This is a genomic window from Bergeyella cardium, assembly GCF_003614945.1.
GTDB lineage: Bacteria > Bacteroidota > Bacteroidia > Flavobacteriales > Weeksellaceae > Bergeyella_A > Bergeyella_A cardium.
This window is the reverse complement of record NZ_QYCZ01000001.1, coordinates 1,117,831-1,233,173: the sequence shown is the minus strand read 5'-3', so window position 1 is coordinate 1,233,173 and position 115,343 is coordinate 1,117,831. Positions and strand designations below refer to the sequence as shown.

Below are 115,343 nucleotides of genomic sequence, written 5' to 3'. Positions count from 1 at the left end.
CGAGCCTACATCATAGCCGCCAGTATCTATCACGGTAAATTCTACTCCACACCATTCGGATTTCCCATAGTGCCTGTCGCGAGTAACGCCCGCTGTGGAATCTACAATGGCTTCCCGTCTCTCGAGAAGCCTGTTAAAAAGAGTTGACTTACCTACATTCGGTCGGCCAACGATTGCAACGATATTAGACATAAAAATTTTGTTTAATGTGCCAGAGAAGAACCCTCCTCTCTATGGCGATTAATGAGTTACTCGGTCTCTCCGAGCCCAAAAATTTTCGCAAAGATAGTGTTTAATATTTAGCCGAGCTGGATGCCCTCCAATGACTGGAAACCATTGAGAAAATCCTTTATGCTCATCCTTTTCTTCCCCTCGAGCTGCACTTCCTCTGGGCTATAAATGCCGTCCTGAGTAAAAATCCTGAGCTCGCTTTTGCTCAGCTCTATTTTTCCTGCCTCGCGCTTGTGAGGGAGGAGCTCATACTTCCCAGAGAATATTTTAAGCCCCTTGCTCTCGCCATTTATAGAAAGCGTCGTAAAGGCGCAAGGGTAGGGAGACATCCCTCGTATAAAGTTGTGAACCGCTTGAGAGGGCTGCTGCCAGCAGATTCTCGTATCTTCCTTAAATATCTTGAAGGCATTTTTCGGATGCTCCACCTGCGGCTGAGGTCGCTCAGTGATGCACCCCTCAGAGAGCCTATCAAGGGTTTCTACTACCAGCTTGCTCCCGATTTCCATCAGCCTGTCGTGCAAGCTCCCCGCATTTTCATCGTCCCCAATCGCTGTTTTTGCTTGGAGCAATAGATTCCCCTCGTCTATCTTCTCGTTGATGAAAAAAGTCGTTACCCCCGTCTCACTTTCCCCATTGATAATGGCATAATTAATAGGTGCCGCACCCCTGTAATCCGGCAATAATGACGCGTGGAGGTTAAAAGTACCGAGCTTTGGCATCTCCCAGAGGATTTTAGGCATCATTCGGAAGGCTACCACCACAAAAATATCGGCATTCAGCGCTCTGATACTCTCCAAAAACTCATTGTCTCTAAGTTTTTCGGGCTGAAATAGGGGCAGATGATGCTCCACCGCAAATCTCTTTACTGGGGATTGGTTCACTTTCTGTCCGCGTCCGCTTGCCTTATCTGCTACCGTTACCACGCCCACTACTTCGTGTGCCGACTGGTGTATTGCCCTCAGCGATTCCGCTGCAAAGTCTGGCGTTCCAAAAAATACAACTCTCAATGCACTCATTCTAATAAAATTTTCAGGTGCAAAGATAATAAAAGCTGCAAGCAATAAAGTAGGCTTTAAGTGATGGGTGATTTATTATGCTACAGGCATATGGTGCGAGGTATCTAAAAAGTAAAAATGGATAGATAAAAGAAAAAATCCCTCTGCTGAGAGAGGGATTTTTAGGCTAAAAGCCATTAGCCAGAGGCCATCAGCTCATTATTGTTTGATGATTTTTGCTGTGAGGCTCTCGGATGGGGTGTTTATTTTGAGGAAATAAACCCCTTTTGGAAGGGAGGATACATCGCCTTGGTTGCCGAGAATGGTTTTGACTAATTGCCCCGTAGAGGAGTAGATTTCGATGGATTTTAGTCCGTCTACGCCTTGTATCCAGAGGGTGTCTTTTACCGGGTTGGAGATTTTGAGGCTGCCTTTGGTCTTCACTTCATCGGACGCCATATAGTCGGAGCAATCGGCGCGGTAGTTTGGTTTTAGGTCTACCCATCTTATCTTCCAGTTTTTGTATGGCAGCTCGTTTTTCATTGCCGCATCGGGGTTGTCTACGGCTACGCATTTTACGAGGTTCTTGCTGTCGTGATAGATGCTTATTGCATCTTCATAGGTCTCGGCATTGATATTATTCCCGTTTTTGAGATTCACTACCGAGAGGGAAGTGTAGGCCGCGATAAATGCTTTGAGCTTGCTGAAAGAGCTGAGGTCTAAATAGCCTGCGAGCTTGAAGTCCTGATTGACATAGAGGCGCTCCAGAGCGGGGAGGTTGCTTATGCTGAGGCTTTCGAGGTATGGGCATTTGTTGATGAACAGCCATTTGAGGTATTTGAGGTTCTCAAAGAAAGCTTCCTTGAAATGATTGCCCCTTAGGTGGAGCTCCTGTATTTTTGGGAACTCCATTGGATGAACGCTGATTTGGGTGAGCCTGTCCTCGTTGAGCGATAGCTCCAAGAGCTCTGGCAAGCCATTGAATGTAGCTTCTGTAAGCGTTGCATTATAGTCTATCTGCAGTATTTCCAATTTTGGAAAGTTATTGATGGCTACTTTGGTGAGCTTATTTTTTCTCAGGTGGAGGATTTTCAGATGGGGGAGGTCTCCGAAAGCGAGCTCTCCCGTGAGGTTATTGGCAGGCAAATGCACTTTGGTAATGTGCTTTTTGCCCTCTATCTCTTCTACTGTGATGCCGTGCCAGGTCTCTACGGGCTCGTTAGTAGCCCAGTTGGTATGGTCTGCCCAATCATTGCCATTGGTTTGGTTGTAGAAGCTGATGAGTATGTTTCTTTCATTTTCGGGGACATCTTGCGCGCTTAGCGATAGACAGAAAACGAGGCTGAGGATAAAAAATAACTTGTTCATAGCTTATTCTTTGATGATTTTAGAAGTTAATACACCTTTATCTGTAAATATTTTGATGAAGTAAAGCCCTTTGGTGAGGGAGGATACATCAGCTCTATTGCCAGAGAGGGTTTTTACCAGCTGGCCGTTGGCAGCGTAGATTTCTATGGTTTTTAGTCCATCTACACCTTGTACCCAGAGGGTTTCTTTTACTGGGCTCACAACCTTGAAGCTGTTCTTTTGTATGCCTACTTCATCTGCGCTGAGGGCATTTGTACAATCATCTTGGAAGCCGTTTTCTCGGGTGTATCCAGTAGCCCAGATTATATCCCAGTTTTTGGATTTGTAAGGATTATTTCTCGGCGTGGAAGGGTTTCTTGCAGCTTTGGGGTCATCTACGGCGATACATTTTACCTTATCACTGATGAGTACGCTGTTTTTGCTCGCCATCCATTTATTATTCCCATTTTTCAGGTTTACTGCTTCCACCTTCGTATGCAAAGCGTGGAAGATTTTCAGCTTTGCAGATTTGCCGAGGTCTATATAACCTTTGAGCTCATTAGACTTGCTTGCGTAGAAGTTAATGAGCTCAGGATGCTCGCCAGTTTCTAATGTTGTAAGCTTTAGATTCTCCTGTATGTCTAAAAATTTTAGTTGGGAAAGACCTCTAATATTAAGTGTAGTGAATGTATTTTTTGCTAAATATAAATGGGTAAGCGTAGTGAAAGGGCTGAGGTCAATAGCGCTGATCTGGTTGCCATGCAGGCTTAAGGTTTCCAAAGCCCCGAGGCTGCTCAGCGATACATTGTTTAATTTACAAGAGTACGCCTGTATGTTTTTTAGCTTAGGGAGGTTATTGAGAGAAAGCGTAGCCAGATTAGCGTTGCTGTATACATTAATCTGCTCCAATAGCTCGAAGTTTTCAAGGTGTAATTCTTCCAAATTATTGTCGTCTATCATCAGGTAAGACAGCTTTTCCAATGTTTTATCCAAGCTAATCCCAGATATTTGGTTAGATGAGAGGAAGATTTTCTTCAGTTCTGGGAGGTTGGCAAGGCTAAAGACTCCTGTAAGCTGATTTGAGGTCAGGTTAATGGTTTCTATATGTTTTTCTCCTTTCTCATTTGTTATCACACTGATGCCTTCCCATTCTTCCACTGGGGATACGGAGTTCCATTTTTCTTTTTTTGGCCATTTCTCTCCGTTGTTTTCGTTATAGATTCTCTCTAATTCTGCTCTTTCAGATGCAGGTACATCGCCTCCTTGAGAGAAATACAAAGACGATAATAATATACTGAATAATAAAAATACTTTGTTCATAATAAGTCGTTTTACCAATGGTAATATATGCGCTTTGCTTACCATTGAAGTTAATGATAAATTTAAATGATATAATAATATAATGAAGTCTGTGGCTGAGAAGAATTTCAGCCAGCATTAAATAGAAAAAGCCTAAACCTCAGGAGGAGGGTAGGGGATATCATAAAATAGAGAAGTGATAGAATTGTGTTCTTGAGTGTCTGCAATCTTTTTATCTCCCAGAGGGATTTCCCTTTGTATGGATAATGAAATATATTCTGGGGAGATGATATTAAATTCTGGAAATGAAATGGTGGAATTGGTACTTAGCTCCTTGTTTTTTGAATTTTTCCTCAGCTCACATTTCCCGTGGCAGTCAGACTTTGGTGTTTTCTTGTTGATACAATGAGTCTCGTAGAAGTTCTTGTTGCAATGGTAATCTACCATAAGAAAACCACTTGGAGTACTCACAAGCAGTATGATGATAGAGAAAGTAAATGTGACCAATGTTTTCACCCTGCAAGTATAATAAGAAATGAAGTGGGAGCTAATGATAAAAATCACCTTTATAGAATGACTGAATAAAATAGATGATGTCTAAATTACCTTAAAAAAAGAAAAGAGAGAGGCTGCTTTCTCTCTCATTCTTTTATGCTTCTGGCAGGTCTTCATCTACGCCATTATCTTTTATGTTGGATTTTTTTAATTGGTTAGCTATCAATTCCTGATATTCCATTCTGTTTTTATAAATCTTTATTGCGGTAAATATGGCTTCCATAAAGCTGTGTTCATCAGCTTTGTTTTGCCCTGCGATGTCGTATGCCGTGCCGTGGTCGGGCGAGGTGCGTACAAATGGAAGTCCAGCTGTATAGTTCACTCCTTCCTCATAGGCGAGGGTTTTGAAAGGTGCCAGTCCTTGATCGTGATACATTGCGAGTACGGCATCAAATTTTTGATATTTCTCTGGCTGGAAGAAACTGTCGGCAGGGAAAGCTCCAAAGGCGAGAATTCCCTCATTCCAAAGCTGTTTTATAGCAGGGTTAATGATGTCTATCTCCTCTTTGCCTATTGCTCCACCATCGCCAGCATGTGGGTTTAGCCCCAGTATGGCGATTTTAGGTTTCTGAATGCAGAAATCTTCTATCATTGTTTTGTTGAGAAGTCTTACCTGCTCTACAATTTTCTCTTTGGAGATGTTTTGTGCTACTTCCGTAATGGGGATATGGTGGGTAGATACGGCTACTTTTAGTGAGTCGGTTACCAAGAACATCAGTCCTTTTGCTCCGAGTTTTTCTTCGAGGAATCCCGTATGCCCCGCGTGCTTGAAGCCGTATTTTATCATTTCATCTTTATTAATTGGTGCGGTTACCAGTACATCTATTTCACCTTGTTTCAATGCTTCCGTAGCTGCTTCGAGGGAGTCTATTGCCATCTTTGTGGATTCCTCCGTAGGAGTACCCAGCTGTACGCTTACCTCATCTTTCCATAGGTTGACCATATTGAGCTTCCCGTCTTGTGCCTGATTGGCTTTTAAGATGTAATTGAAATTAATATTAATCTTAAAGATATTTTTTTGAGAGGTAAAGAGCTTCCCAGAACCGAAAATAACAGGAGTGAAAAATTCTGTAATACTTTTATCTTTTAGGCATTTCATTATCACTTCTGGACCTATGCCATTAAAGTCGCCAATAGAAATTCCTACTCTTATTTTTTGTGTTTTAGACATTTTTGATATCGTTAAATTTAAAAATAAAACCGCACAAAGATAGGGAATTTTGCAGTAGGCTCTAAGCTGTAGGTGCTTTGGAATACTAATCTCTAATCATTACGCCTGTTAAGGTGCTCTTCATACTAATAAGTATTCCTACGCGAGTGGATACTGCCAATAGCCAAGTAGGTTTTGTTATATTTGTAATCTCAAAATTGAGAAAGAGAGTATAGAGACCGCTCTCGGTAGATTAATTTAATGCTAAAAATATGTTTACAGGAATTATAGAAGCGATGGGAAGGGTAGAGCAGATAGAGAAAAAAGGTACGAATATCAACTTTGTGCTCAGTAGCCCTTTTACGAGTGAATTGAAAATAGACCAAAGCGTGGCACATAATGGCTGCTGCCTCACCATAGTAGATATCGCAGGCGATAGATATACCGTAAATGCCATAGATGAAACCCTTGAGAAAACCAATCTTGGAAGCTGGCAGGTAGGGAGCCTCATCAATCTAGAAAGGTGTATGCAGATGGGAGGCAGGCTAGACGGGCATATCGTGCAGGGGCATATAGACCGCACAGGAGTAGTGGCAGGGATAGAGAATAAAGACGGCAGCTATTTCGTTAGCATCAGCTATGATGAGAGTAGGGAATACACCACCGTAGCCCAAGGTTCTATTACTGTGAATGGCGTTAGCCTCACCGTAGCGCAGAGTGGGAGCCATTCTTTCTCGGTAGCGCTTATCCCTTACACTTGGGAGCATACCAATCTTCATCTTTTGAAAATCGGTGATAGCGTCAATTTGGAGTTTGACATCATCGGGAAGTATGTCGCTAAACTAATCAATAAATAACCTCTCTTTATGTATACCTACAAAGGCCTAAACCTGAGCTTGAGAAATAAAGTCTTCTGGGGCTTTATCTTTATCTGCTTTCTCAGTATGGCGGGGACTACTCTTATTTCTTATTATATATTAAGGAATAATTCTATTCAGCTTAGCCAGACCGACCAGCAGAATAAGGCAGATGCAATGATGGCAGCATTAGATTACTCCATCAGCCACTCCGAAGTGGATACCCGAGACTTGCCCAAAGTTCTGGAAAATGCCATCTATGAGATAGCAGATATCAATAAACACGACCTTATTATCTACGACTTGCAGGGCAATTACCTCCTCTCAAATAAGGAGAAAGATTTAGTACCACAGAAGAAGGTAGATCAGAAGATTATTCATCGGCTGCTCCAAAATCAATACAGAGTAGATGAGCAGTCTTATGATGAGGCGCTTGAAGCCAATCTTTTCTCCTCCTACATCCTCCTAAAAAATAATGTGCTGAAACCCGTTGCCATCGTTTATCTACCGTATTATCATTCAGATTCGGTTTATCTCAGTGTTTTGGAGCGGTATACCAAATATATCATCTTTCTCAACTTTATCGTTATCCTCATCAGTATAGCGGTGAGCTGGGTTATTTCTAATAATGTATCGCAGACCATAAGGAAGTTCTCGGATATGATTGCCAAGATTACCCTCTTTGGTGAGAATATGAACCCCATACGCTATTATCCTAATGATGAGCTAAGCTCCCTCGTTAATTCATACAACAAGATGCTTTTGCAGATACAGTATCAGAAAGACAGGCTCTCCCACACCGCGAAGGAAGGTGCGTGGCGAGAAATGGCAAAGCAGGTAGCCCACGAGGTGAAAAACCCCCTCACCCCAATGAAGCTCAGCATTCAGAATTTTGAGCGAAAGTTTAATCCCGAAGACCCGAAGATTTATGACAGAGTAAAGAACCTCTGCACTACGCTCGTCTCACAGATAGACCTGATCACCGCCGTAGCAGATGCCTTCTCTCAGTTTGAAACCTTGCCAGAGAAGAATAATGAAGTCTTCAACCTAAAAGATGAGGTGATGAATATCGTGCAGATTTTCCACGAAGATGATATTAAAATCTCCTCCAACCGTAGCGATATCCTTATCAATATGGATAAGATATACCTGAACAGGATTATCGTGAACCTTATTACCAATGCCAAACAAGCGAAGTCGGACGACAGAGCCCTCCGCATTCATATCAAGATAGAGCAGATTAACCGAAAGGTGAAAATCTCTGTGCAGGACAATGGTATCGGTATAGCAGAGGATATGTACGAGCGAATCTTTGAGCCGAACTTTACCTCCAAAAGCTCTGGGAAAGGTCTGGGGCTAAGTATGGTCAAAAAAATGGTCACCGACTACCAAGGCGAGATCTCCCTCCGATCCGAAATCGGGGTGGGGACGAGTTTCATCATCACCCTCCCAGCAAGCGTTTAATTTTCCTCCCTATGAAGCCTTTCAGATTTCAGCAGTTTGAGATTCAGCAGTCCAAACAAGTCTTCCGAGTGGGTACCGATGGCGTGCTCCTCGGTGCTATGGCAAATGTCTCTGGTCGGGTTTTAGAAGTAGGCACAGGCACGGGGCTCATCTCCCTGATGCTTGCCCAAAGGTTCCCCAAAAGCCTCATCACAGCCATAGATATAGACCCCAATGCTGCCCAGCTCGCTCAAACCAATTTCCAAAACTCGCCCTTTAACGACAGGCTTGGCGTATTGAATATCGATTTTAAAGCCCTAAACCCTCCCTATCCCTTTGATTATATCGTCTCCAATCCACCCTATTTCGAGACCAACGCCTCACAAAAAGATATACTCGCCAGACAAAAACTCGAGCTTGATTTCCCTACCCTCATCTCCAAATCCTCCTCACTCCTCTCTCCCGAAGGCGCCCTTATCGTCATCATCCCCTCCACAGAGGCAGAAGGTTTTATAGATACCGCCCTCCAGCAAGGTTTTTTCCTGAAACAAATCGTTAATATCTACGGGATTCAAGGTGGCACCCTCAAGCGAAACCTCCTCGAGCTCTCCAAACTCAACCTCCCCACTCAATCCACCAACTTTACAATAGAATCCTCTCCCCGACAATACTCCCCGCAATACCTCTCCCTCACCCAAAACTTCCACCCACTGCGTGGGGAGCACTTAGCCACAGCGTGGCAGGCAATTAGACCGTAGCCGGTGAGGCATCCACTCGCGTGGAGAGCACTCGTTAGCACGAGGGGCACTTAGCCACAGCGTGGCAGGCAATTGTTTTTAAGTGCTCCCCATGCTAGTGAGTAAGTCCCTCAGCTGGAAACTGTGCTCCCCACGCTAGTGGGTTTCCTGAAAAATCCTTCTCTTAACTATTATGCTGATGGACTTTCGCTATAAAATGAGGCACTCTCAGCATATAAAAAGCCTACTGCTTAGGGCTTAAAGCCTACCGCTGAAAACCTATTGCTGAGCGGAGAGATAGTTTCTCCATTTATCGATGGCGGACTGCATATCGTGGGGCATAGGGCTTTCAAAATACATTTCCTCTTTCGTAGTGGGGTGGATGAAGCCGAGAGTATGCGCGTGGAGGGCGTGCCTTGGGAGGATCTCAAAAACATTTTGTACAAACTGTTTGTACTTCGGGAGGTTGATGCCGCGCAGAATGACATTGCCTTCGTATCGCTCGTCATTGAAGAGGGTATGCCCGATGTGCCTGAAGTGTGCTCTGATTTGGTGGGTGCGCCCCGTTTCTAGTTTGCACTCCACCCAGGTCATATACCGAAAGCGTTCGAGGACTTTGTAGTGGGTTACGGCGTGCTTGCCGTGGCTGCCGTCTTCGTAGACTGCCATTTGCATACGGTTTTTCAGGTGCCTGCCGATGTTCCCGCGGATGGTGCCTTGGTCATTCTCTAGATTTCCCCAGACGAATGCCCAGTAGAGGCGCTTGGTCTTCCTGTCGAAGAACTGCTTGGCGAGGTGGGAGAGGGCATATTCATTCTTGGCGATGACGAGCAGTCCCGATGTATCTTTATCGATACGATGCACCAGCCCGATGCGGTCTAAGTCGGTCTTCAGCCCATTCTGCTCAAAGTGGTAGGCTACGGCATTTACGAGCGTGCCGTCCCAGTTCCCAAAGCCTGGGTGTACTACCATCCCCGCTTCTTTGTCTATTACTAAAACATCATCATCTTCATAGACGATATTGATGGGGATATTTTGAGGGATGATGACATTCTCCCGCGGAGGGTGAGCCAGCAGTACTGAGATTTCATCGCCTGGTTTTACTCTGTAATTCTGCTTTACGGGTTGCCCATTTACGAGGACATTCCCTGCTCGGCAGGTTTGTGAGATTTTATTTCGTGAGGAGTTTTGCCTGTAGATGAGGAGGAATTTATCTATACGAAGGGGCTCTTGCTTCTTGTCCACCGTAATATTGAGGTGCTCGAAAAGCCCTGAGTTCTCATCGTCTGATGAGGTATCGTCGGTGCTAAAACCCTCTTCAAATAGGTCTTCGTTTGGGTGTTCCATAGGTATTATTAAATAGATTCTCCCGCAGACTTCATCAATTTTGTAGAAATTTAGCTGTTCTTCTTTATTGAAATCTATGGGAGATTGAATTTTTGTTTGTTTTTAGGCTTTACCTTTTAGATAAAGCCTTTGTTTTATATCTTCTATTTCAATAAAGAAATGAGAGAATCCTTTTTGTTTTAGTCCTTCTTTTAAAATCTTATCTCCAGACCAGATTTTATATCCCAGATGCAGATGCAATGCAATAAAAAAGGTGTCGTCTTGGTCTATATCAAGAACCAATCTATATGCTTTTAGAATGGTTTCTTTGGGGATATTTATTACTTGATATTGTTTTATTTTCTCTTTATAAAAGCTTAATTCTTTTTTCAAATCTTTATTAGATAAAGGTGAGAGCTTTTTTATTTTATCCCAATGGGCTTCAATCTCCATAAACATATAATCAGGAGCAATAAACTGAATATTACTTTTATCTTTTAAGATTTTCGCTATTTTCCCTTTTGGTGATATTAGAGCGCTTACAATTATATTGCTATCTGCTATTAGTATCATACGCTTTTAAAAGCATATCAAATAAATATCTTTTAGACATTCCAGCATTAATGGATTGAGATATTTTTTGTATTTCTCGTTGCTTTTGCTTTATCGTTAGTCTTTTTTTTCTTAGTATTTTTTTATCTTTTATCGTCATATCTTTTCTATTTTTTTAGATGCTTAGATATTGATGCCAGAATCTTTGTTTTTTACTCTACAACTACCTTTTTTACCTTAGGTTTTTCGTCTTTTGGTTTAGGTTTTTCCTCTGTTTTTTTTGGTTGATTATCCTTTGGTTTGGAGGTTTCGGGTTTATTTTCTTTTTTCGGCTGAGGGTTGTCCTCTTTTTTAGGTTTAGGAGTTTCAGCTTTTGGTTTTTCAGGCTGAGGTTTTATCTTCGGACTGTCTATGGGCTTAGGTGAGCTGAGATGTTCCGTGCCGAAAGCATTGTCGTTAATATAATAACCATCATCTGATGGGATGTTTTCTACCCTCGTCCTGTATATACTGTTTAGTTGAGATATTTTATCTCCCATTTCACTTGGTACTTTCTTGCTTGCCCAGAGGTCTATTTGCATTCCCTGGTCACGGAGAGCGCCTCCTGCTGGGTCTTGGAAGTAGATGATATCTGTTTTATCACCTTTTCCATCCTCGTATTCTACCAGCCCTATTTCAAAGAGGTGTCTGCCGATAATCATTTCTGCTTCTTCTACGGTTAAGCCAATAAGGTTAGGGATAGGCACATTCCTTTTAGGACCTGTACCGATGACTAAATCTATTGGTGTAAATCTCGCTACTTGGTCGCCAGGTTTTAATACTTTACCATCGAGCTGCATACGGATAACGGCATCTCTTTGTATGCTGGGTTCATAAATGGTATCTCCTATTTTTAGTCCTACCTGTTCCAATTGGCGAAAGGCAAGCCCTTTGTATCTGTCTAAAATATCAGGTATGGTAACTTTTGCCCAAGTTTTTGGGTTGATTCTTATTTCAATCTCTCTATTGCTTTTCACACGAGAGCCTGGTGCAGGCCATATTTGGAGTACTTGTAGAGGTTTATACTGTGGCTGAAACTCACCGCTATCTACCTTATATTGTAGCCCAGCATCTTCCAATGTTTTAATTGCATCTGTAATCTGCATATTGATAATGTTGGGTACTGGGATTTCCTGTCCGTGGTTGGTATGATGCTCGAGCCAACGGAAAGTAAAGAATATAAGTCCGATGAAAACTACCATTGCAATAACGATGTTTAGCAATACCTTCCAATTGAAAAATGATTTCAGCATATTCTTCTCAATTATAATGAGGGCAAATATAGAAAATGTTTTTCGCTTTTGATGAAAATGAAGTTCATCGCTTAGTTATTTATTATTTCATTAACTTTGCCTTAAACCTTAATAGAAATGGCTAAAAAAAATGTTGCCGTAGTGATGGGCGGCTATTCCGATGAGTATAAAGTCTCGCTAAGAAGTGGCGAGCTTATCTTTGAATCTCTTGATAGAAATCTCTACAATGTCTTTAAAGTAGTTATCTTGAAAGATGAATGGTATTTCCTTGATGATGATGGTAGTAAATTACCTATTAATAAAGCAGATTTTAGCGTGAGCAGAGGAGAGAAAATCCTCAAATTTGATGTCTGCTTTAATACCATACACGGGAAACCTGGTGAGAATGGTGAGCTTCAAGCCTATTGGGATACCATTGGGCAGAGATATACGGGTTGCAATTTTTACCAGAGCGCTCTTACCTTTAATAAAAAAGATACCCTTGCTGTACTTTCTAAATACGGAATACCCTCAGCAAAGAGCATATACATCAGAAAAGGGGAGAAGGTAGATGCTGAAAAAATAATCTCCGAGCTCAGTCTTCCACTTTTTGTGAAGCCCAACCAGAGTGGTTCATCGCTTGGGATATCAAAAGTGAAAGATATTTCAGACTTTGATAAAGCCCTTGACTTCGCCTTTGCAGAAGATGATGAGGTGCTCATTGAGAGTTTCCTCGATGGAACGGAGGTTTCCGTAGGTGTGATAGACTATAAAGGTAAAACCACAGTATTGGGCATTACCGAAATTGTCCCTAAAAATGAGTTTTTTGATTACGAAGCCAAATACGAAGGTGCTTCTGAAGAGATTACCCCAGCTCGCTTGGATGATGAGACTCGCCAGAAGGTAGAGGATATCGCTAAAAGGGCTTATGAGTCCTTAGGAATGTCGGGCTTCTCTCGTAGTGAATACATCATTATGAACGGGACACCTTATCTTTTGGAGATGAATACCAATCCTGGCTTTTCTCCAGCGAGCATTCTCCCACAGCAGGCAAGGCATTATGGTATGTCCATCACCGACCTCTGTGGAAACGAAGTAGAAAAAGCACTCAACAAATAAAAAAACAAAATGAAAATCGCAGTCTTTCCAGGGTCTTTTGATCCGATTACCTTAGGACATTATGATATTATAGAACGCGCTGTACCCCTTTTCGACAAGCTCATCATCGCTATTGGGCAAAATTCCAAGAAGAACTATATGTTCCCTCTCGAAAAGAGGATAGAATTTATACAAAAATCCGTAGAGCACTTCCCCAATGTGGAGGTAGATTATTATGAAGGGCTTACCGTAGATTACTGTGCTAAAAAAAATGCTCAGTATATCCTTCGTGGGCTCCGAAACCCTGCCGATTTCGAGTTTGAAAAGGCGATTACCCATACCAACCGAACCATTTCCCATAAAAAGCTGGAGACGGTTTTCCTCCTTACTTCCTCTGGGAAGTCGTTTATCAGCAGTAGCATCGTCCGTGAGATTATCGCTCATAATGGAGACTACTCCCTCCTCGTCCCCGAAGCCGTCACACTGTAGCCAGTGAGGCACTTAGTAGGGGAGCTCGTTAGCACGAGGGGAGCTTACATTAAAAATAGAGAAAGGGTCAGAGACCCAAATGATAGGGTTAAAGACCCCGTCGTTGCGGTTAAAAAGGCCGTTGACCTGGTTAGGAACCAGGAAAACGCGGTTAAGAACCTAAAAGTTGATAAAAAATACAGGATTTTTTTATTAAAATGATAATTAGCCAAAAGCCAGTAGCCAAAAGCTACCCTATCTCTTATCATTCACAATGGTAATTTTATCCTCAAAGATTTGTATTTTTTGTTCTTTGTAGAGGCTACCGATAGCTTTTTTGAAATTCTTTTTGCTCATTTGGACTACAGATTTTATTTCCTCAGGGGAAGATTTATCAGAGAGGTGGAGCAGTCCATAGTTCTCTTCGAGCTTTTGGAGGATGTATTCTTTGTAGATTTCTATGTTTTCAAAGCCTTGGGGCTGCAGGCTCACATCTATTTTGCCGTCTTCGCGCAGGGTTTTTATGTAGCCCGTAATCTCGGAAAGGGGGTAGAGCGGGGTATAGACTTCTGAGGCATAGATGAGCCCGATGTATTTTTGATTGATGATCACATTCCACCCCAATTCAGATTCGTTCATCACGATGAGAGAGACCTTTTCTCCCTTTTTGAGCGGGAGATGAGAGTAGGAAGGGTTCCGTTTAAACTTGGCAGTGGCGGTGATAAGTCCAGTTGCTTCATCTTCATAGACAAAAACCAGGTAGCGTTTGCCTTCTACCATTTTTCCTTTTTGCTCTTTATAGGGCACAAAAATATCTTTGATAATGCCCCAGTCCAAGAATGCCCCTGAGGGCAGGGTTTGCACGCATTTCATTACGGCAAATTCGCCTACTTCGGCATAGGGTTTCTCGTTGGTGGCTTTTAGAATTCCATCTTCTTGGTAGATGAATACCTCTACTTCATCGCCTTTTTTCCAATGATTTTCTGAGAAGATGTTGGCGATAAATACAGTTTCGTTATTCACATCTGAAAGATAGAAGCCTTGATTTGTTTTTTCGGTAATGGTGAGGGTTTGGGTCTTGCCTGCCTGCATAGTTTGTAGATTAAATTAGGGTTGAAATGAATGAAAATAGAGCACTTATCTCCCGAGAACGAACACAGTGGGGATTTTGTGGAGCTCGGGTTTATGGTTTTTCCAGTCTCTGATGCTTAGGGTTTTAATAAACTCCTCCGCAGGGTGGTTGATGTTCGCCGCTATGCAGAGTTTTGAGCTTGGAGAGAGGTATTTCGTAAGGTCATCAAAAAGTTGATTGTTGCGGTATGGGGTCTCCATAAAGATTTGGGTATAGCCTGTACGCTGTACTTGCTGTTCCAGTTGTTGGATTTTAGCTTTCTTCTGAGATTTATCTATCGGTAGATAACCGTGGAAGGTAAATTCCTGCCCATTAAACCCACTCCCTATCAGTGCTAAGATGATGGATGAAGGTCCATTGACGGGGATAACTTTTATCCCATTTCGGTGTGCCCAGCTTACCATAATATTACCTGGGTCGGCTATGCAGGGGAGTCCAGCTTCGGAGAGTAGCCCAAAGTCTTGTCCTTGTTTCATCAGTTGTTGAGCCTCTTTTAAGTCTTCCGTTTCAGAATATTTATCGAGGAGGAAGAGTTTTAAATCTGCCTGTTTCTTCTCTGGAGCAAAGAATTTGATGACTTTGCGTGCTGTTTTCTCATTTTCCACAAAAAAATAATTGGTTTTCAGGATATATTCCTTAATTATCGGTGCGAAATATGCTTGTGGAGATTCATCAGATAGATAGGCTGGGATAAGGAAAAGCATAGTTGGGTTAGCTTTAGTAGGTTTCAATGGTAATTAATATTATTCTTCTTCAAAGGCTAAGGCTTTGGCATCATCAAACTCGCCTTCCCATTTAGCAATAACCACAGAGGCGAGGCAATTCCCGATAACATTTACAGAGGTACGCCCCATATCCATAAGCTCATCTATTCCTAATATCGCTGCGATAATAAAGGTGGGGAGCCCAAACTGGTCTGCGGTGCTTATCAGGATAATCAGCGATGCTCGTGGAATGGCGGCTACGCCTTTGCTGGTAACGATGAGGGTAAGGCAGATGAGCAACTGCTGCCCAAAAGAGAGGTCTATGCCTGCCGCTTGAGCTACAAAAATAGAGGCGAGGGAGAGGTAGAGCGTAGTGCCATCAAGGTTAAAGCTATACCCCGTAGGTACTACGAAGGAAACAATCTTTCTCGGTACTCCGAAGTTCTCCATATTCTGCATTACAGTAGGCAGAGCAGCATCTGAACTGGTGGTTGCAAAGGCAATAGACACGGGTTCCTTTATCGCCTGAACGAATTTCCTGATAGGAATCCTAAAATAGAGGGCAATAGGCAACAAAATAAGGAGGATAAAAGCAATCAGCGCTGCATAGAGCGTGAAGAGGAGCATAAAGAGGTATTTTAAGATATCCACACCCATATGCCCTACGGTATAAGCCATTGCTGCGCCTACGCCCATAGGTGCGAAATACATCACAATGTGGGTATATTTAAACATCGTCTCTGCGAGGCTATCCATAAAATCTACAATCGGTCTCTTCTTTTCCTCAGGGAGCTTTGCCAATCCTATCCCGAAGATTACGGAGAATACTACGATTTGAAGCACTTGGTTTTCGTACACCGATTTAATGATGTTTTCAGGGAATACATCTCTGAAAAAGGATGTAGTTTTATAAATCCACTGGTCATTTTTAGCGATATGCTCTAATGCTTTAAGGTCTTTTTCCTTTGCAGACGAAGCCGATGGTAGCTCGTACTGTGGGATTTTGGAGGCATCTACCCCCGCACCTGCTTGGGAAATATTAATCGCTGCCAAACCTATGAATAGAGCAATGGTAGTAAGGCTGTAGAAATAGACTAATGACTTCCACGCCATACGCCCTACCTGCTTCAGGTCGGAGTGCCCAGCTATTCCATAGACCAAAGTAGCGATTAAGATAGGCCCTACGATGGTTTTAATTACCTTAATAAAGCCTTGGCTTAGTGGCTGAAGGGCTATTGCTATACTGGGTGCATCGCTCCCCACCAGTACTCCAAGGATGATGGATACCATAATCCAAGTTGTGAGGTGCTTCCTGCTAATTCCATAAAGAATAGCTCCTATACCGAGAAATAAATGTGCTGCTTTTAGAATTTCATCAGATATAGGAGAAAGGAAATGAATACCGTGTGCAATAGATGCTGTAATTACCGAGAGAAGAGCAATAAGCCTGAATATTTTAAGGTGTTTCATTCTTTAATTCATTTATTTGAATGAGGGCAAATATATCGCTTTTCAAACCAAGTTACAAAGAAAGGATGTACCTGCATCCTTCTATTGTACGGTATAATTATAGTCTATATCAAGTGTTGGGAGCGAGCGCCTGATGATTTTATCCTGAGTAGAAGATGCTTTACCCGTTAGCGTGAGTTTCCCATCTACTACCTCTACTTGTATAGAGGGGAAGTCCTTTGCGAGGTCTATCACCTTTTGTAAATCTTCTGGGGAGATACTGGTATCCTTTATTAAATCCTCTAATGATGTAGCCTCGTCTTTCACAGTCTGTGTATCTTTAATTTTATTCAGCTTTTGTAGGGCTTCTGCTTTGTCTTTTGAAGTGTCAAAATTCCCTTTTAGGGTAAGTACGCCATCTTTTACTTCCACCGAAGCATTGGGATAGGCAGAGATGATTTGCTCTGCTTGCTGTTGCAGCACTTCATCTGAGTTAGCATCACACCCCACCAGCATTAAAGCGAGAATGGAGATGAGGTTTATTCTTATCAGTCTTTTCATAATTCTATCTTTTTAAACTTTCACTTTTATTTTATCGATGTTAATGATTTTATACACCAGCTCTTTTAGCAGTTCTCCGTCTGAAGTTTGGTTAGCTCCCAAGCCCTTAGACTTCATATCGATTTCCCGTAGGAGGGTGATGATTCTCGTAGCATATTTGAGTGGATAAAGCCCAGCCGAAGCCTGATAATCTTTTACAAAAAATGGATTAATCCCCAGTGCTGTTGCCACAGAGGCTTTGGATTTATCGGCAAGGGTATGATAGATAATCACCTTTGAAAAGAACGAAAAAAGTACGGAAACAATACTGATGATAGGGTTTTCTTTCTCATTCTTACCCATAAAGTAGGCGATTTTAAAGGCTTTCGTTACATCTTTCAGGGCAATGGCATTTTGCAGTTCAAAGACATTATACTCTTTGCTAATACCGATATACCGCTCCACTAATTTTTCATCGAGTACCTCCCCATCTTTCAGGATAATTTTTACTTTATTCAGCTCATTGAAGATACGCGAAAGGTCGTTCCCCATATATTCTGCCAGTAGATTGGAGATATTGGGAGCGGTCTTGATGCCCATCTTTTGTAATTCTTGTTGGATGAGTTTTGGGAGCTCATAATCTCTCACCTCTTCAGAGAGGAAGAGGTAGGGTTTCAGTGCGGCGTTGAGCTTTTTTTTCTTGCCATCGAGCTTTTTATTTTTGTGTGCAAATACCAGCACCGTACTGGGGATGGGGTTCTGAGCGTACTGTATCAGCGCTTCGGTTTCAGTTTCAGTGAGGCGTAGGTCTTGGGCTTCTTTTACGATAATAACTTGCCTTTCGCCCATCATTGGGAACTGCCGAGCCAGCGAAAGCACCTCTGGATACGAGGTATCTTTTCCATAAACTACCGTTTGGTTGAAGTCCCGCTCATCTTCCGAGAGCACTTCATCCTCTATCACCTTTACCAGCTGGTCTATAAAATAAGGCTCTGCACCGTGGAGGAAATAAATCGGCAGTATTTCTTTATTTTTGATATTTTTGACGAGTGATTCTAATTCTTTCATAATCGTATGGAGCTTCCTGTGCTTAATTTCAAAACGAAATTTGATTTCCAGATTAAACGAGACAAAGATAAGTTTTTTATTTATGATGTAGTCCGCAAGGCGTGGCTCCTGCTTACCCCAGAGGAATGGGTGCGCCAGCACTGGGTACATTTCTTCATCACTGAGAAAAAATACAGCCCCTCTGCTCTTATCACCGAAAAAAAGGTGGAAGTCAATGGTACTCCCAAGCGAATCGACCTGCTGATTACCGAGAAAACCCTCCCCAAAATCCTGATAGAATGCAAAGCTCCCCACATCAAGCTGAGCGAAAAAACCTTTGAGCAAGTCGCAAGGTATAATTCCACTATCGGTGCCGAGCAGATTATCCTCAGCAATGGTCTCCACCATATCTCTGCCCAGTACGATAGCCATACCCAGCAGTACACGATAGGCAAGCAGGCTTTTGGCTGATGGCTAATAGCTATTAGCCAGAAGCTATCAGCTATTAGCCAGAAGCTGATAAGTACCCCGACGGGGCAATTTAGGTAGTAAACTATGCCGTCGGGGCGTGCCGACAGGACTTTTTGGCACAAAACTATGCCGTCGTCATATGACGATAGGATTTTTTGGCAGAAGATTATACCGTCGGGGCGTGCCGACAGGACTTTTTGGCACAAAACTATACCGTCGTCATATGACGACAGAATAATTGCCTACCACACTGTGGCTAAGTCCGTCAGCTGGTAGCTGTGCCTCACCGGCTATGCTGTATTAGTAGGCTTTGGCGAAGAGGACTCTCTGTTTGGAAGGTTTTCCTGTGATGAGGGAGACGCCTTCTTCGGGTTGGCTATCAAGAGGAATGCAGCGGATGGTTGCTTTTGTTTCGTCTTTTATTCGCTGTTCTTCTTCTTCGGTGCCGTCCCAGTGAGCAGAGATGAAGCCACCTTTCTCTTCGAGTACTCGTTTAAATTCTTCGTAGGTATCTACTTTTGTTATATGCTCATCTCGGTAGTTGAGGGCTTTGTTGTAGATATCCTGCTGAATGGTTTTAAGGAGGTTTTCTATATAGTTTTCTATACCGTCTATGGGTTGAGTTTCTTTGGTGAGGGTATCTCTACGGGCGATTTCTACAGTTTTATTTTCAAGGTCTCGAGCTCCCATTGCGATGCGTATGGGTACTCCTTTGAGTTCGTATTCGGCGAACTTCCATCCTGGTTTGTTTTGGGTATCATCATCGAACTTTACAGAGATACCTTTTTGTTTGAGTTTGCTCACGATGTTTAATGCTTGTTCGCTGATTTGTGCGAGCTGCTCTTCACCTTTGAATATAGGTACGATGACTACCTGTATCGGTGCGAGGTTGGGAGGGAGTACCAGCCCGAGGTCATCAGAGTGGGTCATAATAAGTGCGCCCATTAGCCTTGTGGAAGTGCCCCAGGAGGTTGCCCAAGCATAATCTAACTTACCTTCTTTATTGGTAAATTTCACATCAAAGGCTTTAGAGAAATTCTGTGCGAGGAAGTGGGAAGTCCCTGCTTGTAGTGCCTTACCATCTTGCATCAGGGCTTCTATACAATAGGTTTTTTCTGCTCCCGCGAAAGTTTCGCTTGGGGTTTTAACGCCTCTTACTACGGGAATTGCCATAAAGTTTTCTGCGAAATCAGCATATACTTCCAGCATTTTTTCGGTTTCTTCTACGGCTTCTTCTCTTGTAGAGTGTGCAGTGTGCCCCTCCTGCCAGAGGAATTCAGCGGTGCGGAGGAAGAGTCGGGTACGCATTTCCCAGCGAACGACATTTGCCCATTGGTTGATGAGAATAGGGAGGTCTCGGTAGGATTGTATCCAGCTCTTGTAGGTATTCCATATAATGGCTTCAGAAGTGGGTCTTACGATAAGCTCTTCTTCTAACTTAGCTTCTGGATCTACGATGAGCTTTTGAGGATTCTCGGGGTCGGTTTTCAATCGATAGTGGGTAACTACGGCGCATTCTTTTGCGAAGCCTTCAGCATTTTTTTCTTCAGCTTCAAAGAGGCTTTTGGGTACAAAAATCGGGAAGTAAGCGTTCTGATGCCCTGTTTCCTTAAACTTTCTATCCATTTCGTCTCTCATTTTTTCCCAGATTGCATATCCGTAGGGTTTGATGACCATACAGCCCCTTACACCAGAGCTTTCTGCTAAATCGGCTTTGGTTACAAGCTCATTGTACCATTTGCTGTAATCCTCATTTCTTGATGTTAATTTTGCCATTTATAGTTTTAACTTTTTTTTAAACATTAATCTAAAATAAAAACCGTACTTTTACACTATGATTCTCAAAATCTATTGGTATAGTTTTGGTTTCAAAACGATTGCAAATATATTAAAATTTAAAAATTTTTTGTTATGAAAACTGGTATCTACAACAATTTTTTCGGGTTTAGAGCGCTTAAAATGGCTACAATGGCATTTTCTGCATCGCTTCTAATGACATCTTGTATAGTCTATACAGGAGGATATACCGAAACCGATGGAGTGTACTACGACCCAAATAAGGATACATTGCCAAAAGATTACTATCCTGATTCTGGGAATAAAGTAGGAGAGCCTTATGATTTCAATGCAGGGAAAGGAGTTATAGAAAAGAATAAAGAAAATGTAGAGGAAGCAAAATCCAGATACAGAACCAAATATTCTCATAAAAAACCGAGTTCCGACTGGGGAGATTATACAGGTACTCAAATCAACTATTATAATTACAACAGTTATAATCCATATTGGGGCTGGGGAAGCTATTCTCCTTATTATTGGGATTATGGATATTCTTATCCTTGGGGTTGGAATATGGGTTGGGACTCTTGGAGCGGTTGGAATTTTGGTTTCAGTTGGGGCTGGGGAAGCCCGTGGTATGGTTATAACAGATACTACAGCCCATACTACTATCCTTGGAGATATTATGGAGGCTATTATGGCTACTATGACCCATTTTATTATGGTGGTTATTATTATCCGTACTATTATGGTAGAGGGTATAATTATTACCCAAGGCGAGCAAGCGGAGTAAATACAAGTGGCTATTCTAACAGCAGAGTTTTTGAGCCTGCAAATAGACAGTATCCTGGTATACGAATGGATTCTGGTTCTAACAGAAATTATTCCGATGATTCATACAGAACGGGTAGTTACTATAACAATAACCGATCTTCTAATGGCTATTACAGACAGGAACCTCAGTATAATGGTGGTATGAGGAATAATTCAAATACCAATTCTATGAGGAGAAACTCTTCCTTTGATAATGGAGGCTTTAGAAATACGAATATGAACAGCAGTGGCTCCAGTGGAGGAGGGATTCATATGAACTCCGGCAGTGGAAGTAGCCTTAGAACTGGTGGTACAGGTGGAATGAGACGATAATTAAACATTAAACTTAAAAAATTAATAGAAATGATAAGAAAGTATTTAACAGTACTGGGCGTTGCAGCTTCCTATTTTGTGCAGGCTCAGGATATATCGGTACTAAAAAATGCAGCAGATGTATATTCTGATATACAGGTAGCAGGTACATCTAAATCTAATGCTATGGCGGGTGCATTAGGAGCTCTGGGAGGAGATATTTCCAGTGTGAATTCTAACCCCGCAGGTATCGGAGTCTATATTACCAATGATTTGAGTCTATCTCTGAATATTGATAATAGTAAAAACACCAGCAGAATGCACGGTGCAGCTCTTGGATACAGTCTTAGTAAGGTCAATCTCGGTCAGGTAGGTGCTGTTTCTGTATTTCAGACAAATGAGCAGTCGGGCTTTAAGTTTTTCAATTTAGCGGTTAATTACTCAGCGAAGTCTATTGAAAACTATGTAGAAACCCCTGCTAATCCCAATATAGCATTGTTAGATAATACGAACACTCCTATTTATCGTTTTAATGGGCACGCTTATAACAGGACGGGAAATCTCTCCAAGATCAGCATCGCTGGTGGAGCTAATTATGAAAACAAAATCTACTTAGGGGTATCGGCAAATCTATACTCTGCCGACATTAAACAAGATGATACTTCTGCGTGGAAAAAGGTCTCTGACGGTACAATAGAGTACTTTAACAAACAATATACTCCTTATGCTGAGGAGGCTTCTGGTGCATCTCTGAATCTGGGTATTATCGGAAAGATTTCTCAGGAGTTTCGTCTTGGTCTTGCAGTAGAGTCTCCTACTTGGTGGAAGATAGATAGAACATATCAATACTACTCAAAAGATGGAAAGAGTGATAGACAGTACTCCGAGAGCAGAAACTTTATCTCTCCACTAAAAACTACGATAAGCGCTGCCTATGTTCCAAGCAAAAACTTTGCTCTGAATGTAGACTACTCCTTAGGTCTCACCCGTCCAAAATATGATACCCAAAGCAAGGGGGTAGATACCGAGTTTGAGAATTATTACAAAGATTTTAATAAAAACCAATCGGAATTTCGTGTAGGTGCAGAGTACAGATATCATCAGTTTAGGCTTAGAGGAGGCTATGCTTATGCTACAAAACAGCATAAGGATGTGCTCGTAACTTCTTTTAATGCCAATGGAAGCACTTCTGATAACCGATATAATAATCCTATCAGTGGAGAGCGAACTACTCTTGCTGCGGGTTTAGGATACGACTTTAAGTCCTTCTACATAGATGCTGCTTTCCAGCACATCAATGCTAAGTACTCTAACCTCTTTCTCTATGGCGATGATGCAGCAGAGAGTGGCTACTACTCCACAAAAACTACAAATAATTTCTCAGGAGACTATGCTGTATCTGAGGTTAAAAACATTAGAAACATCCTAACCTTTACTTTAGGTTGGAAGTTTTAAGGCATTCCTCCCTTATACACTGAAAAGAGGCAATATTTTTATTGTCTCTTTTTTCTTAGGATTAAATATCCATTCATCATTCTAATTAAAAAAGAGATAATATCTCATTGTTAGTTTAAGCTAACTCTCTAATGTTTTTTGTATATTTGCACCTATGAAAAGAGCTTGGAGACGAGAGAAAAACGAACATTCGCTACCTGAGGTACACGCCTCTGTGAGAATTCCAAAGAATACGAAAACTTGGCGCAAATTTCTTGCCTATGCAGGTCCAGGATTGATGATTGCCGTAGGCTATATGGATCCTGGAAATTGGGCTACAGACATTGCCGCAGGCTCCCAGTTTGGTTATACACTGCTCTCGGTAGTGCTTATTTCTAATCTCTTTGCAATGTTGCTCCAGCATTTGTCTCTCAAGCTGGGAATAGTGGCAGAGAGAGACTTGGCACAAGCGTGTAGAGACCATCACAGCCCGAGTGTGAATTTTTTTCTGTGGGTGCTCTGTGAAATTGCGATTGCTGCCTGCGACCTCGCTGAAGTTCTGGGCTCGGCGATTGCCCTAAACCTGCTTTTTGGCATTCCGCTAAGCTGGGGCATTGTAATTACAGTAGCAGATGTACTTCTGATACTCCTTCTGCAAGCGAGAGGCTTCCGACTTCTGGAAAGCGTCGTAGGGGCTTTAATGCTCATTATCCTCAGCTGCTTTGTCTATGAAATTATCATTAGCAAACCTGATGTATTTCCTATTTTGAGCGGACTTTTACCAAGGGCAGAGGTGGTAACCAATCCATCAATGCTGTATATTGCCATTGGGATTTTAGGTGCTACAGTGATGCCCCACAATCTGTATCTACACAGCAGCATCGTGCAGACAAGAGACTACGAGAGAACGGAGGAAGGCAAGCGAGAGGCGATAAAATTTGCAACTTGGGACAGCTCTCTCTCATTATTTATCGCATTTTTTATTAATGCAGCGATATTGATTGTTTCTGCAGCAATTTTTCATACTTCTGGTCACCGCGAAGTAGCAGAAATCTACGATGCCCACGAGCTAATGGCACCTATACTCGGTACCAGCCTTGCGAGCGTAGTTTTTGCAGTGGCGCTACTGGCATCGGGGCAAAATTCTACGCTTACGGGTACCCTTGCGGGGCAAATCGTGATGGAAGGCTTTCTCAACATACGCCTGAAACCTTGGCTCAGGAGGCTTATCACACGCCTGATAGCCGTAATCCCCGCACTTATCATTACCATAGCTTATGGTGAAAAAGGAACAGCTGATTTGTTAGTATTTAGCCAAGTTATACTCTCTATGCAGCTGAGTTTTGCGGTTGTTCCACTCGTACTTTTTACTAATGATAAGTTGAAAATGGGTGTTTTCGTCAATAAAATTCCTATAAAAATCCTCGCTTGGGTGATTTCTATCATTATTATCCTCCTCAACCTTTATCTTCTCTATGAAACGATTGCAGAATGGGGGAGAGGGTGAAAATAGAGACAATTAAAAAGCAACTCTATAAAAAGTAGAATTGCTTTTGTTGATTATTACTTAAAACTTATTATATCTCTCCTTGAGGCATTTCTTTATCTTTAGATTTGTGATTATTTATTCTTTGTTAATTATACTATCATCTTTATCTCCAAAAAACTCTGAGCCTTAAATTGTGGTATAGGTTAATAAAAAATTAAAAGAGTAGAAAAAATAAGATTGATAATAAAGATGAAATAATCTTTAATAACCGAAATACTTTTTATATTTTTGCGCCATAATTTCTAAAAACTATGAAGGAATTTTCTAAAGAAGTATATCTGAAATGGTATGCTGATATGACAATGTGGAGACGATTTGAAGATAAATGTCGTTCTCTCTATCTAAAACAAAAAATCAGAGGTTTTTTACACTTGTATAATGGTCAGGAAGCTATCCCGGCGGGTTTTGTTCACGCTATGGATATGACCAAAGACAGTATGATTACCGCTTACAGATGCCACATACACCCTATGGCTATGGGCGTAGATCCGAGGAGGATTATGGCAGAGCTTTGCGGTAAGGCTACGGGTACTTCTGGCGGTATGGGTGGTTCTATGCACATTTTTAGTAAAGAGCACAGGTTCTATGGTGGGCACGGTATCGTAGGGGGGCAGATTCCTTTGGGAGCGGGTATTGCCTTTGCGGATAAATACTTTGATAGAAAGGCAGTAAATATCTGTTTCTTTGGAGATGGTGCCGCTCGCCAGGGCTCTTTGCACGAGACTTTCAATATGGCGATGAACTGGAAACTCCCAGTGGTTTTTGTAGTAGAGAACAACCAGTATGCAATGGGTACTTCCGTGAAAAGAACTGCTAACCACGAGGATATCTATAAGCTCGGTCTCGGCTATGAAATGCCTTGCTACGCTATAGATGCTATGGATCCAGAGAAAGTAGCCGAAGGCGCTTACGAGGCTATTGAAAGAGCAAGAAGAGGTGATGGTCCTACCTTTATAGAAGCACGAACTTATAGATACAGGGGGCACTCTATGTCTGATGCAGAGCCTTACAGAACCAAAGAAGAAGTTGGTTTGTATAAAGAGCAAGACCCTATCGAACTCGTGAAGTCAAGGATTTTAGCTAATGGCTGGGCAAGCGAAACAGAATTAGAAGCTATTGATGAAAAATCAAAAAATTTCGTAGAAGAATGTGTAGAGTTTATGGAGAACTCCCCATTCCCAGACAAAGAAAAAATCTACGAGTATGTCTATGCTCAGGAAGATTATCCTTTCCTTGATAAAGTAGAAAATAACTAATATTTACAAATAAAAACCAAGGTACAAGAAACTTTTACTCTTGGTTTTTCTATGTTTAAAAAAGAAATAAAAAAATTATGGCAGAAGTAATTACAATGCCACGCCTTTCGGATACGATGACCGAAGGTAAAGTGGCTAAATGGCACAAAAAAGTCGGAGATTCTGTAAGCGAAGGCGATATTTTAGCAGAGATTGAAACCGATAAAGCCGTTCAGGATTTTGAATCTGAACTCAACGGCGTACTCCTTTATACAGGAGTAGAAGAGGGGAGTGCAGCAGCAGTAGATTCCATCTTGGCGATTATCGGTAAGCAGGGTGAGGATATCTCATCTCTTATCGGTGGAGGAGTTTCTACACCTGCAGAGGCAAAAGCTGAAGCTCCTGTAGCTACTGAAGAGTTCGTAGAAGTATCTGTGGAAGTTCCAGCAGGAGTAGAGGTGATCAATATGCCACGCCTTTCAGATACAATGACCGAAGGTAAAGTGGCTAAATGGCACTTCAAAGTAGGTGATACCGTAAAAGAAGGCGATATTTTAGCAGAGATTGAAACCGATAAAGCCGTTCAGGATTTTGAAACCGAATTTAACGGTACCCTCCTCTACACAGGAGTAGAAGAAGGCGGTGCAGCAGCAGTAGATACGGTATTAGCCATCATAGGCCCTGCGGGTACAGATGTTTCTGCTATTATTTCTGGTGGAGGCAAGGCTTCAGCACCTAAGAAAGAGGTTGTTTCTGCTCCTTCTCAGCCGGCTGTGCAGGAGGTAGCAGCGCAAGCAAGCGTTTCAGGAGGGCGAATTGCCATCTCTCCATTAGCCAGAAAAATGGCTGCCGATAAAGGAATAGACATCAGCACTCTAAAAGGTACAGGCGAAAATGGTAGAATTGTAAGAAGGGATATCGAGAACTATACTCCTTCCGAAGCACCTGCTAAAGCAGCTCCAGCAGCACAGGTTGCGGTGAATTTCGTAGCGGGAGAAACTACCGAAACGCCAAACTCTCAGATGAGAAATGTCATCGCTAAGAGGCTTTCAGAGTCTAAATACTCCGCACCTCACTATTACCTAATGGTAGAAATCAATATGGATAATGCCATTAAAGCGAGAAAAGAAATCAATGCCCTTCCAGATACCAAAATTTCCTTCAATGATATGGTGATTAAGGCTACGGCAATGGCACTTCGCAAGCATCCGCAAGTAAATTCTACTTGGGCGGGCGATAAGATTATCCACCACGGAAGCATCAATATCGGTGTTGCGGTGGCAGTGCCAGACGGCTTGGTGGTTCCTGTGCTGAAAAATACAGATTTTATGAACTACAACCAGATTTCTGCTGGGGTAAAAGATATGGCTTCTCGGGCTAAAAACAAAGGTCTTAAGGCTAATGAAATGGAAGGCTCTACATTCTCCATCTCAAACTTGGGTATGTTTGGCATCGAGACCTTTACTTCCATCATCAATCAGCCGAATGCTGCAATCCTTTCCGTAGGTGCGATTATAGAGAAGCCTGTTGTGAAAGGGGGGCAAATTGTAGTAGGAAACACGATGAAACTCTCCCTCGCTTGCGACCACAGGGTAATCGATGGTGCTACGGGGGCGGCTTTCCTTCAAACGCTGAAAACCTACTTAGAGCAGCCTCTCACGCTCTTATTAGGATAGTTCCCAAAGTTATTTATAATTATAGATGAAAAATCCCTTACTCGTATTGTAAGGGGTTTTTCGTTTCTCTCCGCATCGGAAGTAAAAATGAAATAATTGCCTGCCGCACCTTGCAGGTGAAGCAATTATCATAAACTAACCACCCACCGCCAATAGCCAAAAGTTAGAAGCCAATTGCTATTTTGTATCTTTGCCCAGTTTTTAAAATTCATCAGATGAAAAAGATATTTATAACGGCGGTTTTGGGTATTTATAGTTGGGCTTTTTCTCAGGAGGTGCCCAAGGTTTTAAAGACAGAATTTTCTCCAAAGGCGCTTCAGCAGCAGCTTTTAAACCAGAAGGGCAATAAAGAAACGGTAAAGAAAATTCTTGAAAAACATAAGGGAAGAGTCCTGTTGATCGACTTTTGGGCAAGCTGGTGCAAGGATTGTATCGCTGCATTGCCGAAGACCAATACACTCCTCTCTGAGAATCCAAATATTGCTGTAGTCTATTTCTCGTTGGACAGGAATGAGGAGCAATGGAAAAAAGGCTTGGAGAAATACAAGCTTAATGACAAGGAGAATTATTGGTTCCAAGACGGCTGGAAGAATGATTTTAATCATTATATAGACCTCAACTGGATTCCGAGATTTATCATCGTTGATCAAAAAGGAAAAATCGCGAAGTACTATGCCATCACTCCTGATGATCCAGAAATTCAGCAGACGATCGACAAGCTGCTCAACTAGATTTGCTGATAAAATCATCTTTTAGTATCATTTTAAAGGGGCTTTTTAGCTCCTTATTATTTTCCTGTTGGGGCAGATTACTTTAAATTTGCCGACTAATTTGAATAAATAAAGATAAATGAATACTAAAAATACTCCTTATACCTCAGTACGGATGGCAAAGCTCCCTATAGCGCTTTGCTATTTATTTGCAACTTCGTTATGGGCACAGACCGCAGACGAAATCAAACTGCTACAAAAGAGTACCGATAGGCACTCCCTCAATAAGTTCAGTAGGCAATTAAAAAAGAATACACTTTCTGCAAAGCAACTCCAGCAGAAAGCTATGCAGAAGAACCTCGCTTTTTCTGGAAAGGTAAATGGTACTTATTTCCAGCTGATGGGCTTTGATACATCAGGCAAACCTATTTATTATACTACTTATAACCGAAATGCTGCTATTGGTACTGGGGCAGATCAGCTTCACCAATTAAAAATCTATAACCTTGAAGGCGAAAACATCACCCTACACGAGTGGGATGGTGGGGGAGTGCGTACTTCCCACAGAGAGTTTGGTGGCAGGGCTACCCAGAAAGATGACCCCACAGAAGGAAATAGACCATGCAACCCATGTAGGGGCTACTCTCATAGGTGCAGGTATCAATGTGCGGGCTAAGGGTATGGCTCCAAAGGCTAAGCTCAATGCCTATGATTGGAATAACGACCTCGAAGAGATGACAACGGCAGCCTTAGGCGGTGCGCTCCTTTCCAACCACTCCTATGGGGTAAATGGAGGCTTCGTACAAGGAAATTTCTTCAATGGTATTTTTGGATGGTACTGGTTTGGAGGTAAAGATGATACTGAATATATAGGGTATGGGCATTATGGTAGTATAGATTCCTCTTGGGATTATATGCTTACCAATGCCCCTTATTATTTACCTGTGCGAGCTGCAGGAAATCCAAGGGGAGATGGGCCACAGCCTGGTGGCTCTCATTTCGTGCTGATAGATCCTGATGATCTCCAAAGTGGATGGACGACTTCCCGAAAAGTCAGACAAAAAAATGGAGGAGATTTAGGCTACGACTGCATCAACCAAGGTGCTAATGGAAAAACATCATTACCGTAGGAGCGGTTCATAAGATTGTGGGCGGTTATAAAACCCCTTCAGATGTAAAGGCAGCCAGCTTCTCTGCATTTGGTCCTACCAATGAAGGTCGTATAAAACCCGATTTAGTCGGCATTGGCGTTAATGTATTCTCTGCAAATTCCGATAGAGATTCTTCCTACGAAGAGATGAGTGGAACTTCTATGGCATCACCCAATGTTACAGGCTCTCTGGCATTGGTTCAAGAGTATTACAATAAGAATTACAGCACTACCGCACAGCCTTTTATGAGGGCAAATACATTAAAAGCCCTGACAATACACACCGCCAATGAAGCAGGTGAGCATGCCGGTCCTAATTATAAATTCGGATGGGGCTTGCTCAATGTCCTTAAAGCAGTAGAGGTTCTTTCAGTGAAAGATAATTTTTCTTTTATAAACGAAAATACTCTGCAAAACAGGTCTAAGTATGAAATTAAGGTGAAGGCACATTCCAGCACTGAACCATTAAAGGTAACTATTGTTTGGGATGATCCCGCACCTGCCACCGAAAATATGCCTGCTTATACTCTTAATAACAGGCAATCGGTTTTGGTTAATGACTTAGATTTGCGCATTACCGATGGCGTCGAGACCTTCTACCCTTGGGTACTCAATCCTGATAAACCCACAGAACCAGCTACGAGAGAGGATAATGCAAGGGATAATGTAGAGCAAATTATTATAGACCATCCTGTGGAAGGTAAGGAATATACCATTATGGTGAGTTCCAAAAGGGATTTAAGGAAAAATTTAAAGCAGGGGAGCGTATCAGCCTTGTAGATGCTCAGAGCCAAAACTTCTCAATGGTTGTTACAGGGATTAATAATGCTGTTACTAAGGACTTAGCTCTCAAATCTATCAATCTACCTAAGCCGATAGAATTTTCAGCTGCTACACCTGTAACGGTAGAGGTAGAGAATATTGCTGAAGAGCCAATAGCAGGTGCTAAACTTAAATATCAGCTCATCAATTCCGATGAAAAGGATGATACTCAAAAGATAGTAGCATCAGGGGAAATCAGCCTTGAAACTATAAATAAAGGTGAGATGCTTAGCAAATCATTCAATCTCGATTTATCAAAGTCCTTTATTCATTATGAAATCGTAGCAGAGGTAGTGGCCGAAGGCGATAGAGTAAAGAATAACAATAAAAAACAAGTGAGTGCCTATGGCGTTATTGCCGACCTTACCCAAAAGGAATCCGCTTACCAATACGGCTTCGAGAGTGAGTTTGAAAAGAATGGTTGGTCTACTGCAGACAATGCCCCAGACGGTACCACTTGGCAAATCTTCAATGGCTCGGCAGAGGCAGCACATTCGGGACTTGGCTTTGCACTCAATTTTACCGCTTCTCAGTCCGATGATTGGCTTTTCTCCAATCCGCTAAAACTCAGCAAGGGAAAACCATATAAAATAGAATTCTATGCCCGTACAATGGACGATGGCAAGAATGAACCCCTCGAGATTTTTGTTGGAAAAAATCCTGTAATAGCTTCTATGGCACAAAAAGTAGGCAGTTTGGTAGTAAATAAAGAAGCCCATCAAAAGTTTTCATTTGAGTTTATTGCTCAAGATAATGGTATTGCCTACATCGGTATTCAAAACAAAGTTTCTCTAAATAATGTTTGGGTCGGGATAGATGATTTCAGTGTGAAATATGCTGAAGGCAAACCTGCGGTAAATAGGACAAATACTGCTGAAATTAACCTCACAGGCTATCCCAAAGGGGCATATCTTGTTAGAATTATCCAAAATGATGGCTCACGGCACTCAGCAAAGCTCATCATTCAATAATCTTTTTAATTGTTCTTTTTTGGCTCCTGTTGTTTTTACAGCAGGAGTTTTTTATAACTAATATCTTTCTTTTATTTTAATTCCAAGTATTACATGCAAGTTGGTAATAAAGACATAAAAATAATCATAAAAAAACAGCCTCTAAAATGATAAAAATGGACTGAATATGCCTTGATTTGCCGATTCTACGATAATTATTTACTTTTGTTTTTCGGAAATAATAATTTTTAATATCAATATCATTCAATGAAATGCGGAATCGTAGGATTACCGAATGTAGGTAAATCCACCCTTTTTAACTGTTTAAGCAACGCAAAAGCACAGTCGGCAAACTATCCATTTTGCACCATAGAACCGAATTTAGGCACCGTATCTGTACCCGACCCAAGGCTGGTGAAGCTGGAAGAGCTGGTAAAACCAGAGCGCGTACAGCCCGCTGTAGTAGAAATTGTAGACATCGCAGGGCTGGTAAAAGGAGCGAGCAAAGGCGAGGGGCTCGGCAATCAGTTTTTGGCAAATATCCGAGAATGCGAGGCGATAATCCATGTGCTGAGATGCTTTGAGAATGGAAATATCGTGCATGTGGAAGGCTCGGTAGACCCCATTCGAGATAAAGAGATTATCGATATAGAGCTTCAGCTGAAAGACCTTGAGACGCTGGGCAAGGCGGTAGAAAAGGCAAAGAAATTCATTAAATCAGGAAAAAAAGAGGATATTTTGACTTATGAAACCCTTCAAAGCCTTCAAAAATTTATAGAAGATGGGAAAAATGCAAGGGAATTTGCCACAGATGACCTCACAAAACCGATTGTAGATAGCGTACAGCTGCTGACGAAAAAACCGATTCTCTATGTTTGTAATGTAGATGAAAACTCGATAAAAAACGGTAATGAGTGGATACAAAAAGTAGAGGAAATGGCAAAAAATGAGGGTGCGGAAGTAGTTGTCCTCGCTGCACAGATAGAAGCCGATATCAATGAGCTTGAAACTTTTGAGGAAAGGCAGATGTTCCTTGAAGAGCTCGGTCTGGAAGAGCCAGGCGTAAATCGCCTCATCCGAAAAGCCTATGCACTGCTGAAACTTCAAACCTATTTCACGGCGGGCGTAAAGGAAGTAAGAGCTTGGACGATAGAACAGGGCTGGACGGCTCCGCAGGCAGCGGGCGTTATCCATACCGATTTTGAGAAAGGCTTCATCCGCGCAGAGGTTATTAAGTTTGATGATTTCGTATCCTACGGCTCAGAAGCGAAAGTAAAAGAAGCGGGGAAACTCTCGGTAGAAGGCAAAGAATATATAGTGCAGGACGGGGATATAATGCATTTTAGATTTAATGTATAAGCTCCAGAACTGAGACAAATAAAAATCCATAGCCGATATTCAGCTATGGATTTTATTATGATAAAGAATGGATTAATACTTTCGCTCCACAGGCCATCTCCAACCGAATGGGTCTTCTGCCAGATTGGTTTGGATGTTTAGCAAATCTCTCTTGAGGGTGAGTGCATAGCTTTCTTCCTCAGAGAGCAGAGGGAGCTCAAATCTTTGCCCTTTGTAGCCTATTGCTTTAAAGGTGTTTGTAACCACAGCTGTACCTACGCCCCAAACTTCTTTCAGGCTGCCATCTGCGTGAGCTTTCAGTACATCATCTACGAGAATATCACCTATTACGACCTCTATACCCCTTCTCTTTGCTAATTGAATGAAGCTGTCTCGGGTAACTCCATCTAAAATCTTATCCGAAGTTGCAGGAGTGTAGATGGTATCATTTATTCGTACGAAAACATTCATCGTACCGCTTTCTTCAAACTTGGTATGCGTAGCATCATCTGTCCAGATAATCTGGTCGTAGCCCTCTTCCTTTGCCAGTTGGGTAGGGTAGAAGGAAGCTCCGTAATTGCCCGCTGCTTTGGAGAAACCTACACCGCCACTCGCTGCTCTGGAATAGTAGTCGGATATTTTCACAGCTACAGGCTCGGAATAATAACTCTTAGCAGGGCTTGCTACGATGGCAAACATATATTTTTCAGAAATTCTTGCTTTCAGTGCTTCCTCAGTAGCAAAAATTAATGGTCGCAGGTAGAGAGACATTCCCTCTCCGTGAGGTACCCAGCCCCTATCTACATCTACAAATGCTTTTAGCCCTTCTACGAAGATTTCTTCGGTAAGCTGAGGCATTGCGAGCCTTTGTGCAGATTTATTGATTCTGCTGAAGTTTTTATCTACTCTGAAGAGGAAAACATTGTCGTCTTTATCTTTATAAGCCTTCATTCCTTCAAAGCACGCCTGCCCATAGTTGAGCGTCATCATAGCGGGAGTGAAGGATAATGGACCGTAGGGAACGACTTTTACTTCTCCCCATTTGCCATTTTCGTATTCGCAAATAACCATATGGTCTGTGAAGGTGTTACCAAACGAAAAGTTGTTAGGATCAAAGTCTGGTAACCTTGGTGAAGAGGTTTTTTGAATTATCATTTCTTTTATTTTTTTTGGTTGAAACAAATATATAATAATTTTCTTAGACCGAAAAATAAACTAATTTTGGGCAAATTTTTTCTATGAAAAGAGAGATAAAAATCACAGGAGATGGAAGTAAAACGCTATTCATCAGTGAAATGAATGAAAGTTACCATTCCACACACGGTGCATTACAGGAAGCGGTATATGTTTTTATTAAAAATGGAATAAATCTCGTAAAAAAAGAAGAAATTCATATTTTAGAAATGGGTTTTGGGACAGGACTTAATCTTTTAGTAACGATTGATAATTATATAAAAAATCAATCCCAAAATACGATTAGGTATTTCACCATTGAGAAATATCCCGTTTTAGCCTCCGAAATTGAAAAATTGGATTATCCTCATCTCTTTGGCTTTGAAAATGTGAAAGAAATTTATAATAAAGCTCATCAAGCTGATTGGGGAGAAGAAATAGAACTCTTCCCAAATTTTTACTTTACGAAATTCAATACAGATTTCTTTGATATACCCGAGCTCAGTATTCCGAAAATTGATTTGGTGTATTATGACTGTTTTGGAGCAAGAGTGCAACCAGACCTCTGGGAAAAGCCCCTGTTTGAGCTTGTAACCGAACGGATGGGAGAGGGGGCATTGCTCACAACTTATTCCTCCAAAGGCAGCGTAAGGCGAGCACTTAAAGAGCTCGGCTTGGAAGTTGAGAAAAAAGATGGCCCACCAGGGAAACGAGAAATGATAAATGCGTGGAAGCGGAAAGGTGATTAATCTATAAAATAGTATCTCTAAAATAGATAGGAAAATAAAAAGGCTCTGATTTATTAGAGCCTTTTTTTGTTTTTTAGTCTTTAAAAAAGCCACTCTTTATTGAGTAGCTTTGTTGTTTTATTTTGCAATGGCTTTTTGTTGCCAGTCGGAGAGGTTGCAGTCGGAATATCTTTTATTAATTGAGAGGAAGATATTCGGGAGCTGTTCTTTTACCCATTTTTCTACTACTTCTTGCCGCTTTTTATTTAGAGCAAGGTTTTTAATCCTCTCGTAATCGGTATTAATATCCAGCTGATGAGCAGGGATAATATCATTAATAAGAAGGATGTTTACCGTCTTTTTCTTCTCATCTCCACCTTCAAAAACATCGGTAATGTCTCCTTTATTAAGCCCTGCAATTTGATAGGCTTCGGTAGAAGAGAGGTCGGTTTTCTCTATTTTTTCGCTACCATCATTAGCGGTGATGATACCTCCATTAAATTTGGTGTTCTTATCGTTTGAGAATTTATAAGCAGCTTCTTTAAACGACATTTTTCCATCTTTAATAAGGCTTCTAATACTGTCGAGTTCCTTTTTAGCGGTAGAAATTTCCTCCTTATTTGGCACTGCACTGATGAGGATATGCCTTGCATCGTAGAGCTTACCTGATTTTTTTATGAGTTGGATAAGGTGATAGCCATACTCGGACTCCACAGGCTCGGAAATCTCACCTTCCTGAAGGTTCAGTGCAGCAGCTTCAAAGGACTTTACCATTTTTCCTTTGGCAATCTTAGTATATAAACCTCCGTTGGAAGCAGAGCCAGGGTCTTCGGAGTAGATTCTTGCCATATTCTCGAAGCTCTCGCCGTTTTGTATATCTTTTTTTATCCTTTTAAGTTTGTCAATAAGTTCCTGTTTGTGGCTCTCGGTGAGTTTTGGATGGAGGACGATTTGCGCCAAAGAAACTTCATCTTTTACTTCTGGGAGCTGATATTTATAGGTATTGTAGAAGTCTGTAACCTCATTAGGCGTAATGTCTGTACCCGCTGTTATTCTCTTGTATTTCTCACCTTGGTAGTAGTTATCAGAATCTATTTTCTGGATAGCATTTTTCATTTCATACCCCGTACGGAAGCCGTATACTCTTAGCATTTCCTTTTCATCTGGGAATTGTGCGAGGATTTGATTGTACTTCTGATCTGCCATTTCTTTTATGGCAGTGCTTCGGTTTTCTATCAAGGTATCTCTTTTCGCTTCGTAGATGAGGAGTTTATTGTTGATTAAACTACTGAGAAATTCGCATTTGTTGGATACATTAATCCCCTGCTGTTTTGCATAAGCCATTTGCTCATCAATATCGGATTCCAGTATGATTTCATTCCCGATAACGGCTGCGATACCATCGACTAGTTGACCTTGTTTTACCTGTGCAGAAACTGCCGAAGAAAATAATGCAAATACAATTAAAAACAGAGAGAATACTCCAGATTTCTTTATCATTTTTTTAGTTTAAAAGATGTGCAAAAATATAATTCTTAGAGAAAAGCTCTAAATCTTTTATTATAATTCTTTCTTAAAATTAAGCCCTGATTCTTTTGAGGCGTTAGATATTTACTTCAAAGGAGGTGAGCTTTTTAAAGTCTGATATTCGCCCTTTCAATTCCTCTTTGCTTATCTCTTGAAGTCTTTCGGTGCCGAACTTTTCTACGGTAAAAGAGGCTACGGCAGAGCCTATAATAATTGCCGATTTTATATTCTCATAGCTGAGGTCTTCGGTTTTTGCAAGGTAAGCGGCAAAGCCTCCTGCAAAGCTATCTCCTGCACCTGTTGGGTCAAAAACATCTTCCAAAGGGAGTGCTGGGAGCGCAAAAACATTATGGTTGTGGAAGAGCAGAGCACCGTGCTCTCCTTTTTTTATAATCACAAATTCAGGACCCATAGCGTGTATTTTCTCCGCTGCTCTTACGAGGGAGTATTCGTTGGAAAGCTGGCGTGCCTCTTCATCATTTATGGTAATTACATCGGTTTGGGCTATCATTTCCATTAGCTTATCCCAAGCGGTATTCATCCAGAAATTCATTGTGTCTAATATCACCATCTGTGGTCTTTTCTTCATCTGTTTCAATACCGAGAGCTGAACCGTAGGGTCAAGGTTCCCGAGCAGGAGGATTTCCGCTTCTTGAGAGTGCTCAGGGATTTGAGGAGTGAAGTTAGCCAAAACATTAACTTCAGTAGCGAGCGTATCTCTCGTATTGAGGTCATTATGATATTTCCCACTCCAAAAGAAGGATTTCCCCTCTTTTTTTATCTCTACACCATCTATATTCACACCTCTGCTGGTGAGCATATCAAAGTATTCTTGGTTGAAATCTCCTCCTACGACTGATACCAGCGCTGTTTCTGCTCCTAAAACGGAAGATGCCAAGCCGATATAAGTGGCAGCACCCCCTAAGGTTTTATCTGTTTTTCCGAAAGGCGTTTCTATTGCATCGAAAGCCATTGAGCCTACTACTAAAAGTTTCATTTATTCTTGAATAATATTTATTTACGGTTAATAATCATCTTATTTTTTCCATTCAAAAGTATCGAGCATCCTCAGCATATCCTTTTTTATATAATCTATTGCAGGAGCTAAGGAGTCGGGCTTTGGTCGGGTATTAAAGTAAAGATTTGCAGTTACGAAGTGTCTGGTACTATCGGTTACATAAAACTGAATATTAGATGCTGAATGCCCTTTGAGCTCATAAAAATTTCCAAAGACTCTCTTCTCTGGATATTCAAAAGATTTGGTTTCTATGGCAGAGGCTTTAATCGTGTGCTCATAGACCATTTTCTCGGCTTCTTTTATATGAAGGTCAAAATCATTCTTTATAGGGAAATAGGTGATGAAAACCTTTGCCTTCATTTTTGGGTAATTGATATGATACCAGCAGTCCTGCTTAGCCTGTTCTACCTTTGCAAAATTGGAGTACTCAAAGCGATATCCACACGGCGAATCAAATGTCTTGTATTCTGCCTTTGGATACTCCAGTCTTAGCTCTCCGTACGGCTTGGGCATTGTATCTTGGGTACAGCCGGCCACCGCCATAGATAAAGGTATTAATGCTAATTTTTTAAACATTGGGCAAAAATACAGTTTTTGGGCTAACTTTTAGTATGTAAAAAAATAATTTATATTTGCCTCTATGATTTTGAGAGGAGAGAATTTAATAAAAGAATACGGACCAAAGAAAGTAGTGAAAGGCGTATCCATAGAGGTAGAACAAGGGCAAATCGTAGGATTGCTCGGGCCTAATGGAGCAGGCAAAACCACTACTTTTTATATGATTGTAGGGCTGGTAAAACCCACATCGGGGAATATCTTTCTAGATGAGCAAAACATCACCACAGATGCAATGTACCGCAGAGCACAGAAAGGCATAGGCTACCTTGCTCAGGAAGCCTCCGTATTTAGAAAGCTCACCGTAGAGGAAAATTTAATGGGCGTTTTACAGCTTACCAAGCTCTCCAAAAAACAGCAACGAGAGAAGTGCGATGAGCTGATAGAAGAGTTTTCCCTGAACCATGTCCGAAGAAACAGGGGAGACCTCCTCTCTGGTGGCGAAAGGCGTAGAACCGAAATTGCCCGTTGCCTCGCTACCGACCCGAGCTTCATCCTCCTCGATGAGCCTTTTGCAGGGGTAGACCCCATTGCTGTGGAAGATATACAGAAAATCGTGCGTAGCCTTACCAAAAAGAATATCGGAATCCTCATCACCGACCATAATGTACAGCAAACCCTTGCCATTACCCACAAGACCTATATAATGTTTGAAGGGAGAATTCTAAAAGAAGGTCTGCCTCAGGATTTGGCAGATGACCCGCAAGTGCGCGAAGCCTACCTCGGTGAGAATTTCGTCTATCAAGATATAATTAGTAGCTAATAGCTTTTGGCTTCTGGCAATTAGCTAAAAGCAAAAAAAAATACAGCCCTTTAAAGTCTGTATTTTTTTATGAGGTTAAGTGCCTTGCCGGCTACGGCGCTCGTCCGAGAGAGCGAGACCATCTCGCTTTTCTATCCACCCACTGCTAAAAGCCAAAAGCTAGAAGCCAAATTGCTATCTTTGCGCCATTCAAAAAAATCAGAGAATGAGCCCGAGTATATCCATCATCATTGCTATATATAATAGGAAGAATGAGCTTTTTGAGCTGCTTCAGTCCTTGTCTTTCCAAACGGATAAGGATTTTGAGGTCATTATAGTAGATGATGGCTCGCAGATAAGCCTGCAACCCACGGTAGAGCTGTTTCGTGAGCAGCTGGATATCCACTTCTACCGAAAGGAGAATTCGGGACCAGGACTGTCCAGAAACTACGGCGCAAATAAGGCGAAGAATGAGTGGTTAGTCTTTGTGGATTCAGATGTAATCACCGAGAAGGACTATATTGCCAACATAAAAAAGAACATACAGAATACCGATTGCGATGCTTTTGGAGGGGCAGATAAGGCACATCGAGGGTTTAATCTGATGCAGAAAGCGATTTCATATTCTATGACTTCGGTTTTTACCACTGGGGGTATTCGTGGGAGTAGGAAGTCGGTGTCTAAATTCCAACCTCGAAGTTTTAATATGGGAGTGAAGAAGGAGGTGTTTTGCACAGTAGGAGGCTTCTCCGAGATGCGGATAGGTGAGGACCCTGACCTCTCTATGAGGCTTTGGGAGCAGGGGTTTAAGACGGCATTCTTTGATGATATTGCGGTTTATCACAAGAGGCGGACGGATTTTGGAAAATTCTCACGGCAAGTGTATCAGTTCGGATGTGCGAGACCCATCCTCAACCAAAGGCATCCGAAGTATGTGAAGCTATCGTTTGCTTTCCCGAGCTTCTTCCTTATCGGTTATGTGCTGGGGGTGTGGGAGTATTTTCTACTGGGCCGGGGACTGTTCCTCGCGGTCTATGGGCTTTATACTTTTGTGATTTTCTTCCACTCGCTGGTGGTGAGCAGGAATCTTAGCATTGCAGGGCTGTCGGTAGTTTCGTCTTATATACAGATGTTTTCCTACGGTTGGGGCTTTTTAGAATCTTGGCTAAAGCTGAATCTTCTGCGGATGAAACCAGAAGATGCCTTTCCGAAGCATTTCCATAGGCATTAGTTTAGATTGAATGATGAAACTCGACGATAACCGCTCCTGTCTGATGATGGAGGATGTCTTTATTATAGAAATCAATTCCCACCTGAGATTGCAGGGTATTATGTACCATTTTTTGTAGCGTGCCGTCGCCTATCCCGTGGATGATTTCTAAGCGTTTTATTCTGTTCTCTCGGCAGAAGTCCAGCGAATCCATAAGTTTTTCCTTTTGTAGAAAGAGCCTTTCAAAGCTGTTGTAGTCATTCGGATGGCTCACTAGTTTATTAAAATGAAGGTCTAAGATGAGGTGATTTGTCGAGTGCTTTTTAGATTTGGGTCTTGTGTATTCGTACTTGTCCTGCATCTTGATGTTCTCATAGATTTCCGACTGATGGAGCACGAGTTTGGACTTTGGATACTGATGGCTAAAGCCAAATTCATCCTCAAAAGCTACACTATCGCCGTTTATGGAGGTTATTATGCCTTTTAAATCTTCATCTACCACCGAAATTTTATCGCCTATATTCATTGTTGTTTATTTAGTTCCGAGTTCTATTACTTCCAAATCTTTTATCTCTGTACCGTCTATGGTAAATCTCATCATTGTGCGTACTTTGTGCCAGCCCGATTTTCCTGCAGCACCAGGGTTGAGGTGAAGTAAGCCAAATTTCTTATCATACATCGCTTTTAAGATGTGAGAATGCCCAGAGATGAAGAGGCGAGGGGGCTTTTTAGTGATTTCTTCCTTTGCCAATGGCGAGTATTTATCAGGATAGCCCCCGATGTGTATCATTAGAACTTCTACGCCCTCGCAGGTGAAGCGGCTGACTTCTGGGAAAACTGCCCGAATCTGTGTGCCATCGATATTCCCATAGATGCCTCTCAGGGGTTTTAGCTCCTCTATAGCCTCTACCACCTGCATAGAACCAAAGTCCCCACAATGCCAAACCTCATCGGCTTCTTTGGCATAGGACAAAATCCTGCTGTCCATATAAGAATGCGTATCTGAAAGTAATAAAATCTTTGTCAAAACCCTCTATTTTGAAGGCAAAAATAGAAAATAAATTGACTACTGGCGATTAGCTTTTGGCAGTAGGCAGTAAGCAGTAGGCAGTAAGTAGTGTATGGTTAGGCTTACTGCCTGTTACCCTATGGGGGAGGCATTGCCTCTTTTATTATCCCTAATTGGAAGGGGGAGGCATTGCTTCTTTTATTATCCCTAATTGGAAGGCCCCCCCCTCTGTGGGGGTCAATTTCAGACCCTGTGGGGTCAATTTTAGGAGGCATTGCCTCTTTTTTTAGTTTAATTAGCTCCTAGCTTTTAGCTAAAATACCCACTGGCTATGGTATAATCCCCACGCAGTGGGTAAGAGCATCACCTGCAAGGTGTGGGTAAGAGCATTACCTGCAAGGTGTGGGGGGGGGGATAAGGGAGCAGCCATCTGTTAGGATGGCTGCTGGGGAGTGTTATTTGAAGAACTTTTCTATTCGTATTTTGGTATGTTCGGGTAAGTCGGTGTTATAGATTTCATATTTTTTTACTTTCATTTCTTTAAACCACTTATTGAAGTATTCTTTAATGATATCTTCATCGGCTAAGTTGGCTTTAGACGGCGTTACCTCTAATACCAATATCTGCAAATCTTCTAAATCATTACGAGGAGTTATAAACCCTATATCTCCTTTTTGCATTTTGTCTTTCCAATCGGGTGCTCTTAAATTGTGCTGTTGTATGATGGATGGTAATAAATAGCTACTTCTATTGCCACTTATTTCTTTTGAGTCTTCGTGGTAGATATAGCCATCGGTAAGGATTACTAAGATATTTTTATAGTTTTTATCATCGGATACGCAATAGTCTTTCACATCATTTTTGAAAAATCGCCAGATATCTGAGCCTATATACTGCTTATTTTTGATTGTAGTGGTATAGATGCTCTCTAAGTTTTTTCTAAACTTATCACTGATTTCATCAAAGACTTTTTTCTTTTCTTTAATCTCCATTTGAGATAAATCAACATTGAGTTCGGAAGCTATTTTATTGATGTTGGGGTCTTGTGGATTAGGGCTGAAGATTACTTTAAATTTTCCTTTTGACCTATGTCCTCCTTTTGCATCCATATCTTTTTTGAAGATGGAAATAAGCTCATTAATAACCGCTATATCTCTTTGGTAATGCTCGGGTTTTTCTGGTACTACTTCTGGGTCTATTCTGTCGGATAGGTCTAAAAGCACGGTGATATTAAGCTGCTTGTCCTGCTCAGAAATAGCGGTAGATGCTCCTGATTCTTTTTTTTCGTCTTTACTACAAGAGGTAACGGCTAATAGAGCCGTTGCTAATAAGATGTGTATTATTCTTTTCATTTGTCTTTATTTTTTTTCTTGTTCTATAGCTAATATTGATTTTTTATGTTCTTCTACTAGATTTTCATTTTGTTTGTGGATATCATCTATAAGAGCAGTTTCTTTTTTATTGGCAGTCATCCAGTGCGTCCATCCCGTTGTAAATTCGCCAACGCACTGGTAGAATCTATTCCAATTGATTTTGAAGACTTCTCCATTTACAATCTTTTTGAGGTCTATAACTTCCAGTTCTACTTTATGTATATGTTCATTAATAGTATCTATTTCTTTATTGTGTTTATCTACATCATCTTCTATTATTCTTATTTCACTTTCTTTTGCTTTTATAGCTAATGCTACTATATTAAGTTTATCATAAGCTTCCATAGTAAGGTCAAACACAAATCCCCAGATAATATATACCACAAACCCTGCAAAAATGATAAGCCAAAAATTGCCATCACTAATAGCCATTGGTATACTATATTCTGGCATATCTTGGAATTTATTTTCCTTAAGTATATCATATATTTTTTTGGTAATATGGTATGCAAGGAGAGCATCAAAAGCAAAGGTAATAGCAATAAGGAAAGCAATCTTAAAATATTTTGCATTGCCTTCTGCTTCTTGGAATTTATGGATAAGATATCCTAAACCTAAAAATACAAATGGAAGAGTAAGGATATAAACTGGTGCTTCAGCTCCCTCTTTGAAAGCCATCTCTACAGCTTTAGGGTCAAAAATAGAACTTGCCACTCCTAACTCATCAATAGTAAATTCCTTAAACATTGCTGAGTAAGCAGCAGAACTATAGAACACAAACAGATATATTGTAAGGAAAGCCAAGATGGTACAGCCAATAATAAATCCTAATTTGCTGGCTTTGTCAGGGAGTATGGTCTCTGGGTTTTCCTTAATTCTTATAATATCTTTTTTAAGATTATCAATCTTCTCTTTCAGTACTTGTATTTTATCTTTAATTCCTGATATTATAGATTGCTTTTGCTCTATTTCTCTTTCTTTTTTGCTTAGCTCTACTTCCGCTTTTTGGGCATCTTTGTTATCTCCATACTGTTTTAAGATTTCAATTTTACGGTAGTATTCTTTTACTAAGCTCCAAAATCCTGTAAAAGCCAGTTTATTTCCGTTTTGCTTTTTTGCAGATTCAAAGCCCCAGTCTTCATAGCTTTGTGTCTCTGTTTTGCCAAAAGAGGTGTCTTCTTCCTCTCTTTTTATTTCAGGTGCCCGTTCAGAAACTACTTTGGGAGCTTCTGTTTGTGGTACATTTTTCTTCAATAAATCCTTTAATTTTTCTAGTGCCATAATTATTGTATTAATTTTTCTATTTCTTCATTTATTTTTGTAGATGGGAGGTTCTGTTTGGCTAATTCTACTAACCATTCAAAGAGCTCTTCCCCCGCATCTTGCTCTATTTGGAATCTCTCACAGAATTTAAGGAAAGATTGCTTTTCATCAGCCTCAATAATACCATCGGCTAAGACTACTCTTACAAAATCATAGAGGAGTTTTACCTTTTCTATAAAATTTTCAGGAAAAGTAATCTCCATCATTGGATTGGTAATAATACTCTCAAATTCTTCTTTAGAAATGCCTTTTTCATTGGCTATTTCTAAAATTACATTCATTTCCTCAGGAGCAAAGTTCCCATCGCTTAATGCAAGGAAATACAAATTCACTAAATGATTTTTTAATTTTAAATCCATATACTATTTATTTAGTTATTTAATTTATCTACATACGCTACATTTTCCCCCTCTTTCGTGGCAATGCTTACAAGCACTACAATTTTTGCAGGCTTTGCAAATGCCATTTGGGTTGCACCTTCTTCCTTCTGTTTCTATGCGTGAGGATACTACATACGCTCCTGCACTTACCGATAGGGCTAATAGCCCCAATAAAATTGCTTTTTTCATTTATATAATTTTAATGTTATTTTCAAATAGGGTATGAATATTAAACGAACAGAAACCACGCAAAAATGGACGAACTTCATCCATAGATGAAATTCGTCCATTATGTTGGTGATGGCCGGTTTTTGCGCTGTTTATTAATGAATTAATGGGGGGGACGCCTTATATCTCTTAATCATATGTTAATTCTATGTTTCGTTTTCAAGTGAGTTTAGCTTCTTTTTTCAGGCGTCAAATGTAAATATTTTTATTTTATAGATAAAACAAGATTTTTATCATATTGGGTTAATGGCTAATTGCTTTTTTCTTTTAATAATTGCCTCACCGGCACCGTAGCCGGTGAGGCAATTATTTCTAAGTGCTCTCCACGCAGTGGATGCTCCCCACGCCAGTGGAAAAAAATATTTCAGTACTTTTGGGCGCTTAAAATCAAGATAACTGTATAATGAAGATAGAAAGACTGTTTGACATCGCCAGAAACTACGCTGAAAACTTCCCGAAAGCGGATATGTTTGCCACAAAAAGAAACGGCAAATGGGAGAAAACCTCCACAGCAGAGTTTATAAGCCTTGGCAATAAGTTCTCAAGAGGTCTGCTGAAACTGGGCATTAGCCCTGGGGATAAAATCTCCCTCATTACCTCTGCAACCTGTACAGAATGGGCGGCGGTAGATTTCGGAGCATTGCAAATCGGTGTAATCACAGTGCCCGTGTATCCTACCATTTCACCAGCAGATTACGAATTTATTTTCAACGATGCAGAGATAAAATACTGCTTCGTATCCGATAAAAAACTCCTCCAAAAAGTAGAAGAAATTAAAGCAAAAGTACCCAGCTTGCAGGGAATTTTTACTTTTGAGGAGGTAGAAGGTGCGGCCAACTGGATAGAGATAATAGACCTCGGCGAAAGCGAGGCTACCCAGAATGAAGTGGAGGACCTCTCTAATGCCATCAGAGCTGAGGATTTGGCAACGCTCATCTATACCTCAGGAACTACGGGGCGCCCAAAAGGGGTAATGCTTACCCATAGAAATATTATCGCCAATATAGAGGGCTGCTATAACATCACCCCAATACGAAAAGGGCTCTCCTACAAAAACACAAGAGTGCTCAGCTTCCTGCCTATATGCCATATCTTCGAGCGAATGCTCTTCTACTTCTTCCAGTGCAGGGGCTTCTCCTTTTACTTTGCTGAGAGCTTTGATAAACTCGGAGAGAATATCAAGGAAGTAAAACCGCATTATATGACCGTTGTACCACGAGTTTTGGAGAAAGTGTATGACAAAATCTACCAAAAAGGAACGGCAAATGGTGGGCTGAAATCTAAAATATTCCACTGGGCAATCCGTGTTGCTGAAAATAAAAAAGGCATAGGAAAACCAAGAGGAATAAAAGAGAAATTGGCAGATAAATTAGTCTTCAAAAAATGGAGAGAAGGTTTGGGCGGAGAGATTATTACCCTCGTATCTGGCTCGGCATCTCTTTCCGAAAGGCTTAATAAAATCTATCAGAATGCAGGGATACCTATCTTGGAGGGCTATGGGCTCACGGAAACCTCTCCCGTAGTTGCCGTAAATTCATTTGACAGGATGAAAATAGGTACCGTTGGTCCCATAGTAAAAAACCTTGATGTAAAGATTCAACCCGATGGAGAAATCAGTGTAAAAGGAGAGTCCATATTCAAGAGCTATTATAATAATGAAGAGCTTACCCAAGAAGCCTTTACAGAAGACGGTTACTTCAAAACAGGGGATATCGGCTTTATAGATGAAGAGGGTTTCCTGAAAATTACCGACCGTAAAAAAGAAATGTTTAAAACCTCAGGAGGTAAGTACATCGCTCCTCAGATTATTGAAAACCTTGCGAAATCTTCCAAATTTATCGAGCGAATAATGGTAGTGGGCGATGGCGAGAAAATGCCTTGTGCCATTGTACAGCCCGACTTTAGCTTTGCAAAAAACTGGGCGATAATAAAGCATTATAACATTGGTGAAACACCAGAGCAGATGTCCCAAGACCCTAAGCTCAAAGCCCGAATAGAAAAAGAAATAGCCAAAATAAATACAAGCCTTGGCAACTGGGAACAGATAAAGAAAATAGAACTCTCCCCAGAAATCTGGTCAATAGAGGGGGGCGAGCTTACCCCAACCCTCAAACTCAAACGAAAGAACATAAAAGAAAAATATATTGCCCTCTATAATAAACTCTATGAGCAGTAAGCGGCAGCTAGCTTTTTGCTAATGGCAGTTAGCCAATAGTTTTAATAGGCAAGCCTACTGCCTAAAGCCTATAGCTATTTAAAACATCTTAATTTTTACGATAGATTGTTATTTTTCATTTAAAGCTATTAAATTTGCAGACTTTTTTTATTTAAACATGCCGAAAGAACTTGAAAAAATGTATGCAGTAATCACGGCGGTAGGCGGTTATCTGCCACCTAATAAAAGGACAAACCAAGATTTGGAGCAGGAAACTGAAACCTCCGATGAATGGATAACTAAAAGAACGGGGATAAAAGAACGCAGAATACTCAGCGAAAATTCTGCAACATCAGATATGGCGATAAAGGCGATAGAAGCCCTTGTAGAAAAGTATGAAAAGGATATTCACAGCATTGATGCCCTTATCGTAGCAACTTCTACCCCAGATATGCCAATGCCCTCCACAGCGAATATTATCTGTGAAAAACTCGGGATACAAACCCATCTTGCATTTGATATGAATGCCGCTTGTTCGGGCTTTCTCTATGCACTTAGTACGGGGAGTAGCCTTGTGGAGAGTGGGAGGTTCAAAAATGTAGTCGTTATAGGAGCGGACAATATCAGCACCTATGTAAATCTATACGACAGGAGTACCAATATCCTCTTTGGTGATGGTGCAGGCGTAGTATGGCTGGAGCCTTCGCCTGAACTCGGACTAATAGACTCACTTCTTTACAGCAATGGTACAGGACGAGAATACCTGAATATAGAGGGCGGAGGTACGCAATACCCTTATAGTGCGGATGGGTATGAGGCTGAGAAATCTTATATAAAACAGGACGGCAAGGTGGTCTTCAAACACGCAATAGAAGCGATGAGCAAAGCCTGCCTTGAAGTTTTAGAGAAGAATAATCTATCGGTAGAAAATATACATTGGTTAGTACCTCATCAGGCAAATAAAAGGATTATAGATGCCGTAGGTAGGGAAATCGGTATAGATGAAGAAAAAACGGTAGTCAATATTGAGAAATACGGGAATACCATAGCTGCTACCATTCCCCTTTGCCTGTGGGAAAATGCCTCTGATATGAAGAAAGGAGAGATTATACTTCTTACAGCGTTTGGTGCTGGCTTCTCGTGGGGAGCAAGCCTCTTGAGGTGGGGCATAGAGCCATAGATTGAATATAGTTTATATTAATAGGATAGTATTCTTATGCTAAGGCTGTTTTTTAGTCTCTCCTCCAATAAAAAAAGCACGCTTTCTCTATCTGAGGTAAGCGTGCTTTGTATTTCTATCAAAAAAACTTATTTAAGTTTCTTTTTCTTGTAGAGTTCTTCAGCTTTTTGTACCGCTTTGTACGCATCTACTACACCGCCATAGACGGAGAGGTCTTTTAGCTGGTCGTTTTTATTAACAGAAGAAACGAGAATGGTCTTAATCTCTGCTGCCGATAGCTTAGGATAGTGAGACCACACCAAAGCTGCTACACCAGCCACAGCAGGAGATGCCATAGAAGTACCATTGAAGAAAGCATACTTGCTCACGCCAGGTACGGAGGAGTAGATTTCCATACCAGGAGCAAAGACATCTACCGATTTTTTACCATAGTTGGAGAATCTTGCCTTTAATTTATCTGCGTGGCGAGTGCTGGCACCTACTGTAATGGTTGTAGGGCTGAACTGCTTATCATTAATCAGCGTCATTGGATAGTGTATTCGTACATCTATATCTTCGTTACTGTTCCCTGCTGCTTTTACGATGAGTACATTCTTTTTCTCGGCATATTTAAAGGCATCTACTATGAGTTTATGGTTATCGTCATAGCTTTTTCCGAAAGACATATTGAGGATTTTTGCTCCGTTATCTACAGCATATCTAATTCCATTAGCGATATCTTCATCTCGCTCATCACCATCGGGAACTACACGAACGCCCATAATCTTTACATAGTTGCCACCGCCAGTTCCGTGCATACCCTTGCCATTATCCCACTCAGCAGCGATAATCCCTGCTACATGGGTTCCGTGATCATCAGAGAGCCCTTTTACATCGTTATTTCCATAGTGATTGCCCATGACGCCTGCTTTGGGATTAAAATCTAAGCCATAGCTCTTTGTGAGTTGCTTCTCTGCATAGTCCAGCTGGCTTTGATATCTTTTGAGATAAGAGGAGATAACATTGGAGATAGTCTTGCCTTCCCAGTCCTTTTGTGGCACTTCTTTGAAGATAAACAGCCCCTCAAGAGCGAGGTTATTTTCTGAGGAGAAATTATCCACCACAGATTTGGAGAGCGGTTGCTCACCGAGAGCCTCTGCTAATGCTTTCAACCTCGGCTGGTAGAAATCAAGCCTTGACTGTGCCAAATGCTTCACCTGCTCAAACCTGTATATAGAGGTATAATAATCTTTTTTCAGCCTTAAATATTCATTATAGAGCTTCTGATTTTTAATGTGAAGCCCCTGCTCTCTGAATAGTTTCTCGAGTTTTGCATACTGGCGGGTGAGTTCGTAGGAGTCGTCATCATAGCTGTTTCCGTTTTTATCAGTTACGAAGTTCCAGCCGTGGATATCATCTACGAAACCATTTTTATCATCATCTTTTTGGTTGCCCTCCTTTTCTTTCGGATTCGTCCAGATATTATTCTTTAAATCCTCGTGGAAATACTCCACACCGCTGTCTAGCACACCAACCACGATATCTACGGGCTTTCTATTATTCTGTTTCAGGAATTCCTTCGCCTTTAATGTATTCACACCATAGACTCCTGTAGCCTCAAAATCCGAGTGCATCCAGTTTTTTAAGAAGGTAGAATCTACCGCTGGCTTTTCCTGAGCGTTAAATTGATGCCCCGCAAAGATTAGCCCTAATGCTAAAATTAGTTTTTTCATAGTTTTAACTTTCGTATAATTATATTTAATTTATTTCTTGTTCTATATTAATTTTCTCTCCTCCGAATTTAGGTTTTACACCGAAGATAAGGTCAATGAAGACTTTTACTCTGGCAAATCGTTCTCGGATTTGTATTTTGAGCCCTGAATAGCGAGCTACATCGGTGGCATTATATCCGTAGGCGTTTATTCCATAGTGGCGAGCGAGAAATACGGCTCTTTCATTATGAAATTTCTGAGAAATAATGATGAAGCCTTCTTGCCCGAATATCTCTTTTGCCCGAATAATCGAATCCAAAGTGCGGAAGCCTGCGAAATCTTCATAGATTTTCTCCTCTGGGATACCTCGTGCTATGAGTTCCAGTTTCATATCTTCGGGTTCATTGTAGCCTTTTACAGAATTATCTCCACTTACGATGATGTAGCTTGCCTTACCGCTTTTGTAAAGCTGTTCTGCTGCATCTATCCTGTGGTAGAAGTAGGCATTTTGATATCCATTCTGTAAGATTTTAGAAGTCCCGAGAACCAATGCAACTTTCTCCTTTGGAAGCGTATTGACATCATCAGAGATAAAATCCCGAGAATCTGCTTCTATTTTCCAATTACAGAAAATAATAAGAGCTGCTAATAGCCCCATAATAATGGCTGAAGCAATCAATAATCGCTTGAGGGTTTTCATTTCATTTGGGCGTGTTTTGCGTTGAGCTCTACTGCGGTGTGAAAGATTTCATCCATTACTTCTTTAAAGATTTCTAATTTGTGTGGGCTTACTCTCTCTAACAGGATTTTGTTAAATGAAATTACCATTTCCTTTGCCATATCTCTGTATATAAGCCCTTTTTCAGTGAGTTTAATAATAACTTCCCGCTTATCAAACGAGGTCTTTTCCTTATATATATAGCCGTTGTCTTCCAGATATTTTATAATTCTTGTAAGTGATGTAGGGCCTATCGCCATCTTTGGGCCCAAGTTTGTACTCCTTGTACCAGATTTGGGGTCTATTTTCAAGAGCGTGAGTGCCTGCACAGGGGTAGAATGATGCTCCTGTGCCAAATCTGAATACATTTTAGAAACCGCAAGCCAAGTCTGCTTTAAGATGAGATCTATATGCTCAATTTTATCGTTTGCATTCTTTTCCATAAAGGTTATTTTCAAATAGCCCCCAAATGTACAAATAATTTCTTACTGGAGTAATGAGTACTATTACTAGCTGATGAATTCTTTTTCCATTGCTCACCAATAGATTTTGGCTGGAGGCTAAAATTTATAATCTATCTCTTGCATAATAAATAAATACTCTCATCTTTGCGAAGCAATTAGATGAAAAAGATGGAAAGAGAAACACAAAATATGATAAGAATTAGCTGCATAGACTTGCGTATATGCGGTAAATTTTTATCTTTCTTTAAATAGGTATAGATAAAATACTTTATCTTTATTAAGCACTGAGAGGTGCGCGGGCAAAGCCCGCGCACCTCTCAGTGCTTTTTTGCGTTTGGGGCATTTTGCCCGAAAGGGCAAAATGCCCCAAACGCACCGCTAATTTTTAGAAGATATAATTAAATAAAGTAGAACATAAATTATGACACATCAGAATTTATTATTTAGATTGAAAGCACTTGGGCTGATAAGTATAAGTGCTCTCGCAAGTGCGCAGTATGATGATAGAGTAGGGATAAACACAGATACGCCGAAGGCTACTCTGGATCTCCGACCAAACCCAGACAATGCCTTAGCAACGGCTACGACGAATGAGGGGCTATTAATCCCTAAACTCTCCAAAGCTAGAGTAGCGAATATAACCACTCCAGAAGAAGCAACTATGGTCTATGTAGAGAATTTATTCTACACAGGCACAGACCCAAGGGTAAGTGGAATTATTTCTCCAGGTTTTTATTACTACGATGCAGTAAATGGCAAATGGAAAAAACTTAATATGAATCCTCCTACAGGCTTAGAAAAGATAACCGAAAATGGCAATACAGGCTGGAGATTAATAGGCAGAGATCCTAATAACTATGGAGACATAGGAGAAGGAGCAATAGATTTTAGCCATAGTACTTCTCCTAGTAATGAAAATGGTGCTACGGGAGAAAAGTCTTTTGCTTTTGGTACTGATGCAAAGGCTACTGGGATTTATTCTTTTGCCATAGGGGATAATACTGAGGCAAAAGGTGAATATTCAGAAGCTATAGGTAGAAATACTTATGCAGTTGGGCCCTTCTCCAAAGCTTTATTTGGAGGTACAGCAATAGGGCATAACTCTATTGCTATAGATGGTACAGCTGAGGGGTCGAATTCTTATGCTGTATTTAATGCTTATACCGCCTCTACAGCAACTGGCTCCATAGCTATAGGTGCTGTTGTAACAGAACCCCATATAATAGCTATAGGAGGAGCTCCTATATATGCCAGAACAGGACCTTCTTATAGTAAAGTAGCTATTGGTAATCTTCTTTATTTAGAGAAAGATCTAAAAATGAAAGCCAATGCCTTAGGTGACTGCAACGCTAATACTAGAGGTACTATAAAGTTTGACGGAACGAATTTCCACGGCTGTACCCCTTCTGGCTGGAAACAGCTCAATAACTAAACACTAAACAATCAATAAACAAAAAACCATATTACAATGAAAAATACTTTAAAAGCGTGGCTAAGAGATAACCCTCTTACCAGCGACCCATCAGATTTTGTAGGCGTTCCTGCGAGCGTAGGGAGCGTAAGCATAGCAGAGATTGTAGCAGAGCTCAAAAAAGAAGGTATGGAGATAAAAGAGGAGACCGTAATAGACATTGTTTCCCGCTTTAATCGCAAGAGCACAGAGCTCGTGCTCCAAGGCTATGTAGTGAATACAGGTCTCGTGATAATGCGCCCGGCCATCAAGGGAGCCTTCCGCGATAGGACTTGGGATAAGGACAAGCACAGCGTCTATGTAAATGTAAATCAAGGTGCAGAGCTAAGAAAAGCCATCTCCCAAACCAAAGTAGAATTCCTCGGCGCCCACTGGCGTGGGGAGCACTTATTCAATTGCCTCACTGGCTATGGTATGTAGTAAGTGCCTGCCAGGCTGTGGCTGTTCTGAATGAGCCATCTCGTCTTTTGGTGCTTATCCCCGCCTCGCTCCCCGCAGGCAACTACGAGCTGAGCATCACAACGCAGTTTAGCAATACATCCAAAGTATTTCTAAAGTCACCAAGAACAGAAGTGTTTAATGTTCCTGTGATAATTGCCTAACTCGCTATGATAGAGTTGTTAAAGTTATATATTGCTATCCTTCTTGGGCAATTAGAAAAGCGAGATGACCTCGCCCTCTCGGGCGAGGGTGTCTCGCTCTCTCGAGCGAAGGTGCCTCGCTCTCTCGAGCGATAGCCATTAGCTAAGCCAGCCTATTAAACCTAAATAACGAGTAAGCTCAAGAATAGACAAAAAAAATCAATGATGGATAAAGTTCTTCAAATGATAAAAAAGAAATAGAAACCTTGCACTTTATCACTTGTGTGCATAATGCGTTTTTATAGTTGTTAGTATTTTGTTATTTGTACGGCACCCCGAGTGGGGTGCCGTACTCTTTTTTGGCTGATGGCAACTGGCAACTAGCTTTTGGCTTCTAGCTTCTAGCAGTTGGCGGTGTGCGGTTAGTTTGTACTAAGTGCCTCCCCTGCTAAGGGGTGCTCCCCACGCTAGTGGGTGCCTCACCGGCTACGGTGTGGCTGCCGTGCTAAGGGGCGCTGTGGCAAAAAAAATCGTAAAGCCAATTGGCTTTACGATTTCCCATTTAAGAATGGTTGAGATAATTTAATTCTTTCTTCTTTGGATTTCCTTTCTCAGGAGGGAGAGTTCGCGTCCCGTTTGCCCTGCTACGGAAGTATTTTCCTGTGCTCTTCGTGTAAGGTAAGGAACTACATCTTTTACTGGACCGTAAGGGAGGTATTTGCTGGCGTTGTATTTCAGGTGTCCGAGCATATAGGTGATGTTATCACTCATACCGTATAACTGTCCGAAGTGGATTCTTGGGTCGTTGTTTTCAAGTCCTTTTTCTTTCATTTTGTCCATAAGGAGCTTCATAGAAACTTCGTTATGAGAGCCGAAGAAGGCAGAGATTTTATCAAGGTGTTCCATTACGAAGTGGATAGCATCATCATAGTTTTTATCAGATGCCTCTTTGTTGGGCTGGATAGGAGATGGGTAGCCCATTTTTGCAGCTCTTTCTCTCTCTTTCTCCATATATGCCCCACGAACGAATTTGTAACCGAGGAAGTAGTTGCCTTCATTGGCGCGTTTGAGGTCTTCTTCAAGGTATTCTATTCTCCCTGTTCTGTACATTTGGATGGTATTCCATACAATTGCTTTTTCTTTATTGTATTTTGCCATCATTTCATTTACAATATCATCTACCGCTGTTTGAGCCCAAGATTCCTCAGCATCTACCATTAGGATTACATCATTTTCGTAGGCGAATTTGCAGATTTCTTCGTATCTGTTTCTTACTTTTTGCCATTCTTCTTGCTCGGCATCGCTAAGGGTTTTTCCGCTTTGTACATCTGCGTAGAGGTTTAATCTACCGAAGCCTGTTGGCTTAAATACTACGAAAGGGATAGCTGGATTACCTTTTGCAAAAGTAATGTTCTCCTTTGTTTCTTTTAGAGTTTGGTCAAAAGCAGCTTCTTCTTCCTTCCCCTCAATGGCATAGTCAAAAATGCTTCCGATATGGTGGGTGTGCATTTTATTTACCACTTTCATACTTACCTCACGGGTTTCTCCACCGCAGAACTGCTCAAAGAGTGTATCTCTTACGATTCCTTCTACGAGAGGGAAGTTGTTTCGGATGGTGAAGTTGAGTAAATCAATCCCTATATTCGTAAGTGTAGGGTGCTGAATCATTGTGAACATCCATTTTGCTTTTTCCAGCTGTTTTGTGGTTTTATCAGCAAAAGCAATCTCTGTGTTATCAAAAGTGCTCATTATTGTTTTTTTATTTTAATGCCAGCAAAGTTAATAATTCCCAATGAATTGATGAAACATAATTTTTGATTTGTTAGCTGAGCCGTTATTTTAATTGTTTATATATATTTTTTAGAGAGATAATTTGCCGATAAAACAAGACAAAGAGGTATTCAATAGCTACTTTTATTAAAGAAAAAGCAACCTCTAATGGGGCTGCTTTGGGTTTTGTCTTAATTATTTCTGATTTCTACAAGAGAATTTTAATTTGCCACTTCGGCACGCATTTCTTTTCCTTTGAATTTCATAAAGGAGATATTGCTTAGAACTTCGTTTTTGAAATCTTTTTCTACTTCAAAGAAGGTAAATTTATCAAGGATTTCAATATCGCCAATGTCTGCCCGTTTTTTAGACTTAGCCGTTGCTTTATTGATGATGTCCAGCATATCTACTTTTCTCAGTCTGTCTCTTTTCCCGAGATTGAAGAAGAAGCGTACCATATCTGCGCTGTTTCTTTTCTTTTGGTCTCGTCCGCGTTTTCTGTCTCTTCTGCCAGATGGTTCGGCTTCATCAGAGAGTTGCTGAGAAGAAAGGTCGTTTCTATTCTGATAGTAGAGTGCCATATCTTTCAGTTGGAATTGAAGGAGCTGATGAACCAATTCCTCTTTTGTGAACTGAGAGAGGTCGGGAATGAGGCTGTTATCAAAGTCAAAATAATCCTCGTGTTTGGTGAGGAGTTTATCAAATACGCCTGCCACTTGTGCTTTGATGATGATATCTCCTTTCGGGATTTGCTTCTCTACGATTTCTATCTTGGTTTGAGATTTTATTTGTTTCAGTTTTCGAGTCTCGTCTGGTTTTATGAGTGCCATAGAGATACCGTCTTTACCTGCACGCCCCGTTCTACCACTTCGGTGTACGAATACTTCTGGGTCATCGGGTAGAGAGTAGTGGATTACATGAGTGAGGGAATCTACATCCAGCCCTCTGGCAGCAACATCAGTAGCTACAAGGATTTCAAGGTTTTTAAGCCTGAATTTCTTCATCACAATATCCCTTTGTGCTTGGGAGAGGTCTCCGTGCAATGCATCGGCAGCATAGCCGTTTTGCATAAGGAAGTCAGCCACATCCTGAGTTTCTGCTCTCGTTCGGCAGAAGATAATAGAGTACTGGTTGGGGTTAGCATCTATCAGCCTTTTGAGGGCTTCTTTCTTCTGTCGGTAGGTTACTACATAATACTCGTGGGAGATATTCTTCTTCACTGCATTAATAGAACCTACGGAAATCTTGTGCGGATTTGTAAGGTAGTTTTTAGAGATTTTTTCTACTTCCTTATTCATCGTAGCAGAGAAGAGCAGGGTTTGTTTCTCGTCTGGTGTTTCGCTGAGTATGGTTTCAAGGTCATCCTTAAAGCCCATAGAGAGCATCTCATCGGCTTCGTCGAGAACGAGCCAATGTATCGCAGAGAAATCAAGAGATTTTCTCTTAATAAGGTCTATAACTCGCCCAGGAGTACCTACGATAATCTGAGGTTTCTCCTTTAAGGAGCGCATCTGATCTACAATACTGCTCCCCCCATAAACTGCAACAGTTTTTAGATTTGGGAGGTATTTCGTATAGTTTTTAATGTCTTTGGTAATCTGGAGGCAAAGCTCACGAGTAGGGCAGAGCACCAAAAGCTGGATTTTACGACTTGTGTCGTCTATCATATCCAGAATCGGAAGCGAAAATGCTGCTGTTTTGCCTGTTCCCGTAGCCGCAAGAGCGATTAAATCGCGAATATCAGAGAGAATAAAAGGAATAGTCAGTTTCTGGATTTCTGTCGGCTGTTCGTAGCCGAGTTCGCCAACCGCCTTGATGATTTCAGGGCTGAGGTTGGATTCCGTAAATAAATTCATTAAAAGAACGCTGTTAATTATTAGGCGGCAAATATAAAACTTTTATTTATATAACAAATACACCTTAATATATTATATTGATTGAAAAAAATAATGATGCCCTACAGAATTAAAAATACAAAAGCAGGCGATTTTTATTTCGTAGTGATGAAAAAATATTTCATAGTGATGAAAATTCCATTTTGTAATGATGAAATAGAAATTTCGTAGTTATAAAATTATAATTTCATAGTGATGAAAAATATTTTCCACAGTAGAAAATTTTAATTAGCTAAATATTAATTAAATAAAAAAATGAATTTTAACTCTAAAAAGCACATTATCCCTAAAAAAAGGGACAATGCCCCTTTTGTCTTATGTTAAGGAGTTGAGAAAATTTTTTAAATTTGCAGCCTTATGGCGCAAATCTTAGCGATAGATTATGGAAGAGCCCGTTGCGGACTGGCGGTAACCGATGATATGCAGATTATCGCAAGTACCTTGGATACCGTGCCCACAGCCAAGCTGGTAGATTACCTCAGAGGTTATTTTAGCTCTAATGCTGTTGAGACTGTAGTTATAGGTCTTCCAGTGGATTTAAAGGGGAATATGTCTGAAGTAGAAATCGATATCCTCAGATTTATTGAGGTTTTTGAGAGGGAGTTTCCACGGATAAAAGTAGAGCGATTTGATGAGCGGTTTACTTCCAAAATGGCTTCTTATTTCATCAGCCAAAGCGGTAAAAATAAGAAGCAACGGGAGCAGAAAGAATTGATTGATAAGGTAAGTGCCACGATTATTTTACAAAATTATTTAGAAAAGAAATGATATTACCCATCAGAGCCTTTGGCGACCCTGTATTGAGAAAGACGGGGAGAGATATAGATAAAGACTATCCAGAGCTTCAGACACTTATTGCGAATATGTTTGAAACAATGAATGAAGCTAATGGTATTGGTTTGGCAGCACCGCAGATAGGTCTGGACATCCGCCTGTTTATAGTAGATGCTTCGCCTCTTGCAGAGGATGAGGATTATGCAGAGATTGCTGATGAGCTTAAAACCTTTAAGAAAGTCTTCATCAATGCTAAAATCCTTGAAGAAAGCGGTGAGGAGTGGAAGTTTAATGAAGGTTGTCTCTCTATACCCGATGTGCGGGAAGATGTAAAGCGAAAGGAAACCATATTGATAGAATATTATGATGAGAACTTCGTGAAGCATACGGAGAGCTATTCTGATATCAGGGCGAGAATCATTCAGCACGAGTATGACCATATTGAGGGCATACTCTTTACCGACCATCTCAGTGCATTAAAAAAGAAATTAGTGAAAGGGAAGCTCAATAAAATATCTCAGGGAGATATTAGTGTAGGCTATAAAATGAGATTTCCTAAATAATTGAATTAGTTAAGTATTAAATAAAATAAATTTAAGATGTTGTTAGAAAAAATAATTTCCATCTCTGGAAAACCGGGACTTTACAAATTAGTTTCTCAACTTAGAAACGGATTTATCATTGAAGATGTTATCACAAAAAAGAAAGTAAGTATTGGTAATTCTTCTCAGGTAAGTTTGTTAGATAATATTTCTATGTATACTTTTGATAAGGAAGTTCCACTTTTTCAAGTATTTGAAAATATTGCAAAGGGAAATGATTACAAAGAAACGATTTCTCATAAGGCTACGGATGCAGAGCTGAAAGACTTTATGCTCTCCGCTCTTCCTGATTATGATACAGAGAGAGTCTATGTATCCGATATTAAGAAACTTGCTCAGTGGTATAACATCCTTCAAAAAGCAGGGTATATTACGGCTGAAAGTTTTGCAAAGCCGGAGGAAACAGAGCAACCTGCCGAGGCAAAATAAAAATCTGAGTATAAACCTTAGACTATATTATAAAGGAGTTGTTTTTATGGGCAACTTCTTTTTTTTACATTTGTTGCGATGATTTTACGAAGACTTTTCTTAGCGAATTTTAAAAATCACCCCGAAAGAACCTTTCAGCTATCGCCACAAATCAACTGTTTTGTGGGGAATAATGGTGTGGGAAAAACCAATATTCTCGATGCCCTACACTACCTCTCCGTAGGTAAGAGCTTTCTTGGGAATTCGGACTTAAATAATATTAAGGACGGGGAAGATTTCTTTTCCATTACCGCAGAAGTACAGAATGAAGACCGAGATGAGACTATAAAAATAATGCTCCACAAAGAAGCTAAGAAAGTGATTAAAAAGAATGATAAAACCTATAACCGTATTGCTGACCATATTGGTTATCTGCCGAGTGTTATCATCTCTCCGTATGATTCCAATCTCATTTCAGACTCTGGGGAGAGTAGGAGGAAGTTCCTCGATGCGATGATTTCTCAAACCGATTCTCAGTACCTCTTTGACTTGATACAATACCAGAAAGCGGTTCAACAGAGGAATGCCCTGCTGAAGTTCTTTGCAAAAAACCGAACCTTTGATGCTGATTCTTTGGATATTTATAATGAGCCTATCACTCAGTATGGCAGTGAGATTTTTGAGAAGAGAAAGTCGTTTGTACAGAGTCTTAAGCCCGTTATTCAGTATTTCTATGAAGTAATTTCGGGAGCTAAGGAAGAGATTAATGTATCGTATGAGTCCCATCTTTCGGAAGGAAATTTTGAAGACCTGCTCAGGAAAAATCTGGAAAAGGATAGAGTACTTACCTACACTTCCAAAGGAGTGCATAAAGATGACCTTATCTTTGAAATGAACAGCAATTTGATAAAGAAGACAGGCTCTCAGGGGCAGCAGAAATCATTTCTTATCGCCTTGAAACTGGCACAGATTAATCGGATAAAGGAGCTTACGGGTAAGTCGCCCATCCTCCTCCTTGATGATATATTTGATAAACTTGATGATAGCCGCGTTTCTCAACTTATAGAGCTTGTGAATAGCGAATCTTTTGGGCAAATTTTTATTACCGATACCCACAGGGAACGCACAGAAAGTGTAGTGAAAAAAATAAATAACGAAAGCAAGATATTTAGTATATAATATGAATACGATTTATTTAAAAGAGATTAAAACGCCTCTTGGTGAGCTCTTCGCTTGTGCCGATAACAAGGGTGTTTGCCTTTTGGAATTCCCAGACAGTAAAGGTTTGGATAAGGAGCTTAAAGAGATTTCAAAGACACTTCAAGGGGAGATTGTAAAAGGGGAGAATGAGCATTTAAAACTTTTAGAAAGAGAATTAAATGAGTATTTTCAAGGGAAGAGGAAGAGCTTCAGCGTTCCACTAAATACGGTGGGCACAGACTTTCAAAAGCAGGTATGGGAGTCTTTGCTTAAAATCCCTTATGGCACTACAACCAGCTATCAGAAGCAGGCAAATCTCTTGGGGCGACCAAAAGCTGTACGAGCCGTAGCCAATGCCAATGGACAGAATAAAATCTCCATCCTTATTCCTTGTCACAGGGTTATTGGTTCTAACGGAACTCTTACGGGCTATGGTGGTGGCTTACTGAGGAAACAGAAACTTCTGGAAATAGAAGGTGTGCTGCTCGGCTTTCCTAGTGGAGATAAGATTTGACTAACTTCTAATAAAAAATTATAAATTTGCGCAATGGAATTGAGTATAGGTGAAATGCTAATGATAGCACTGGTTATTATCGTTCTGTTTGGTCCAGACAAGTTACCTTCTATCGCTCGGGATTTAGGGCAGGGGGTGCGCAAGATGCGCGGTGCTGTAGAGGATATTAAAACTGAAATAATGAAAGAAGCAGATAATCCCGTTGCAGAAATTAAAAAGGAGATAGAAAAGGTAAAAGATGCTGCTAAGGATTTCAATCCGATGAAAGATATAGAAAACGTTGTAGCAGAAACTCCTGAGCCAGACACTCCAAAAGTAAATCCGCTGGAAGATGAAACCTACGAAGGACCAGTAAGCAGATCATAATGCAAGAGATTATAGCAGAAGATAAAGAATTATTAGTATATCTAAATGGGCTCGGTACAGAGTCCTTTGATGCTTTTTGGCTTACCGTTTCGGAGGTTTGGGTTTGGCTTCCGTTTTATTTTATTCTCTGCTACTTCCTTTTTAAGAGTTACAGACTTAATAGTTTCCTTTTCGCTTTGGTCTTTATCGCTTTGGGTGTTACGGTATCGGACCAGTTGGCAAATGTCTTTAAATATGGAGTAGAGCGCCTTCGCCCTTGCCACGACCCATCTATCTCCGATATTATAAGAAAGGTGAAATGCGGTGGGCAGTTTGGGTTTTATTCGGCTCACGCTTCTAATACTTTTTTTATAGCGACATTTCTCAGTATTTTATTCAAAAATAAACTAAAATCTCTCCCGTATATTTTGTTCTTTTGGGCAGCTTTTGTGTCTTATAGCAGGATTTATCTCGGGGTACATTTCCCTTTGGATGTCCTTACGGGTGCCGTAGTGGGGAGCCTTATCGGGTGGTTCTTTGCAAGGCTTAGCCTCTTTGTTTTTGCCAAGCAGGAGAGGGCGGGCAGTGCTTAATTTCTCATTCAAATCAATTAATTTTTAAAATCACTACATTCTTTTATGGTTAAGAATATTCTTATCGTCCTTGGGCTGTTCTTTTTATTAGAATTTTATGTTTATAAAGCAGTAGGAGTCCTTCTAAAAAGCCCTCAATTCAGGATAATTTATATTTCAGTTACTGCGCTTATCTATATTGTAGAGCTGTATTTCATCTTTTCTATTGGTATTAATAAGTATGATGCCCATAAGATGTCGTATATTATTTCGATTGCACTCATTTTCCTTCTTCCGAAGGTGTTTATTGCCTTTTTCCTCCTTATAGATGATGTTTTCAGGCTCTTAGACTATGGTATTCAGCATTTGAACAGGAATGAAGAGAAGCATTATCCTCATCGTAGAAATTTCCTTAGTTTGCTCGGGTTGGGATTGGCTGGGCTATTCTCTGGAATCGTAGTAGATGGGATTATTTTTGGGAAATACAGGCATAGGGCAAGGCTCGTAAAACTTAAAATCAAAAACCTGCCAAAAGCATTTAAGGGCTATACAATAGTTCAGATTTCCGATGTGCATAGTGGGAGTTTTTCTCATCCCGAAAAGCTTAGAAATGCAATTAATCTTATCAATGAGCAGCAGGCAGACCTCGTGCTCTTTACTGGGGATATGGTCAATATGGTAGCGGAGGAGTTTGAGCCTTTTGTTCCCCTTTTCTCAGAGATAAAGGCAAAAGATGCAAAGCTCGCTGTACTTGGCAATCACGATTACGGCTACTATTACTATACAACCAATAAGGAGCAGAAAGCCAATGTTGCCAAACTTATAGAATTGGAAGAAAAAGCAGGGTTCCAAATGCTGAGAAATGAGCATACAGTCATAGAAAAAGCAGGGGAGAGGCTCTATATTATCGGTGTTGAAAACTGGGGACTTCCCCCTTTCCCTCAATATGGAGATTTGGATAAAGCCACAGAGGGAATACCTCAGAATGCTGCTAAAATACTGATGAGCCACGACCCTACCCACTTTGATGAAGTTGTGAAAACCCACCCTTCGGATATTGCGCTTACCCTTTCTGGTCATACCCACGGGATGCAGTTTGGCTTAGACCTGAAAAACATAAAATGGTCTCCCGTGCAGTATAAATACCCTAAGTGGATAGACCTCTACGAGAGTCTTGGAAAGTATCTTTATGTCAATCGTGGTTTTGGGGTCTTAGGCTTCCCAGGCAGGGTAGGCGTAAATCCTGAGATTACCGTTTTTACTTTGAAATAGGCCGAGGCTATTGCTCGGTTATACTGTTTTGAATTTCATTATATTCAAAGCCTTTGGAGAGTAGATGGCGAATGCACTTCATCCTCTTCTGATAGTCTTTCATCCCTTTCTGTTTAGAGAAATAGGCGGTATAGAGTTTCTGTATTGTATTTCTATAATCGTCATCATCTATCTCATCAAAGCACGAGCTAATGAGTTTATCATTGATTTGTTTTTGTTTTAGATGAATACGAATCTTATTTTTCCCCCAGTCTTTGATGTAGAATTTTCCTCGTATATAGCTTCTTACAAATCGTTCTTCATTTAAGTAATTTTCCTTAATGAGGTACAGCAGAATCTCATCTTTTGCTTCAGGAATAAGGATAAATTCGCGCATTTTCTGTTCTACTTCGTAATGACATCTGTCCTGGTAAGTACAGTAATTTGCCATTTTTTGTTTGATTTCCTCAAAGGTATAAGATTTCTTCTCCATCGGTTATCTCAATAAATCGCGTAAAAATACTTTATCTCTTTCTATAATTCCAACTTATTAGCTGTGAATATAAACTTTTTAAGTCATAATAAATAGTGGGCTATTAAAAAAAATTCCTCTTTTTAAAAGGGGGATTTTATGTGTTTCTTTATACAGTAAAAGCATACCCAAGTATGCTGTAGATGCGATAACAGACTAAGAAAACAAGTCCCGAACCTTATCAAAGAAAGATTTCTCCTTTCCTGAAGGTTCAGCTTTCATTTCTCCTGATTCGAGCTGTTTTTCAAAGAAGGATTTCTGCTCGGGGGTGAGTTTTTGTGGCGTCCAAACATTGATATGGATAAACATATCTCCTTTGCCGTAGTGGTCTATACTTGGGAGCCCCTTACCTGAGAGCCTGAGGATTTTGCCCGACTGAGTACCTGCATCTATCGTGATTTTTACCTTACCTCCTACGGTAGGCACTTCTTTTTTGGTTCCGAGGGCTGCTTCCGCGAAGGAAATGTAGAGCTCTTGGTGGAGATTATCTCCTTCTCGTTTGATAGTAGCGTCCTGCTCCTCTTCTATAACGACGATGAGGTCTCCTGCTGCACCACCAAAAGGGGCATCATTACCCTTGCCTCTTACGCTAAACTGTATGCCCTCTCTCGCTCCTGCGGGAATATTGATGGATACTTCTTCCTCGTCCTTTATAAGCCCTTGTGCATTGGCTCCTGCAGGGATGTGGTCGGCCACCTTTCCTAGTCCTTGGCAAGTGCTACAGGTGGTTTGGGTTTGCATTTGCCCGAACATTGTGTTCATCACCTTTATTTGAGCTCCTGTACCGTGGCAAGTAGGGCAGGTCTTAGATGTAGCACCAGCAGCGGCTTTCATTTTTTTTACTTTGATGGTCTTTGTGGTGCCATTGAGCATTTCTTCGAGGTTGACTTTTATTCTCACCCTAAGGTTTGAACCTCTCACTTGTTGGGTTCTGCTGCCTCCACCACCGAAGCCTCCAAAACCACCGAAAGCGCCTCCACCGAAGATATCCCCGAACTGCTCGAAGATGTCTTCCATACTCATTCCACCACCGAAGCCACCGCCTCCAAAGCCACCATTGCCGCCCATACCTGCGTGCCCGAACTGATCATATCTGGCTTTTTTATCTGGGTCGCTGAGAACTTCATAGGCCTCTGCGGCTTCTTTAAATTTTTCTTCGGCTTCTTTATCACCTGGGTTTTTATCTGGGTGATATTTTATCGCTAATTTTCTGTATGCTTTCTTTATTTCATCTGCTGAGGCGGATTTTGATACGCCCAGTACTTCATAATAATCTCTTTTAGACATCGTTTAATTCTATTGTTTGTTATACGCTCTTAGGCCTGCCCTGTAACTACTTTTGCAAAGCGAATGACCTTGTCGTGGAGTATATAGCCTTCCTCTATTACATCAATGATTTTGCCTTTTAGCTCGTCGGAAGGAGCAGGGATTTGGGTAATAGCCTCGTGGAAATCTACATTGAAATCATCTCCAGCCTTTACTTCGATAGGTTTAAGACCTTTTTCTACTAATTTGCTTTTAAACTTCTGATAGATGAGCTCTACGCCTTTCAGGTCGGCCTCGTTTCCGTTTTGGGAGATGTCTTTTAGTGCTCTTTGGAAGTCGTCTAACACCCCTAAAAGGGAGGTCATAATATCTTGGTTGGCATAGAGGAAGAAATCTTGCTTTTCTTTTATGGTTCTTCGTTTGAAGTTTTCAAACTCGGCATAGAGGCGGATGTATTTGTCCTTTTCCTCTGCCAAAATTTCCTCTATGGATTTTTCTTCTGCCAGATTTTCCGTTTTTTCTACGGCTTCTTCTGGTTGTATTTCCTCGTTTTTGTTGAGTTCTTCGTTTTGAATATCGTTATTTTCAGACATAATGAATATTTTTTGCTCCCATTAGTCAAATTTTTTGCCAATGCTTGGGAGCTGACAAATTGTCTGTATGTTTTGTAAAACTTTCTTTTGAGTATTATGAAAAAGAGAAATATTAGGCAAAAGATAATTAATCTAGAGCGATATTGTATTTTAGAAGTGCTTTTTTATATTTTTGTAAATCCTATACAGGAAATAGATTGTATAAGATGAATGCTATTGAAGAATTAAAGAAGAGAATTTATAGTGGAGATAATGTTGTAAGCCTTTCAGATATGAGATATCTGCCGAGGTGGGCTATTTTGTTGATAGATATTTTCCTGATTTTTATTGCTATAATCACTGCTTGTTGGTTTTTTAAACGTTTTGGAAATATAGAAGTTTTTTCTCATCGTGTTGGGGTTGGTGGTTTTATTCTGATGGTAAATATCTTCTTTATGTATATCTTCAAAACTTTTGCGGGGATTATTCGACATTCTACCTTCATTGACTTATTAAAACTTATACTTGTTATTTTATGTTCTACCATTAGTGTAGGTTTTATTAATTATGGTATTATACAGTTTACGGGTGTTCGGCTTATACAGCATTCAGTAGTATTTTTATTTATATTTAGTATTATAGCCTGTATGCTCCTTTTCTCTCTTCGTTTGGTAGTAAAGGAGATGTTTTATATAGTAAAAGATTATGGGCATCTTACTTTTGGTAAGAAAGTGTTGGTTCTTGGAGTGGGAGAGAAGTCTGTAGCTATAGCAAAGGCAATAAAAGATAATTCACAATCACCATATGTAGTTACAGGTTTTATTACCAATAGAAAAGATTCTAAAAGTGCAAAATTACTCGGAAAGAGAATTTACCATAAGACTGATCTTGAAAAAAGTACAAAAGAGAGCCTTGATATAGATGGAATCATTGTACTGAAAGAAATTATTTCCAAAAAGGAACTTGATGAATGGGTAGCTCTTTTCTTGGAAAAAAAACTCCAAGTATTGAAGGCTGGAGATATAGAAAAGTTCGGTAGTAAGGAGAATAAGCTCGGTATACAAAAATTACAGATAGAAGATTTGCTCAACAGAAAGCAGATAAAAATTGAGAATAAAGAAGTAGAGCAGAGACATCTTGGGAAAGCAGTGCTGGTAACGGGAGGTGCAGGCTCTATCGGTAGTGAAATTGTGAGGCAGGTAGCACAGTACAAACCGAGTGTATTGGTCGTACTTGATCAAGCAGAGACTCCTCTATACGATATAGAACTCGAAATGAGGCAGAATTTCCCAGAGGTGGATATTAAATTTATCCTTGCAGATATTACCCATAAGGATAGGGTAGAGGCGCTTTTCCAAGAGTATAGATTCTCTATGGTCTATCACGCTGCAGCATATAAGCATGTGCCTCTTGTGGAGAATAATCCTAATGAAGGCACCCTTGCAAATGTATTGGGAACTAAGAATCTGGCACTGTTATCAAGTGAATATAATGTCAATCGCTTTGTAATGGTCTCCACAGATAAAGCGGTGAACCCTACCAATGTAATGGGGGCAACCAAACGAACGGCAGAGCTCTTTGTGCAGGCATTGCAGGGTATGGAGGGGAATAAAACCAAGTTTATTACCACTCGATTTGGTAATGTTTTAGGTTCTAATGGCTCGGTAATCCCTTACTTTAAGAAGCAAATAGAAGCTGGCGGCCCCGTAACCATAACCCACCCTGATATTGTACGATATTTTATGACTATTCCAGAGGCGTGTGAGCTTGTTCTTACCGCAGGGGTTATGGGTAATGGTGGTGAAATCTATGTTTTTGATATGGGAGAACCCGTAAAAATTGTAGACCTCGCAAAAAGAATGATAAAGCTCTCAGGTTTTGAACCTGATATAGATATTAAAATTATATTTACAGGGCTTAGACCAGGGGAAAAACTCTATGAAGAACTCCTGAGCGATGATACCAAAAACCTGCCTACTACTCACGAGAAGATAATGATTTCCAAAGACCCATCTATGCCGTTTGCTGATATAGATAGTCTTACAGATGAACTTATATTATTAGCAAAAGAAAATGATAAAATGGAAGTAGTAAGGCTAATAAAGAAAATAGTAAGAGAATTTAAAAGCAATAACTCCATATACGAGAGACTTGATAAACACAATGAGTCTTCGGTTTTTTAATTGTATATTTGCACCACTTTTTATAATAATATAAATGAACATTATTAAGCAGATTTTACCTTTATTTGGGTTAATATTTTTATTCTCTTGTGAGCCGAGGAAAAACCTCAACTATATGCAAGATATAGAGAAAATAGTTCTTGAAAATGCACATAAATTACAGCAGACTACTCTGCAACCAGGTGATGAGCTTGTTATTATGGTGATGGCAAAAGATGCTGATGTAGCTGCTCCCTTTAATCAAAGCTATTCTTCGGGTAAAGCATTACAGAATTTAAATATTACAGGTAATGTTCAGAACATCTCTCAAACAGCTTCTGGACCTACTTATATAGTAGATGATGAGGGAGCTATTGATATGCCGATCTTAGGTAAAATCAATGTAAAGGGACTGACGATAGATGGATTAAAATCTACTCTCTATAATAAACTCAGAAGATACATAAAAGAGCCTTCCGTAAGTGTTCGGCTTAATAATTTTAAAGTCTCCGTAATGGGAGAGGTTACTCGCCCTGGTGAGTATATATTATCAGATGGGAAAGGTACCCTAATGCAGGCACTGAGCTTAGCAGGAGACCTTACCATTTACGGACTTAGAGATGAAGTCCTCCTCATACGAACTACCGAAGGTAGAGTAGAGCAAACTAAGATAGACCTCTCAAAAGCAGATTTTATTAATTCTCCCTACTATATCTTAAAACAAGGAGATGTCATCTATGTGCCTGCAAATAAAACAAGACAGAAAGCCTCTCGCCTTGACCCTAATGCAGGTATATACATCTCAGTAGCCAGTGTGATTATTGGTCTTTTAGCATTGTTTATCAGGAAATAATCCCTTGCCATTACACGGGTTTAGCCTGTTTCCTTTTCATTAGATAAAATCATCAACGATTAATATAAAAAAGAATGTCATCAGAAAAAACGATAGATACAAACACTTCAGAAGAATTTAATTTAGCGGAAATCATAAAGCCTTACTTACAGCGCTGGAAATGGTTTATCATAAGTATATTCCTTACTTTATTTCTTACTTATTTTGCATTGAAGTTTATGACTCCTGTTTATAAAGTGGAGTCTACCGTTCTTATAAAAGATGCAGATAATTCCTCTGGTAGTCCAGAACTCGGGCTCCTTGCTGATTTGTCTGGTTTTGGTGGATTAAAAACCAATAGCATAGATAATGAAATCCAGATTTTCAGCTCCAAAAAACTAATGCGTGAAGTTGTACAGAATAATAATTTTCAAGCAAGCCTCTTTGCTAAGAAAGGTTTTAGAAAGGTAGAGCTTTACAAAGAGACTTCTCCTGTTAGTGTGAAGATTATCAGTGAAACTCCTAATGTAGACTTCCCTAAAAAACCTTTAGAGCTTATCGTTAAAGGCAATAAACTGAGCCTCAATTCTGATGAACTCAAAAAAGAAATCACCTCTGAGCTTGGGAAGACCATCTCCCTGCCTTATGCCAAAATGATTATCACTAAAAACGAGACCTACAATCCAAAACTCAATAAAGACATAGATGTATCTGCATTAGAGCTTCATATTTCTTCGCTTGAAAAGGCAGTGAATTATTATCAAGAGATTCTAAAAGTAGATTTGGTCAATAAAGATGCTACGGTTATCGCGCTCTCTATGAATTACCCTAATATCAAAAAAGCAGAGGATCTTATCAATGACCTCATTATTGCTTATAATATTGATGCGATAGACGACAAGAGTTCGGAGTCTAAAAAAACCCTCGATTTCATCGATGAAAGAATAAAAAAACTCTCCATAGAACTCGGTGATGTAGAAAATAAAAAAGAGCAGTTCAAAGTAGATTATAAAATTACTGATATCCCTACCGAAGCTAAGCTCAGTCTCGAAACTACCGTTGAAAACAGAGCAAAACAACTCGAAGCAGATGCCCAGCTTGAGCTTACCAACTCGCTGATATCCTATGTCTCCAAACAAGGAGCTTACCAAGTCCTCCCAACTAATGTCGGGCTTCAAAATGCAGATGCTTCTACTGTAATTTCTACCTATAATAAGCTCGTCCTTGAGAGAAATCGTCTCTTGGAATCCGCTACTGAGGAAAATCCTACCGTAATAGACCTCACAAAGCAGATTAATGCGATGCGTTCCTCTGTATTGCAGTCTTTACAAAAGAATAAAATCGCTTTAGAAATCACAAGGAATGAATTCCTTAGCGAGCAGAATAAAATCTCTGGCAGAATCTCTCAACTTCCCTCTATGGAGAAACTTTTCAGAGGGATAGAAAGACAGCAGCAGATAAAAGAAAGCCTCTATCTATTGCTTTTGCAGAAGAGGGAAGAGTCTGCCATTACTCAATCCATTATTGCCGATAAAGCAAGGGTGGTAGACACCGCATACCCCTCTGATAAGCCCGTCGCTCCAAAGAATATGATTATCCTGCTTGTAGGTTTGGTTATCGGTCTCCTCATTCCTTTAGCTATCATTTATATTTATGAGCTTGTAGATAATAAAATCAAGTCTAAGCATGATATTCAAAAGCTATCCACCACTCCTGTCATAGCAGAATTGCCAAGCATTAAGAAAGGAGAGGATGATATTATTAAAGTAAATGATGTTTCACCAGTTGCTGAGGCATTTAGAATACTGATTACGAATCTGAACTTTATGCTTCCTAAAAAGCACAAAGGTAAAGTGGTTTTCGTTACCTCTTCTGTAAAAGGCGAGGGTAAAACCTTTACTTCTATCAATCTGGCGCTTACTCTTGCTAATCCTAGAACCAAAGTGCTCATTATAGGTTCTGATATCCGAAATCCTCAGTTGCAGAGATACGATCCTAAAAGCCGTGCCTATGCAGGTCTTACCGAATATCTCCATTCTGACGATATACAGGTAGAGGATATCATTCATCAGTCGCTATTTAATCCAAATTGTGATGTAGTTTATTCTGGAATGATACCTCCAAACCCTACAGAGCTCCTCTCTAATGGTAGATTTGAGCAGCTCCTCAATACATTGAGCACTCAGTATGATTATATCATTGTAGATACAGCACCTTTACTTCTTGTTACGGATACATTATTGTTCGCGGAGCTTGCAGATGCCACGCTTTATGTTACCCGTTCTAAGTACACTGAGCGAGAGCTTATCAATTTTGCAAATGATAATATCAACAGTCATAAGCTCAACAATGTTGCTTTTGTTATTAATGATGTAAGCAAGACTAATCTCGGTTATGGCAATAAATATGGTTACGGCTACCATAGCAAAGAGAAAAAAGGATTTTTCAGAAGATTATTAGGATAAGGTTTAATATGGACTTCTCAAAATTACAAGATAAAAAGGTATTGGTTACGGGTGGAGCAGGCTTTATCGGCTCTAATCTTTGTGAAAAATTATTAGAAATCGGAGCTGTAGTTACGGTTTTAGATAATTTTGCTACTGGACACAGGCATAATATTGAACCATTTTTCTCTAATCCTAAATTTTCCCTTATAGAAGGTGATATTTGTGATTTAGAAACTTGCCAAAAAGCTTGCGAAGGCCAGGATTATGTGCTTCATGAGGCTGCTTTGGGCTCTGTTCCTCGTTCCATCAATGACCCTGTTACAAGCAATGATGTGAATGTATCAGGCTTTCTCAATATGCTCGTTGCAGCGAGAGATGCAGCGGTAAAAAGGTTAGTCTATGCCGCGAGTTCGTCTACTTATGGAGACTCCCAGTCATTACCAAAGGTAGAGAATGTTATTGGAAAACCACTTTCTCCTTATGCAATTACAAAATATGTAAATGAGCTTTATGCAGATGTATTTAAACGAACTTACAATTTTGATACTGTTGGATTAAGGTATTTCAATGTATTTGGGAGAAGGCAAGATCCTAATGGAGCCTATGCTGCGGTTATTCCTAAGTTTGTTATTCAATTGATGAATCATCAGTCTCCTACAATCAATGGAGATGGTACTTATTCCAGAGATTTTACCTATATAGATAATGTCGTTCAGATGAATCTCCTTGCACTCATTTCAGAAGATGAGGGAGCTATTAATCAAGTGTATAACACAGCGGTGGGAGACAGAACAACTATCAAGCAAATGGCAGAATTATTAAAAGAATATCTCTCTGCATACGATACTGAAATCGCTAATGTAGAAATCCTCCACGGGCCTAATCGTCAGGGAGATGTTCCTCATTCATTGGCAAGTATAGAAAAGGCTCAGAAGAATTTAGGATACCATCCTACTCATAAATTTGAAGAGGGACTAAAAGAAGCTGTAGATTGGTATTGGGAAAATTTAAAGTAAAAAGTAAGAATATAAAAAATGAATCATAAAATAGCAGTTATAGGTTTAGGATATGTCGGTCTTCCATTAGCAAGATTATTCGCAACGAAATTCCCTGTGGTAGGATTTGACATTAACCAGAAAAGAATTACAGAACTCAATGCAGGACACGATGAAACTTTGGAGGTTTCTGATGAACTTTTGAAGTCAGTTTTGGTTGGAGAAAACCCATTCAATACAAGTTCTAACGGACTTTTCTGCTCATCAAATCTGGAAGATATAAAAGATGCCAATATCTACATTATCACTGTTCCTACACCTGTGGATAGGAATAATCGCCCAGACCTTACACCTCTTGTAAAAGCAAGTGAGACCGTAGGAAAAGTCATCAAAAAAGGAGATATTGTTATTTACGAATCTACTGTTTATCCTGGGGCAACGGAGGAAGATTGTATCCCTGTGGTGGAGAAGGCTTCAGGATTGAAATTTAATCAAGATTTCTTTGCTGGATATTCCCCTGAAAGGATTAATCCAGGTGATAAAGAGCATACTGTAGAGAAAATTCTAAAAGTAACTTCTGGCTCCACACCAGAAATCGGAAAAGTGGTGGATAACCTTTATTCATCAGTAATTACAGTAGGGACTCACCTTGCGCCAACTATTAAAGTTGCTGAAGCAGCAAAAGTGATTGAAAATTCTCAAAGAGATATTAATATTGCTTTCGTAAATGAGTTGGCTAAAATATTTAATCTAATGGATATCAATACTCACGATGTACTAAAGGCAGCAGGCACTAAGTGGAATTTCCTTCCATTTAAGCCAGGTCTCGTTGGGGGACATTGCATCGGTGTAGATCCATATTATTTAGCACAGAAAGCTCAAGAGTACGGCTATCATCCAGAGATTATCCTTGCGGGGAGAAGAATGAACGATTCTATGGGCAAATATGTTGCAGAGCAAGTGATAAAGGCGATGATTAAGAAGAATATTCAAATCAATGGTGCTAAAGTCCTAATGCTTGGGGTAACTTTTAAAGAAAATTGCCCAGATGTCCGAAATACGAAAATCGTAGATGTCATTTCTGCTTTGGAGGATTTCGGTGTGAAGGTAAGTACTTTTGACCCTTGGGCAAATCCTTCTGAGGTTCAGCATGAGTACGGTATCACGAGTACTCAGCAGCTCCCTAATGGGAAGTATGATGCAATTATCTTTGGGGTAGCTCATAAAGATTTTAAAAATTTAGATATAGAAACTTTAAAGACCTCAAGTACTGTAGTCTATGATGTAAAAGGTGTTTTTGAGAATGTGGATAAGAGACTTTAATTCCAAAATTATTATCTGCTATTTTATTAAATTAATAAACTTATAGAATAAGAGATCTTTAGGCTGAAAAAGTTATATGAAGACAATGTACATTTATTGATAATCATTACCTTTGGCATCAGTAATAAATTTTTAAAAACTAATAAGAGATTTTTCTAAAAAAATCTGCAAGATGGAAGGATAATTTAGTAAGCCATCACAAAATTGCTTAGAATAGAATATAGGAAGAGAGTAATATTATACTTGAAAAGCCTAAAGAAAAACTATAATAATTGAAGAAAGGAAAAAAAGATGGATATTAAATTTCTTATAGCTCCACTAATGTATGCTGTATCTATTTATATAGATGTATTTACCTATCATTTAAAATTTAATCTTCACGATAATAAAAATTTCAGATATCTTTTTTCCCTTATCAATGTTTTTCAGTATTCTGCTCGGGGGTTTATTCTTATCTTCGCACCTATTATGGCCTACTATACCGAGTCTGTAAAAGATAAGGACTTAATCTGGCTAATGACCCTCCTTGCACACATATTCGTCATTCTTCTCCTTATAATGCTTTATAGTAGAAGGTATTCCTTAGCTATATCAAGATTTATTATATCAAAACTTAATTTCTTCCTTGGAAAAGTAGAGTATAAAAAAGATTTCACGATTATTTTGAATCCTACTTTTAGAAAGGAGGCTATTAATTTTAAGAAAGACAGTTTGTTCTTTGGTTTTTCTTTTCTAGCTTCATCTGTATATGGTTTTAGTATGACTTTTCTTTACTACATTGCATTTTATTTTCCGCAGAAAGTTCTTATGCTAAGTTCTTATAGCCAGGTACTGAATTCAGTAGGAGCTATGAGTCTCCTCCTGTTTATAGATCCAAGGATGATGGCTTCTATTGATAATGGTAAAGGATTAAAAGAGCTTAACATCATTACCACAAGTAGAATATGTGCTCATTTTGTATTAATATTAATTCTTTTATTTATTAGATAAAATGAATGAGTTACATTTATATTTGGGAATTACTTTCCTTTTTTTTTATTTAGGATGTCTGCACAAGAATCCTGTTCATAAAGCATTTTTTACATTTGCTTTTATCGTTTTCAGTTTTATTTTACGTTTCTCTATAGATGTAAGTTGGGGCAAAGATTATATGGCATACTATCATCTGTATAGAATGGAGAAACCAGAGAAATTACTTGATTATTTTACCAAAGAGCCTTATCTCTATTTGCTTCATACTTTCTGTTCAAACCTTTTAGATACCAGAAAAGAAGTTTTCCAACTGATGTTTTACTTTAATTTCATCATTGTTAATAGCTTTTTTATATGGCTTATTTGGGCAGAAAATGTCCGTACTTGGAAAAAAATGATATTTTTCTCCCTCTACTACTTGTTGTTCTCCTATGTTTTGCTTAGGAATGGGATTCCATATGTTATATTTGCATACTTTATCCATCAGATTTATAATGATAAGAAAACTACAAAATTAGTATATCTTACTCCGTTTATGCACTTTAGTTCTACTGTTCCAATAGTGCTTATTTTTCATAAGAGTAAGAAGTATTTTTATTATTTTACTATTGTTTTTTCCCTTTTAGTATCAGTAATATTTGTAGGTACTCTTTTAAACCGACCAGAGCTTGAGTTGATAAATAGTAAGTTTAATGCATATAGCGAGAAACAGATATTTAGTATTATACATTATATATTTTTTGCTGTCTTTATGTCTGCTACTTTTGTTGCTTATCTTTTTCTAAGGAAGCGATTCTTCCATCCAGTAATTATTACTACACTTGCGCTTTATATACTGGTATTTTTTATTAGTCCTATCGCAGCATTTAGGTATTCACCTTATTTACTTACGGGGCTTATTTTTATTAGGGTAGATGATACTAAATACAAACGCTTTAATAATTTAATGGATTATGCTTCTATAGTGATTCTTTTCCATTTTATCTATACTTTCTATGATACGCACGAAATAAGCTAAGCATTATGAAAACAATAAAAACCCTGCTCGCATCTTACAACGGAGAAAAGTATATAGAGGAGCAGATTCAGTCAATATTAAATCAGGAAGGGGTTCTTGTGGACCTTGTTGTTAATGATGATTTGAGTGAGGATAGAACTGTATCCCTTGTTAGGGAAAAATTTCCAGAATTAAAGGTCAAGATAAATACTCCTGCTACAGGTTCTGCAGCAAATAACTTCCTTAAAATGATAACAGAGATAGATTTTAATGAAGACTTTCATTTTGTAGCCTTTGCAGACCAAGATGATATTTGGCTACCCCAAAAGCTGAGTGCTGCAGTAGAAAAATTAGAAGCAGAAGGTGCAGAGCTCTATTGCTCTAACCTTACCAAGTGGGATATGCAGAACAATAGTTTCTTTCTGCTAAAAAAGGATTACCCACAAAAGAAATATGATTTCCTCTTCGAGGGGGGGAGTGCTGGTTGCACCTATGTTTTTACTAAAAATCTTGCTCAGCAACTCAAAGCCTTTATACCTACGGTAGATTCCTCTTGTTGGGAAGAGTTTTCGCATGACTGGTTGGTATATTTCTTCGCCAGAAGTAGAGGGTTTAAGGTCTGTATAGATGGAAATTCTTATATTCATTATCGTTTGCATAATAATAATGTACATGGGCATCTTAATCAATTATCTTTTAGTACGATTAAGTATAAAATAGGTAAAGTCCTCAGAGGTTATCATAAAAAACACATTGAGAACTATATAAAGTATATAGAACCAGGTTCAGATTATTATAAGATATACCGAGCCTTTCTCGGCTCTTACTTCCAACGAAATAAGATGATATTGAAATATAACACCCAATTAATGAGAGATACCAAGAAATTTTATTTATTTTTGTTACTAAATTTATTTAGGTTTAAGTAAGAATGTACCGCCTTTTTATCAAGAGATTTTTAGATTTTAGCCTGTCATTCATAGGTTTTATCTGTTTATTCCCTCTATTTTTTTTGGTAATGGTGGGGCTATTTTTTGTTAATGATGGCAAGCCTTTCTTTTATCAGCTAAGACCAGGGAAAGATGGGAAGATTTTTAAGATTATCAAGTTTAAAACGATGAATGATAAGAGAGATTCCAATGGAAATCTCCTCCCAGATGCTAAACGGCTCACCAAAATTGGGTTATTTGTAAGAAAAACCTCTCTTGATGAAATCCCTCAACTCCTTAATGTGATCAAAGGAGATATGTCTCTCGTAGGGCCAAGACCTTTACTGCCAGAATATTTAGCTTTGTATAGCGAAACGCAGCGCCGTCGCCACGAAATAAAACCTGGTATTACGGGTTGGGCACAGGTTAATGGGAGAAATGCGATATCTTGGACTAAAAAATTTGAACTCGATGTTTGGTATGTAGATCATATCAGCTTTTTATTAGATGTAAAAATCATATTGCTAACGATAAAAAAGGTTTTCATCCGCGAGGGCATCTCCCAAGAAGGGCACGCCACTGTAGAAAATTTTAATGGAAAAAACTAATAAATTAATATATGAAAAAAATAGCAATCGTAGGTGCGGGAGGGTTTGGACAAGAGGTCTTTTGTATATGGAGAGATATGTTACGGGCTCAAAATACAAAATATGAGTTTATAGGTTTTTTTGATGATGCACCAGGGCTTCTCAAAAATAATTTTGGAAAGATTGTAGGTACAGTAGAGCAGTTGAATATTATTGATTATCCATTGGAAGTAGCTATTGCTATTGGTACTCCAAAGCATATTTTCACTGTAAAACAGCTGATAAATAATAATTATCTTATTTTTCCTAATATTATTCACCCTACTGTACAGTTTTTAGGGAAAGATAGTATAAATATCGGGCATGGAAATATTTTTGCATTAAATACTATAATCAGTTGTAATACTAAAATAGGTGATTTTAATGTCTTTAATACTCGAGTTACACTTGGTCATGATAATCTTGTTGGAGACTATAATGTATTTAGCCCAAATGTTCAAATTTCTGGTAATGTACATATTGGTAACCTTAATCTTTTGGGTTTTAATAGTGGGATTATTCAGAATAAAAAAATGGGTAATGAAAATACATTAGGAGCAGGCAGTATTCTGCTGAGAAGTATAAAAGATGAAGGGCTCTATATAGGAAACCCTGCAATAAAAGTTAAATTCTAAAAAAAATATAATGGACAAGAATAAATTTATAGAAGACTTTACATCAATATTTGATGAAGTAGAAGTATCAGAAGTAACAATGGCTACAGAGTTTAAGAACTTTGAAGAATGGAGTTCCTTAGCCGCATTAGGACTTTTAGCTGTAATAGAAGAGGAATATGATGTAGCTCTAACTCATAATGATATTAAAAATGCAGTAACTGTGGAAGATATATACAATATTGTTCAAAATCAAAAGTAAATGGCTTATATTCACATTCCCAATGTTACAATTAAAGGTATTTCTGCTTGTGTACCTAAACAAGTGATTAAAAACGAAAGTCTTAATCATATTTTTCCAGAAGAGGAATTGAAAAAAACAATAGAATCAGTTGGAATTAAAGAGCGCAGAATTTCTAATGAAAATATTTGTGCATCCGATTTATGCTATAATGCTGCAGAAAAATTACTTTCTGATTTGAATATAGATAAAGATTCTATTGATGTGCTCATATTTATGTCTCAGACTACAGATTATAAGATACCAGCTACAGCTCCTATACTTCAGAATCGTTTAGGACTTAGCAAAAATACTATCTGCTTTGATCTCTCCTTAGCTTGTAGTGGATATATTTATGCATTAACTACAGCATTTACATACCTTAATCTACCTAATATAAATAGAGTTTTATTGCTTGATGGGGAAACATTTTCTAAAATTGTAAATTCAAAAGATAAAACCAATGCTTTACTCTATGGAGATGCAGGAACAGCAACTCTTTTGGAGAAAAAAGAAGGAAATAATTTTAATGCTATTTTACATACAGATGGAGAAGGATGGGCATCTGTTAATGTACCTGGGGGAGCTTGTAGAAATCCATTTACAAAAAATAGTTTAGAAGAGAAAATTCGTGAAGATGGAAGCATAGGAAATGAGTTACAAATCTATATGAATGGAATAGATGTATTTAATTTTACTTTGAAAGTAGTTCCTAAAAGTATAAAAGAACTGTTAGAAGCTACTCAGACTAATATTTCTGATTATGATTCTATCATATTTCACCAGGCAAATAAATTTATGATTGAGTTTTTTAGCAAAAAGCTAAAATATGATATGGAAAAAGTGCCTATTAGTTTAGATAAATTTGGAAATACAAGTTCAGCAACTATTCCTTTAACAATAGTGAGTGAATTGAAAGATAAGCAATCTATTAATAATAAGATTATTATGAGTGGATTTGGAGCAGGGCTTTCTTGGGCTGCCGCATCTTTGGATTTAGCAGATACTTATATCAGTGATTTAATTGAAATATAATATGAAAGTCCATCATTATGGTTTAGCGACCAAATCTATTGAGAAAAGCATTAAATCATTTCTTAATTTAGGCTATCAAACAGCTTCCGATATCATTTTTGACCCTATACAAGGAGTTAATTTATTGTTTCTCAAAAATGAAAACAACCATCTGATAGAACTTGTAGAACCTGCCCAAGAGGAGAATCCCGTATCAAAAATTTTAGCTAAATCAGGCACTTCATTATACCATATCTGTTATGAAATATCAAATTTTAATGAGAAAATAGAAGAACTTAAAAAGCAACGATTTGCTGTAGTCCTTCCTCCCACACCTGCCGTTGCATTTAGCAATAGAAAGATATGCTTTTTGTATAACCCATCTGTAGGATTAATAGAACTATTAGAAAAATAATGAAAAACTTCGTTTATAGAAACTATACGGTTGAGTATCTCTTTGATAATACTACTCATTTCAGTGGTTATGGAGATGTATCCCTCCCTCAGGAAGATTATGATAACATCATCCTTTTCTATCAGCTAGACCCGAGCAAAACTCCAGAAAAGCAGATAGAAGAAATAGAGGAAATACAATCTAAAATCTCCCTTATCACTCAGCTAATTTCAGATAAGAGAATCATAGCTCTAACTCTTCCTGTGGAATATCAGCAGAATTGGCAAATAAAACATTCTGAGCTGAGTTCAGCCATCCTCAGATTTAATCAATCCCTTAAATCCCTCTCCTTTGAGCAGAATAATATAAAAGTAGTAGAGCTTAATCAGTTTTTTGAAAACCAAACAATCGATAAAGTAGACTGGCGATTTTTCTTTACATCTCAAATGATTATTAACCCAAAACTGGCTAAACCTTTTAAGAATTGGTTCAATAGCCAACTGGATTTCATCAGTCTTAAAAGAAAGAAGTGCATTGTTTTAGATTGTGATAATACACTCTGGGGAGGCGTTGTAGGTGAAGATGGTGTTCACGGTGTAAAACTCGGACAAGATTATCCAGGTAATGCCTTTAAGAGTTTTCAAGAATTACTTTTAATGCTCTCCAAAAAAGGGGTTATTTTGGCTGTATGTAGCAAAAACAACCTTGCAGATGTACAAGAGCTGTGGAGAGAAAACCCTAATCATCTCATTAATGACCAAGTACTCTCCGCTTATCGAATCAATTGGCAGAATAAAGCAGAGAATATAAAATCAATAGCAGAAGAGCTTAATATCGGTACCGATAGCTTTGTCTTTATAGACGATAACCCTATTGAGAGGGGCATTGTAAAAGAATTTCTTCCAGAGGTAGAAGTTCCAGATTTTCCAGACAAGCCTTATGATTTGGTAGATTTCTTTTGGAAAGTCTATAATGAGTACTTCACTGCTTTTGAGCTCTCGCAGGAGGACTTAAATAAAACCGAGCAGTATAAAGAAAACTTCTTCCGAAACGAGAGCAAAAAAGTCTTTAATAATATGGATGATTATCTCGCTAGCTTAGATATCGTAGTAGATATTATCTCTGCAAATGATGCTAATATCTCCCGTATTGCTCAAATGACTCAGAAAACCAATCAATTTAATCTAAGAACTCAGCGCTATACAGAGGAAGACCTCAAACTTAAACTCAAAAATGGAAGCCATATTTACTGTGCCAATGTAAAGGATAAGTTTGGCGATAATGGTATTACCATTGCCTGCATTGTTGAAGAGCAAAACAATACTTTATTCCTCGATTCTTACCTTTTAAGTTGTAGAATATTAGGTCGTGAGATAGAAAAAATCACCCTACTAAGTATTATAAAACACCTGCAATCCCAAACAGGTAAAGAAGTAAAAGCAGAATACATCCCATCTAAGAAAAATGCAATGACTAAAGATTTCTTGGAAAAAGTAGGCTTTACAATAGATAGCGAAGACCCAGAAGGCATTAAGAAATACTCCTTCAACCCAGATTTAGAGATAGAAATTAAAGATTATTATACCATAAATTTTAAATAATTAATAAAGAACAATGAAAGAGCAAATAGTTGCAATTATGTCTGAGGTATTTGAATTACCTATTGCAGATTTCCCAGCAGAGATTTCCCAGAAAACTATCGAGAACTGGGATTCACTAAGGCACTTAAACCTTATTGTAGAGTTAGAAGACTCTTTTGATAAATCTTTTGAACCAGAAGAAATATCAGAAATGATTACTCTGGACAAAATCATAGAAATGCTTCAAAAATAGTACAGATGAAAGGTAAAAAAATCCTTATAGTAGGTGCTTCTTCTGGTTTGGGAAGAGAGACTGCTCTTAATCTTGCTAAGCAGGGGGCAGATTTGGTTTTAATATCTCGTGATACAGAGAAATTAAATGCTCTTGCTTCTCAACTTGAAGTAGGAAAATATCAAATTTTCCCTGCTGATGTTACAAATGAAGAAGTACTAAATAAGGCACTATCAGATAGCGTAGCAGATGGGGTTCCTTATAATGGTTTTGTGTATTCTGCAGGTATAGAAGCTACAATCCCATCTAAATTGCTGAAAAAAGCAACTCTTGAAAAAGTAATGGATGTAAATGCCTATCCTGCTGTCCTAATTACTAAGTTTTTATTGAAGAAAGGCAATTTTGACCCAGTAGGAGGTAGCTTGGTTTTTATAAGTTCTGTAATGGGGCATTTAGGGCAAACTGCTAAAACCGCCTATTGTATGTCTAAGCATGCAATAGTAGGTATAATGAGAGCTTTAGCATTAGAATTAGCCCCTAAAAATATTCGTGTAAATTGTGTTTCTCCTGGTATGGTAAAGACAGATATGTCTATAAAAATATTGGAGAGCATCAGTGAAGATAATGTTTCTAAAATAGAATCTATGCACCCTCTTGGTTTAGGAGAACCTAATGATGTAGCAGAAGCTATTTCATTTCTATTATCAGATAATTCCAAATGGATTACTGGTGTAGAGCTACCAGTGGATGGAGGATATAGTGTACAGTAATAAAAATTAATTAAATAATGAGCAACACAAAAATCTGGCTTTCATCTCCGCATATGGGCGGCAATGAGCTCAAATATATTCACGAGGCATTTGAAAACAACTGGGTAGCACCGCTCGGGGCAAATGTAGATGGCTTCGAGGCAGACTTGGAACGCTTCCTTGGGAATGGGGTAAAGGTCTCTGCACTTTCGGCGGGTACGGCGGCGCTTCACTTGGCGCTTATTCAGTGTGGTGTGCAGGCGGGTGATGAGGTCATCTGCCAGTCAATGACTTTTTCTGCATCGGCAAATCCTATTGCCTATTTAGGGGCAACTCCTGTGTTTGTAGATTCCGAACCAGAGACTTGGAATATCTGCCCAAAAGCCTTAGAAGAAGCTATTACCGACCGCATTGCTAAGGGCAAGATGCCAAAAGCGATTGTTGCGGTATCGCTTTACGGTATGCCTTTCAAGGTAGATGAAGTTTTGTCCATCGCGCAGAAGTACGATATCCCACTTGTAGAAGATGCTGCAGAGGCTTTGGGCTCCACTTATAAGGGCAAGGCTTGCGGTACTTTCGGGAGGTTTGGTGTGCTTTCTTTTAATGGAAATAAGATTATCACCACTTCTGGCGGGGGGGCATTGGTTTGCCACACTCAGCAGGAGAAGGATAAAACCGTCTTCCTTTCCACTCAGGCTCGGGATAATGCACCCCACTATCAGCATTCGGAGATTGGTTATAATTACAGAATGAGCAACATCTCGGCAGGTATCGGCAGGGGGCAGATGGAAGTCCTTCCCGAGAGGATAAAAGCCCGTAGGGAGATGCACACTTTCTATCAAGATTTATTTAAAGACATTGATGGAGTAGAGGTTTTTACCGAGCCGAGTGCAGATTATTATTCCAACCATTGGCTTTCGGCAATCGTTATCAATCCAGAGAAAACGGGCAAGACGAGGGAAGACCTCAGGCTTGCTTTCTTAGAAGAGAATATAGAATCTCGCCCATTGTGGAAGCCTATGCACCTTCAGCCTGTGTTTAAGACCAGCCCATACTACGGTGGAAGCGTATCCGAAAACCTATTTAATAACGGACTTTGCCTTCCTTCTGGCTCTAATCTCACCGATGAGGACAAGGAGCGCATTGCTCAGGTCGTGAAAAATATTTTCCTACATTTGCCTCCTAATTTTTAAGAATCAAATAATGAAAAAAATTGCATTTGCCCTCTTAGCAATGTCTTCTTCCCTGTTTTTTGCACAGGAGGAGCAGCTTGTAGAGGCTAAAACCGATTCCCTTGCTACTAAAAACTGGTCTATCGAGGGGCAACACTCCTTAATGCTCAACCAAGCGGCGTTCTCTAACTGGGTAGGTGGCGGAACCAACAATGTCGGCTGGATAGCTGGCATTAATTATAACCTTACTTACCAGAAGGATAAAGACCTTTGGGAGAATATCATCGTTCTTGGCTACGGTCAAAACGATACTAAGGGCACAGGAGCCCGAAAGACCCAAGATGTTCTTAATCTATCCACCAATTATGGCCGTAAAGTCTCCAAAAGCTGGTATGCATCCGCCGGTGCAGGGCTTATTACCCAGTTCGCACCGGGCTATACCTACGGCACTCCGCCAGCAGACGATGTGAAGACCTCTAATTTTATGGCGCCAGGCTACCTTAGCGTAGGTGCTGGTTTTACTTACAAGCCCGCTGCCGACTTTACCCTTACCCTAAGACCTGCCAACGCACGGTGGACTTTCGTATTGGATAAAGAGCTCCAAAAAGAGGGGCTGTATGGCTTGAAAAACGATGGAGATTCTTCTCTCTTCCAGCTCGGTTTCCTCGCTACCGCCCAGTATAAGCTAAAATTGATGGAGAATATCACCCTTGCCAATACCGCATCCGTATTTTCCAACTACCTAGACCATCCCGACCGATTGGTTCTCTCCTATGGTGGGGTGCTTAATATGAAAATCAATAAATACATCTCTTCCGTCATCACGCTTGACCTTCTCTACGACCACAACCAGATTAAGAAGACGCAGCTAAAACAAACCCTCGGCGTAGGTTTCGCCTACAACCTGAGCAATGGTGTAAAAAGAGATGCCAATACCGATAACCGCTCCTGGTCTCATTAATTCATCTATAAACTTATTATCATTAACGGGTTTTTAGTCTTAAGTTTTGGGCTAGAAGCCATTTTTTTTGTATGATATTAAGAATAAATGGCAATACTTCTTTTTTTAATACTTAATAGATGATATAATAACGCTGAATTTCCTCTATTTTTTCAAATTCTATGGCGAACTTAACCCATTGAAATTAATAAATCGGTAAAGAAATATCGTTTTTTATGAGAATTTTCTGTTAAAAAACAAGTTTTAACCCGTTTAGAACGCCTTCGGACCCGTTCGGAACGCCTTCGGATAAGAAAAAAGGGAGATAATTTTACTAAAAAAGACCTTCTCTTATATTTAGAAAGAGAAGGTTTTCGCAATATTAGATTTCTAAGAGGATAGGACAATGATCGGAGTGCACGGCATCCTTTAAGATGAGGGAATTTTGGAGCCGCTCCTCGAGTATATCGGCTACGAAGTGGTAATCGAGGCGCCAGCCTTTGTTCCTCGCGCGGGCATTTTGCCTGTAGCTCCACCAAGTGTAGTTCTCCGGCTGGTCATTGAAGATTCTGAAGCTATCGAGCAGCTTACACTCGCTCATAAAGAGGCTCATCCACTCTCGTTCTATCGGAAGAAAGCCTGAGACATTCTTTAGACGGATAGGGTCGTGAATATCTATCGCTTCGTGGCAAATATTGAAGTCTCCACTGATAATTAGGTGAGGGATTTCCTTTCTAAGCTCTTTGATGTGGTTCATAAAGTCATAGCAGAACTCCATTTTGAAATCCAGCCTCTCAATATTGGAAGCGCTGGGCACATAAACGGAAATGGTGGAGAAATCTGCGAAATCGGTGCGGATTACTCGCCCTTCGGAGTCGTATTTATCGATTCCCATTCCATAGACTACGGCTTTGGGCTTGGCTTTTGAGGCTATGCCCACGCCGCTATAGCCTTTTCGCTCGGCGGGAAACCAAAAACTGTGATAACCGAGGCTTTCAAAGGCTTTATGATCAATCTGCTCCTGCATAGCCTTCAATTCTTGGAAACTGATGAGGTCTGGATTCGTTATTTTCAGCCACTCATCTAAATTTTTGGAGAAAGCAGCCCTTATACCGTTTACATTATAGGAAATTATCTTCATCTGATGCTTGTTTTGCGGATATTAAACAATGATAGACTGGAAAGAATCCCAGCCTATCATTAAAAATATATTTATTATGAGCTACAAATATAAAAAATTATTTTGGCTCCATTATACTGACGGGGATGATGCACTCTTCGAGAGAAATCCCCCCGTGCTGATAGGTATCGCGATAGTAATTCACGAAATGGTTGTAGTTCTTCGGATAAGCGAGGAAGGTATTATTCTTCGCGAAGATGTATTTGGAGCTTAGGTTGCCTTTTGGGAGGAAAAACTTCTCGGGTTGGGTGATTGCCCAGACTTCTTTCTCATCATAGGTGAGGCTACGCCCCGTTTTGTATCGGATGTTGGTAGAAGTCTCTCGGTCGCCGATGACTTGGCTGGGCTTTTTAACATAGATAGTCCCGTGGTCGGTAGTGATGACCAATCTAAAGCCCACTTCGGCGGCGAGGCGAATTATTTTGATGAGGGAGGAGTTTTCAAACCAGTTGAGGGTAAGGGATCTGAAGGTTTTATCATCTCGGATGAGCTGGTCTACAATATGATTATCGGTCTTCGCGTGGGAGAGGATATCGATGAAATTATAGACGATGGTGAGGAGTTCGTAGTTTTTGTATTGATTAAAGTCCTCGTAGATTTTTCTTTCAAAGTCGGCATTGAGGATTTTGATGTATTTTGAGGTCTTTCCGCTCAGCCCGAGCCTTTTCATCTGATCGTTGAGGAAATCTTTTTCGTATTCGTTTTTTCCTCCATCTTCATTGTCATTAAACCATTTATCAGGGAAGCGTTTTTCTATCTCCGATGGGAGGAGCCCAGCAAAGAAGGCGTTTCTCGCGTATTGTGTAGCGGTGGGCAGGATGCTGTAGTAGTAGTCCTCCTGTACCTTATTATAATATTTGGCAAAGAGGGGCTCTATGACTTTCCATTGGTCGTAGCGCAGGTTGTCGATCATCAGGAGGAGGACTTTTCCTTTCTCTATTTCGGGTTTTACGCGGTCTTTAAAAAGGGTGTGGCTCATCATTGGTTTATCGGAGGAGTGCAGCCAGCCTTCGTAGTTGCGTTCTATGAACTTTGAGAACTGAATATTGGCATCTTCTTTCTGAGATTGGAGGAGCTCGGCAAATTCGGTATCCATCACTTTATCAAACTTGATCTCCCAATTCATTATTTTCTTGTAATAATCTGCCCAGTCTTGATAGGTTTTCAGATAAGCGAGTTCCATAGAGAGATTTCGGAATTCTTGCTGGTATTCAAGGATGGTTTTTTGCTCTACGAGGTTGTCTTCCTGCAAATTTTTCTTTAAGGAGAGGAGAATTTGATTGGGGTTGACGGGTTTTAGGATATAGTCGGCGATTTGTGAGCCTATTGCCTGCTCCATAATGTGCTCTTCTTCGCTTTTGGTAACCATTACGATCTTCATTGCAGAGTCTTTGCTTTTGAGCAGGGGAATGGCTTCGAGCCCAGAGATTCCTGGCATATTCTCATCGAGGAGGGTGAGCTGGAATTTTTCTTTTTCTATGAGCTCGAGGGCTTCATTTACATTATTAATCGGGGTGATGGAGTAGCCTTTGCCTTCGAGGAAGACGATGTGGGGTTTGAGTAGATCTACTTCGTCATCTATCCAAAGTATTTTTGCCATAATCTGTGTTTTTTTATTAATTATATCTGATTTTTAGGAGCTTTTTGCTCTGTTTCGTCATCAAAACTAAATAATTTATTAGTGCGTACAAAAACTTTATATTTTTTTAACAGCTGCAAGCCTCTTTGTTTAGACTTTTTAGGAGAATGGAGGGGTAGGGGAGGGAAGAGTTGGCTTGGGTTAGAGACCCTTTTTTTATTAAAAAGGGGTGGAATTTAAATAATTGAGATTGAATAAATTGATGATTTCGTAATTTTTATAGTTGATAATTGATTTTTTGTAGCGTATTTTTCATTTTTACTAGTTGTAACACTAATCTTAGCGTTGATTTGTTGATTTAGATAGTTGCAGAAGCGTTTTTACCCATTGCATTCGCATTTTTGAGTGTTGCATTCGTATTTTTACTCGTTACATTGGTGTTTTTACCTACTGTATTAGCATTTTTTCGTTCGTTTTATTGAGTTTTTCTCAATGAAAAAAATCATTAGCTCATTGTATAGAGAAAAATTGAGGAATAAGGTTTATTTTAGCGCCCGAAAAATTTAAAAAATAAGAGATGGCAACAGGAATTTTTGCAGTATTGGACGATATAGCGAGCCTGATGGACGATGTGGTAGTCGCGACCAAAAAAACAGCAGGAATATTGGGCGATGACTTAGCCGTAAATGCAAATAAGGCGACGGGATTTGTCTCTTCCAGAGAGCTGCCCGTACTTTGGAAAATAACCCAAGGTTCCCTTGTAAATAAAGCGATTATAGTGCCTATTGCCTTGCTGTTAAACATCATCTATCCCGTTGCTATCAAGTGGATTTTGGTATTTGGAGGGCTCTATCTCGCATTTGAGGGAGTGGAGAAGATTGTCCATTATCTCTTCCATAAAAAAGAGGGCTCAGCAAGTGAAAAAAACGCCCCGAAAGCAGAAGAAAACGACCCTATGGTCGCAGAAAAAATAAAGGTGAAGGAAGCTATATCTACCGACTTTATACTCTCGGTGGAGATTGTGATTATTGCCTTAGGAACAGTGCTCGGAGAGCCATTGATAAGGCAAATTATAACGGTTTGTGTGGTTTCTGTGCTGGCAACAGTTGGAGTTTATGGCTTCGTTGCCCTTATTGTAAGGATGGATGATTTGGGTTTTAGCCTTATAAAAAAATCTGAGAATAAAGGACTGCTGGCGAAGATAGGGCGCTTATTGATAAGTGCTTTACCTATTATTATTCGAGCATTTGCAGTCATAGGAACGGTAGCGCTAATATTAGTAGCAGGGGGGATTTTTGCACATTATATCCCACAAATACATCATATAACAGAAGAATACCGGCGCATCCCCGAAATCTTGATAGAAACAGGAGCAGGGCTAGCAGGTGGGGGATTGGTTTATGGTTTTGTGAGCGTGATTAGGAGGCTACGGGCGGTAGCTGGTTTTTAGCTTCTAGCTTTTGGCTGTTAGATTGTATTAAGTGCCTGCCACGCCATTGGCTTCTTTGCGCGAGTGGGTGTTTGCGAGCTGTCCGCAGGCAGCATCTATATCTCCACCTCGGCTACGCCTTACAACGATGGTAATCCCTGCCTTTTCGAGTTCGTGTACATACCGCTCCTCAGCTTCTATATTACGGTGGTCATACTTACCCTCACCAATGGGGTTGTACTGAATAAGATTTACTTTAGATGGTACTTGTCGGCAGTATTTAATCAATGCCTTGATGTCTTCATCGGTATCATTAATCCCTCCCCAAACGCAATATTCAAAGGTAATGGGAGAACCTGTCTGTCTATACCAATATTGAAGCGCATCCATAATCTCGGTGAGCGGGAATTTTGAGGAGAAAGGCATAATATCATTTCTCTTGTGCTCAATAGCGGAGTGTAGAGAGAGTGCGAGTTTTACTTTTAGGTTTTCATCGGCGAGCATTTTCATCATTTTAGGAATCCCCGATGTGGAGACTGTAATCCTCCTTGGAGACATACCCAAGCCTTCAGGTGAGGTTATCTTTCGTATGGATTCTACTACATTTTTGTAGTTCATCATCGGCTCGCCCATTCCCATAAAGACAATGTTAGAGAGCGGTCGCCCAAAGTAAAGTCTGCTTTGCCTGTCTATCAATGCTACTTGGTCTATGATTTCGGCAACTTCCAGATTTCGCATTCTTTTGAGTTTTGCTGTTGCACAGAATTCACAGTTTAATGAGCAGCCTACCTGAGAAGATACGCAGGCTGTAGTTCGCGTTTCGGTAGGGATGAGTACTGATTCTACAAGGAGCCCATCGTGTAGCTTTACGCCGTTTTTAATCGTTCCATCGCTGGATTTTTGTAGGGTATCTACGGCAATGGGATTAATCACAAAGTCTTTTGATAGGTTTTCTCTGAGATTTTTTGAGAGATTCGTCATCTCCTCAAATGAGTGGAGATTCTTGCTCCACAGCCAGTCATAAACCTGCTTTGCACGGAAGGGCTTATCACCAATTTGTATAAAATACTCCTTTAAGTCTTCAAGGCTGAGCGTACGAATATCTTTCAAAATCTTTTCTTTTCAGCCCGCAAAGATAGTATTTTCTTATGGTTTTTATATGGGGAGCTAGTTCATCAGTACGGCTAATTTTGAGGAGATAGGTATCTTTGCCCGCAATTATTTTAATTTTTTAGAAATGTTTAAGAGAGTTTTCATTGTTTTATTGATGCTTTTTGCGGTTTTGGGGAGTTCTCAGGCTTCCAAAACCTCAGTGGTAGCCACAGGAAAAGTGGTAGGGGTGAAAGATGGAGATACCTTTAAGGTATTGATAAAAGGCAAGGAGGTAAGTGTGCGTTTGTTGCATATTGATTGCCCAGAAAAGAAGCAAGCATTTGGGAAGAGGGCTAAGCAGAAGGTATCTGACCTGTGCTTTGGTAAGGAGGTGAAGCTGGTAGCGCGTAGCAAGACCGACAGATACAAAAGACTATTGGCAGAAGTCTATGTAGATAATTTATGTGTGAATAAAGAGCTGGTGCGCTTGGGGCTGGCGTGGCATTTTAAGAGATATTCTAATGATAAGAGCTATGCCCATCTTGAAAATGAAGCCCGAAAGAATAAAGTAGGGCTTTGGGTAGAGCCTTCACCGGTAGCACCTTGGGATTTTAGGAAGAGCCGAAAGAAAAAGTAAAACTCTTTTTACTGTATTAAATATGCAGTAGATTTTATTTCTAATATGAAGGTGTAATGAAATACTTTTTGCCAAAAAAATATACCTCCGAAGAGGTATAGTATAGGCTTCTTAGAGTTTCGTGCTGTTAAGCCTTAGCGAATTGAGTATAACCGATACCGAGCTAAAGCTCATCGCTGCAGCAGCAATCATCGGACTGAGCAATATTCCAAAGAAAGGATACAAAATACCTGCTGCAATGGGTATCCCCAGCGTATTATACACAAAAGCAAAGAACAGGTTTTCTTTGATATTCCTCAGGAGTTTTTCGCTGAGGATTTTTGTTTTTGCTATGCCCCAAATATCTCCTTTCAAGAGGGTGATTTCTGCTGATTCTATCGCAGCACCGCTTCCTGTGCCCATCGCAATTCCAATGTCCGACTGTGCCAGTGCTGGTGCATCATTGATGCCGTCCCCTGCCATTGCTACCACCTTCCCTTCAGCTTGTAGCCTTTTAATTTCATTCATCTTATCGGCAGGGAGGCAGCTTGCTTTGTAATTTTTAATACCGAGCTCCTCCGCTACGGCTCTTGCGGTCTGCTGATGGTCTCCTGTGAGCATTACAACCTCTATATTGTGGCTTTGAAGGAATTTAACTGCCTTTTTAGAGCTCTCCTTTATCTTATCCGAGAAGCTGATAAGCCCTAAAACCTCATTCCCTCTCGCTACGAAGGAGACTGTTTTTGCTTGAGACTGGAGTTCAGACGCTTTTTGAGAAACCTCATCCGAAACAGGGATAGAAAAATGTTTTAACAAGGCTTCATTACCCAATAAAAGCCGATGGTCTCCCGATATTCCCGAAACACCTTTCCCAGAAATATTCTCAAAAGAGGAAAGTTTGAAGTTCATTAGCCCTTTCTCTCTTGTAGCTTTTAGTATTGCTTGAGAAAGGGGGTGCTCGGAGTTTTGGCTAAGTGCTCCAGCAATGCTTAGGAGCTCTTCTTGGGAGGAGTTGATGGCAAAAATTCCATCTATACTCGGCTTACCTTCGGTGAGGGTTCCTGTTTTATCGGTGATGAGCACATTTATTTTATTCATTTGTTCTAATGCTTCGGCATTTTTTATTAAGATACCGTTTTTAGCGCCTTTTCCAATGCCTACGGTCAGGCTCATTGGGGTAGCAAGCCCTAATGCACAGGGACAAGCCACAATAAGAACCGCTACGGCATTTACAAGGGCATAAATGAGCCTGTTTTCTCCCCCGAAGAGGTACCATAAAGCGAAGGTAAGTACTGAAATACCGATTACAGTTGGTACAAAGATTTTTGAAACTCGGTCGGCGAGCTTTTGTATGGGAGCTTTGCTTCTGCTGGCTTCATTTACGAGGTTTATGATCTGCGCCAGGAGGGTATCGCTTCCTACTTTTTCGGCAAGCATCAGAAAACTACCGTTTCCGTTGAGCGTTCCAGAGCTTACTTTATCGTTTAGACCTTTTTCAGCGGGTATAGGCTCGCCTGTAATCATCGATTCATCCACCGAAGAGCTTCCTTCCAGAATCTTACCATCTACGGGAATCTTTTCTCCTACTTTTACCCTAAGGATATCTCCTGTTTTCACTTCCGAGAGGGGGATTTTCTCCTCCTTACCATCTCTGATGAGGTTAGCCGTCTCTGGCGAGAGGTTCATTAATTCTTCAATAGCTTTCCCTGTCTTCTGATGGGCTTTTGCCTCGAGCATTTGCCCCATAATTACGAGGGTAAGGATTACGCAGACGGACTCAAAGTAGAGTGAGAGCTCACCATCGTGCATTAGCTCGTGGGGGAGGAGCTGAGGGGCGAATAATGCCACAATGCTAAATAAAAATGCGGCTGTCGTTCCCAAAAATATGAGTGAGAACATATTCAGGTTCCAAGTTTGGAAGGAATTAAAGCCTCTCTTGATGAGAAACCAGCCAGAGTAGAAGATAACGGGGAGAGAGAAGAGGAGCTCTACATATCCGATGACCTCTTTTGGGAGTCCCCAGCTTATCCACATCCCTCCCATTGAGAGGATAAAAACAGGCAAGGTGAATCCTAAGCTGATGAGGAACTTCTTTTTGAGTTTCTGATAGGTAGTATCGGTTTTTCTGCCGTCTTTATAGGGTATCATTACGAGATCCATTCCACAGACTGGGCATCCTACATTATCGTTATAGACTTTATCGCCTTCGCAGAACATCGGGCAGTAATATTTACCCTCATTTTCACTTTCTGTGCTGATATTTTGATGATGATGCCCTTCTTTGCCCATCGTATGATGCTGAAGATGCACGCCTTTCGCTCTGTTTGCCTCCTGTTCCTCTATTGGCACGAGGTACATATTACAGATCGGGCATCTAAGCCCTTTTTGGAAATAGACGCGCTCTCCTTCGCACTCCATTGGGCAATAATATACCGAGCTTGGGGAAACTCTCTCTTGTGGAGGCGTATATTCCGTTGGCTGTTCAGCTTCAAACGCTTGCAGAGCATAATCGCCCACCTTCTGAAGCTCAGAATTAAGGTAATTAATATCAATTTCTCGCTCTGAAATGAGTTCTGCACTGGACTTTGCGAGGTCAATCTTAGCTGAAAGCCCTTCAATGCCATTCAGCACGCCAGAAATCTTCTGCATACAGCTTCCACAGCTCATTCCTAAGACTTTGTATTTAGTTGTCATCTCTTATTTGGTTTAATGATTTTCTAAGTTGCAAAGTTAAATCATCAAATCTAATCTCTCTTATACTTAAGTCTATAAAAGTTATAATAAGCAGCAGGCTTAAGGCGGTAAGTAGTAGGCTTTAAGTGGTAAGTGAAGGATTTTATATCCTTTAAAAGGGAAAAAGATACTCAATATTAGCTTTTAAAAGCCTAAAAAAGTGCTTATTATTAGAAAAAGAGTAGTCTATTTTAAGTCTAGGGTCATTATTGATGATCGTTTGGAGAATGGCAAGCCCCAGACCTGTAGAGAGGCTGTCGTTTGACTGTTTATAGAACCTATTAAAGATTTTATCTCCGTCCAAAGCGGTACCTGTAGCGGTATTTGAGAAAACAATCTCATTAGGAGAGATTTCAATGCAGATTTCTCCATTTGGAGGGCTGTATTTCACGGCATTTTGGAAGAGATTCGCCAAAATAATGTGGAAAAGATTACGATTAAACTCTACTTGAAAGACTCCTTTTTCCTTAATATCGAGCTGAATTTCTTTATATTGGACTAAGGATTCGGCATTTTCTGCCATTTCATCAATTATTTCATTAGCGTTGATGCTTTCCTCTTCTTGAAACTGGTTATTTTCAATCTTGGAGAGGGTAAGGAGCGATGAGATGAGGTCAGACATCCGTTTAGCCGTGCTTTTTATCTGGATGAGTTGCTGAATTTCCTCTTCCTTACTGCCTTGTTCTATAAGGAGGTCTATTTTATTTTGAATGATACTGATCGGGGTTTTTAGCTCGTGGGAAGCATTTTCTATGAATGCCTTTTGTTGCATAAACACCTCTTGATTATCGTTAAGCATTGTCAAAATTCCCTTAGATAAGTCCTTAAATTCGGAGATGGAGGTCTCAGGTTCTACAAAGGTATTTTTACTTCCGAATCGGTAGGCGGAAAGCTGGGAAATAATCTCCCTAAAAGGCTTAAAAGCTCGGTTCAGAACGATTCTATTGACCCAATAAACGCATATCACCAGCACAGCATAGAGTACAGCGAGGGCTACAGCGAGGTTGATGAGCAAATCATCCTCTTCTACAGTAGAAGTACGGATCTCCAGTTGGTAAGAGCGCCCTTCTTTGTCCAAAAAATGGGTCGTTAGCACTCGGTAAGGCTCCATTTCTTGGTCATAAGGCATATAAAACATCTCATTGCGGAGTCTATTCCATTGGCTAAACTCCTCGTCTGGCACTGGAGTTATCTTAAACTGTCCAATGCCGTATTCATCTGTTTTTAAGATCTCTGGGTTGTCGTAAGCCTCGCGAATGATAGCGATTTTCCTGTCCTTCAAGCCGTCATCTACATTATCATAGACCTCATCGAGGATAAAGGCATAGAAAAGTGCCGCCCACAAGGCGATAAGCAGGAAAATGAAGAGCGAAAGATGCTTCTGGGTGTAGTTTTTTAGGGAAATCATCTACTCAAATTTATATCCTATGCCATAGACGGCAATAATGTCTGCTTCGGAGCGGTGTGTTTTCAGTTTTTTGCGGAGGTTTTTTACTTGAGAATAGATAAAATCCAGACTTTCGGACTGGTCAATATAATCTCCCCAGACCATTTCTGCCAAAGAAGTCTTCTCAAAGGTTTTTGAGGGGCGACTGATGAATCGGTAAAGCATATCAAACTCTTTTCTATTGAGCTGGAGGGGTTCATCACCCACCGTAACCTGCCTATCCTCATAGTTAAGCCTTATATTCTTATAGCTAATCCAAGAATTCCCGTGCTGTAGCTTTCTTCGGGTAACCGATTTTATCCGAGCGAAAAGCTCGGCGAGATGGAAGGGTTTCGCGAGGTAATCATCGGCTCCGAGCTCCAAACCACTGACTTTGTCGTCGATAGAATCCTTTGCAGAGAGGATAATAACGGGGGTTGTCTTCTTATTTTCCTTTAATGAGCGGAGGATATCGAGACCGTTGCCGTCTGGGAGGGTAATGTCTAGCAAAATACAGTCATACTCATAGTCTATAACCTTATACAGTCCTTCTTTTGCGTTTTTTGCTCCCTCTACACGGAGGTTTTCCTTTTCTAAAAATGTCGTTATCGTTTCTCGAAGCCCTTGTTCGTCTTCTACTATTAAAATTTTCATTTATTTACACTTTGTTTTTAGGATTTATCTCGGCAAATATAGAAATTATGCATAGGAAAGAGGGAAAATATGAAACTTGTTGTAATTTTTCTCAATCTAATTTTATATTGAACAAGACGAAATTTATTATAAAAGACCTAATATTTCATATACAAAAGAGGGAATAGAATAGTATCTACTCCCTCTTTTGTTTTTTGTGTGTTTGAGTTATTCTTTTACAGAAAGTTTATCCATAGAGAAATAAAGCGCGGTATTGGCACCATATTGTCCTACATCGGTAGTCTCTAAGAAGAAGAGAAGATACTTCACCTGTCCGAGAGGAGATAAATCTACCTTTTTCCAAGAGGTGTCTATACTATCTACTTTATTTCTAAAATCTACAAAATAGTGAATAATCGGTTCTGCATTGTTTGTGAGTTTTTTATCTTTATCTAAACCATAGATATGAATTGCAAAATAGTCACCTTTTTCAAATTTTCTTGCAAAGGAATCACCATTTAAGATACCGTAATATGACCAAGGGCTTATTGCAAGACTTACAGACTTTGCTGTATAGGTTTTGGAATTATCGGCAATCTCTACACTGCTGGAAAATTTGCTTAAATCTATTACTTCTCCTGCTTTTAATACACCTTGTGCAGGCTTATGATCAGCATAGGAGATAAGAAAAGGAGTACCTTCACCATTTACCCCTCCTTTGGGCATTGTACCCCATTGGTTTTTTACCCAACCACCTTGGGAGTTGAGATGATTTGTATTATCATTGCTGTTAGAAACCGTGAAGCCACTCCAGTAGTTCCAGCTTTGAACAGCGGTATGGTTGAACTTGAAAATGCCGATTTCTAAAGCTTTGTCTTCGGTATAGGTGTCTTTCCAGATTTTTCCACCCGTAACTGCAGTACCATCGGAGAGATCAAATTTGGAAAGGTCTAAGGTCGTAATACCCTGCTCTACGAGTTGGATAGGCTCATTGTCCATTTGGCAGGATGTAAGTGCCACAGTACTGATTGTCAGTAAAAAGATCCTAATGTAAAGGTTTTTGAAAATTCTTGTAGTCATCTGTATATAATAAGTTTATTTGTTATTTTTGGTTGAGTTTTTCATCCAAAGGTCATAAGCACCTCTGATTTCGGTTGATATATCACCCAGCCAGCCAGCCTCCTGGTTAATAGCGGTATAGACTTTTATAAAATCAATCCCGATGAGATGTACAGGTTTTCCATTTTTATCTACTGCCCAAGATATGTCTATATTAGAGGCCTCAGATTCGTTGGGAGCGTTATCAGCATAGCCAAAATCATAAGCCTTGCCTGTCCAATGGGCATTCGCTCCGCCATTTTGGGTGTAATTATCCTTTAGCTTTGTTCCAGAGAATGATAGTGTGGACTGATGGAGCCAAAGAGGGTAATAGCTCTGAGAATGAAATCTGTTTTTTGATTTAAAACCTGAATTTCCTTGATTATCTTCCCATTTTATATAGTTTTTTTCTTCACCAGAAGGTTCATTTTCAGGTTTAAAATAGGTGATTTGGTAATTCTTCACCGTCTCCGAAGAAGAGTGTTCACTCCCTGCAATTTCGTACCATTCATTATCATCTGGCTTTCCGTTTTTATTTCTGTCATAGGCTACCATTATGATTCCAGGTTCACTACTGCCCGCAAAGGCATTGCCTAAAACTTTAAAATCTCTCCCCGTAAGGTTAGGAATGGTGTGGTCAAACGAAAAGATAACAAAACCACCATATCCCCCAAGACTAATAAGGTCTTTTGTATCACCCACAAGAGCTTTTTTTGCCTTAGCGAGGAGATGTTGTTCGGTATTTTGGTCTTCGTAGGCTGGGAGTTTGTTGATGAACTGCCCCACAGCAGGGCGATACTCTAATACATCGGCAATATACTCGCTAAATTTCTTGTCTTCCTCGGTTACATTAATGGTTGAAGTATAGGTAAGTGATTTGCCATTATAAGAAACCTCAAGGTTAAGGGTATGAGGAGCTATTTCTGTGGAAATAAATTCAAAGACAGGAGCTTTAGAGTATTCTTTACCATCTACTTTCCAAATGAAAGATGCAGAAAGCGGGATGTTGGGCTTTATCTCCAGGACTTTAAACCTGTTGACCGTATAGGAGGGTTCTAAAATTCCAATAGGGATATCGGGTTGCAGAAAGTCATCCGCAGTACATGCTCCAAGAGCCAATAAAAAGATTAAGTGTTTCGGTTTCATTGTCCCACAAAGGTAGAAAAATAATAAAAAATACCTTATTAGTCTATTTAGAATAGATTTTTGAGGAAATTGAAAATGTTAATAATAGAGATTAAATCATTGAAAATTAATATAAAAGTATTGATTAATCTTTATAAACAAATGCAAAATGAGCAGGAATATTGCCTGCTGATTGCTCCCATTTGAAGTTACCATTTTTGTCAAAGGCATAGATATAACCAATAGAGGTATAGTCCCTCGCATCGGTGATATAAATATCCCCACTTATTGGATTTACAGCGATACCGTATGGATTCTGAATCTTTTTTTGATATTCGGTAGGGATTAAATCCGTACTGAGAATGGTCTCTGATTCTACATCTATCACTCCAAATGACTTCTTAGTTGTGTGAGTATTATAGTTAAAGTCATTAGCATAATAGTAGAGTTTGTCATTAACTATTGTCATATTGCTCACAGGAATATCAAAGGATTTTTTGACTTCACCTGTGCTGGCATCTACTACAAAGAGGTTGGATTTGTGGTTATAATAGTCTCCCCGTGAACTGATATACAAATCTCCAAATCTGTCTTTTTTAATTCTATGGAGATTAATATCTATATCTATCTTCTTCTCTTCAGTAAAGGTTTTAAGGTCGATAATAGAAAGAGTTTTATCATAATTTGGGAAACGGTAGCCACCTGAATTAACAACGAAGAGCTTGCTATTTTCTCCCACGACGAGTTCTTCAGGTTGGTAGCCTACAATTACTTCTCTCTGGATACTAAGACTGGCAGTGTCTATCTCCACCACCTTTCCAAGTGGAGCTTTTGGGTCTGGAGAGATCTTTCCATTATAACTGCTGGCGTAGGCTTTTCCACCACTAAAGCAAATATATCGGCAGTTTTGCAAAGGGATGGATTTGATGCGCTTTGCTGTTTTTGTATCAAGTACTTCTATCTTTCCTGATACATTAATTACGGCATAGAGCTTAGAACCATAGACTTGGAGGTCATTCCCCACATCTCCGAGTTCTTTCACTACACTTGGGTTGGCAGTAGCGTAGATGTTTTTGTGGTAAATTCCCTTTGTATAGTCCAGATAATCCAGTGTAGCCTGGTTGGTTCCCATTGCTCCCTCATTCAAGAGATAAAAACCCCGTATCTTTCCAGAAGCCTCTGGTGGAAGAGGTGTTTCCTCTATCTGAGGAATGTATTCATTTCCTCTACAGCCAAAAAGGAGGAAAATCAAAGAGATAGCTATTAAAAAAAAGGGGCTCTTGTTCATTGTTTTAAGACCTATAAGTTCCAGTTGAGTACCAGTTTGAAGTTTCTACCAGGCATCGGATAGTTTGCTACAACCTCGTAGTACTGATTGAGGAGATTATTTGCTTCCAAAGATACTTTAAATTTATTAGTTCCAACTTTAAATTCTTTTTGCAATGAAATATCGTGAGTATACCAAGGCTGGATTTCATAATAACGGATATTGTTTTGAAGTGCATTATACCGCTTGCCTGCATAAATGAAACTGTAATGTAGCCCCCAGCCTTTATAGTCTGAAATTAACGAAAAACTACCGCTATGTAGGGGGGTATATGGAATTTGATGGTTGTAATATGAATCTGACTTATCGGTGAGATTTTTTGCTGACTGATAAGTATAATTTAAGAGCGGACGAAGGTTAAAATTCCCCATCTGAAGCGTAGTTTGCAGTTGAATATCCGTACCGATAATTTCCACATATCCAAGGTTCTTCATCATCCACCTAAACATACTGCCGTTAGGTGCAGCGATGATTTTATTTTCTACTTTGTTGAAATACACATCTACATTTAGCTGAAGTTGTTTCAGTATTTTAGCATCGTTTGCCTTCTGAAAGCTTAGCCCAAAGTTATATTGATGAGTGTATTCGGGTTTAAGGTTTGAGTATCCAATCATTGTGTAATAGAGATCGTTAAAAGTAGGCATTCTGAAGGATTTTTTATAAAATGCTCGGAAACTAACGCCTTGATTCTTCAATTGATAGCTTAGGAAGAGGGAGGGCGACCATTCGGATTTGTCGGGAGAGGCTGCATTGCGCTCTACTTCCTCTTGAACGAAGGTGCCAAGGAGGCTGCCCAGTACCTTAACGCCTCCCTTTTGGTAAGTTGTAGCAAAGGCTACGAGCTCTGTGTATCGGGTGGGGAAAGAGAAGAGTGGCAGGTCGGCACTAAGATTATTGAATTGGAAATCTGCGCTTAAGCTGATGTCCCAACCTGAACCTATGCGGTAAATATTGGATGAGGAGAAGTAGGCTTCCCGCTGAATATAAGTATTTTGAATCTTGTGGAGCTTGGTGGTGGTCGCCGTGTCTGCATAATGGGTATAGTCGTAAGAAAGTTTGGCTTTAAGTTGTGTTTCAATGCTGGGGAACAGCTTTTTACGCAATGTGGTTTGCAGAAAATAATTCTCGTCTCGCAACCTTCGCCCTCTTTCCTTAAAACCGCCATTCACAATCGGCGCGGGAAGCCCTCGGTTGGACTGATAAGCATAAGCCCTCGCCTCCCAACTGCCTCTATCGAGTTTAGTGAATATCGCAGTCTCTAATCTTTTGGATTGAATATCACTATCATACCTCTTAGCAAGCGTATCATAGGCGATACTCCCATCGAGCTTCTTTTTAGTATATCGGAAGCGGTAGATGCCATCACTTTCCAGAAACTCACCACTAATACTCGCAGAAGTATGAGCTGAAAGCCTCTGCTCCAGCCGAAAAGAGGGATTGAAAAGCGAAATAGACGAATTTTTAAGCCTTAAAATGAGATTGGTTTTCCTTCCATTTGAAAATAAAGGCCTTTTAGGCTGAATATAAATACTCCCCGACGAACCAAAATCTTTCGCTGGCTGAAATATATCGGATTTCTGCCCATTATAAAGGGCTATTTCCTCTACATCATCCAAAGAAAACCGACCTAAATCTACAATTCCGTTCTGTGCATTTCCAAGCTGGATACCATCATAAAAAACACCCGTATGATGGCTCCCAAGACTCCGAATATTAATGGTTTTTAGCCCTCCTATACCTCCGTAATCCTTAATCTGAACACCAGAGAAATACCTCAGAGCATCTGCCACCGAATGAGAATTAAGTCTTTGGAGCTCCTTACCGCTAAGCACTTGTACAGGAATCACCTCTTTGAAATTCCTTTTGTATAATTCCAGTGTTTGTATTGTTTGGAGGCTGTCTGCTCCCCTCTGTGCAGAAACATAATGCCCAAAAAGTAAAAACAAAATGAGAATATAGCACTGAAAGGAGGTAGAAAATGACATAAGTTTCGTAAGGAAAGGCACAAAGGTAGCTAAAAAAGATTTTTTGATAGTGAAAAAATTAAATACCCATATTTGAGTAGGTTGTCCTTCTATGCCAGAGGCAAAAAATTCATTCTAATTTCGTTATTTTACGGCGTTATTTTAAAAAGGAGGCTTTGAGGCTGTTTTTATTTTGTATGATATTCGGATTTTTAGGGATAAACTCTTCTTACGCCCAGATTTTCTCGTGGGAAAATCCGAATATTAAGGACAGCTTGAAGGTAGATAGCCTTATTTCTGCTAAGATGAATAAAGATTTCTTCAAGCGGGATACGGTAGATTTTATAAAACATCCTCAGAAGAGGATTATAGATGATGCTGTTCTGATAAAAGCTGATAGGAAAAGGATTTTGGGTGAGCTCACTTCTAAGGGCTCCATTATCCGAGGGCTGAGTTTTGGAAACAATCAAGGTTCGGCAGTGCAGAGCAGTATGGACTTGCAGATTGGTGGCAAGCTCTCCAAAGATGTCTCCATCCTCGCGAGTATTTATGACCACAGCCTCCCTGTACAGGCAGATGGCTATACCCAGACTTTGGAGGATTTTGACAGGATTTTTATTCAGCTCAATATTAAGGACAAGACGATATTAAGAGCAGGGCATATTGACCTTATAGATGATAAAACCTATTTCGGAAAGTACCAGAGGAGGAGCTTAGGTTTGGAGTTCCAGACTGAATTTGGGGAGGAGAACAAGACTTTTACCGACTTGTCGATAGGAGTTGCCCGCTCGGAGTTTCACAGGATGAGGTTTCAAGGGGTGGAGGGCAATCAGGGCCCGTACAGGCTTAGAGGGAAGAATGGGGAGAACTTTATCACGATAATTTCAGGCTCCGAGCAGGTGTTTATCGATGGTATACTGATGAAAAGAGGCGAAGATGCCGACTATATCATCAATTATAATACTGGAGAGCTCAGTTTTACCAGTCTTAGACCTATTTATAAGCAGAATTTCATCAGCGTGTCGTATAATTATACCAACAGGAATTATTCTCGCTTCCTTGTAACTGGGGGGCTCAGGCACGAGAGGGAAAGATTTAAAGGCGGTATCAAATGGTTCCTCGAAACCGATAATAAAAACGCTCCTCTGGCGCTCAACCTAAGTAAAGAAGATGAAAAAATTCTCTCCCTTGCAGGGAATAACACCCAACTGATGTACGCTCCCTCTGCTCGAGAGGCTGAATACGATGTCAATAAAATCCTCTACCGAAAGATAAGCAGCCCACACGGCGATTATTTTGAATTTTCTAATGATAAAAATGAGAAACTCTATGAAGTTTCTTTCAACTACTTTGGGAAGGATAAGGGGGATTATAAACTTATGCAAACCACGAATAACGGCAGGGTATTTCAGTATGTTGGCAAGCAGATGGGGGATTATTCAGCGGTGAGGAAGCTCCCATCGCCAGAACGCAGGCAGGTACTTTCTGTCAATGGGGAGTATCTTTTGGATGATAGCGATGGAAAAATTGGTGCCGATCTCTCTCTTAGCAATTATGATATCAACCTTTTTTCATCTAAGGATAATGACCAGAATACAGGCTATGCGGGGAGGATATTTGCACAGAAAAGTTTCAAAAAAGGAGATTGGACGGGGACTCCCTCATTAGAATTTCAAAGGATAGACGGCAGATTTCACATCCTTGACAGGATAAATGGTGTAGAGTTTTCCAGAGACTTTAATCTCCCGCAGGAGTTTAACCACAAGACCCAAAACCGATTGATTTTTAGCTTTGATAATCGCTGGAGTGGCCAGTCGTTTATTAATTATAAGCTCAATTACCTTAGCGAAAAGGCGTCGTATACTGGGATTAAAAATGATATAGACTTCGTATGGGAGAAGGGGCGAATACTTACCCAAGGGAAGATCTCCTACCTCAATACCAAAGGTGCGGAGGAGCAGACGAATTTCATCAGAGGGAGTGTAGAATCACAGCTCAAAGGTGATAAAGGGAGCTGGTCAATCGGGGGGAGTATGGAGCATAATCTTAGGAGAATTGAAGCAATTGGAGGCTATGAGGCAAACAGTTTTAGCTGGAAGGAGGTCTTTCTTCAAAAGAAAATCGGTGATACTGCCCGTACGAAGCTCCTTGCAAAAATTTATTTCAGGGATAATGATTCTATACAGGGCAATCGCTTGCAGAATTTCAATCACATCCTCGGTTTGGAGGCAGAAGCAAAGCTCATTAAAACCGAAAAAACGGAGCTCAGCACTGCATTGCATTACCGAAAGTTTTTCTATCAAAATGGTGGAGATGGAAGCAGGCACCAGGACTTTATACTCGGGAATATCAGCTATAATCAGCAATTATTTTCTGGTGGTTTGCGCTTTCAGACGCTCTATGAGCTCGGCAATGGGCAGGAGGCACAGCGCGCCTTCCAATATATAAAGGTTACCGATGGGCAGGGCGTCTATAAATGGACGGATTATAATGGCGATGGCATACAACAGCTCGATGAGTTTGAAATCGCAGAGTACTCCGACCTTGCCCAGTACATCAGGGTGTATACTGACTCGGTGCGCTACCTTCCGAGCAATAAAAACAGATTGCAGTTCTCCGTTTTTCTTAATCCACATCAAGTTTTTTATTCAGAAAACCCCTTCTTAAAACGGTGGAATTTTAATTTTTCCTTTTCGGTGGATAATTCCTTCCTGAAAAATAACAAAACAGTGGCTTTTAATCCTTTCGAGAGGGGAGATATAATGCGCAGCCAGAACTTGCTCGCCTCTGCTACCTTTAATTCTAATGAGAAATCAGGCTGGAGTGGTAGCTACAGATTTACCGATAATCAGAATCTTATCAATGCCAATTTTAGCATAGAAGACAGTCATAGAGCAGGGCATTTCCTCAATATAGGCTATCGATTTAATGAATATTTAAAAGCCGATTGGGAGAATAAATTGGGAAAAAGCACCCATTTCTCTCAGATTTTTGCTACCCGAAATTATAAAATCAGCACCATAGAGACCCGACCAAAAGCAACCTATCAACTTAGCCAAAATATAGAGGCAGAGCTTTCTGCAGCCTATATTAACAAGGATAGAATAGATGGCGAGGAGCGTCTCCGCAGCTTTGATTTTACAGGCGCTGTGCTATGGACGACGCAAAAGACCAGTCTGAGGGGCAGTTTTTCGCTTATCAATAATTACTTTACAGGCAATAGCTTTTCAGTTGTGGCAAATCAAATGCTCGATGGGCTAAAAGCCGGTACCAACAAGGTTTGGAGCCTACACTTTCATCGAGCCATTACCTCCATTATCTCTCTTAGTATCGGCTACGAGGGCAGAATGCACGACGACCGCACCATACACACAGGTTCTATGCAGCTCAAAGCAAATTTTTAAGAGGGACTGGCATCGCCCCTTTTTTTAGGTGATATCGCCTCTCTATTATAATAATTTGCTGGACAATTTGTCCAAATAATCCTTACTTTTGCCGCCGAAATGAAACTTCAGAGAAACTAATGAAAAAAATAGTTGATATACTTATTTCTACCCGCACTATGGCGGTATTGCTTGTGGTGTATGCCGTAGCGATGGCGTATGCTACTTTTGTGGAAAATGACTACGGCACACCCGCCGCCAAAGCCTATATCTACGAGGCAAAATGGTTTGAACTGGTGATGTTGCTGCTCATCATTAACTTCATCGGTAATATCGAGAGGTATAGGCTGTGGAGGAGAGAAAAATGGTCGGTCCTTGCGTTTCACCTCGCTTTTGCTCTTATTTTTATCGGTGGAGCGATTACTCGATACATCAGCTTCGAGGGGATAATGCTCATCAGAGAAAAGGAAATGTCTAATGAGATTATTAGCGATAAATCTTTCTTCAAGATACAAATAGAGGAGAATGGCGACAGGCTGAATTATCGGGACATTCCTTTTTTATTTGCATCGGATAAGCCGCTTATCGCGAAGCTCATTCCGCATAATTTTAAGGCAGCGTATGATTTTAACGGTAAAAAAATCAGCGTAGCACAGGTGGATTTTATCCAAAGGAAAAAAGACAGCCTTATTGCCGATAAAAACGGTGAGGAATACCTCCACTTTGTAGTAGCAGGCGAAGCTGGAAGGGAGAATTATTATCTGAAATCTGGCGAAGCAAAGAATATTTCGGGAATACTGGTGAGCTTTAATCGTGCGATTGATGGAGCGGTTGAGTTTAAGAAAGAAGGAGCAGATTTATACATAAAAACCCCTGTAGATGCCTCTTACCTTACGATGGCTACACAGCAAACAACCGAGATTAAAAAAGATGAAGCGCAGCCTCTTGCACTCAAAAGCCTCTATACGATTGCCAATCTGAGAATCGTAGTTCCCGATGGGTTAAAACGGGGGAATCTCACCTCTTTTGAAGGTGATAAAACGAAGGAACAGCACCTTCCCGATGTATTAAAATTAGAAGTGAAGGGTCCTCGAACTACTCAGCAGGTGGAATTATTAGTGGAAAAGGGCAACCCTAATCTCTTTAAACAAATCAACCTCGATGGGATGAATATAATGCTCGGAGTAGGCCCAAAAGTATATACGACGCCTTTCCACCTTCGGTTGGATGACTTTGTGATGGAAACTTACCCAGGCAGTACCTCACCGAGCGCCTACGAGAGCCATATACAGATTGTAGATGAAGGCAAAGAAACCCCTTACAGAATTTATATGAATAATGTGCTTAATTATAAAGGTTATCGCTTCTTTCAATCGGGCTTTGACCCCGATAGGCAGGGGACGAGGCTCTCAGTGAACCACGACTGGTGGGGTACGCTGATGACTTACATCGGTTATACTGTGCTTTTCTTGGGAATGTTCGTGTCTTTCTTCTGGAAAGGCTCGCACTTCTGGAATCTCAGTGCTACACTTAAAAAGATGAGCACGAATAAGAATTTAGCCATCGCTCTGCTAATGCTTCCATTTGGTTTTAATGCTTTGGCACAAGGGAATTCTACGGCTTCGGCTTCCTCAATGCAGAAGATAAAATACATCTCGCCAGACCAGATTATCGCAAAGACGAATATCTCCAAAGCACACGCGGATAAGTTTGGCTACCTATTGGTGCAAAATTTTGAGGGGAGAATAGTCCCTGTAAATACTCAAGCATTGGAGGTTTTAAGGAAACTCTATAAGAGGGATAAGTTCAGAGGCTCGGAGGGGCAATCGCTCGATGCAAATCAATGGTTCCTCGCCATAAATACCGATACCGAAAGCTGGACGATGGTGCCACTCATAAAAGTAGGGACCAAAGGCGGTGAGCTCCTCAAAACAAAGACAAAAGCAAATGATGAGGGATATACCTCGCTGATGAACCTCTTCCCCGTAAATCCCCAAACAGGAAAGCTAACCTATATATTAGAGGAAGATTTTAATACGGCCTTTGCTAAGAAACCTTCCGAGCAGTCTAATTATGACAAGGAAGTGATTTCTGTGAATGAGAGAGTACAGATTTTTAATGAATTTTTCTCTGGTCAGTTCGTGAGAATCGTTCCTGTGAAAAACGATCCAAACCATACTTGGAACTCTTGGCTCAATTCTAATTTTGAACCCGATGAAGAAGCGCAGAAGATTCTCGGACCTTATTTCTACTCTGTAATTCAAGCACAGAAGTCGGGCAACTGGGTAGCAGCAGATGCCGAGCTAAAAAAACTCTCCGAGTACCAGCAAACTTGGGGTAAAAGTGTAGTGCCTTCTAAGAATAAAGTAGAGGTAGAGGTCTTTATGAATAAGGTGAATATCAATTTTGTTCTGATGATATTCTATTCCGTTATCGGAGGACTACTCACATTACTCGGCTTTATAGAACTTTTTAAACCGAATAAAATCCTCAATAAGGCGATTAAAACCCTCATTGCTATAGGCTGTATAGGTTATGTCTTACAGTTTTTCGGTTTGGTAGGCAGGTGGTATATCTCCGGGCACGCCCCTTGGAGCAACGGCTATGAGGCAATTGTCTTTATCTCTTGGGTGGGTATTAGTGCTGGACTTTTCCTCTATAAAAACTCTAATGCGCTTATTCCCGCATCTGGATTTATGGTTGCGGTTCTTATGATGGGCTTTGCACACGGTGGTTCTGCATTAGACCCTCAGATTACGCCCCTTGTTCCTGTACTGAAATCTTATTGGCTCATCATTCACGTGGCGATTATTACTGCTAGCTATGGTTTCTTTGGGCTTTCGTTTGTTATTTCGGTGATCTGCCTTTTATTTTACATCCTTGCAGGCAAAGATTTGTTTAAATATCATAACAACAGGAGTATTAAGGAGCTTACGATTGTTTCTGAAATGTCGCTCACCATTGGGCTTTTTGCTCTTACGATGGGTACTTTTATTGGAGGGATTTGGGCTAATGAATCTTGGGGACGCTATTGGAGTTGGGACCCAAAAGAAACTTGGGCATTCATTTCTGTGATGGTTTATGCTCTTGTGATTCACCTAAGGCTTGTTCCAGGGCTTAGAGGGAGGTGGCTGTTTCACTCTGCATCTATGTTTGCTATTTCTTCGGTGATTATGACTTATTTCGGGGTAAATTACTACCTCAGTGGCTTGCATTCCTATGCAGCGGGAGACCCTGTACCAGTACCTGTTTGGGTATATATTGGCTCTGGGGTTATGCTGCTACTTTCGGTGCTTTCTTTCTTTAAAGTAAAGCGCTTGGAGAATAAAAAATAATCCCTATATTTGTGCCCAATGAATGCAAATGTATTTTTTAATGAATTTTTAGAAGGCAGGCTCTGCCGAGAAATATAATTTATATTAGCGAAGTCTTTTTTGGGCTTCGCTTTTTTTTGAAACTAAACACTTAAATGATATGCTTACAATTTCAGATTTAACTAAGGAACAAATTCTACAAATCCTTGATGATGCTATTGATTTTTCAAAAGGTAAGGAGCTTAAAGTGAAAGGTCAGGTCTTTGCTGCCAATCTTTTCTTTGAAGACAGTACCAGAACCAAAACCAGTTTTAATGTTGCTGAGCGCCGTCTCGGTTTGGATGTTATCCCTTTTGATGCTACTACAAGCTCTGTAAATAAAGGCGAAAGCCTCTATGATACAGTAAAAACTTTGGAGAGCATAGGTGTTAAATTATTTGTTATCAGGCATAGAAAGAACGAATATTATAAAGAATTATCATCTATAAATGGAGCTATTGTCAATGGTGGTGATGGTACGGGTAATCACCCTTCTCAGTGTATGCTGGATTTGCTTACAATTTATCAGGAGTATGGCAAGTTTGAAGGGCTTAAAGTAGGTATCGTAGGAGATGTAAAACACAGCCGTGTAGCCAATTCCGATGCTGAAGCTCTCAGAAAATTAGGTGCTAAGGTCTATTTCTCTGGACCTTCTGCTTGGTTTGATGAGGGGGCAATTATCAACGGAACTTTCCTTCAACTCGACCAGCTGATTAAGGAGGTAGATGTACTCATCCTTCTAAGAATACAGCACGAGAGACACGATGAGCGAATGGAGCTCTCCCTCTCCAGCTACCACAGAAGATATGGGCTTACTCCCGAGAGAGAGAAGCATCTGAAACCTACGGCTATCATTATGCACCCGGCACCTATCAATAGAAATGTAGAAATTGCCGATGAGCTTGTAGAAAGTCCTAAATCCAGAATATTTAAACAAATGGAAAATGGCGTTTATGCCCGTATGGCGATTATCAAGGCTGCTTTGGAGAAAATCGGTGTAGAATTTAACTAATCCCAATATAATAAAAAGAAAAAATGAATAAGAAACTCATATTAGAATCAGGAGAAGTCTTCTATGGCGAGGGCTTTGGTGCAGATATAGATACGGCTGGCGAGGTGGTTTTTAATACGGGGATGACGGGCTACCAGGAGCTCATCTCAGACCCGTCATATTGTGGGCAAATCGTGTGTATGACCTATCCGCTTATTGGGAATTATGGGATTAACCGAGATGATTACGAGAGTATAGAGCCTGCTATAAAAGGGCTTATTGTGAAAGAGCTCTGCGACTTGCCATCTAACTTCCGCTCACAGCTTAGCCTTGATGAGCTCTTCAAAAAGAAAAACCTCTCAGGGATTTCGGGCATAGACACCCGCAAGCTCACCCGATTGCTTCGTAGCAAGGGTGCAGTTAAAGGCAAAATCGTCTCATCCGAAGCGGATGATGCTACTGTTATTGCTGAACTTAGAGCTACTTCTTTCCCTACGGATCAGATTGCGCGGGTTTCTACCAAAACGTCTTATGCCAACCCTGGTAGAGGTTTCAAAGTGGTACTGATAGACTTCGGAGCTAAGCTCGGTATTATCAGAGAGCTCTCCCAGAGAAACTGTGACATCACTGTGGTTTCCCACAATATCACTGCCGAAGAAATCCTGCTGATATCCCCAGATGGCATTATGCTTTCTAATGGACCTGGCGACCCTCAGGATGTTCCTCACGCTCACGAAACCGTGAGAAAGCTACTCGGTAAAATCCCTATTTTCGGCATTTGTATGGGGCATCAAGTAATCGGTCTTGCGTGTGGTGCAAAGACTTTTAAACTTAAATTTGGGCATCGCGGAGGCAATCATCCCGTTCTTGATTTAAAAGCTAATAAAGTTTCCATCACTTCTCAGAATCACGGTTATGCCATTGACCAGGAGAGCTTGAAACATACCGACCTTGTGGAAACCCACATTGCACTCAACGATGGCACTAATGAGGGCGTACGCCATAAGATTCATCCGTGTTTTTCCGTTCAGTATCACCCAGAGGCAAGCCCTGGTCCAGAAGATGCCAACTACCTCTTTGATGACTTCATCCAAATGATGGAGGATTTTAAGAAAAAGAGCTTACCTTATTTATAAAATTGAAATGAAAAATTTATTTTCAATACTCGGGGTATTCATATTTAGCATAACTTTCGCACAGAAGAATGCACCTGATTTTATAGACTGTTATAGGGATAAAGGAACAAATTTCTGCCTCAAAAAAGACAAAACTTTTTTAGTCGTAGGCTTTGGGACTTTCATTACGGGAACTTGGGAGCTTAAAGAAATCCAAACTAAAAAGAAGATAAAAAATCAGAAATTCATTGAGCTCACTCCCTACCGTCCAGAGCTTCCATTTTCTGTTTTTGGGCGAAAAAATCCTAACATAAAAACAGGGTATCAAATTAAATACAGTACTACCGACAAAGAAATGATTTCCGATAGCGTTTATATCGGTGGCTCATTGTCTCAAATGCAGGCATTTTACAACCCTTCACCTAATTGTTTCAGTAGCACTAAGGATACTTATAAAGGCAAAAACCTACCAAAAGAATTCATCTTGGCTGACTTAAATACTCACGAATTGAGGTACTCCGAAAAAAGTGAGGTAAAATACACCGACCAGTTTTCATTTCAAACGGATGGTTATAATGATTTTATAATAGACTATATGCCGGCAGATGATAAAAACTCTGGGATTTTTCGATTTCCAATAGGGGCAAAGGGTATTATAAATCTCGATGGAAAACCATTAGAAAAACAAGAAACATTCTCTGAAGATGACCTTGAATTTCTAAAAAAAGCTCCCACACAAAATTTCTATTTAGATGAAAACTTTAGAATAGAGCTCATCGATGAAATACTATTCCCAAAAGAATTCTCTTACTCACAATACGAGCGCCAACTCGATGAGAAGAAGAATGGAAAATACAAAAAAATCCCTCTTAAACACTCTCTTCTACAAGATTTCAAGCCTTTAAAAACTACTCTCTTTCACGCCGAATGCGAAGGAGAATCTAAAAATTTAAAAAGAAAAATATACTCAGGAGAATAGGAATAATACGGTACAGTTTTCCATAAGATTTCAAACCTTTAAAAACTGCACTTTTTCAGACAGACTGAGGTCATCAATTACCTTTATGTAGTAATTAATATTCCGATTAATAGACCTTATAAATCACTATCACTTATATTTAAGATTATATTTTTTCATAAATAATTTTATTTTTGCAAAAAGTATATGAAATATGAAGGATAAATTTCTATTATTTATTTTAGCTACAATTAGTAGCTTTTTCTATGCACAGTCTCCCTATGATGGTAAAGTAGGCATTAATACTGAGCAGTCTACTGAAGTCTTAGATGTAGACGGGAATATTAGAGCAAGACAACTCCCTGATAAAACAGGTGATGCTGATTATTCAAGAGCTGTTGTTGCCAAAGCCGATGGTACTCTTGCTTATAGTACGGGGGTGTCTCGTGTTTCTATAAACTTGCAGAGTCATAAAGCTAATGGCCTTCATTTTAGAACATCTACAGCAATGGAAGGAAATGGGGGTGACGCCAGTAAGTCTCCTAATTATTTAATATTTGGTAATAAAGGGGAAGGGATTAAACCAGAGTCTTCAGGAACTTTTACATATAAAAATACCCAATTTTCTGCTCAGGCAGGTGAGCTCATTAGGATTTCAGCGAATACCATTTTTGCCATATATAGAAATACATCCTCCAATAGCCGAACTCCCCTTGCGAGTATTTCTGCTAATGGAGACCGCCAGGTAGTCCTCACACTTTATTTATATAAGGAAATACCCTCCTTAAAAAAACAAAGCAAATCATCGCTTTTAATGGGGTAAAAGATGATACTAGCGTCTATGATTACACCTATACCCAATACATTTCCTTAGATTATTTAGCTACTACTACAGCCAATGATTATAATGTAAGCCTCATTGTTACAGGAATAGGTCCAAAAGATGGGCATTTTAGGGTAGATTTTGATAATCATAGCTACGAGCAAAGCCTCACCGTACTTAGATTGTAATTCAAAGGGGCTATTTTCTTACAAGGGAATAGCCTTTATTAAAAAATATGAACTTTAAGATAAACTTATATGCAGAGAAAAAAGGACTATGGTCATATATACTAAAAAAGTATATATTGCCAACTCTATTTCTTATTTTTATTCCTGTTATTCTCCTTTTTATATTAGTTCTCTTTATTTTCTATATTCCAAAGTGGCTTTTTGGAAAGAATGAAAATGTTGATTATGAAGAGGAAGATTTTACTCCTTTTTTTCAGAATAAGCATATCCGTATAGAAAAACATTTTTTATCAGATAATGAAAAATCAGAAATAGAATTCTCTGATTTTGATATGGTAGACAATGATTTAGAATGTATTTTTCAGTTTAGATCAGACCCTCCTTTGGATTTATTTAAGGACAGATATTTTTATACATATCACGAGTTGGAATATGGAATTTTCTTTATTTCATACCCTCTTATGGAGCAAGAGGAAATGCAACTTTGGTACTTGAATACATATAGCTTACAATATCATATTGTCACTCATATGCCAGTTGCTGAGTGGCAGATTGCCCAGGAAGACTCGAAAACTATTCTTCGAGCCAATGGGCTTATTAATGATACTTTTATAGAATTGGAACCCCAATAAATATTTTATATGCTCCGCTCTCTCCTCTTTTTTTCTTTTCTATTTCTCTCTGCTCTTGCTTTTTCTCAGGAGGAGGATTTCCTTAATGCCGATAACCCAAGCCAGAGCGAAGACCCCTACATCCTCCCCAAAAATCTCTTTCATATAGAGAATGCTTTTACTTTTAGTGAATCTTCATATTCCGATAATCTTGCCTTTCGTTATGGCGTTGGAAGTGGGGTAGAGCTAAAACTTTCTGCGGATTTTTCCTTTCAGAAATCCTCCACCGAGGTAGATGCCATTACCCTCACGGCCAAGTATGGCGTTACTGAGCAACGTGGGTTGCTACCCGCCATCAGCCTTTTTGCCAATCTACAATACGAGCCTCAGAAAACCGAAAAATATACCGCCAATTTTCTCATCGTTACCAAGCACGCCCTCTCTCCGAGATTCTCGTTGGGTACTAATTTCGGTGCTGATACCCATTTTTCTCGCTATGATATGGTTACTGAGCTCGGCTTTTCCCTCTCGAAAAGAATCAACCTCCTCACCGAATATTTTGCTACTTTTTCTAATGGCTCTGCTCCCAGTCATAATATCGATTTAGGGCTTGCCTACATTTTCAAGCCGGATATACAGTTTGATTTTCTCATTGCTCAGCCTATCTTTTCACCTTATTCAGAACCTTTTTTATCTGTTGGAGTCTCCTATCGTGGCAGATTTAAAAAGTCTTCCGAGCTCTATACTCATAGATTAAAATCTCATTTTTAACGGGTTTTCTTATATCACGGCAAGGTAATTTTTCTTTATAGAAAACATAAGCAATATAATCTCTAAAATCAATATATTTGCTCATCCTAAAAACAAGGCTCTCATCAACTGACGAGAAAGAAAAAAAATTAAATAAAACCGCCCCCTCAAAGGCTAAAAGTAAAATGAAAAGAACAGACATCAAAACAGTCCTCGTAATAGGCAGCGGGCCTATCATCATCGGGCAAGCAGCAGAATTTGATTACGCAGGCGCACAAGCCTGCCTCTCACTACGAGAAGAAGGCTACAAAGTCATCCTCATTAATTCCAACCCCGCAACCATTATGACCGATGTAGAAATCGCCGATAAAGTCTACATCGAGCCCATTTCATTAGAGTTCGTAAGCCAAATCATCCGAAAAGAAAGACCCGACGCTCTCCTCCCCACTCTCGGAGGACAAACGGGGCTTAATATGGCCGTCGAGCTCGAAAAATCAGGCATTTTAGAAGAATGCAAAGTAGAAGTGCTCGGCACTAAACTCTCCGCTATCAACCGCGCCGAAGACCGCGACCTCTTCCGCGAATTGATGAACGAGCTCGGCGAGCCCGTCCCAGAATCAGAAATCGTCAATACATTAGAAGGCGCCTTAGACTTCGCTAATAAAATCGGCTATCCACTCATCATCCGCCCTGCCTTTACTTTGGGAGGAACAGGGGGAGGAATAGCTTCCAACCAAGAAGAATTAACAGAAATCGTTGAGCTCGGGCTCAAGCACAGCCCCGTTACCCAATGCCTCATCGAGAAGTCCATCGCGGGCTTCAAGGAAATAGAATACGAGGTGATGAGGGATTCTAATGACAATGCCATCGTCGTTTGTAATATGGAGAATATAGACCCTGTGGGCATTCATACGGGGGATTCTATCGTGGTGGCGCCTTCGCAAACCCTCTCCGACAGGGAGTATCAGCTCCTTCGCAATGCCTCTCTCAAAATCATCCGCGCGCTCGGCATAGAAGGCGGTTGTAATGTACAGCTCGCCCTCGACCCTCACTCCTTTAATTATTATGTGATAGAGGTAAATCCCCGAGTATCCCGCTCCTCAGCCCTTGCCAGCAAGGCTACAGGCTATCCCATCGCGAAAATCGCTGCGAAAATCGCCGTTGGGCTTACCCTCGATGAGATAATGAATCCCGTTACTGGAAAGACCTACGCCTGCTTTGAACCTGCACTGGATTATGTCGTAACCAAATTCCCTCGCTTCCCATTTGATAAGTTTGAAACCGCCGACCGCCGACTTTCCACTCAGATGAAAGCCACTGGTGAAGTGATGGCCATTGGTAGAACCTTCGAGGAATCGCTGCAAAAGGCGATTCGCTCCCTTGAAACAGGCATTCGTCATATTGGTTTAAAGAAAAAACAAGCCGATGCCCTCACCGATGAAGAGATTGAAAGAAGAATAAAAATCTGCGACGACGAGAGGCTTTTCATCATTGGAGACGCCCTCCGAAGGGGGTACAGCTGGGAGCAAATCGTCGAGTGGAGTAAAATTGATAAGTTCTTCATCTGGAAAATTAAAAAGTTGATTGACTTTGAGACCACCATTAAGCAAAATAAATTTGATAAAACCACCCTCCTCAAAGCGAAAAAGCTCGGTTTTTCCGACCTTAATATCGCGCACCTTTGGGAGACTACCCAAAACGAGGTCTTTGCATTTAGAAAAGAAAGCGGCATAATGCCTACCTACAAAATGGTAGATACCTGCGCTGCCGAATTCGAATCCGAAACACCCTACTTCTACGGAACCTATGAGGACGAAAACGAGTCCATCGTCAGTACTAAGGAGAAGATTATCGTGCTCGGCTCTGGGCCTATCCGCATCGGTCAGGGGGTGGAGTTTGACTATGCCACTGTGCATTCCGTTTGGGCAATTAAGGAGATGGGCTACGAGGCGATTATCATTAATAATAATCCAGAAACCGTTTCTACCGATTTCTCAATATCGGATAAGCTCTACTTTGAGCCCCTTGCCGAAGAAGATGTAATGAACATCATCGAGCTTGAAAAGCCCAAAGGTGTGGTGGTGCAGTTCGGTGGGCAGACGGCGATTAACCTCGCTGATAAGCTCTCTGCCAATGGTGTTAAGATTCTCGGAACTTCCCTCGAAGACCTTGACCGTGCCGAGAACCGCGACAAGTTTGAGAAAGCGCTCCAAGACCTTTCCATCCCTCAGCCCAAAGGCAAAACTTCCACCTCAAAAGAGGAGGCAATACACATTGCTAATGAGATTGGCTACCCAGTACTCGTTCGCCCGAGCTATGTGCTCGGTGGCCGCGCTATGGAAATCGTTTATAATGAAAACGAGCTCGCCCACTATATGGAAAATGCCGTAGAGGCAAGCCCTGAGCATCCTGTGCTTATCGACAGATACCTTACAGGTAAGGAAGTTGAGGTAGATGCCATTTGTGATGGAGAGACGACCATCATCCCAGGTATTATGGAGCATATCGAGAGGGCGGGAGTGCATTCGGGGGATTCCATTGCAGTTTATCCACCTCAGAACCTCAGTCAAAAGCAAATTGATACCCTCGTGGACTATACCCAAAGGCTAGCAAAAGGTCTTAATATCATCGGTCTGATGAATATTCAGTATGTGATTTCGGATGGGGATGTATTCGTCATTGAGGTGAATCCGCGCTCGTCCCGTACCGTGCCTTTCCTCTCCAAAATCACCGCCGTACCAATGGCAAAGCTCGCTACAAAGGCTATTCTCGGTGCAAAACTCAAAGATTTAGGTTATCAAAACGGTCTCGTACCAAATAAAGAGGGTGTTTATGTAAAAGTGCCTGTGTTTAGTTTCAGTAAATTATCAAAGGTGGACATTTCTCTCGGTCCAGAAATGAAATCTACAGGTGAAGTAATGGGCAAAGACCAAACCCTTGAAAAAGCCTTGTATAAAGGTCTTGTAGGGGCAGGCAGAAAGGTGCCAACCTATGGTGCAATCCTCTTCACCGTTTCCGATAAAGACAAAGCCGAAGCAGTAGAACTGGCGAGGAGGTTTAGTAATATCGGCTTTAGAATTTGGGCTACAGAAGGCACAGCAAAATATTTCGCTGAGAAAGGTGTAACGGCAAAAATCGGTTATAAAATCAGCGAAGAAGATGTCAATCTTATAGACCTTATTCAAAAAGGAAAGGTGCAGTATGTGGTGAATACTACGACCAAAGGCAAGCAATCCGAACGCGACGGCTTTCAAATTCGCCGTATGTCGGTAGAAAACGGCATCCCTTGCCTCACCTCTATGGACACCGTAGAAGCCATCCTGAAAGTCATCGAAAGTATGACCTTCAAAATGGAAACGATGCACCATAGCCGATGAGGCACTTATTGGGTGGAGAGCACTTAGACAATAATAAACCTATTCCCGACATTCGTGGGGAATAGGTGTTCTTAATAATTCCTGAAAAAATCTATATTAGTTAAGCTACGGCTACCTTACTGTTGATGGTATTAATAGGAGTGTTGAATAATCATTTTTGTTTTATCTTTGCCCATCCATAAGAAAATAATAAATCTTGAAGCGTATAAGTTTTGTAATTCCTGTCTATAACGAAGAGGATACCATTGATATTTTTTATAGAGAATTTCATAATTTCTTTCATACTGAAATTAATAATAAACTATATTCCTATGAGCTGGTTTTTGTAAATGACGGAAGTAAGGATAAGACAGGAGAAATACTAAAGAAGTTGTATAATACACAGCCTAATATTACAATCGTTAGTTTATCCAGAAATTTTGGGAAGGAGAATGCACTCTTTGCTGGCTTGGAACATTCAGAGGGAGATATTGTCATCCCAATAGATGTAGATTTACAGCATCCACTGATGGTTACAAAAACAATGATAGAGAAATATGAGGAAGGCTATGATGTGGTTTTAGCAAAAAGAAAACAAAGAGAGAAAGATGGATTCTTAAAAAAGTTTACCTCGGGACAGTTTTATAAGGTTTATAACAAGATTTCTAAAGTAAAATTGGAGCCTAATGTAGGAGATTTTCGCCTGATGACAAGGAAAGTAGTAGATGAGATATTAAGGCTCAAGGAAAATCAGCTCTTTATGAAAGGGATTTTCAATTGGGTAGGTTTTAATTCTACAATTATAGAATATAACAGTGAGGAACGAGTAGCTGGAAATACTAAATTTAATGGTCTCAAACTTTGGAATCTGGCATTAGATGGGATTACTTCTTTTTCTACAATGCCGATTCGTGTATGGTTATACATTGGTTCTTTTATTGCTTTTTTATCCTTTATTCTAGGTACAAAAGTTATTATTGAAAAATTCTTTTTTGGCATCGAAGAACACGGCTATGCATCTATTATTGTATCGGTATTTTTTATCGGTGGGGTACAGTTGATTGGTATCGGGATACTCGGAGAATACATCGGTAGAATCTATATGGAAGTAAAAAGAAGACCGAGATATATTGTAGAAAAATTATTAAAAAATGAAACTAAATAAACTAACGGTATTGTTTATTATCAATCTTATCGTTATCTTACCATTGTTTTATCTAAGTTTTTACACTTATCCTTCTTCTGATGATTTTTCCTACGGAATGGAATCTTATAAAGGTTTTGAAGGATTTATACAAACGCAAGTTGATTTTTATAATAGATGGTCTTCTCGGTATATGGCTACAGCTTTCCTCATCACAAGCCCTTTAAGCTTTGGTACTGATCAGTATTTTGGGATTTATCCTATTTTTTATATTATCCTCTTTTATTTTGCAAATCTACGAGTATTGAAAGATGCAGGAGTAGAAAATAATAGAATTCGCTTCTTGTTAAATCTGAGTATTATATCTATTTATACCTTATTGCAAACCTCTCTTGTGGAGAATTATTTTTGGCTGGCGGGGAGTGCTACTTATTTCTTGCCATCTATTGTATTCATTTTTTATTTGTCTTGTTTGCTAAGGATTTAT

107 protein-coding genes and 1 pseudogene (2 of these 108 only partly in view) are annotated in these 115,343 nt (G+C 40.0%); 65 read left to right on the top strand and 43 right to left on the bottom strand.

Going from position 1 to position 115,343, the window contains the following annotated elements; translation table 11 throughout:
- The 6 genes from der to pdxA all read right to left on the bottom strand — a co-directional run.
- Positions 1–192 carry the start of a ribosome biogenesis GTPase Der gene (gene der, locus D8991_RS05635; protein ID WP_120489186.1) on the bottom strand. Its footprint begins 1,119 nt before the window's first position, so only the first 192 of its 1,311 coding nucleotides appear in the window; the start codon lies at positions 190–192; its stop codon lies off the left edge, out of view.
- A gap of 107 nt (positions 193–299) precedes the next feature.
- Positions 300–1,247: a methionyl-tRNA formyltransferase gene (fmt, locus tag D8991_RS05630; protein WP_120489185.1), complete on the bottom strand. Its 948-nt coding sequence runs from the start codon at positions 1,245–1,247 to the stop codon at positions 300–302.
- Between the two features lie 198 nt (positions 1,248–1,445).
- A complete protein-coding gene (locus D8991_RS05625; RefSeq protein WP_120489184.1) occupies positions 1,446–2,594 on the bottom strand; it encodes a T9SS type A sorting domain-containing protein in 1,149 nt (382 codons plus the stop codon).
- 3 nt (positions 2,595–2,597) lie between these two features.
- Positions 2,598–3,893 carry a T9SS type A sorting domain-containing protein gene (locus D8991_RS05620; protein ID WP_162926735.1) on the bottom strand — a complete coding sequence of 432 codons (1,296 nt, stop codon included), beginning with the start codon at positions 3,891–3,893 and terminating at the stop codon, positions 2,598–2,600.
- 132 nt (positions 3,894–4,025) lie between these two features.
- The gene (locus D8991_RS05615) at positions 4,026–4,388 is read right to left on the bottom strand and encodes a hypothetical protein (protein WP_162926734.1); all 363 of its coding nucleotides are present in this window, start codon (positions 4,386–4,388) and stop codon (positions 4,026–4,028) included.
- Positions 4,389–4,521: 133 nt separating this feature from the next.
- Positions 4,522–5,598: a 4-hydroxythreonine-4-phosphate dehydrogenase PdxA gene (gene pdxA / locus D8991_RS05610; RefSeq protein ID WP_120489181.1), complete on the bottom strand. Its 1,077-nt coding sequence runs from the start codon at positions 5,596–5,598 to the stop codon at positions 4,522–4,524.
- A gap of 251 nt (positions 5,599–5,849) precedes the next feature.
- On the opposite strand from pdxA, the gene D8991_RS05605 reads away from it, so the two are divergent.
- From D8991_RS05605 to D8991_RS05595, 3 genes are read left to right on the top strand one after another with little or no spacing between them, the layout of a single operon-like run.
- A complete protein-coding gene (locus D8991_RS05605; RefSeq protein WP_120489180.1) occupies positions 5,850–6,434 on the top strand; it encodes a riboflavin synthase in 585 nt (194 codons plus the stop codon).
- Between the two features lie 9 nt (positions 6,435–6,443).
- Positions 6,444–7,898, top strand: coding sequence for a sensor histidine kinase (locus D8991_RS05600; protein WP_120489179.1), 1,455 nt, complete (start codon positions 6,444–6,446; stop codon positions 7,896–7,898).
- A gap of 11 nt (positions 7,899–7,909) precedes the next feature.
- Complete coding sequence (locus tag D8991_RS05595; RefSeq protein WP_120489178.1) at positions 7,910–8,635, top strand: tRNA1(Val) (adenine(37)-N6)-methyltransferase; 726 nt, start codon at positions 7,910–7,912, stop codon at positions 8,633–8,635.
- 258 nt (positions 8,636–8,893) lie between these two features.
- Here the strand turns inward: D8991_RS05595 and D8991_RS05590 are convergent, their stop codons facing one another.
- The 3 genes from D8991_RS05590 to D8991_RS05580 form a co-directional block, all read right to left on the bottom strand.
- Entirely contained in the window at positions 8,894–9,961 is a 1,068-nt protein-coding gene (locus tag D8991_RS05590; protein ID WP_120489177.1) for an RluA family pseudouridine synthase, read from the bottom strand.
- A 102-nt stretch (positions 9,962–10,063) separates the two neighbouring features.
- The gene (locus D8991_RS05585) at positions 10,064–10,513 is read right to left on the bottom strand and encodes a PIN domain-containing protein (protein WP_120489176.1); all 450 of its coding nucleotides are present in this window, start codon (positions 10,511–10,513) and stop codon (positions 10,064–10,066) included.
- A gap of 191 nt (positions 10,514–10,704) precedes the next feature.
- Positions 10,705–11,784 (bottom strand): PASTA domain-containing protein, encoded by a 1,080-nt coding sequence (locus tag D8991_RS05580; RefSeq protein ID WP_120489175.1) that lies wholly within the window; start codon positions 11,782–11,784, stop codon positions 10,705–10,707.
- A gap of 117 nt (positions 11,785–11,901) precedes the next feature.
- Here D8991_RS05580 and D8991_RS05575 point away from each other — a divergent pair, with 117 nt between their 5' ends.
- From D8991_RS05575 to D8991_RS05565, 3 genes are read left to right on the top strand one after another with little or no spacing between them, the layout of a single operon-like run.
- Positions 11,902–12,882, top strand: coding sequence for a D-alanine--D-alanine ligase (locus D8991_RS05575; protein ID WP_120489174.1), 981 nt, complete (start codon positions 11,902–11,904; stop codon positions 12,880–12,882).
- Positions 12,883–12,891: 9 nt separating this feature from the next.
- Positions 12,892–13,350, top strand: a complete 459-nt coding sequence (gene coaD, locus D8991_RS05570; RefSeq protein ID WP_120489173.1) for a pantetheine-phosphate adenylyltransferase — start codon at positions 12,892–12,894, stop codon at positions 13,348–13,350.
- A gap of 3 nt (positions 13,351–13,353) precedes the next feature.
- Complete coding sequence (locus D8991_RS05565; RefSeq protein ID WP_120489172.1) at positions 13,354–13,551, top strand: hypothetical protein; 198 nt, start codon at positions 13,354–13,356, stop codon at positions 13,549–13,551.
- 33 nt (positions 13,552–13,584) lie between these two features.
- Here the strand turns inward: D8991_RS05565 and D8991_RS05560 are convergent, their stop codons facing one another.
- From D8991_RS05560 to holA, 5 genes are all read right to left on the bottom strand, one after another.
- Positions 13,585–14,421 (bottom strand): CvfB family protein, encoded by an 837-nt coding sequence (locus D8991_RS05560; RefSeq protein WP_120489171.1) that lies wholly within the window; start codon positions 14,419–14,421, stop codon positions 13,585–13,587.
- Positions 14,422–14,466: 45 nt separating this feature from the next.
- Positions 14,467–15,165 (bottom strand): SAM-dependent methyltransferase, encoded by a 699-nt coding sequence (locus D8991_RS05555; protein WP_120489711.1) that lies wholly within the window; start codon positions 15,163–15,165, stop codon positions 14,467–14,469.
- 39 nt (positions 15,166–15,204) lie between these two features.
- Positions 15,205–16,635, bottom strand: a complete 1,431-nt coding sequence (locus D8991_RS05550; protein WP_120489170.1) for a dicarboxylate/amino acid:cation symporter — start codon at positions 16,633–16,635, stop codon at positions 15,205–15,207.
- A gap of 81 nt (positions 16,636–16,716) precedes the next feature.
- Complete coding sequence (locus D8991_RS05545; protein ID WP_120489169.1) at positions 16,717–17,175, bottom strand: BON domain-containing protein; 459 nt, start codon at positions 17,173–17,175, stop codon at positions 16,717–16,719.
- 12 nt (positions 17,176–17,187) lie between these two features.
- Entirely contained in the window at positions 17,188–18,222 is a 1,035-nt protein-coding gene (gene holA / locus D8991_RS05540) for a DNA polymerase III subunit delta (protein WP_120489168.1), read from the bottom strand.
- Between the two features lie 6 nt (positions 18,223–18,228).
- Here holA and D8991_RS05535 point away from each other — a divergent pair, with 6 nt between their 5' ends.
- Positions 18,229–18,672: a type I restriction enzyme HsdR N-terminal domain-containing protein gene (locus tag D8991_RS05535; RefSeq protein ID WP_120489167.1), complete on the top strand. Its 444-nt coding sequence runs from the start codon at positions 18,229–18,231 to the stop codon at positions 18,670–18,672.
- 300 nt (positions 18,673–18,972) lie between these two features.
- Here the strand turns inward: D8991_RS05535 and proS are convergent, their stop codons facing one another.
- Positions 18,973–20,448, bottom strand: a complete 1,476-nt coding sequence (proS, locus tag D8991_RS05530) for a proline--tRNA ligase (RefSeq protein WP_120489166.1) — start codon at positions 20,446–20,448, stop codon at positions 18,973–18,975.
- Between the two features lie 135 nt (positions 20,449–20,583).
- On the opposite strand from proS, the gene D8991_RS05525 reads away from it, so the two are divergent.
- The 11 genes from D8991_RS05525 (at position 20,584) to ychF (ending at position 32,458) form a co-directional block, all read left to right on the top strand.
- Positions 20,584–21,594, top strand: a complete 1,011-nt coding sequence (locus tag D8991_RS05525) for a hypothetical protein (protein WP_120489165.1) — start codon at positions 20,584–20,586, stop codon at positions 21,592–21,594.
- 30 nt (positions 21,595–21,624) lie between these two features.
- Positions 21,625–23,028: an OmpP1/FadL family transporter gene (locus D8991_RS05520; protein WP_120489164.1), complete on the top strand. Its 1,404-nt coding sequence runs from the start codon at positions 21,625–21,627 to the stop codon at positions 23,026–23,028.
- 154 nt (positions 23,029–23,182) lie between these two features.
- Positions 23,183–24,514 (top strand): Nramp family divalent metal transporter, encoded by a 1,332-nt coding sequence (locus D8991_RS05515; protein WP_120489163.1) that lies wholly within the window; start codon positions 23,183–23,185, stop codon positions 24,512–24,514.
- Between the two features lie 293 nt (positions 24,515–24,807).
- Complete coding sequence (gene pdhA / locus D8991_RS05510; protein ID WP_120489162.1) at positions 24,808–25,812, top strand: pyruvate dehydrogenase (acetyl-transferring) E1 component subunit alpha; 1,005 nt, start codon at positions 24,808–24,810, stop codon at positions 25,810–25,812.
- 77 nt (positions 25,813–25,889) lie between these two features.
- The gene (locus tag D8991_RS05505) at positions 25,890–27,467 is read left to right on the top strand and encodes a pyruvate dehydrogenase complex dihydrolipoamide acetyltransferase (RefSeq protein WP_120489161.1); all 1,578 of its coding nucleotides are present in this window, start codon (positions 25,890–25,892) and stop codon (positions 27,465–27,467) included.
- Positions 27,468–27,682: 215 nt separating this feature from the next.
- Positions 27,683–28,198 carry a TlpA family protein disulfide reductase gene (locus D8991_RS05500; protein ID WP_120489160.1) on the top strand — a complete coding sequence of 172 codons (516 nt, stop codon included), beginning with the start codon at positions 27,683–27,685 and terminating at the stop codon, positions 28,196–28,198.
- 118 nt (positions 28,199–28,316) lie between these two features.
- A complete protein-coding gene (locus D8991_RS09030; protein ID WP_245957185.1) occupies positions 28,317–28,853 on the top strand; it encodes a hypothetical protein in 537 nt (178 codons plus the stop codon).
- Entirely contained in the window at positions 28,753–29,307 is a 555-nt protein-coding gene (locus D8991_RS09025; protein WP_245957184.1) for a S8/S53 family peptidase, read from the top strand. The genes D8991_RS09030 and D8991_RS09025 overlap by 101 nt, the downstream gene beginning before the upstream one ends.
- 17 nt (positions 29,308–29,324) lie before the next feature.
- Positions 29,325–30,107 carry a S8 family serine peptidase gene (locus tag D8991_RS09020; RefSeq protein ID WP_245957183.1) on the top strand — a complete coding sequence of 261 codons (783 nt, stop codon included), beginning with the start codon at positions 29,325–29,327 and terminating at the stop codon, positions 30,105–30,107.
- A gap of 23 nt (positions 30,108–30,130) precedes the next feature.
- Positions 30,131–31,120 (top strand): hypothetical protein, encoded by a 990-nt coding sequence (locus D8991_RS05490; RefSeq protein WP_120489159.1) that lies wholly within the window; start codon positions 30,131–30,133, stop codon positions 31,118–31,120.
- 246 nt (positions 31,121–31,366) lie between these two features.
- Positions 31,367–32,458 carry a redox-regulated ATPase YchF gene (gene ychF / locus D8991_RS05485; RefSeq protein ID WP_120489158.1) on the top strand — a complete coding sequence of 364 codons (1,092 nt, stop codon included), beginning with the start codon at positions 31,367–31,369 and terminating at the stop codon, positions 32,456–32,458.
- A gap of 72 nt (positions 32,459–32,530) precedes the next feature.
- On the opposite strand, the gene D8991_RS05480 is transcribed toward ychF, so the two are convergent.
- A complete protein-coding gene (locus D8991_RS05480) occupies positions 32,531–33,592 on the bottom strand; it encodes a branched-chain amino acid aminotransferase (protein ID WP_120489710.1) in 1,062 nt (353 codons plus the stop codon).
- 83 nt (positions 33,593–33,675) lie between these two features.
- Between D8991_RS05480 and mnmD the strand changes: the two genes are divergently transcribed.
- Positions 33,676–34,359, top strand: a complete 684-nt coding sequence (mnmD, locus tag D8991_RS05475) for a tRNA (5-methylaminomethyl-2-thiouridine)(34)-methyltransferase MnmD (RefSeq protein WP_120489157.1) — start codon at positions 33,676–33,678, stop codon at positions 34,357–34,359.
- Positions 34,360–34,476: 117 nt separating this feature from the next.
- Here the strand turns inward: mnmD and D8991_RS05470 are convergent, their stop codons facing one another.
- The 3 genes from D8991_RS05470 to gldD all read right to left on the bottom strand — a co-directional run bounded on the left by D8991_RS05470 (position 34,477) and on the right by gldD (position 37,459).
- A complete protein-coding gene (locus tag D8991_RS05470; RefSeq protein WP_120489156.1) occupies positions 34,477–35,838 on the bottom strand; it encodes a peptidylprolyl isomerase in 1,362 nt (453 codons plus the stop codon).
- Between the two features lie 103 nt (positions 35,839–35,941).
- Positions 35,942–36,862 (bottom strand): PfkB family carbohydrate kinase, encoded by a 921-nt coding sequence (locus tag D8991_RS05465; RefSeq protein WP_120489155.1) that lies wholly within the window; start codon positions 36,860–36,862, stop codon positions 35,942–35,944.
- Between the two features lie 39 nt (positions 36,863–36,901).
- Positions 36,902–37,459, bottom strand: coding sequence for a gliding motility lipoprotein GldD (gene gldD / locus D8991_RS05460; protein WP_120489154.1), 558 nt, complete (start codon positions 37,457–37,459; stop codon positions 36,902–36,904).
- Positions 37,460–37,523: 64 nt separating this feature from the next.
- On the opposite strand from gldD, the gene lptB reads away from it, so the two are divergent.
- Positions 37,524–38,261, top strand: coding sequence for an LPS export ABC transporter ATP-binding protein (gene lptB / locus D8991_RS05455; protein ID WP_120489153.1), 738 nt, complete (start codon positions 37,524–37,526; stop codon positions 38,259–38,261).
- A gap of 205 nt (positions 38,262–38,466) precedes the next feature.
- Positions 38,467–39,471 (top strand): glycosyltransferase, encoded by a 1,005-nt coding sequence (locus tag D8991_RS05450; RefSeq protein ID WP_120489152.1) that lies wholly within the window; start codon positions 38,467–38,469, stop codon positions 39,469–39,471.
- Position 39,472: 1 nt separating this feature from the next.
- Here D8991_RS05450 and D8991_RS05445 read toward each other — a convergent pair whose 3' ends face one another.
- The 6 genes from D8991_RS05445 to D8991_RS08915 all read right to left on the bottom strand — a co-directional run bounded on the left by D8991_RS05445 (position 39,473) and on the right by D8991_RS08915 (position 43,724).
- On the bottom strand, positions 39,473–39,976 hold the full coding sequence (locus D8991_RS05445) for a Smr/MutS family protein (protein WP_120489151.1): 504 nt from the start codon (positions 39,974–39,976) through the stop codon (positions 39,473–39,475).
- 6 nt (positions 39,977–39,982) lie between these two features.
- The gene (locus tag D8991_RS05440; protein WP_120489150.1) at positions 39,983–40,477 is read right to left on the bottom strand and encodes a metallophosphoesterase family protein; all 495 of its coding nucleotides are present in this window, start codon (positions 40,475–40,477) and stop codon (positions 39,983–39,985) included.
- 437 nt (positions 40,478–40,914) lie between these two features.
- Positions 40,915–41,811 carry a hypothetical protein gene (locus D8991_RS05435; RefSeq protein WP_120489149.1) on the bottom strand — a complete coding sequence of 299 codons (897 nt, stop codon included), beginning with the start codon at positions 41,809–41,811 and terminating at the stop codon, positions 40,915–40,917.
- Positions 41,812–41,817: 6 nt separating this feature from the next.
- Complete coding sequence (locus D8991_RS05430; RefSeq protein ID WP_120489148.1) at positions 41,818–43,113, bottom strand: hypothetical protein; 1,296 nt, start codon at positions 43,111–43,113, stop codon at positions 41,818–41,820.
- A 2-nt stretch (positions 43,114–43,115) separates the two neighbouring features.
- Positions 43,116–43,514 (bottom strand): co-chaperone DjlA, encoded by a 399-nt coding sequence (locus tag D8991_RS05425; RefSeq protein WP_160224521.1) that lies wholly within the window; start codon positions 43,512–43,514, stop codon positions 43,116–43,118.
- A gap of 24 nt (positions 43,515–43,538) precedes the next feature.
- Positions 43,539–43,724: a hypothetical protein gene (locus D8991_RS08915; protein ID WP_160224522.1), complete on the bottom strand. Its 186-nt coding sequence runs from the start codon at positions 43,722–43,724 to the stop codon at positions 43,539–43,541.
- A gap of 442 nt (positions 43,725–44,166) precedes the next feature.
- Here D8991_RS08915 and D8991_RS05420 point away from each other — a divergent pair, with 442 nt between their 5' ends.
- Together D8991_RS05420 and D8991_RS05415 are read left to right on the top strand one after the other, a co-directional pair.
- Complete coding sequence (locus D8991_RS05420) at positions 44,167–45,939, top strand: AMP-dependent synthetase/ligase (RefSeq protein ID WP_120489146.1); 1,773 nt, start codon at positions 44,167–44,169, stop codon at positions 45,937–45,939.
- A gap of 178 nt (positions 45,940–46,117) precedes the next feature.
- Positions 46,118–47,098 (top strand): beta-ketoacyl-ACP synthase III, encoded by a 981-nt coding sequence (locus D8991_RS05415; RefSeq protein WP_245957182.1) that lies wholly within the window; start codon positions 46,118–46,120, stop codon positions 47,096–47,098.
- 128 nt (positions 47,099–47,226) lie between these two features.
- Here D8991_RS05415 and D8991_RS05410 read toward each other — a convergent pair whose 3' ends face one another.
- From D8991_RS05410 to D8991_RS05400, 3 genes are read right to left on the bottom strand one after another with little or no spacing between them, the layout of a single operon-like run.
- Positions 47,227–48,810: a S8 family serine peptidase gene (locus D8991_RS05410; RefSeq protein ID WP_120489144.1), complete on the bottom strand. Its 1,584-nt coding sequence runs from the start codon at positions 48,808–48,810 to the stop codon at positions 47,227–47,229.
- 25 nt (positions 48,811–48,835) lie between these two features.
- A complete protein-coding gene (locus D8991_RS05405; RefSeq protein WP_120489143.1) occupies positions 48,836–49,489 on the bottom strand; it encodes a SanA/YdcF family protein in 654 nt (217 codons plus the stop codon).
- Positions 49,486–49,950 (bottom strand): MarR family winged helix-turn-helix transcriptional regulator, encoded by a 465-nt coding sequence (locus tag D8991_RS05400; protein WP_120489142.1) that lies wholly within the window; start codon positions 49,948–49,950, stop codon positions 49,486–49,488. Before D8991_RS05400 ends, D8991_RS05405 begins: the two co-directional genes overlap by 4 nt.
- 442 nt (positions 49,951–50,392) lie before the next feature.
- On the opposite strand from D8991_RS05400, the gene D8991_RS05395 reads away from it, so the two are divergent.
- The 3 genes and pseudogenes from D8991_RS05395 to D8991_RS09105 all read left to right on the top strand — a co-directional run bounded on the left by D8991_RS05395 (position 50,393) and on the right by D8991_RS09105 (position 52,179).
- Positions 50,393–51,403, top strand: coding sequence for a hypothetical protein (locus D8991_RS05395; protein WP_120489141.1), 1,011 nt, complete (start codon positions 50,393–50,395; stop codon positions 51,401–51,403).
- Positions 51,404–51,439: 36 nt separating this feature from the next.
- Positions 51,440–52,044: pseudogene (locus tag D8991_RS05390) on the top strand (DNA-binding domain-containing protein).
- A gap of 6 nt (positions 52,045–52,050) precedes the next feature.
- Positions 52,051–52,179 carry a hypothetical protein gene (locus D8991_RS09105; protein ID WP_262512158.1) on the top strand — a complete coding sequence of 43 codons (129 nt, stop codon included), beginning with the start codon at positions 52,051–52,053 and terminating at the stop codon, positions 52,177–52,179.
- A gap of 426 nt (positions 52,180–52,605) precedes the next feature.
- On the opposite strand, the gene D8991_RS05380 is transcribed toward D8991_RS09105, so the two are convergent.
- Both D8991_RS05380 and D8991_RS05375 read right to left on the bottom strand, forming a co-directional pair.
- A complete protein-coding gene (locus D8991_RS05380; protein WP_120489138.1) occupies positions 52,606–53,772 on the bottom strand; it encodes a proline dehydrogenase family protein in 1,167 nt (388 codons plus the stop codon).
- 242 nt (positions 53,773–54,014) lie between these two features.
- On the bottom strand, positions 54,015–55,649 hold the full coding sequence (locus D8991_RS05375) for a DEAD/DEAH box helicase (protein ID WP_120489137.1): 1,635 nt from the start codon (positions 55,647–55,649) through the stop codon (positions 54,015–54,017).
- A gap of 396 nt (positions 55,650–56,045) precedes the next feature.
- On the opposite strand from D8991_RS05375, the gene ruvX reads away from it, so the two are divergent.
- The 8 genes from ruvX (at position 56,046) to D8991_RS05335 (ending at position 61,375) form a co-directional block, all read left to right on the top strand.
- On the top strand, positions 56,046–56,456 hold the full coding sequence (ruvX, locus tag D8991_RS05370) for a Holliday junction resolvase RuvX (protein ID WP_120489136.1): 411 nt from the start codon (positions 56,046–56,048) through the stop codon (positions 56,454–56,456).
- Entirely contained in the window at positions 56,453–57,025 is a 573-nt protein-coding gene (def, locus tag D8991_RS05365) for a peptide deformylase (RefSeq protein WP_120489135.1), read from the top strand. The genes ruvX and def overlap by 4 nt, the downstream gene beginning before the upstream one ends.
- A 36-nt stretch (positions 57,026–57,061) precedes the next feature.
- Complete coding sequence (locus D8991_RS05360) at positions 57,062–57,493, top strand: DUF5606 family protein (RefSeq protein WP_120489134.1); 432 nt, start codon at positions 57,062–57,064, stop codon at positions 57,491–57,493.
- Positions 57,494–57,571: 78 nt separating this feature from the next.
- Positions 57,572–58,651: a DNA replication/repair protein RecF gene (recF, locus tag D8991_RS05355; RefSeq protein WP_120489133.1), complete on the top strand. Its 1,080-nt coding sequence runs from the start codon at positions 57,572–57,574 to the stop codon at positions 58,649–58,651.
- A 1-nt stretch (position 58,652) separates the two neighbouring features.
- Complete coding sequence (locus D8991_RS05350; RefSeq protein ID WP_120489132.1) at positions 58,653–59,186, top strand: methylated-DNA--[protein]-cysteine S-methyltransferase; 534 nt, start codon at positions 58,653–58,655, stop codon at positions 59,184–59,186.
- Between the two features lie 33 nt (positions 59,187–59,219).
- Entirely contained in the window at positions 59,220–59,552 is a 333-nt protein-coding gene (locus tag D8991_RS05345; protein WP_120489131.1) for a Sec-independent protein translocase subunit TatA/TatB, read from the top strand.
- Positions 59,552–60,124 (top strand): phosphatase PAP2 family protein, encoded by a 573-nt coding sequence (locus tag D8991_RS05340; protein WP_120489130.1) that lies wholly within the window; start codon positions 59,552–59,554, stop codon positions 60,122–60,124. Before D8991_RS05345 ends, D8991_RS05340 begins: the two co-directional genes overlap by 1 nt.
- A 45-nt stretch (positions 60,125–60,169) precedes the next feature.
- Positions 60,170–61,375, top strand: a complete 1,206-nt coding sequence (locus tag D8991_RS05335; protein ID WP_120489129.1) for a metallophosphoesterase — start codon at positions 60,170–60,172, stop codon at positions 61,373–61,375.
- A gap of 7 nt (positions 61,376–61,382) precedes the next feature.
- Here the strand turns inward: D8991_RS05335 and D8991_RS05330 are convergent, their stop codons facing one another.
- The 3 genes from D8991_RS05330 to D8991_RS05320 all read right to left on the bottom strand — a co-directional run bounded on the left by D8991_RS05330 (position 61,383) and on the right by D8991_RS05320 (position 63,745).
- A complete protein-coding gene (locus D8991_RS05330; RefSeq protein WP_185123859.1) occupies positions 61,383–61,847 on the bottom strand; it encodes a regulatory protein RecX in 465 nt (154 codons plus the stop codon).
- Positions 61,848–62,042: 195 nt separating this feature from the next.
- Positions 62,043–63,173, bottom strand: a complete 1,131-nt coding sequence (gene dnaJ, locus D8991_RS05325; protein WP_120489128.1) for a molecular chaperone DnaJ — start codon at positions 63,171–63,173, stop codon at positions 62,043–62,045.
- Between the two features lie 29 nt (positions 63,174–63,202).
- The gene (locus D8991_RS05320; RefSeq protein WP_120489127.1) at positions 63,203–63,745 is read right to left on the bottom strand and encodes a nucleotide exchange factor GrpE; all 543 of its coding nucleotides are present in this window, start codon (positions 63,743–63,745) and stop codon (positions 63,203–63,205) included.
- Positions 63,746–63,951: 206 nt separating this feature from the next.
- Between D8991_RS05320 and D8991_RS05315 the strand changes: the two genes are divergently transcribed.
- From D8991_RS05315 to D8991_RS05230, 18 genes are all read left to right on the top strand, one after another.
- On the top strand, positions 63,952–65,907 hold the full coding sequence (locus D8991_RS05315) for a polysaccharide biosynthesis protein (protein ID WP_120489126.1): 1,956 nt from the start codon (positions 63,952–63,954) through the stop codon (positions 65,905–65,907).
- A gap of 34 nt (positions 65,908–65,941) precedes the next feature.
- Entirely contained in the window at positions 65,942–66,739 is a 798-nt protein-coding gene (locus tag D8991_RS05310) for a polysaccharide biosynthesis/export family protein (RefSeq protein WP_120489125.1), read from the top strand.
- Between the two features lie 74 nt (positions 66,740–66,813).
- A complete protein-coding gene (locus D8991_RS05305) occupies positions 66,814–69,183 on the top strand; it encodes a GumC family protein (RefSeq protein ID WP_120489124.1) in 2,370 nt (789 codons plus the stop codon).
- A gap of 8 nt (positions 69,184–69,191) precedes the next feature.
- Entirely contained in the window at positions 69,192–70,181 is a 990-nt protein-coding gene (locus D8991_RS05300; RefSeq protein WP_120489123.1) for an SDR family oxidoreductase, read from the top strand.
- An 18-nt stretch (positions 70,182–70,199) separates the two neighbouring features.
- Complete coding sequence (locus tag D8991_RS05295; RefSeq protein ID WP_120489122.1) at positions 70,200–71,483, top strand: nucleotide sugar dehydrogenase; 1,284 nt, start codon at positions 70,200–70,202, stop codon at positions 71,481–71,483.
- 291 nt (positions 71,484–71,774) lie between these two features.
- Positions 71,775–72,473 carry an alkanesulfonate monooxygenase gene (locus D8991_RS05290; RefSeq protein WP_120489121.1) on the top strand — a complete coding sequence of 233 codons (699 nt, stop codon included), beginning with the start codon at positions 71,775–71,777 and terminating at the stop codon, positions 72,471–72,473.
- Position 72,474: 1 nt separating this feature from the next.
- Positions 72,475–73,473 carry an EpsG family protein gene (locus tag D8991_RS05285; RefSeq protein ID WP_120489120.1) on the top strand — a complete coding sequence of 333 codons (999 nt, stop codon included), beginning with the start codon at positions 72,475–72,477 and terminating at the stop codon, positions 73,471–73,473.
- Positions 73,474–73,478: 5 nt separating this feature from the next.
- Complete coding sequence (locus tag D8991_RS05280) at positions 73,479–74,381, top strand: glycosyltransferase (RefSeq protein WP_120489119.1); 903 nt, start codon at positions 73,479–73,481, stop codon at positions 74,379–74,381.
- A gap of 2 nt (positions 74,382–74,383) precedes the next feature.
- Entirely contained in the window at positions 74,384–74,989 is a 606-nt protein-coding gene (locus D8991_RS05275; protein ID WP_120489118.1) for a sugar transferase, read from the top strand.
- Positions 74,990–75,000: 11 nt separating this feature from the next.
- Positions 75,001–75,642 carry a PglD-related sugar-binding protein gene (locus D8991_RS05270; RefSeq protein WP_120489117.1) on the top strand — a complete coding sequence of 214 codons (642 nt, stop codon included), beginning with the start codon at positions 75,001–75,003 and terminating at the stop codon, positions 75,640–75,642.
- A gap of 10 nt (positions 75,643–75,652) precedes the next feature.
- Positions 75,653–75,883 carry an acyl carrier protein gene (locus tag D8991_RS05265; RefSeq protein WP_120489116.1) on the top strand — a complete coding sequence of 77 codons (231 nt, stop codon included), beginning with the start codon at positions 75,653–75,655 and terminating at the stop codon, positions 75,881–75,883.
- Positions 75,884–76,936, top strand: a complete 1,053-nt coding sequence (locus tag D8991_RS05260) for a 3-oxoacyl-ACP synthase III family protein (protein WP_120489115.1) — start codon at positions 75,884–75,886, stop codon at positions 76,934–76,936.
- Between the two features lies 1 nt (position 76,937).
- The gene (locus D8991_RS05255; RefSeq protein ID WP_120489114.1) at positions 76,938–77,330 is read left to right on the top strand and encodes a VOC family protein; all 393 of its coding nucleotides are present in this window, start codon (positions 76,938–76,940) and stop codon (positions 77,328–77,330) included.
- On the top strand, positions 77,330–78,910 hold the full coding sequence (locus D8991_RS05250) for an HAD-IIIC family phosphatase (RefSeq protein ID WP_120489113.1): 1,581 nt from the start codon (positions 77,330–77,332) through the stop codon (positions 78,908–78,910). The genes D8991_RS05255 and D8991_RS05250 overlap by 1 nt, the downstream gene beginning before the upstream one ends.
- 13 nt (positions 78,911–78,923) lie before the next feature.
- Complete coding sequence (locus tag D8991_RS05245; protein WP_120489112.1) at positions 78,924–79,142, top strand: acyl carrier protein; 219 nt, start codon at positions 78,924–78,926, stop codon at positions 79,140–79,142.
- Positions 79,143–79,147: 5 nt separating this feature from the next.
- Positions 79,148–79,891 carry an SDR family NAD(P)-dependent oxidoreductase gene (locus D8991_RS05240; RefSeq protein ID WP_120489111.1) on the top strand — a complete coding sequence of 248 codons (744 nt, stop codon included), beginning with the start codon at positions 79,148–79,150 and terminating at the stop codon, positions 79,889–79,891.
- Between the two features lie 17 nt (positions 79,892–79,908).
- Positions 79,909–81,063, top strand: a complete 1,155-nt coding sequence (locus D8991_RS05235; RefSeq protein ID WP_120489110.1) for a DegT/DnrJ/EryC1/StrS family aminotransferase — start codon at positions 79,909–79,911, stop codon at positions 81,061–81,063.
- Positions 81,064–81,073: 10 nt separating this feature from the next.
- Positions 81,074–82,003 carry a DUF3078 domain-containing protein gene (locus tag D8991_RS05230; RefSeq protein WP_394364116.1) on the top strand — a complete coding sequence of 310 codons (930 nt, stop codon included), beginning with the start codon at positions 81,074–81,076 and terminating at the stop codon, positions 82,001–82,003.
- A gap of 361 nt (positions 82,004–82,364) precedes the next feature.
- Here D8991_RS05230 and D8991_RS05225 read toward each other — a convergent pair whose 3' ends face one another.
- On the bottom strand, positions 82,365–83,123 hold the full coding sequence (locus D8991_RS05225) for an exodeoxyribonuclease III (protein ID WP_120489109.1): 759 nt from the start codon (positions 83,121–83,123) through the stop codon (positions 82,365–82,367).
- A 97-nt stretch (positions 83,124–83,220) separates the two neighbouring features.
- On the bottom strand, positions 83,221–84,765 hold the full coding sequence (gene porX / locus D8991_RS05220) for a T9SS response regulator signal transducer PorX (RefSeq protein WP_120489108.1): 1,545 nt from the start codon (positions 84,763–84,765) through the stop codon (positions 83,221–83,223).
- Between the two features lie 553 nt (positions 84,766–85,318).
- Here porX and D8991_RS05215 point away from each other — a divergent pair.
- Positions 85,319–86,191: a DUF808 domain-containing protein gene (locus tag D8991_RS05215; RefSeq protein WP_120489107.1), complete on the top strand. Its 873-nt coding sequence runs from the start codon at positions 85,319–85,321 to the stop codon at positions 86,189–86,191.
- 27 nt (positions 86,192–86,218) lie between these two features.
- On the opposite strand, the gene rlmN is transcribed toward D8991_RS05215, so the two are convergent.
- Positions 86,219–87,280 (bottom strand): 23S rRNA (adenine(2503)-C(2))-methyltransferase RlmN, encoded by a 1,062-nt coding sequence (rlmN, locus tag D8991_RS05210; protein ID WP_120489106.1) that lies wholly within the window; start codon positions 87,278–87,280, stop codon positions 86,219–86,221.
- 127 nt (positions 87,281–87,407) lie between these two features.
- Between rlmN and D8991_RS05205 the strand changes: the two genes are divergently transcribed.
- Positions 87,408–87,899: a thermonuclease family protein gene (locus tag D8991_RS05205; protein WP_120489105.1), complete on the top strand. Its 492-nt coding sequence runs from the start codon at positions 87,408–87,410 to the stop codon at positions 87,897–87,899.
- A 111-nt stretch (positions 87,900–88,010) separates the two neighbouring features.
- Here the strand turns inward: D8991_RS05205 and D8991_RS05200 are convergent, their stop codons facing one another.
- From D8991_RS05200 to D8991_RS05170, 7 genes are all read right to left on the bottom strand, one after another.
- Positions 88,011–90,572, bottom strand: coding sequence for a heavy metal translocating P-type ATPase (locus D8991_RS05200; RefSeq protein ID WP_120489104.1), 2,562 nt, complete (start codon positions 90,570–90,572; stop codon positions 88,011–88,013).
- 151 nt (positions 90,573–90,723) lie between these two features.
- Positions 90,724–92,019, bottom strand: coding sequence for a sensor histidine kinase (locus D8991_RS05195; RefSeq protein ID WP_120489103.1), 1,296 nt, complete (start codon positions 92,017–92,019; stop codon positions 90,724–90,726).
- The gene (locus D8991_RS05190) at positions 92,020–92,691 is read right to left on the bottom strand and encodes a response regulator transcription factor (protein WP_120489102.1); all 672 of its coding nucleotides are present in this window, start codon (positions 92,689–92,691) and stop codon (positions 92,020–92,022) included. It lies immediately after the preceding gene.
- Positions 92,692–92,898: 207 nt separating this feature from the next.
- The gene (locus D8991_RS05185) at positions 92,899–93,669 is read right to left on the bottom strand and encodes a DUF4465 domain-containing protein (protein WP_245957181.1); all 771 of its coding nucleotides are present in this window, start codon (positions 93,667–93,669) and stop codon (positions 92,899–92,901) included.
- A gap of 96 nt (positions 93,670–93,765) precedes the next feature.
- Positions 93,766–94,914 carry a cell surface protein gene (locus tag D8991_RS05180; RefSeq protein WP_185123858.1) on the bottom strand — a complete coding sequence of 383 codons (1,149 nt, stop codon included), beginning with the start codon at positions 94,912–94,914 and terminating at the stop codon, positions 93,766–93,768.
- 124 nt (positions 94,915–95,038) lie between these two features.
- Positions 95,039–96,181, bottom strand: coding sequence for a YncE family protein (locus D8991_RS05175; protein ID WP_120489100.1), 1,143 nt, complete (start codon positions 96,179–96,181; stop codon positions 95,039–95,041).
- An 11-nt stretch (positions 96,182–96,192) separates the two neighbouring features.
- Positions 96,193–98,166, bottom strand: coding sequence for a TonB-dependent receptor plug domain-containing protein (locus tag D8991_RS05170; protein WP_245957180.1), 1,974 nt, complete (start codon positions 98,164–98,166; stop codon positions 96,193–96,195).
- 215 nt (positions 98,167–98,381) lie between these two features.
- Between D8991_RS05170 and D8991_RS05165 the strand changes: the two genes are divergently transcribed.
- The 11 genes from D8991_RS05165 to D8991_RS05115 all read left to right on the top strand — a co-directional run.
- Entirely contained in the window at positions 98,382–101,588 is a 3,207-nt protein-coding gene (locus D8991_RS05165) for a hypothetical protein (protein WP_120489098.1), read from the top strand.
- A gap of 119 nt (positions 101,589–101,707) precedes the next feature.
- Positions 101,708–104,902 carry a cytochrome c biogenesis protein CcsA gene (ccsA, locus tag D8991_RS05160; protein WP_120489097.1) on the top strand — a complete coding sequence of 1,065 codons (3,195 nt, stop codon included), beginning with the start codon at positions 101,708–101,710 and terminating at the stop codon, positions 104,900–104,902.
- Between the two features lie 139 nt (positions 104,903–105,041).
- Positions 105,042–105,932 carry an aspartate carbamoyltransferase catalytic subunit gene (locus D8991_RS05155; protein WP_120489096.1) on the top strand — a complete coding sequence of 297 codons (891 nt, stop codon included), beginning with the start codon at positions 105,042–105,044 and terminating at the stop codon, positions 105,930–105,932.
- Positions 105,933–105,955: 23 nt separating this feature from the next.
- A complete protein-coding gene (gene carA / locus D8991_RS05150) occupies positions 105,956–107,047 on the top strand; it encodes a glutamine-hydrolyzing carbamoyl-phosphate synthase small subunit (RefSeq protein WP_120489095.1) in 1,092 nt (363 codons plus the stop codon).
- Positions 107,048–107,054: 7 nt separating this feature from the next.
- A complete protein-coding gene (locus D8991_RS05145; protein ID WP_120489094.1) occupies positions 107,055–108,005 on the top strand; it encodes a hypothetical protein in 951 nt (316 codons plus the stop codon).
- A 193-nt stretch (positions 108,006–108,198) separates the two neighbouring features.
- Positions 108,199–108,807 carry a hypothetical protein gene (locus tag D8991_RS05140; RefSeq protein ID WP_120489093.1) on the top strand — a complete coding sequence of 203 codons (609 nt, stop codon included), beginning with the start codon at positions 108,199–108,201 and terminating at the stop codon, positions 108,805–108,807.
- Positions 108,808–109,042: 235 nt separating this feature from the next.
- Entirely contained in the window at positions 109,043–109,627 is a 585-nt protein-coding gene (locus D8991_RS05135) for a hypothetical protein (protein WP_120489092.1), read from the top strand.
- Positions 109,628–109,636: 9 nt separating this feature from the next.
- A complete protein-coding gene (locus D8991_RS05130) occupies positions 109,637–110,377 on the top strand; it encodes a transporter (RefSeq protein ID WP_120489091.1) in 741 nt (246 codons plus the stop codon).
- 164 nt (positions 110,378–110,541) lie between these two features.
- Complete coding sequence (carB, locus tag D8991_RS05125) at positions 110,542–113,733, top strand: carbamoyl-phosphate synthase large subunit (protein WP_120489706.1); 3,192 nt, start codon at positions 110,542–110,544, stop codon at positions 113,731–113,733.
- Positions 113,734–113,929: 196 nt separating this feature from the next.
- Complete coding sequence (locus D8991_RS05120; protein ID WP_120489090.1) at positions 113,930–114,877, top strand: glycosyltransferase family 2 protein; 948 nt, start codon at positions 113,930–113,932, stop codon at positions 114,875–114,877.
- Positions 114,864–115,343 carry the beginning of a DUF6056 family protein gene (locus D8991_RS05115; RefSeq protein ID WP_120489089.1) on the top strand. The gene runs 879 nt beyond the window's last position, so 480 of the gene's 1,359 nt are visible here — the first part of the coding sequence; it begins with the start codon at positions 114,864–114,866; the stop codon falls past the right edge of the window. Before D8991_RS05120 ends, D8991_RS05115 begins: the two co-directional genes overlap by 14 nt.

Excerpts from the sequence above, each read along its gene's own strand:
- D8991_RS05425 (WP_160224521.1), bottom strand. The coding sequence starts at position 43,514 with ATGGATTTAAAATTAAAAAATCATTTAGTGAATTTGTATTTCCTTGCA.
- def (WP_120489135.1), top strand. The coding sequence starts at position 56,453 with ATGATATTACCCATCAGAGCCTTTGGCGACCCTGTATTGAGAAAGACG.
- gldD (WP_120489154.1), bottom strand. The coding sequence starts at position 37,459 with ATGTTTAAAAAATTAGCATTAATACCTTTATCTATGGCGGTGGCCGGC.
- D8991_RS05445 (WP_120489151.1), bottom strand. The coding sequence starts at position 39,976 with ATGAATATAGGCGATAAAATTTCGGTGGTAGATGAAGATTTAAAAGGC.
- D8991_RS05550 (WP_120489170.1), bottom strand. The coding sequence starts at position 16,635 with ATGAAACACCTTAAAATATTCAGGCTTATTGCTCTTCTCTCGGTAATT.
- D8991_RS09105 (WP_262512158.1), top strand. The coding sequence starts at position 52,051 with ATGATAGAGTTGTTAAAGTTATATATTGCTATCCTTCTTGGGCAATTA.
- D8991_RS05380 (WP_120489138.1), bottom strand. The coding sequence starts at position 53,772 with ATGAGCACTTTTGATAACACAGAGATTGCTTTTGCTGATAAAACCACA.
- D8991_RS05600 (WP_120489179.1), top strand. The coding sequence starts at position 6,444 with ATGTATACCTACAAAGGCCTAAACCTGAGCTTGAGAAATAAAGTCTTC.
- D8991_RS05585 (WP_120489176.1), bottom strand. The coding sequence starts at position 10,513 with ATGATACTAATAGCAGATAGCAATATAATTGTAAGCGCTCTAATATCA.
- D8991_RS05415 (WP_245957182.1), top strand. The coding sequence starts at position 46,118 with ATGTATGCAGTAATCACGGCGGTAGGCGGTTATCTGCCACCTAATAAA.
- D8991_RS05520 (WP_120489164.1), top strand. The coding sequence starts at position 21,625 with ATGATAAGAAAGTATTTAACAGTACTGGGCGTTGCAGCTTCCTATTTT.
- D8991_RS05545 (WP_120489169.1), bottom strand. The coding sequence starts at position 17,175 with ATGAAAAGACTGATAAGAATAAACCTCATCTCCATTCTCGCTTTAATG.
- D8991_RS05575 (WP_120489174.1), top strand. The coding sequence starts at position 11,902 with ATGGCTAAAAAAAATGTTGCCGTAGTGATGGGCGGCTATTCCGATGAG.
- D8991_RS05135 (WP_120489092.1), top strand. The coding sequence starts at position 109,043 with ATGAACTTTAAGATAAACTTATATGCAGAGAAAAAAGGACTATGGTCA.
- D8991_RS05505 (WP_120489161.1), top strand. The coding sequence starts at position 25,890 with ATGGCAGAAGTAATTACAATGCCACGCCTTTCGGATACGATGACCGAA.
- pdhA (WP_120489162.1), top strand. The coding sequence starts at position 24,808 with ATGAAGGAATTTTCTAAAGAAGTATATCTGAAATGGTATGCTGATATG.
- D8991_RS05245 (WP_120489112.1), top strand. The coding sequence starts at position 78,924 with ATGAAAGAGCAAATAGTTGCAATTATGTCTGAGGTATTTGAATTACCT.
- D8991_RS05155 (WP_120489096.1), top strand. The coding sequence starts at position 105,042 with ATGCTTACAATTTCAGATTTAACTAAGGAACAAATTCTACAAATCCTT.
- D8991_RS05330 (WP_185123859.1), bottom strand. The coding sequence starts at position 61,847 with ATGGAGAAGAAATCTTATACCTTTGAGGAAATCAAACAAAAAATGGCA.
- D8991_RS05405 (WP_120489143.1), bottom strand. The coding sequence starts at position 49,489 with ATGAAAACCCTCAAGCGATTATTGATTGCTTCAGCCATTATTATGGGG.
- D8991_RS05235 (WP_120489110.1), top strand. The coding sequence starts at position 79,909 with ATGAGCAACACAAAAATCTGGCTTTCATCTCCGCATATGGGCGGCAAT.
- D8991_RS05205 (WP_120489105.1), top strand. The coding sequence starts at position 87,408 with ATGTTTAAGAGAGTTTTCATTGTTTTATTGATGCTTTTTGCGGTTTTG.
- D8991_RS05360 (WP_120489134.1), top strand. The coding sequence starts at position 57,062 with ATGTTGTTAGAAAAAATAATTTCCATCTCTGGAAAACCGGGACTTTAC.
- D8991_RS05490 (WP_120489159.1), top strand. The coding sequence starts at position 30,131 with ATGGTTGTTACAGGGATTAATAATGCTGTTACTAAGGACTTAGCTCTC.
- D8991_RS05165 (WP_120489098.1), top strand. The coding sequence starts at position 98,382 with ATGATATTCGGATTTTTAGGGATAAACTCTTCTTACGCCCAGATTTTC.
- D8991_RS05250 (WP_120489113.1), top strand. The coding sequence starts at position 77,330 with ATGAAAAACTTCGTTTATAGAAACTATACGGTTGAGTATCTCTTTGAT.
- D8991_RS05200 (WP_120489104.1), bottom strand. The coding sequence starts at position 90,572 with ATGACAACTAAATACAAAGTCTTAGGAATGAGCTGTGGAAGCTGTATG.
- recF (WP_120489133.1), top strand. The coding sequence starts at position 57,572 with ATGATTTTACGAAGACTTTTCTTAGCGAATTTTAAAAATCACCCCGAA.
- carA (WP_120489095.1), top strand. The coding sequence starts at position 105,956 with ATGAATAAGAAACTCATATTAGAATCAGGAGAAGTCTTCTATGGCGAG.
- D8991_RS05320 (WP_120489127.1), bottom strand. The coding sequence starts at position 63,745 with ATGTCTGAAAATAACGATATTCAAAACGAAGAACTCAACAAAAACGAG.
- D8991_RS05590 (WP_120489177.1), bottom strand. The coding sequence starts at position 9,961 with ATGGAACACCCAAACGAAGACCTATTTGAAGAGGGTTTTAGCACCGAC.
- ccsA (WP_120489097.1), top strand. The coding sequence starts at position 101,708 with ATGAAAAAAATAGTTGATATACTTATTTCTACCCGCACTATGGCGGTA.
- D8991_RS05410 (WP_120489144.1), bottom strand. The coding sequence starts at position 48,810 with ATGAAAAAACTAATTTTAGCATTAGGGCTAATCTTTGCGGGGCATCAA.
- D8991_RS05515 (WP_120489163.1), top strand. The coding sequence starts at position 23,183 with ATGAAAAGAGCTTGGAGACGAGAGAAAAACGAACATTCGCTACCTGAG.
- D8991_RS05265 (WP_120489116.1), top strand. The coding sequence starts at position 75,653 with ATGGACAAGAATAAATTTATAGAAGACTTTACATCAATATTTGATGAA.
- fmt (WP_120489185.1), bottom strand. The coding sequence starts at position 1,247 with ATGAGTGCATTGAGAGTTGTATTTTTTGGAACGCCAGACTTTGCAGCG.
- D8991_RS05305 (WP_120489124.1), top strand. The coding sequence starts at position 66,814 with ATGTCATCAGAAAAAACGATAGATACAAACACTTCAGAAGAATTTAAT.
- D8991_RS05430 (WP_120489148.1), bottom strand. The coding sequence starts at position 43,113 with ATGGCACTAGAAAAATTAAAGGATTTATTGAAGAAAAATGTACCACAA.
- D8991_RS05310 (WP_120489125.1), top strand. The coding sequence starts at position 65,942 with ATGAACATTATTAAGCAGATTTTACCTTTATTTGGGTTAATATTTTTA.
- D8991_RS05340 (WP_120489130.1), top strand. The coding sequence starts at position 59,552 with ATGCAAGAGATTATAGCAGAAGATAAAGAATTATTAGTATATCTAAAT.
- holA (WP_120489168.1), bottom strand. The coding sequence starts at position 18,222 with ATGAAAGAATTAGAATCACTCGTCAAAAATATCAAAAATAAAGAAATA.
- D8991_RS05285 (WP_120489120.1), top strand. The coding sequence starts at position 72,475 with ATGAATGAGTTACATTTATATTTGGGAATTACTTTCCTTTTTTTTTAT.
- D8991_RS05145 (WP_120489094.1), top strand. The coding sequence starts at position 107,055 with ATGAAAAATTTATTTTCAATACTCGGGGTATTCATATTTAGCATAACT.
- D8991_RS05130 (WP_120489091.1), top strand. The coding sequence starts at position 109,637 with ATGCTCCGCTCTCTCCTCTTTTTTTCTTTTCTATTTCTCTCTGCTCTT.
- ychF (WP_120489158.1), top strand. The coding sequence starts at position 31,367 with ATGAAATGCGGAATCGTAGGATTACCGAATGTAGGTAAATCCACCCTT.
- D8991_RS05480 (WP_120489710.1), bottom strand. The coding sequence starts at position 33,592 with ATGATAATTCAAAAAACCTCTTCACCAAGGTTACCAGACTTTGATCCT.
- D8991_RS05260 (WP_120489115.1), top strand. The coding sequence starts at position 75,884 with ATGGCTTATATTCACATTCCCAATGTTACAATTAAAGGTATTTCTGCT.
- D8991_RS05625 (WP_120489184.1), bottom strand. The coding sequence starts at position 2,594 with ATGAACAAGTTATTTTTTATCCTCAGCCTCGTTTTCTGTCTATCGCTA.
- D8991_RS05290 (WP_120489121.1), top strand. The coding sequence starts at position 71,775 with ATGGATATTAAATTTCTTATAGCTCCACTAATGTATGCTGTATCTATT.
- D8991_RS05190 (WP_120489102.1), bottom strand. The coding sequence starts at position 92,691 with ATGAAAATTTTAATAGTAGAAGACGAACAAGGGCTTCGAGAAACGATA.
- D8991_RS05230 (WP_394364116.1), top strand. The coding sequence starts at position 81,074 with ATGAAAAAAATTGCATTTGCCCTCTTAGCAATGTCTTCTTCCCTGTTT.
- D8991_RS05535 (WP_120489167.1), top strand. The coding sequence starts at position 18,229 with ATGGAGCTTCCTGTGCTTAATTTCAAAACGAAATTTGATTTCCAGATT.
- D8991_RS05595 (WP_120489178.1), top strand. The coding sequence starts at position 7,910 with ATGAAGCCTTTCAGATTTCAGCAGTTTGAGATTCAGCAGTCCAAACAA.
- D8991_RS05500 (WP_120489160.1), top strand. The coding sequence starts at position 27,683 with ATGAAAAAGATATTTATAACGGCGGTTTTGGGTATTTATAGTTGGGCT.
- D8991_RS05450 (WP_120489152.1), top strand. The coding sequence starts at position 38,467 with ATGAGCCCGAGTATATCCATCATCATTGCTATATATAATAGGAAGAAT.
- D8991_RS05525 (WP_120489165.1), top strand. The coding sequence starts at position 20,584 with ATGAAAACTGGTATCTACAACAATTTTTTCGGGTTTAGAGCGCTTAAA.
- dnaJ (WP_120489128.1), bottom strand. The coding sequence starts at position 63,173 with ATGTCTAAAAGAGATTATTATGAAGTACTGGGCGTATCAAAATCCGCC.
- coaD (WP_120489173.1), top strand. The coding sequence starts at position 12,892 with ATGAAAATCGCAGTCTTTCCAGGGTCTTTTGATCCGATTACCTTAGGA.
- D8991_RS05275 (WP_120489118.1), top strand. The coding sequence starts at position 74,384 with ATGTACCGCCTTTTTATCAAGAGATTTTTAGATTTTAGCCTGTCATTC.
- lptB (WP_120489153.1), top strand. The coding sequence starts at position 37,524 with ATGATTTTGAGAGGAGAGAATTTAATAAAAGAATACGGACCAAAGAAA.
- D8991_RS09030 (WP_245957185.1), top strand. The coding sequence starts at position 28,317 with ATGAATACTAAAAATACTCCTTATACCTCAGTACGGATGGCAAAGCTC.
- D8991_RS05175 (WP_120489100.1), bottom strand. The coding sequence starts at position 96,181 with ATGAACAAGAGCCCCTTTTTTTTAATAGCTATCTCTTTGATTTTCCTC.
- proS (WP_120489166.1), bottom strand. The coding sequence starts at position 20,448 with ATGGCAAAATTAACATCAAGAAATGAGGATTACAGCAAATGGTACAAT.
- D8991_RS05280 (WP_120489119.1), top strand. The coding sequence starts at position 73,479 with ATGAAAACAATAAAAACCCTGCTCGCATCTTACAACGGAGAAAAGTAT.
- D8991_RS05255 (WP_120489114.1), top strand. The coding sequence starts at position 76,938 with ATGAAAGTCCATCATTATGGTTTAGCGACCAAATCTATTGAGAAAAGC.
- D8991_RS05345 (WP_120489131.1), top strand. The coding sequence starts at position 59,220 with ATGGAATTGAGTATAGGTGAAATGCTAATGATAGCACTGGTTATTATC.
- D8991_RS05195 (WP_120489103.1), bottom strand. The coding sequence starts at position 92,019 with ATGATTTCCCTAAAAAACTACACCCAGAAGCATCTTTCGCTCTTCATT.
- D8991_RS05315 (WP_120489126.1), top strand. The coding sequence starts at position 63,952 with ATGAATGCTATTGAAGAATTAAAGAAGAGAATTTATAGTGGAGATAAT.
- D8991_RS05400 (WP_120489142.1), bottom strand. The coding sequence starts at position 49,950 with ATGGAAAAGAATGCAAACGATAAAATTGAGCATATAGATCTCATCTTA.
- D8991_RS05270 (WP_120489117.1), top strand. The coding sequence starts at position 75,001 with ATGAAAAAAATAGCAATCGTAGGTGCGGGAGGGTTTGGACAAGAGGTC.
- D8991_RS05225 (WP_120489109.1), bottom strand. The coding sequence starts at position 83,123 with ATGAAGATAATTTCCTATAATGTAAACGGTATAAGGGCTGCTTTCTCC.
- D8991_RS08915 (WP_160224522.1), bottom strand. The coding sequence starts at position 43,724 with ATGAAAAAAGCAATTTTATTGGGGCTATTAGCCCTATCGGTAAGTGCA.
- D8991_RS05560 (WP_120489171.1), bottom strand. The coding sequence starts at position 14,421 with ATGCAGGCAGGCAAGACCCAAACCCTCACCATTACCGAAAAAACAAAT.
- ruvX (WP_120489136.1), top strand. The coding sequence starts at position 56,046 with ATGGCGCAAATCTTAGCGATAGATTATGGAAGAGCCCGTTGCGGACTG.
- D8991_RS05620 (WP_162926735.1), bottom strand. The coding sequence starts at position 3,893 with ATGAACAAAGTATTTTTATTATTCAGTATATTATTATCGTCTTTGTAT.
- D8991_RS05465 (WP_120489155.1), bottom strand. The coding sequence starts at position 36,862 with ATGAAACTTTTAGTAGTAGGCTCAATGGCTTTCGATGCAATAGAAACG.
- D8991_RS05580 (WP_120489175.1), bottom strand. The coding sequence starts at position 11,784 with ATGCTGAAATCATTTTTCAATTGGAAGGTATTGCTAAACATCGTTATT.
- D8991_RS05350 (WP_120489132.1), top strand. The coding sequence starts at position 58,653 with ATGAATACGATTTATTTAAAAGAGATTAAAACGCCTCTTGGTGAGCTC.
- D8991_RS05295 (WP_120489122.1), top strand. The coding sequence starts at position 70,200 with ATGAATCATAAAATAGCAGTTATAGGTTTAGGATATGTCGGTCTTCCA.
- D8991_RS05335 (WP_120489129.1), top strand. The coding sequence starts at position 60,170 with ATGGTTAAGAATATTCTTATCGTCCTTGGGCTGTTCTTTTTATTAGAA.
- D8991_RS05300 (WP_120489123.1), top strand. The coding sequence starts at position 69,192 with ATGGACTTCTCAAAATTACAAGATAAAAAGGTATTGGTTACGGGTGGA.
- D8991_RS05215 (WP_120489107.1), top strand. The coding sequence starts at position 85,319 with ATGGCAACAGGAATTTTTGCAGTATTGGACGATATAGCGAGCCTGATG.
- pdxA (WP_120489181.1), bottom strand. The coding sequence starts at position 5,598 with ATGTCTAAAACACAAAAAATAAGAGTAGGAATTTCTATTGGCGACTTT.
- D8991_RS05435 (WP_120489149.1), bottom strand. The coding sequence starts at position 41,811 with ATGAAAAGAATAATACACATCTTATTAGCAACGGCTCTATTAGCCGTT.
- D8991_RS05470 (WP_120489156.1), bottom strand. The coding sequence starts at position 35,838 with ATGATAAAGAAATCTGGAGTATTCTCTCTGTTTTTAATTGTATTTGCA.
- D8991_RS05180 (WP_185123858.1), bottom strand. The coding sequence starts at position 94,914 with ATGAAACCGAAACACTTAATCTTTTTATTGGCTCTTGGAGCATGTACT.
- D8991_RS05240 (WP_120489111.1), top strand. The coding sequence starts at position 79,148 with ATGAAAGGTAAAAAAATCCTTATAGTAGGTGCTTCTTCTGGTTTGGGA.
- D8991_RS05605 (WP_120489180.1), top strand. The coding sequence starts at position 5,850 with ATGTTTACAGGAATTATAGAAGCGATGGGAAGGGTAGAGCAGATAGAG.
- D8991_RS05375 (WP_120489137.1), bottom strand. The coding sequence starts at position 55,649 with ATGAATTTATTTACGGAATCCAACCTCAGCCCTGAAATCATCAAGGCG.
- D8991_RS05140 (WP_120489093.1), top strand. The coding sequence starts at position 108,199 with ATGAAGGATAAATTTCTATTATTTATTTTAGCTACAATTAGTAGCTTT.
- carB (WP_120489706.1), top strand. The coding sequence starts at position 110,542 with ATGAAAAGAACAGACATCAAAACAGTCCTCGTAATAGGCAGCGGGCCT.
- mnmD (WP_120489157.1), top strand. The coding sequence starts at position 33,676 with ATGAAAAGAGAGATAAAAATCACAGGAGATGGAAGTAAAACGCTATTC.
- D8991_RS05185 (WP_245957181.1), bottom strand. The coding sequence starts at position 93,669 with ATGGACAATGAGCCTATCCAACTCGTAGAGCAGGGTATTACGACCTTA.
- D8991_RS05555 (WP_120489711.1), bottom strand. The coding sequence starts at position 15,165 with ATGCTTTTCCTTATCCCAGCCTATCTATCTGATGAATCTCCACAAGCA.
- D8991_RS05420 (WP_120489146.1), top strand. The coding sequence starts at position 44,167 with ATGAAGATAGAAAGACTGTTTGACATCGCCAGAAACTACGCTGAAAAC.
- D8991_RS05395 (WP_120489141.1), top strand. The coding sequence starts at position 50,393 with ATGACACATCAGAATTTATTATTTAGATTGAAAGCACTTGGGCTGATA.